Consider the following 96,374-nt stretch of genomic DNA (forward strand, 5'->3'; position numbering starts at 1 on the left):
ATCGACCGCGAAGCGGCGGAATTGCCGCAGTTGAGGGCCGAGGTGCAGGCGCTGTCGGCGCCCGCGTCCGTTGTCGCACCGGTCCCGGCACCGGTGGAAACGGCACCGGCCCGCGTCGTGCCCACGGAACCGGCGCCCGCGCGCGCGGTCGAACGAACAGCGGTGGCTGAACGCCGCCCACAGGAAACGGCGCCCGTCGACAGCGGCGCGGCCATGCGCGGCGAGATGGCGCAAGCGTTCTTGCGCGATGCCGAGCGTTCTTTGCTGGAAGGTAAGTTCGATGCGGCCAAGACGTATCTGGAAAGCGCGCGCCGCGTCGATCCGGGCAATGCGCGCATCGACAATCTGTCGCGCCGCATCCGCGAGCGCGAACGGCAAGTGCTGCAGACGGAAACAACGATCAATTAGTCATCTGGAGAGTCACCATGCTGAATCACACCACCTTGCGGACGGCCGCTGCGCTGACCATCGCGGCCATGCTGGCCGGCTGCGCCACGGCGCCGATGAGCCCGAACGGCGTGCGGCAGGACAGTTCCTATCCGCAAGGTGGCGCCCATGCGGCCACGGATGAGGACCCGTGCAGCGTGGGCGCGACGGCCGCTGCGGGCGCGGCCGTGGGTGCATTGCTGGGTGCGCTGGCGGGCGGCAAGAATGGCGCGCTGAAGGGGGCCGCCATCGGCGGCGGCCTGGCGGCGGCCGGTTGCCTGGCCATCAATGTCAATTCGCGCCAGACCAAGACGGCGGCGCAGGCGGACCGCGACTACATCCGTACGCGCGGCGCGCTGCCGCGCGAGCCGCAAGTGGTGTCGTACACGCCGCAGCTGAGCGCGTCGACCGTCAAACGCGGCCAGCCGTTCAAGGTCAATTCCGTGGTGGAGCTGGTCAACGGCAGCGCGCAAAGCGTCAACGACGTGCGCGAAGAACTGGTGGTGCTCGATCCGCAAGGCCAGCCGTTCAAGTCCGGTTCGAAAGCCTTGGCCAGCAGCAACAAGTCGGGCGGGCGCTTTGAAAACTCGTTCGAGCTGACCTTGCCGGCCGGCGTGTCGCAAGGCGTGTACGGCGTCAAGACGAATCTGTACGTGAACGGCAAGCTGGCCGCCACGCGCGACTTGCGCACGCAGCTGGTGATGCTGGACGACAATAGCGACGTAGCGCAGCAATTGGCGCAGCGGTAAAGGAAGATTGCAGGAGTCTCAACATCTCATCCAGTCGTAGCGAGCGGCGATGATTTGTGGCCGGGAAGCGCAGCGCTACTTTAGTAGCGCGAGCATCGCCGGCCGCAAAGCGCGCCGCGCAGTAGACTGGGTGAGGTGTCAGCTACGCGCCACCGGCGTATCCGTGCTGGCGCCACGCTTCATACACGACGACGGCCACCGTATTCGACAGATTCAAGCTGCGGTTATCCGGGCGCATCGGCAGGCGGATACGCTGTTCGGCCGGAAAGCCGTCGCGCAGGGCCGGGTCCAGGCCTTTTGTTTCCGAGCCGAACACGAACACGTCGCCGGGCAGGAAGGCCACGTCGCCGAACGGGCGCGAGCCGCGCGTCGTCATGGCGAACATGCGGGCCGGGTCGGGCTGGGTGTCGGCCAGGAACGCTGCCCAGTTCTTGTGCACCTTCATGTTGGCGTAATCGTGGTAATCGAGGCCGGCGCGCTTCATCTTGGAATCGTCGAGCGGAAAGCCCAGCGGTTCGACCAGGTGCAGCTGCGCGCCCGTGTTCGCGCACAGGCGGATGACGTTGCCCGTATTGGGCGGGATTTCAGGTTCTACCAAAACAACGTGAAACAAAATGCTCTCCTCATATATATAGCGAATCTGATGCGGTTCTAGTGCGGCGGGGTGCGCGCCACGACCAGGATGCTGACCCTGGCCGCCCCTGCGCTCTTGCAGGCGGTGGCCAGCGCGTGGACGGTATGGCCGCTGCTCATCACGTCGTCGACGATGCCCACATGGCATCCTTGCAACAAAGCCCCATGTTCGGGCGCGATGGCAAACGCGTGCGCCAGGTTGGCTTGCCGTTCCTGCGGCGCCACGCCGCTTTGCGCCCGGGTTTCGCGCACGCGCAGCGCCAGGCGCGGCTGTAAAGGTACGTCCAGCAGGCGCGCCAGCGGACGGGCAACTTCCAGCGCCTGGTTAAAACCCCGTTCGGCCAGCCGGGCCGGGCCCAGCGGCACGGGACACAGCAGCTGCGGCGCTTCCCACGCTTGCTGTTGCTGAATGGCAACATACAGCAGTTCTGCCAACAGGGGTGCCAGCGCCAGGCGCGCACCGAATTTCAGCTGCAGCAGCAACTGGTCGACCGGCGCCGCATAATCAAACGCCGTGACGGTGGCGTCATACGCGAGCCGCTGGCGCAAACAGCGTCCGCACAGCAGCGCCGCATCGTCGAGCGGATTGGCGCACTGGCGGCAACGGGGGCGTCCTTGCGTCAGATATTGGGCGCGGCAGGGCGAACACAGCACTTCCGGGCAGCCCATGCCGCACAGCGCGCACTGGGCGGGCAGCACCGTGGCGCCCAGCCACAGGCGCAGCGCTTGCCAGGCGGCGTCAAGGCGGTGCCGGGTGGCGGTCCGCATCGCGATGGCGTCGTTCCATGTACACTGCCGACATTATCTCACCTCACCCGATTCAACATGCCAGTTCCCACCAGTCCGCCCAAAATGAGTGCGCCCATCGATGCGGTGCAAGTACGCGATTTCTTTTCCCGTCCGGCGCGCGTCGCGCCGTCGGACTTCCTGCGCCGCGAAGTGTCGGCACGCATGCACGAGCGCCTGGAGCTGGTGAAAATCACGCCGCACCGTGTGCTCGACGCGGGCTGCGGCCCCGGCGCGGATTTGGCGCAGTTGCAAAAGGATTATCCCGCGGCGCAGATTATCGGTCTCGATGCAGCGCAAGCGATGATGCAGGCGGCGCGCGCGCCCGCGTCGAAACTGGCCAGCCTGAACCAGTTCCTCAGCAAACTCTTGCCGGCCAAGGCGGGCGTGGATTTATTGTGCGGCGACCTGGGCGACCTGCCGCTGGCGCAGGGCAGCATCGACCTCGTGTGGTCCAACCTGGCGCTGCACTGGCATGCCCAGCCCGACCGCGTGTTTGCCGAATGGCGGCGCGCGCTGCGCCTCGACGGCTTGCTGATGTTTTCCTGTTTCGGCCCCGACACCTTCCGCGAAGTGCGCGACGCCTTCGCCGAGGCGGACTTGTACCCGCACGCCTTGCCCTTCGTCGACATGCACGACTTTGGCGACATGCTCGTCGAGACGGGCTTTTCCACGCCCGTGCTGGACATGGAAATCATCACCGTCACCTACGACACGGCGGAAAAACTGCTGGCGGACGTGCGCGCCTTCGGCGGCAACCCGCTGACCACGCGCCGGCGCGGCCTGATGGGCAAGGCGGCCTGGCAGCGCATGCTCGATGCGCTGGAAAAGAGGCGCCGTCCCGACGGCAAGCTGGGCCTGAGTTTCGAGGTGATCTATGGCCACGCCTTCCGTCCCGCACCGCGCGTGACGCGCAATGGCGAAGCCATCATCCGCTTTGATTTACCGCGCAAGCCTAAATAAAAGCATAAAGAAACCGACACTTGGTCGCCATCCGCGCATGGATGTTGCAGCAACCGTTGCAAAGCGCGCGGCGGCCGGGAGAAGGGCGCGCACAAAGCCGATTATTGCTTGATGGATTCAAGTTTACTTGATTATAATCGTTGATTGTTTGTCAGCTTGTTAAGTAGAAAAAACAAGGGCTGCATACAAAATAAAAAAAACAAAGCAAGACTAATTCGAAGTTACTGCATTAGTATAGTAACCATCTTCCACACGAGGCCATTTCAGTGTGGGGAAGAAAAACAGGGTTCCAGCATGGTTGCGCGCCGCCGTTTTTGCTGCCGCAGCCAGCATGGAATTCGCTGGTGCTTGACGCACATGGCCGCATTCCGGCCGTGTTGCTTTCATGGAGGAGCGGCAGCGGTCCAGTACGGAGAAGTCCGCAGCCGTTTAAAATATCATTATTTTTGGGTGGTTGGGGAAAACATGACACATGCAAAGCGACTTCAATCGTTGCTGCTCGGGCTGTCTTTGACAGCGTTTGGCATCGGGCGATGGGCCACGGCGGCACCGGCTGCCAGCACCTATCCCGGCACCGGCGGTCCCGTGCCGTTCGAAATGAATCTGCAACCGCCGGCGACACAGATCGCCCATGAAATCTACGATTTGCACACCCTGATGATGATCATCTGCCTGGTGATCTTCGTGGCCGTGTTCGGCGTCATGTTTTATTCCATCTTCAAGCACCGCAAGTCCCTGGGCCACAAACCGGCCACTTTCCACGAAAGCACCACCGTCGAGATCGCCTGGACCGTCGTGCCTTTCCTGATCGTCATCGGCATGGCCCTGCCTGCCACGCGCACGGTCGTCGGCATGAAGGACACGTCGAACGCCGACATCACCATCAAGGCCACCGGCATGCAGTGGAAATGGGGCTATGACTACCTGAAAGGCGAGGGCGAAGGCATTTCCTTCCTCTCCAACCTGGCCACGCCGCGCTCGCAAGTGGGTGCGCCGGGCGCGCCGCCGACGGAAAAACGGGGCGAAAACTACCTGATCGAAGTCGACAATGAAGTCGTCGTGCCGGTTAACAAGAAGATCCGCGTGGTGCTGACGGCCAACGACGTCATCCACGCCTGGTCCGTGCCCGCCTTTGGCGTCAAGCAAGATGCGATTCCCGGCTTCGTGCGCGACACCTGGTTCAAGGCCGACCATATCGGCACCTTCCGCGGCAATTGCGCCGAGCTGTGCGGCAAGGAACACGCATTCATGCCCATCGTCGTCAAGGTTGTCTCGGCCGACGATTACAAGGCCTGGGTTGATGTAAAACAAAAGGAAATGGCGGCATTGGCTGATGATCCAAGCAAGGTGTGGACCATCGATGAATTGAAGGTCAAGGGCGAGAAAGTGTATGCGGCCAACTGCGTGGTCTGCCACCAGGCGACAGGCAAGGGCGTGCCAGGTGCGTTTGCGCCGCTGGATGGCTCGGCCGTGGTGAACGGTCCGAAAGCGGATCAGATCCATGTGTTGCTGAACGGGCAAAAGAGCGGCAAGTATCCCGCTGAAATGCCAGCATGGAAACAGCTGTCCGACACGGAAATTGCCGCAGTGATCACTTACACGCGCAATACCTGGTCGAACAAGGCCGCAGAGAACATCGTTCAACCAGCCGAAGTCGTGGCTGCACGCAAGTAATTAGGAGCCGCAGATGAGTACTAGCACGAGCACGAGTACCTTGGACCACGCCGGTCACGATCACGACCATGCCCACGACCACCCGACCGGCTACCGCCGCTGGCTGTTTGCCACCAACCACAAGGATATCGGTACCCTGTACCTGTGGTTTTCGTTCATCATGCTGCTGTCGGGCGGCGTGCTGGCCCTGATGATCCGTACGGAACTGTTTCATCCAGGCTTGCAATTTTTCCACCCAGAATTTTTTAATCAACTGACCACCATGCACGGCCTGGTGATGGTGTTTGGCGCCATCATGCCGGCCTTCGTCGGCTATGCCAACTGGATGATCCCGCTGCAAGTGGGCGCATCCGACATGGCGTTTGCCCGCATGAACAACTTCTCGTTCTGGCTGCTGCCACCGGCCGCGCTGCTGCTGGCCACGTCCTTTCTCGTGCCGGGCGGCGCCACCGCCGCCGGCTGGACCCTGTATGCGCCGCTGTCGACGCAGATGGGCCCTGGCATGGACATGGCCATTTTTGCCATGCATCTGATGGGCGCCTCGTCCATCATGGGGTCGATCAACATCATCGTTACCATCCTGAACATGCGCGCCCCTGGCATGACCCTGATGAAAATGCCGATGTTTTGCTGGACCTGGCTGATTACCGCGTATCTGTTGATCGCCGTCATGCCGGTGCTGGCTGGCGCCATTACCATGACCCTGACGGACCGCCATTTCGGCACGTCCTTCTTTAATGCGGCAGGCGGCGGCGACCCCGTCATGTACCAGCACATCTTCTGGTTCTTCGGCCATCCCGAGGTCTACATCATGATCTTGCCGGCTTTCGGCATCGTCTCGCAGATCCTGCCCGCGTTTGCCCGCAAGCCCCTGTTCGGCTACGCCTCGATGGTGTACGCCACGGCCTCGATCGCGATTCTGTCCTTCATCGTCTGGGCGCACCACATGTTTACCACCGGCATGCCGGTTACCAGCCAGCTGTTCTTCATGTACGCGACCATGCTGATCGCCGTGCCGACGGGCGTGAAAGTGTTCAACTGGATCGCCACGATGTGGAAGGGTTCGATGACGTTCGAAACGCCGATGCTGTTCTCGGTGGGCTTCATCTTCGTGTTTACCATGGGCGGCTTCACGGGCCTGATCCTGGCCGTGACGCCGATCGACATCCAGCTGCAGGATACCTATTATGTGGTGGCGCACTTCCACTACGTGCTGGTGGCCGGTTCGCTGTTTGCCCTGTTTGCCGGCTTCTACTACTGGTCGCCGAAATGGACGGGCCACATGTACAACGAGACGCGCGGCAAGATCCACTTCTGGCTGTCGCTGATCACGTTCAACGTGACCTTCTTCCCGATGCACTTCCTGGGCCTGGCCGGCATGCCGCGCCGCTACGCCGACTATCCGGCGCAGTTCACTGACTTCAACATGATCGCCTCGATCGGCGGCTTCGGTTTCGGCCTGATGCAGGTGTACTTCCTGTTCTTCGTCGTCTTGCCGACCATCCGCGGCGGCAAGGCTGCCCCGGCGAAACCATGGGAAGGCGCGGAAGGCCTGGAATGGACCGTGCCGAGCCCGGCGCCTTTCCACACGTTTGAAACGCCGCCGACCGTCAAGTAGTCATCCTCAAGTAATGCCAGTGTCACGGGCCGGCGCCGCTGCCGGCCCCTTTGAATAGAGTGCCTGCCATGACCGAAGTGAAAACTGAGCGCAAGAAACCGAACAACCTGCGTACGGGACTGATACTGGGGGCCCTGGCGGCCTTCTTCTTCCTGTCCGTCTTCGCCAAGCGGCTGTGGCTGTCGTGACGACGCCCCACCAACAGGAAACACGCGGCCTGAACCGCAAGATGCTGGGCAAGCTGCTCGTCATTGCCGTGCTGATGTTTGGCTTTGGCTATGCCCTGATTCCCGTCTACAAGCAGATTTGCGAAGTGATGGGCATCAACGTGCTGACGCAAAAAGATGGCACGGTGGCCTACGACAACAATACGCAGGTCGACACGACGCGCAGCATCACCGTCGAGTTCGATGGCAATGCGCAGGGGCCATGGCGCTTCCGCCCGACCGTGTCGAGCATGCAAGTGCATCCGGGCGAACTGGTGACCGTCATGTATGAAGTGGTCAACACGCAAAACCGCGTCGTCAATGCGCAAGCCATCCCCAGTTATGCGCCGCAGAGCGCCACGCCGCATTTCAAGAAGGTCGAGTGCTTCTGCTTCAAGCAGCAGACCTTGAAACCGAAGGAAGCGCGGCAGATGCCGGTGGTGTTCTTCCTCGATCCGGCTCTGCCGAAAGAGGTCAAGACCATCACCCTGTCGTACACGTTTTTCGAGATTGCCGGTCTGAGCCAGGCTCAGACGCCGGCCGTCCAATAGGAGAGTGCCATGGGCGAATCCGCCAAACCGGAAAAAGCGTCGTTCCTGTATTCGCTGCGGGCCGTCGTGTGGTCATTCACGGGGCTGCGCCGCAAGAGCGATTTCGACACGGATTCGGCCAAGCTCAATCCCGTGCACATCGTCATCGCCGGCTTCCTGGTGGTGGCTTGCCTGATCGGCATCCTGATTTCAATTGTTAAATTCGTCGTTTTATAAATTATAAAAAACCACCCTATAAGTTTTTGAGGAGATGATGATGAGTTCCAACCACGCCGCCGTACCCTATTATTTCGTGCCCGGCCCGTCGCGCTGGCCCATGCTGGGCGGCGCCAGCCTGCTGCTGACCATGATCGGCGCCTCGGCCTGGGTCAACGACGTCTCCTGGGGCCCGTACGTCAACTACCTGGGCATCGCCGGCATCCTGCTGGTGCTGTATTTCTGGTTCGGCGACGCCATCAGCGAATCGGAGCAGGGCCTGTACAGCGAGCGCATCGATCACTCCTTCCGCTGGAGCATGAGCTGGTTCATCTTTTCGGAAGTCATGTTCTTCGCCGCCTTCTTCGGCGCCCTGTTCTATGCGCGCAGCATTTCCATGCCGTGGCTGGCTGACCTCGACCACAAGGTGATCTGGCCCGATTTCGCCGCCCACTGGGGCAATACGGGCCCGGCCGGCACGGTGCAGGAATTCACCACCATGACGCCGTTCTGGATTCCAACCATCAACACGGCCTTGCTGCTGACGTCGGGTGTCACGCTGACCATCTCGCACCATGCGCTGCGCGCCGGCCACCGCGCCATGACGGCCCTGTTCCTGTTCGCCACCATCGTGCTGGGCGCCATCTTCATGGGCTTCCAGGTGTATGAATACATCCACGCTTACAGCGAACTGAATTTGAAATTGACGTCGGGCATCTACGGCGCCACCTTCTTCATGCTGACGGGTTTCCACGGCTTCCACGTGACCCTGGGCGCCATCATGCTGTCCGTCATCCTGTACCGCGTATTGAAAGGCCACTTCACGCCCGAGCACCACTTCGGCTTCGAAGGCGCCGCCTGGTACTGGCATTTTGTCGACGTCGTCTGGCTGGGCCTGTACGTGGTCGTGTATTGGTTATAATGGCGGGGCAGAGCGCGCGTGGTTGTTAGGCGCGCCGGCACCATAAAAAAAGCCGTACCGGGACATCCTGGGTACGGCTTTTTTCTTAGTATGAAGAATTTGCCAATCAGGCAATGTCGGGTGTTAATGAATTCCAGTGGGCTGAATGTAGCCGAGCTTGTGCGCCAGCAGGATCAGCAAAAACAGGGTGATCGACAAGCCCACGCGCAGGGCCAGCGCCTGCACGGTGCGGTTGCTCTTGCCCTTGTCGCGCATGAGGAAGAACAGGGCCGAGCCCAGGCTGCCCAGGATCAGGATGAAGGCAATGGCAACGAGGATTTTCATGGATGGTAGCGCCAAGCTTGAGGAGGTTTCATTGTAATGCGTATCCGCTTCCATTTTAGATGGATTCCATTTGTTGTAATGCTGCTACTGGTGGCGCTGGGCGTATCCCTGGCGCAATGGCAGCAGCGCCGTGGCGATGAGAAGGTCGCCCGCGCCGCCCGCCTGGAAGCGGGCAACCAGGCCGCACCGCTGCCTTTGACGGCCGCGCCCCTGTCGCCGGCCGATGCGCAAGCGATCGAATACCGCAGGGTCACCGTCACGGGCCATTTTCTTCCCGCCTGGACGGTGTACCTGGACAACCGCCCCTACAAGGGGCAAGCGGGCTTCCACGTGCTCACGCCATTTCAAATCGACGGTTCCCGGATGCACGTGCTGGTGGCGCAGGGCTGGCTGCCGCGCAACAATGCCGAGCGCACGCGCATCCCCGACTACGCCACGCCCACGGGCACCGTCACCATTGCCGGCATCGCGCGCCTGAATGCGGGCCATGTGATGGAGCTGGGCACGGCGCCGGCCCTGGCGCCGCACGCCATCGTGCAAAATGCCGATATCGGCCAGCTGGCCCTGGCCAGTGGCCTGGCCTTGCAACCTTTTATCCTTGAACAAACAGTCGACGGAGTGACGGCGCCAGCGTCCAGCCAGCTTCCCGTGCGCGACTGGCCGGCGCCGGACCTGGGCGCCGACAAGCACCGCGGCTATGCATTCCAGTGGTATGCACTGGCACTGATGGCTTTTCTATTTTTTGTCTTTACAGGATTTCGACGTGCAAACAAACAGCCCTGAAGCAACGCAAGACAGCAGCAACAAGCAGGTACAAGGACGGTGGAAACTGCTGGCTGTGGTGGCCGTATGCGCCTTTCCCATCATCGCTTCGTATTTCACGTATTACATCATCAAGCCCACGGGCCGCAACAACTACGGCGCCCTGATCGACCCCCGTCTGTACCCGATACCGGAAGCCCAGCTGCAGGTGGCGGAACTGGACGGCAAGGCCGCGCCGCTGGCCCAGTTCAAGGGCAAGTGGGTGCTGCTGCAAACGGGACCGTCCGATTGCCAGGAAACATGCAAGAAGCAATTGTTTGACATGCAACAACTACGCCTCATGCAGGGCAAGGAGCGCGAACGCCTGGAACGGGTCTGGCTGGTGACGGATGCGCAGCCGCTCGACACCCTCGTGATGCGCGAATTCGACGGCACCAGCATGCTGCGCGTCAATAACGACGCCCTGAAAGCGTGGTTGCCCGTGGAGGCGGGCGGCAAGACGAGCGACCATCTGTATTTGATCGATCCGCTGGGCAATCTGATGATGCGCTTCCCGAAGGACGCGGACCCGAACAAGATCAAGAAAGACATCGCCAAGCTGCTCAAAGCTTCGGCGATCGGTTGAGGGGACCGCATGCCGACGATGCATCTCTCCGCGCTGGCCCAGCTGGGCTTGACTGGTCTGCTGGTGGCGCTGCTGCCGCTGACCATGGTCTGGGTGTCCGCGGACGCCAACAAGTACCGCAAGCTCGTATGGATCGCCGTCTTCCTGACGGTCGACCTGATCATGTTCGGCGGTTTTACGCGCCTGTCCGATTCCGGCCTCGGTTGCCCTGACTGGCCTGGATGTTATGGTTCTGCTAATCCTTTCCTCGCGCACGAGCACATCGTGGCGGCGGAAACCCTGATGCCGACGGGCCCCGTGACGGTCGTGAAAGCGTGGATCGAAATGACGCACCGCTACCTGGCCATGGCCATCGGCGTCTTGATCGTGGCGATGATGGTGCAGGCGTGGCGCCAGTGGAAGAAAAGCAAGCGGCAGGAATTCGCTCCCGCGCTGCCGACGGCGCTGTTCCTGTTCGTCTGCCTGCAGGGCGCGTTCGGCGCGTGGACCGTCACCTTGAAGCTGCAACCGGTGATCGTCACCATCCACTTGCTGCTGGGCATGGGCTTGCTGGCCATGCTGACGTGGCTGGGCGGACGCCAGGACCATGCCGTGGCGCCTATCAAGCGGGCCGATGCGGACGCGTCCGTGCTGCGCCCCGTGCGCGCGCTGGCCGTCATGTCGCTCGTGCTGTTGACGGTGCAGATCGCGCTGGGCGGCTGGGTGAGCACCAACTACGCCACCCTGGCGTGCACGGATTTCCCCCTGTGCGGCGGCAAGGTGATTCCGGAAATGGATTTCGAGCATGGTTTCCATTTGTGGCGCGAACTGGGCAAGACGGCCGCCGGCCATTACTTGCCGTTTTCCGCGCTGACGGCCATCCACTGGGTGCACCGCAATTTCGCCTTCATCGTGCTGGCCGGCATCGGCTATACCGTGTTGCGCGCGTGGAAACTGCCGTCCCTGCGCGGCACGGCCCGCTGGGTGGCGCTGGTGCTGGCCCTGCAGGCGGCCACGGGCCTGGCGACCATCTACCTGAGCTGGCCGCTGTCGATTGCCGTCATGCATAACGGCGGGGCGGCGCTGCTCGTGTTATTGCTGACCATGTTAAACTACAAGGCTAAATTCCAACTCGATGTAGCGCGCAATGTTCAGCGCGCTTGCGCCGCCGCGCCAGTGCCCTCGGCACCAGCCAGTCCTTCCCGTACCGCATAAATGACTACTCAGACCATCAGCCGTAAACCTTCCCCCCGCATCGCCCAGTATTGGGCGCTGACCAAGCCCCGCGTGACGCAGCTGGCCGTGTTTTGCGCCGTCATCGGCATGTTCCTGGCCAGCGAAGAGTTGCCCGACTGGCATGCGGTGGTGTTCGGCACCATCGGCATCTGGCTGCTGGCCGGCGCCGCGTTTGCCGTCAATTGCCTGGCCGAGCGCGAAATCGACGCGCGCATGGCCCGCACGGCGCGCCGCCCCATGGCCATGGGCGACATCACGGTGAAACAGACGGTCGTGTTCGCGCTGGTGATCGGCGGCCTGGGCATGGCGATTCTGTACCACCTCGTCAATCCGCTGACCATGTGGCTGACTTTTGTCACCTTTGTCGGCTATGCCTTGATCTATACCATGGTGCTCAAACCGGCCACGCCGCAAAATATCGTCATCGGCGGCCTGTCCGGCGCCATGCCGCCCGCGCTGGGCTGGGCGGCCGTCGCCAACGACGTGCCGATGCAGGCCTGGCTGCTGGTCCTGATCATTTTCGTCTGGACGCCACCGCACTTCTGGGCGCTGGCCATGTACCGCCGCGACGATTACGCGCGCTCGGGCTTGCCCATGCTGCCCGTCACGCACGGCTTGAAGTTCACGCAGTTCCACGTCTGGCTGTACTCGATCGCGCTGGCCGCCACCACCTTGCTGCCGTATGCCGTGCGCATGAGCGGGCTGATCTACCTGGCTTCTGCCGTGGTGCTCAACGCCGGCTTCCTGTATTACGCGTGGAAGATGTACCGCCACTACACGGACTTGATCGCGCGCAAGGCCTTTACGTTTTCCATCATCTACCTGGCCTTGCTGTTCGCGGCTTTGCTGGTCGACCACTACATTCCCCTCGGAACATGAAAAAAACCCTGACACTGTTGCTGGCGGCCGCACTCGTCGCCATCCTGGCCGGCTGCGGCAAGCCGGCCGCGCCCAAGCTGGCCTTCAAGAACACGGACGTGACGGGCCTCGGCTATGCGCGCGAGTTCGCGCTGACGGACCACACGGGCCACCCGCGCACCCTGGCCGACTACAAGGGCAAGCTGGTGCTGATGTTCTTCGGCTACACGCAGTGTCCCGACGTCTGCCCCACCACCATGGCCGACATGGCCCAGGTGATGCAGGAAATGGGTCCGCAGGCGGAGCAGGTGCAAGTGCTGTTCGTCACCGTCGACCCCGAGCGCGACACGCAGCAATTGCTGGCGCAGTACGTGCCCGCCTTCGACAAGCGTTTCGTCGGCCTGTATGGCGATGCGGCCGCGACGGCCAAGGTGGCCAAGGAATTCAAGGTGTATTACGCCAAGGTCGAGGGCGAGACGGACGAAAGCTACACGGTCGACCACACGGCCGGCACCTATGTCTTCGACCGCGAAGGCAAGATCCGCCTGTTCGTGCGCCACGGCGAAAAGCCGGCCGCCATCGCGCACGATCTTAAACTTCTGCTATCCTGATCTGGTCGCGCCCCCGGGCGCCATCTTCAGGATACGCAGTACATGGATAAACGTTTCGAGCCCCACGCCCGTCTGGCAGCCATCATCTTTTTGTTGATCGGCTGCTTTTTCGTCTTGCGGCCCTTCCTCGCCGCCATGCTGTTTGCCGCCTGCGTGGGCATTTCCAGCTGGCCCCTGTATCTGCTCCTGCTCGAACGCCTGAAAGGCCGGCGCAACTGGGCCGCCGCCATCATGACCCTGTCCCTGATCCTGGTCATCGTGCTGCCGCTGGCCCTCGTCACCTACAACCTGGCCGACAATGTGTCGCGCATCTATGAACAGCTGCGCGCCGCGCTGGAATCGGGCGGCCTGCATCCGCCGGCCTGGCTGGCCAGCATACCCGTGGTGGGCGAAACCATCGATGGCTACGTGCAGCGCCTGCTGGCTGACCGCGAGGAATTATTGAATTTGGGTAAGACCATGCTGGAACCGGCGCGCCACTTCCTCGCTTCCGGCGGCATCCTGCTGGGCACGGGCCTGGCGCAGACCAGCCTGGCCGTGTTCGTCAGCTTCTTCCTCTACCGCGACGGCCAGCAGCTGAGCCGCGCCCTGATGACGGGCGCCGGCCGCATCATCGGCGACAGTGCGCCCGGCGTGGGCCTGACCATCAGCCGCACCGTGCGCGGCGTCATGTACGGCTTGCTGGGCACGGCGCTGGCGCAAGCGCTGGTGGCGGTGGTGGGTTTCCTGATCGCCGGCGTGCCGGCCGTGGCGCTGCTGGGCGTGGCCACCTTCATCTTTTCGCTGATCCCCGTGGGCCCGCCCCTGATCTGGGGCGGCGCCGCCATCTGGCTGTTTACCGACGGGCAGACGGGCTGGGGCATCTTCATGCTGGTGTGGGGCGCGCTGCTGATCAGCGGCGTGGACAACGTGGTCAAACCCATGCTGATCAGCCGCGGCAGCAGCTTGCCCTTCCTGCTGGTGCTGCTGGGCGTGCTGGGCGGTGTGCTGGCCTTCGGCTTCGTCGGCATCTTTATCGGCCCGACCCTGCTGGCGGTACTGTACAGCTTGCTGCAAACGTGGACGGTGGGCGAAACCACCGTGCCGCAGGGTAAGGATACGCTTACCTTGAAAAAAGATTAATCGCGCAAGTCCGCATCGAGGTCGCGTTCCTGTTTCGGGATCACCTTGATGAGCACGATGCGGGGCCCGTTCATCTTCTTGACGACGATGTCGAAGTCGACGAAGGTGATGCGCTGGCCCTGCTTTGGAATATCTCCCAGCTTGACCATGATCAAGCCGCCCACCGATTCCACGTCGTCCAGCCCCAGTTCCTCGTTTTCGATATCGATGCCGAGGATGCGTTCGAGCGAAAAGATGGGCAGGCTGGCCTTGCCGATCAGGGTGCCGTCGCTCTGCTTGAGCCAGTCGTTTTCATTGCGGCGGAATTCATCGCGGATTTCGCCGACCATGGCGCCGAGCAAGTTATCCAGGGTGATGAACCCCAGCGGGCGCTTGCCCTTTTCGCCGATCAGGGCGAAGTGGGGCGCGCCGTCGCGAAAGCGCCGGAACAGTTCCAGCGCCGGCGTGCGCGCGGAAATGACGTCCACGGGACGCAGGAAGGGCGTGAGCGAGGTGATCGGCTTGCCCGCCTGCTGGGCAAAGAACAGGTCCTTCAGGTGCACCACGCCCAGCACGTCGTCTTCATTCGTGTCGAAATACGGGTAGCGGCTGAAGCGGTTGCGCAGCACCGTGTCGAGGTTTTCTTCCAGGGTGTTGGAAGCGTGCAGGGCGATCACTTCATTGATCGGGCGCATCAGGTCCGACACCGTCATTTGTTCGAAATCAAGCGATTGCGCCAGGATGTTGCGCTCGTCGCGCGTAAATTTCTCGCCCGGCTGGCTGGTGCGCAGGATCAGTTTCAGTTCTTCGGACGAATAATGGGCGTCGTGGCCGCCCTTGCCGGACAGGCCCGCCAGGCGCAGCACCCAGTTGGCGCTGGCGTTGAGCAGGTAGATGGCCGGGTACATGGTCCAGTAAAAGCCGTACAGGGGAATCGCGCTCCACAGGCCGACGGCTTCCGGGTTGCGGATGGCCATCGATTTGGGCGCCAGTTCGCCCACGACGATATGCAGGAAGGAAATCACGCTGAAGGCGACGACGAAGGACACGCCGTGGATCAGCTCTTGCGAGGTGACGCCGATGGCGCCGAACAGGGGCTCGAGCAAGCCGGCGAAGGCCGGTTCGCCGACCCAGCCCAGGCCCAGCGACGCGAGGGTGATGCCCAGCTGGCAGGCGGACAGGTAGGCGTCCAGCTGGCCATGCACCTTGGCCAGGATGCGGCCCCGCAGCCCCTGTGTCTTGGCGATGGCGCGGATGCGCGTGCGCCGCAAGGTGACGATGCCAAACTCGGCGGCAACAAAAAAACCGTTCAGCGCGACCAGGAAGAGGGCGAGCAGGACTAGCAAGACATTGTGCATGGGGGCGCTGAAGATGGGCTGTAAAAACGACATCTTAAACGACGAAGGGCGCCATAGCCTAATTTAGCCGCGCTCGCCGCCCGTGCAGGCAGGCGGGCGCGGCAGGTTTTTCACGCTTGTTCAGCCTTTGGCCGCCGTTTGCGGCCCGCCGCGCATGGCAAACACCATGACGGCCGAGACCACCGCCGGGATGGCGACGACGAGGAAAATCGTGCTGTTGGGCCAGTTCAGGCGGATCAGTTCGCCACCGAGCACGGGGCCGATGATGGAGCCGATGCGGCCCACGCCCAGGCTCCAGCCGATGCCCGTCGAACGCAGGGTGGTCGGATAGTAGCTGGCCGCCAGGGCGTTGACGGCCGGCTGGCCGCCCACCACGCAAAAACCGGCGATGAAGATCGTGATGAACAGGAAGGCCAGCGACACATCCGGGCGGCCGATCAGGGCAATGGCGACTGCCGCAACGAGGAAGCAGGGCAGCAGGATGCGGCGGAAGCTGGAGCGGTCGATCAGCTGGCCCATGACGAGGGTGCCGATGGTGCCGCCCACTTGCAGGGCCGTGCCGGCCAGCACGGCGTTGGCCGTCGACAGGCCCGCTTCCTTGGCAATCGTCGGCAGCCAGTTCGACAGGAAATACAAGTTGAGCAAGTTCATGAAGTTGATGACCCACAGCAGGATCGTCATCTTTGCGCGGCCGCCCGTAAACAATTGCAGCACGGGCGCACCCTTGTGCTCTTTCTCGTGCACGAGGTATTGCGTGTCGGCCGTGATGGTGACCGTCGGGTCGATGCGTTTCAGCCACTTGGCGACTTTATCCAGCTTGCGTTTCTTGAGCACCAGGAATTGCATCGATTCCGGCAGCAGGAAGAACATCAGCACGCCAATGGCGAGCGGCACCACGCCGCCCACGTAAAACACGGATTGCCAGCCGAATGCGGGAATCAGCGCGGCGGACAATAAACCGCCCAGCACGGCGCCCAGGGTAAAGCCGCACGAGACCAGCATCATCAGGGTGACTTTCTTGCGCAGGGGGCTGTATTCGCCGGCCAGCGCCATGGCGTTCGGCATCACGGCGCCCAGGCCCAGGCCCGTGATGAAACGGATCAGCTGCAATTGCTCGATGGTGGTGGCCAGCGGCGTGACCAGCATGCACAGCGAAAAGAAGATGGTCGAGCCGATCAGCACGGGGCGGCGGCCGAACTTGTCGGCCGTGATGCTGAAGACGAGCGAGCCGACCAGCATGCCCAGGAGACCCGCGCCGAACACGGGGCCCAGGTTGGCCTTGCTCACATGCCAGTCGGCAATGATGGCGGGCGCCACATAGCCCATGGCCTGTACGTCGAAGCCATCCATGATGACGCACAGCCCGCACAGGATCAGCATGCCGATCTGGAAGGAGCCGATCTTGTTGTTATTGATGAGATCGGGAATATCGATCGTCTTACCTGCCGTGGACATGGTGCCGCTCCTGTTTTTTATGATGATCGCACCCAGCCGGCGAGGGACGGGCGCGTGTTTGTCTCAGGCTTTATTACAATCGCTTTTGATTGATTATTCAAACGTTATTTTCGAATGGATTTATCAGGTTTCCTTGTGAATCTTCGGCTGGCCCTGGATGGCCGCGAGGATGACGTCGAGGGCCGGATGCATGATCTTGCGCTCGTTGGAAATGACGTAAAACTGCTCGCGCAGGGACGAGGCGTCGCCGACCAGCACGGCGCCGAATTGTTCCTCGATATCGGCCGCCAGGCTGGCGGAGGCGAAGAACAGGCCCAGGCCCTTGCGGCCGAACGCGTTGAGCATGGCGTTGTCCTCGAATTCGCCGACCACGTCGGGACGCACGCCTTGCTGCACCATCCATTCGTCGATACGCCCGCGCAAGGCGTTGTTGCGCGCGGGCAGTAAAAAGGGGGCGCCGTGCAGGCTGTGCGGGAAATTGTCGCGGTACTGGGCGGCCAGCGCGGGGATGCCGAACAGCTTCATGGCGCTCTCGCCCCACAGGTGGCTGGACACGCGCAGGCTGGCGCCGGCCGGCACGGCGCGGTCCGTCAACACCAGGTCCAGCTTGTGCAAGGCCAGGTCGGCCAGCAAGGATTCGAATTCATCTTCCAGGCACACCAGCTTGACGGGCTTGTCCAGGCTGCGCGTGGCGTCGAGCATGCGGTACGCCATCAGTTTCGGCAAGGAATCGGAAATGCCCACCGTCAGGCGCATCTTTTCCGCGTCGGTGTCGGCCAGCGCTTCCTGCATCTGCTCGCCCAGCAGGAAAATCTGGTCCGCGTAGCCGAGCGCCAGCCGGCCCACTTCCGTCGGCACCAGGCGCCGCCCCTGCGGCTGCAGCAGCGACTTGCCCAGTTCCTTTTCCAGCAGGGCCAGCTGGGTGCTGATGGTTTGCACGGCCAGTCCCAGCCGTTCAGCCGCGCGCGTCACGCCGCCTTCCTTGGCGACCACCCAAAAGAAGTACAAATGGCGGTAATTGAAACCGGTGGTTTTCATCGCTGCATCCTCTATCTTCTGTTTTTACGAAGTAATACTTCCATTATCTTCTATTTTTAAATGTGTCACACGTCCCTATACTACGTTCCATTGAATTTGGATAAAGGGGAACTATCGATGAAACATTTCAGAGTGTCATTTCTAGTGACATTTATCTGCCTGGGCATTTCCGCCTGGTGGGGTTACACGCACGGCGGCGTGCAGACGATGCTGGCGGCGCTCGGTATCGCGGTGATCCTGGGCGTGATGGAAGTCTCGCTGTCGTTCGACAACGCGGTGGTCAACGCCTCGGTGCTGAAGAACTGGGACAAGTTCTGGCAGGGCTTGTTCCTGGGCGTCGGCATCATCATCGCCGTCTTTGGCATGCGTCTGGTGTTTCCGCTGGTCATCGTGGCGCAAGCGGCCGACCTGGGCTTGATGGAAGTATGGAATCTGGCACTGAGCAATCCTGAACAGTACTCGATGCACCTGACGAATCACCATGCGGAAGTGGCGGCCTTCGGCGGCATCTTCCTGCTGCTGGTGTTCCTGAACTTCCTGCTGGACTCGGAGAAGGAAACGCACTGGCTGGGCCGTATTGAAGAAAAACTGGGCGCGCTGGGCAAGATCTCGTCGATTTCCGTGATGATCGCGCTGGGCACCCTGATGGCCAGCCTGTCGATGATCGAAGAAGGCCAGAAACTGGTGGTGCTGACGGCCGGTCTGTGGGGTATTTTGACCTACGTGGGCGTCGATGTGGTCAGCGGCTTGCTGGAAGGCGATAACGGCGACGGCAACGTGGGCGACATCGTCAAGCGCGGCGGCATTGGCGGCTTCCTGTACCTGGAAGTGCTCGACGCCTCGTTCAGCTTTGACGGCGTGATCGGCGCGTTTGCCATCACCAAGGATGTCGTGATCATCATGCTGGGCCTGGCGATCGGCGCGATGTTCGTGCGTTCGATGACGGTGTTCCTGGTGCGCAAGGGCACGCTCGACGAGTTCGTTTATCTGGAGCACGGCGCGCACTATGCGATCGGTATCCTGGCCGTGATCATGTTGGTCAGCATGAAGTTCCACATTCCCGAGATCTTCACGGGTCTGATCGGCGTGGCCTTCATCCTCGCCTCGCTGTGGTCGTCGATCCGCTACAAGCGCAGGATGGCCCTCGAAGAAGGCCGGACGGAAGCGCTGGAAGCGGTCAAGGCAGTGTAAAGAATGCGCGACAAACGACTACACCCGTTTGTCGGCAAGTTGTAGCAAGCGTCGCCGCCGGCCTGGGGAGTCAGGCCTGTGGAGGACGCCAGGTGTTTGGTCTTACACAACCCACATAGGAGTAATACATCATGGCAATCAGTCTGCAAAAAGGCGGCAACGTCAACCTGAGCAAGGAAGCCCCCGGCATTTCGAAGATGATCATCGGCCTGGGCTGGGATGCCCGCGCCACCGACGGCGCCGCGTTCGACATCGACGGTTCCGTGTTCCTGCTGAAGGCCGACGGCAAGGTTCGCGCCGACGTCGACATGATTTTCTACAACAACCTGAAATCGAGCGACGGCTCCGTCACCCACTCGGGCGACAACACCACGGGCGCCGGCGATGGCGACGATGAAACCGTCGTCGTCGACCTGGCCACGGTGCCGGCCGAGATCGACAAGATCGCCGTCTGCGTCACGATTCACGATGCCGAAGCGCGCAAGCAAAACTTTGGTATGGTATCGAAGGCGTACGTGCGTTGCGTGAATGCCAACGGCAACACGGAAATCGCCCGCTTCGACCTGTCGGAAGACGGTTCGGCGGAAACGGCCATGGTCTTCGGCGAAATCTACCGCAATGGCGGCGATTGGAAATTCAAGGCCATCGGCCAGGGTTACAAGGGCGGTTTAGGTCCATTAGCTGCCTCGTTCGGCGTCGGCGTCTAAGTCGTCAATAGTAAATAGTACAGGCGGTCCGTAGTGCGGGCCGCCGCCATCACCATCATCGTTGAGGAAGGAATAGGTATGCCAGTTTTCAATATTACCGGGGACGTCGACCCGTTCCTGCATGTGTCGCTTGCCAAGGGCGAGAAGATTTATTGCGAGTCCAATGCGATGGTGATGATGGAAACCAATCTTGAGCTGAAAGGCAAGATGACGGGCGGCATAGGCGCCGCGCTGATGCGCACCTTTGCCAACGGGGAATCGTTCTTTCAGCAGCATATCGAGGCCATGCGGGGCGACGGCGATTGTCTGCTGTCGCCCACCTTGCCCGGCGCGATGCGGGTGCTCGAGGTTGGCGCCCAGCAATACATGATCAGCGACGGCGCCTTCGTGGCGGCCACGTCTGGCGTGGAATTGAAGGTGCGCACGCAAAGCCTTGGCAATGCGCTGTTTGCCCAGAGCGGTGGTTTTTTCATCACCGAGACGGCAGGCAGCGGCCAGTTGGCGGTATCCGGTTTTGGCGCGATGTCGATACTCGAAGTGACGCCTGGCAAGGACGTGGTGATCGATAACTCGCACGTCGTGTGCTGGGACAACCGCCTGCAATACGAAATTTCCATGACGACCGGCAGCAGCGGCGGCTTTCTGGGTAACCTGATCAACAGCCAGACCAGCGGCGAGGGCATGGTGCTGAAGTTTTCAGGCACGGGAAAAATCCTCGTGTGCTCGCGCAACCGCGCAGCCTTCCTTGCCTGGACCCAAAGCAAGCCGGCGTAATCAAGCAGTAATCAACTAAACAGGAGCTATGCGTATGTCTGTCAATTTGAGCAAGGGCCAGAAGATTTCTCTGGACAAAGAAGCTGGTACCACCCTGACCCGTATCACCATGGGCCTGGGCTGGGATGCGGCCAAGACCAAGGGTTTCCTCGGTTTCGGTTCGAAGACGGAAGCCGTCGACCTGGACGCTTCGTGCGTCATGTTCGATGACAACAAGAGCACGTCCGACATCGTCTGGTTCCGCCAGCTGAAAAGCAAGGACGGCAGCATCGTCCACACGGGCGACAACCGCACGGGCGCGGGCGATGGCGACGACGAACAGATCAATGTCGATCTGTCGAAAGTGCCGGCGCACGTGAAGAGCCTCGTCTTCACCGTCAACAGCTTTACTGGCCAGAACTTCTCGCAGGTGGAAAACGCCTATTGCCGCATCTTGAATGCCAGCAATAACCAGGAAGTCGCGCGTTTCAACCTGTCTGTGCAAGGTTCCCACACGGCACAGATCATGGCCAAGCTGTACCGCCATAACGGCGAATGGAAGATGCACGCCATCGGAGAAAACGGCAACGGTCGCACGTTTGACGACTTAATGCCCCAGATTTCCGTGCATCTATAAAGGTCTGGCCAAATCTGCTGCGCGCCGCGATTTGCGGCCTGCGATGCTCACTGTGCATTCGCACAGCTGCGCTTCTCGGCCGCAACTCGCATTCGCTCGCGACGATTTTGCCAGACTTTATTAAGGAGCAGTACGCAGCGGGCGGGGGACGGACCGGATACCGGCCCTTGTCCGCTGCTCTATATTGAAGGAGAGTATGTCGTGATGCGATTGCTGATAGCCTTGCTACTTCCGTGTCTCACGTTTTTCATGCTGGGGCGCCCGCTGGCCGGTGCCGCCGCCTTGATCTTGCAGTGCACTGTGATCGGCTGGGCGCCGGCGGCCCTGTGGGCCCTGTACACGGTGAACCAGCATAAGACGGAGCAGGAACTGGAAGGCGCGTTAAGCCGCAGCTACATGCGCAGGCGTAGTCGGTTGATCTAAATCAACCGGGCGCCAGGTATCCTTGCGCTAAAGCCCGCACGAGCAATCGTGCGGGTTTTTTTGTGCGCGCTCATTTCTTGCAGCGGATCGGCACGTTCACGGAATTGCCGTCCGAACTCAGGTTGCGGTATTGTAAATCTTCGCTCTCGATGGCGAAGCGGGGCACGGCGTGGACATAGCGCTGCTTGCAGACGGTGTCGTCATTGATCAGCTGGCCCGCCAGCATGTAGTCGCACAGGGCGAAGCGCGATTCCTCGTCGTCGAGGATCAGCACGCGCGCGGCGCTGTACAGGGCCGATTGCAGCACGTCCGGGCTGCAATTTTCCGGGCCCGTCAGCTTCAGATGGGTTTTCGTCTGCGTGGCCAGCCGTTGCAGCTTGACGAGGGCGGCGCGTTCTTCCTTGCGGGCACTGTCGACGTGCACGTCTTCGCTGGCCAGGCGCAGCGCCAGCGAGGCAATTTGATCGATGGAAATATGCCAGGCAAAGCCTTCCAGCCGCGTGCGGATCTGGCCCGGCAAGGGATCGGCCGCATCGACTTCGCAGCGGTACTGGCCCAGGTGGGGGCGGCACAGCACGGGGATGGCAAAGGCCGAGGTGCGCTTGCTCTTGACGAATTTCTGGCTCAGGTCGCCAAAGTTTTCATGCGTGATGGTATCGAAGCGGGCTTGGCCAAAGCCCATCTTGACGAGGTTTTCCTTGCGCTGGCGCGAAAACAGGGCGTCGACGGCATCGTAGATATTCTTGTTGAAGATGCGGTCCAGCGGCTGGCGCTCGTCCGACATCTTTTCAAACACGGCGCTGGAATTGGGTGCGTTGGCATCGATGGAAATGAGGATGAAGGGCTTGCTGTTCAGGCGCGGCGGCACGACGGCCATGTCGTTGCCGTACAGTTGCGTCAGGGCCACGTCCCACAGGGTTTCCACGCCCAGGTTGTCGGCCGCGCCGCCATCGAACAGGTGCACATAGGACGGCGATTCGCGCGACTCGGAACCGAGTTCCGGCACGAAACTGTTTTTCGGACGGAAACGCTCGAAGGTGACGGAATCGAACACGCCGGGAAAGGCGGCCGAGGTGGCCACGGCCGTGGCCAGGCGGATATCCTGGATCGGCGAATGCAGGGTGCTGTAGAAATACTCGTAGGAAAACACCACGCGCTTGCCGCCATCCGTGGCGTCCGTCGCGTTGGCCAGGAAGATGGGGCCGCCGTGCGGCAAGTCCTGGTAGGTTTTCTTGTCGTACAGCACATCGTCCAGCACGTCGGACAGGAACGAGGTGCGCGTCTTGTTCGTCAACAACATCGTCGTCAGGTTGGCGGGTTTCAAGATGGTCTGGCCAAAGAAATCCGTTTTCAGCTTGCTGCGCAGCAAGGGCCAGTCCGTCTGCTTGCCATGCAGCGCATAGTAGCCGCCCGCGATGGCGCCGCCCGAGACGCCGGAAATGGCCGAGGCGCCGCTGACGAGGCCGAACTGCTCCAGCTGTTCCAGCGAGGCGGCCGAGAAATTGGCTGCGCGGCTGCCTCCGCCGGACAGGGCGATGCCGATGAAGTGGTCGTTGGGCATGGGGTTCTGGATGCGCGCCTTGGGCGCGTCGATGCGCAGGCGCGGGGTTTCCTGCACGGTAAATGTGCGGTTTTCGACGCCGCTGTTGGGGCGCAGGGCGAGTACCGTGCAGCCGCTCAGCAGCGCAACGAGGATAAATGGGGCGAACAAACGTGGATGCATGCGTGATCTGTGCGTAGTCAGGGGTTGGGATACGGACGGAAACGTGTGCGATTCTAGCAAACCCGGCAACAATCAGCTATTCAGCTATTCAGCTGATAAGCGGGCAGGGCAGCGTTGCGGCGCACACGCAGGCATGGCCCGTGCGCCAGCACGCCCAGTGCCAGCGGCCACAAGCCATCGTCATTGATCTGCATCAATGGCGGTGCGTCCGCTGGCAGCAGGACCGCCAGAGCGCTTCTTGATGGCGTAACTTAATGCCGCAGCATCACGCCGATGGCGATGCAGGCCACGATCGCCAGGCTCATGGCGAGGCTGTAGGCGACCATCAGCAGCAGCCAGCGGCAGACGGTGGCGAGTTTGCCGCTTGGATACACGCGCCACATGGCCCAGGGCAGGTAGGCCAGCAGCCAGGCGCCGAGCACGAGGCGGACCAGGTCGACGGGGATGAGGAGCATCAGCGCCATCGTGATGAAGGCGAAGGCATTCGTATGCAAGGCGAACAGGAAATGCTCGCCATAGCGCCGTCCGCTGCCCAGGTAGAGGATTTTCAGGAACAGGGCGAACAGCGGCATCAGGCAAAACATGGCGTACGGCGCGTAATGGAAAAAGCTTTCCACCACGAGTTTTTGTTTCTCGGTCGTGGGCAGTTGCTCAAAGTCTTGCCATTGGCGCGGCAGGGTGGGCGTCTGGCCCAAAATGCTGACCTGCATGGCCGACGTCTGGTTTTCCGGAGCTTGGCGGGGGCCATGGGCACCCACCTGGGCTTGCTGGTCGTGGACGGTGAGGAACACGTCGGGACTGCTGAACTTGAGGATGGCAAAGAACAGGATGCTGAAGGTCAGGTAGACGCGCAGCGGCTCGACGTAGCGCACGCGGCGTCCCGCGAGGTATTCATTGCTGAGTGCGCCAGGGCGGAACAGCAGCAGGGCCAAGGTACGCCAGAGCTTGCCTTCGAGCGCCACATAATGGGCGACAAATTCATGCAGGAATTCGCGCGCGCTGGGCATGTGCACGGCCGTTGTCTGGCCACAGGCGCTGCAGAAGTTGCCTGGCGCATCGGTATGGCAGTTATGGCAGGTGCTGGCGGGATGCGTGCTGGATGACACTGTTTTCAAGATGGACTCTTTCCATGGCCGAAAGGTAAAGATGATCGCTCAAGGGCGCAGCATATGATGAATGAAAACAATGATAAAAGCGCATTTTTTCGCGTTCTAGTTGCTTCCGAGATACAAAATCCTGCGCCGGTCAGGCGCCACGGAAGGCGGCCAGCAGGCGTTGTTCACCGGCCGGCGTGAGGCGCAGGGCGCGGCTGTCGAGTTCGCGCTCGGCCCAGCGCTGGCGCAGGGCCAGCTGCAGCAGGGCCGCCCCCAGCGCACCGCCCAGGTGGGCGCGCCGTTCGCTCCAGTCCAGGCAGGCACAGGCGAAGCGGCGGCGCTGGCGCTGCAATTGCGGCACGTCGATGCCCAGGGCCGCCATGCCAGCCGCGCCCGCTTCCGACAAACGATATTCCCCGCCATCGTCCAGCAGCCAGCCTTGCGTGTGCAGCTGGTCATGCAGGGCGACGGCCACCGTGCCGGCCATGTGGTCGTAGCAGGTGCGCGCATGGCGCAGGCGGTCCGGCGTGGTGGGGGTAAACGGCGTTGCCGCCACGCCGGCCACCACCAGCAGCGCTTCGAGGGCCTGGCCCACCTCCATGCTGGCCAGGCGGTAGTAGCGGTGCTTGCCCTGCGCCAGCATCGACAGCAAGCCATCGTCGCGCAGCCGGCTCAGATGGGCGCTGGCCGTCGAAGCGCCCACCTCGGCCAGCGCCGCCAGTTCCGTGGCCGTGCGCGCATGGCCGTCGAGCAGGCTGCACAGCATGCGCGCGCGGGCCGGTTCGGCGATGGCGCCGGCCAGTTGCGCCAGTCCCATGTCGGCCGTGCGGGCTTGATGCTTGTCATCCATGATTCGTCCGTTAGCGAAGTGTTGTGGTGGAAGGGCCAGCATACTCTGCTCCCTACCTCACTGCAATGGAAGCCGCATGCCGCTCACCGATTCTGTTACCGACCCCGCCGACCCTTTCTCTGCCGTCACCCACGCGGCGCCGTACGATTACTATCGCCGCCTGGCGGACGGCCCGCCGCTGCGATTCGATGCGCAGCTCGACTGCTGGCTGGCGACGGGCGCGGCCGGCGTGCGCGCCGTGCTGGCGCATCCCGCCTGCCGCGTGCGGCCAGCGGACCTGGGCGTGCCGCACAACCTGGCGGGTACGCCGTGCGGCGCGATCTTTGCCGAACTGGTGCGCATGAACGATGGCGAACGGCATGCCGTGCCGAAACAGGTGTTGGCGCGCGCGCTGGGCCAGGTGGATATGGCGCGCTTGCAGTGGCGGGCGCTGCACCTTGCCGGCGACCGCGTGCCCGGCAGCGCCGCGCAGCTGAACGACGCGGTTTTTGAGCTGCCCCTGTTCGCCATGGCGGACTTGCTGGGCTTTGCGCCAGCGCAATGGCCGGCGCTGGCCGCCTGGACGCGCGCTTTTGTCGCCTGCCTGTCGCCGCTGAGCAATGCCGAGCAACTGGCCGGTGCGCACGTGGCGGCCGAGGCCTTGCTGCAAAGTTTTGGCCGTCTGCTGCGCGAGGGCGACGTGAGGCCCGGCAGCATGCTGGCCGCCATCGTGGCCGAGGCGGATGCCTTGGCTTGGCAAGCGTCGGGCGGCGTGCTGGCCAACCTCGTGGGCTTGCTGTCGCAGACGTGCGACGCCACGGCCGGCTTGCTGGGCAATGCCATCGTGGCCTTGCGCACGCAGCCGGATTTGCTGCCGCAACTGCGCGCCGCGCCCGAGCTGTGGCCGGCCATGCTGCGCGAAGTCAGCCTGCGCGATCCCGCCATCCACAACACGCGCCGCTACACGGCGGAAGACGCGGAGTGCAATGGCGTGCGCGTGCCGGCCGGGCAGATGATTCTCGTCGTGCTGGCCAGCGCCGGCCAGGCGGAGTCGGGCTTCGGCCATGGCCGCCACGCCTGCCCGGGCCAGGCCATCGCGCTCGCCATCGCCACGGCTTGCCTGCAGGCGTGGGCCGGGGCATTGGAAAGCTTGCCGCTGGCGTGGCGTTATCTGCCGTCGCTGAACGCCCGGATCCCCATGTTTGTGCAAGGAGCAAACGCATGATCGCCGTGATTTTCGAGGTCTGGCCCAGCGCCGCAGGACGCCAGCAGTACCTGGACCTGGCAGCGTCCCTGCGGCCCCTGCTCGATGAGGTGGACGGTTTCATTTCCATCGAGCGCTTCAGCAGCCTGAGCGAGCCAGGCAAGCTGCTGTCGCTATCGTTCTTTCGCGACGAGGCGGCGCTGGCGCAGTGGCGGCAGCTGGAAGCGCACCGCGCGGCGCAATCGGCCGGCCGGCACGGCGTGTTCGACGATTACCGGCTGCGCATTGCCGCCGTCGTGCGCGATTACGGCATGCTGGAGCGGCAGCAGGCGCCCGCCGACAGCCAGCGGCGCCACGATGCCTAGCCATCAGCGGGGCAACGCTCCCTGGGTGATTTTCACCTTGACCCGGTAGGTGGGCTCGGCCGCATTCAGGGCCGGCGGCGTGGCCGGGTCGACGTCGAGCAGGGTGAACGTCAGGTGGTTGACGGTGACGGAACTGGCGGCGCCGGGCATGGACTCGGACAGGACGATGTCGGTCGTGCCCGCGCTGTTGAGCAAACTGAAACTGTAGCTGACGTAGCCTTTCCACACGCACACGGCGCCCTTGCGGCAGCGGCTGTCGTTGACGCGTTCGAGTTTCAGGGTATCGGTGGCCGTGATGGCCACCTGTTCGCCCGGCGAAAGCACGTGGGTGACGCTGCGCGGCGTGTTTTCCGCGTCGCCGGCGCTGCCGGCCGCGCCGCAGCCGGCCAGCATGGCCAGGCAGGCGAAGAACAGGGGAAGCAGCACGGTGCGGTAAGAGCGGTTCAGAGTAGACATGTTTTTCCTTTCAGGTGGTGCGTCCCCGGCGTGCTTGTTCACGCGTGGGATAAAATGATAGTAACAAAATGATATTTTTCCGGCGCACTATTGGCGTGCTGCCGATGAATTGAGGCGCGAGCCACGCGGCGCGCCGATTACTGCGTAGAATGGCTGTTTTGAAAATCAGGAAACAACCATGAAAAAAACCGACCTGGCCAAAAGCGATGCCAAGAAACTGATGGGAAAGATGAATGTTCCCGGCGCCGGTGCATTCGGTAAGGAAGCGGTGGTCGTCGACCGCCGCGAACAGCGCAAGCGCGACCAGGCCCTGGGCCTGGTGCCATTCGCCGTCAAGCTGAACAGCGATCTGGTCTTGCAATTGCAGACCCTGGCCAAGGAGCGCGGCGCGGATCTGAATGAAGTCGTTGCTGAATTGATCAGCAAGGGCCTGGCTGCAGCTTAACGGGCTGCCATGTTTATCTGTTGATAAACATCAAGTTGTAAAACTAAAAGGCGCCTTGCGGCGCCTTTTACATTGCGGCATTGCTTGCGATTACACGTAGGCCGCCAGCGCGCCCTTCATTTTTTTCAGCGCCGCCACTTCGATCTGGCGGATGCGCTCGGCCGATACGCCGAACTCTTCCGCCAGCGCGTGCAGGGTGGCGCCGGAACCGTCGTCGTTGGCCAGCCAGCGCGCTTCGATGATGCGGCGCGAACGGGCGTCCAGCTTGGACAGGGCCGTTTCCAGGCCTTCCGATTGCAGGCGCGTCACTTGTTCCGCTTCCAGCACCTTGGTCGGCTCGCTTTGCTCCGACGACAGGTAGGCGATCGGCGAAAACTTGTCGTCTTCATCGTCGGTCGGCGATTCCAGCGCAATGTCGCGGCCGCTCAAACGCGTTTCCATCTCGATCACTTCTTCGCGTTTCACGTCGAGCAGCTTGGCCAGCGCATCGATCTGCTTCGGCGTCATCGCATCCAGGCCCGTCTTGTGGCTGCGCAAGTTGAAGAACAGCTTGCGCTGCGCCTTCGTCGTCGCGACCTTGACCAGGCGCCAGTTTTTCAGGATGTACTCATGCATCTCGGCTTTCACCCAATGCATGGCGTACGACACCAGGCGCACGCCCTGGTCCGGATCGAAACGTTTCACGGCTTTCATCAAGCCGATATTACCTTCCTGAATCAGGTCGGCGTGCGGCAAGCCATAGCCCAGGTAGCCGCGGGCAATCGAGACCACCAGGCGCAGGTGCGACAGCACCAGTTCTTGCGCGGCGGCCAGGTCATTTTTTTCGCGCAGGCGTGTCGCCAGCGAAATTTCTTCGTCGTGGGTCAACATGGGCAGGCGGTTCACGGCCGAAATATAGGCGTCGATATTGCCCAGATTGCCAGTGAACCCGAGGCCCAGCGCATTACTTTTGGTCGGAACCAATGCGGACGTTGCGGACATCATAGTCATGTTTTCTCCCTCGTAGTCTTGCTTTGTTCCAGTTGGCCACGTCACGCGACGTGGCAGCTTGTATCGTCGTTTTTGCGTATTCGGTCTTGCACTTTGCAGATCGCGGCACCATCTTGATCTGGCGTCCATGGCGGTTCTGCTGTTGGTATGTCCCTATATTAGCACTCTCTGCTTGAGAGTGCCAATCAGCACATTTAATCGATCTGATAGCCTAAATGCTATGGCGAATGAATGCCTGATAAATATGTCTGAATAGCGATCTGAACAGTGCTGCAGGCCGCTTCACGACAACGTAGCCAGTCTACGGCCTCTGGCTGAAGCGAACCTTAAGAATACTTGCTTAATATCAAGATAACAGCAGTATGGAGAGGGTGCATGGCGGCACCGAAGGCGCCGCCATGGGAAAGAAGGTCAGTTCAGGCGCGCCAGGTGGCGCTGCACGCACAGGAAGGCGCCGATCAGGCCCAGGCCGGCGCTGACGGCCAGCAAGCCGGCCATCGGTAGCGGCGCCAGCGGCACCAGCTGGAATTCGGACGCATACAGGCGGGCAAACTCGGCAATCGCCGTGTTCAGCGGCTGCAAGGCCAGCGCCACGGCGCCCAGCGCCAGCGCGCCGGCGCACAGGCCCAGCAGGGCGCCCGTGTAATAGAAGGGGCGGTGGATGAAGGTGTCCGTCGCGCCGATCAATTTCGAGATGCTGATTTCATCGCGCTGCTGCATCACTTGCAGGCGGATGGTATTGAAGACGACGGCGATCACGGCCACGCCCAGGGTAATGGCCAGCAGCAGCAGCACCAGGCGCAGCACGCCCAGCAGGGCCGCCAGGCGCTTGACCCAGGCCGAATCGACTTGCGCCGACTCCACGCCGGGCAAGTGGCGCAGCTGTTCCGCCACCGCATCGACATCCTGCGCTTCGCTGGCGCTGCTGAAGGCGTCGAGTTTCAGCACATAGCTGTCGGGCAGGGGATTGTCGCCCAGGGTACTCAGCACGTCGGCCAGGCCATTTTTGTTTTTCAGCGAGTCCAGCGCCTGTTCGCGCGGGATGAAGACGATCTTCGCCTTTTGCTCGCCGACAATCTTGCGCATGGCGCCGGCCAGGCCCACGGCTTGCTCGCGCGGCGTGTCGATCTTCAGGAAGACGCTGATTTCCGGGTCGACCGACATCTGTTCCGACATGGGGCGGACATTGTCGAGCATGGTCAAGCCGGCGAACGGCAGCGACAGGGCGATGGCGACGACGAGCACGTTCAATAGGAAGCCGCCCGGCGACTTGCGCAAGTGGATCAGCGCCGAACCGAGGGCGAAGCGATGTTGACGGAACCAGCCTCTCATGCCTGTTCTCCTTCGCCGTCATCTAAGCCTGGGGCGAAATCGGGATCGGGCGGCGCGAACACGGGCGCCTGCGTGGCCTTGTCGATGGCCACCAGCTGGCCGTTTTTCAGGTGGATCACGCGGGCGGCGGCGTCGAGCATCTGTTCGTCATGGCTGGAAATGAGGCAAGTCACGCCCACGGAGTGGAATGCTTTCAGGGCGTCGAGCACCTTGTTGGCGCTGGCGCGGTCCAGGTTGGCCGTCGGTTCGTCGGCCAGGATGATCTGCGGCCGGTTGACGATGGCGCGCGCGATCGATACGCGCTGCTGCTCGCCGCCCGACAGCGACAGGGGACGCGCCATGGCGCGGTCCAGCAGGCCGACTTTATCGAGCGCGGCGCGCGCGCGCTGTTCGGCCGCCGTCTTGTGGGCGCCGACGACGAGCAGCGGCAGCATGACGTTGGCCAGGATGGAGCGGTCGTTGAGCAATTTTTGCTGCTGGAAGATCAGGCCCATGTTGCGGCGCAGGAAGGGCACGCCGGCCGGCTTGATCTTCGCCATGTCCTGGCCATTGACGATCAGCTTGCCCGACGTGGGGCGTTCCATGGCGGCGATCATTTTCAGCAAGGTGGATTTGCCGGCGCCGGACGGGCCCGCTAAAAACACCAGCTCGCCTTTGGCAATATTGAGGGAAATGTCGCTGAGCGCCACGGCGTCGGCGGAGTATTGCTTGGAGACGTGCTGAAATTCAATCATGTATAGGCTTATCCTAGCAGCGCTTCGACAAATTCGGCAGCCACGAAAGGCTGCAAGTCTTCAATTTTCTCACCGATGCCGATGAAATACACGGGCACGGGACGCACGCGGGCGATCGCCGCCAGCACGCCGCCCTTGGCGGTACCGTCCAGCTTGGTAATCACCAGGCCGCTCAGCTGCAGGGCATCGTCGAAGGCCTTCACTTGCGTGAGGGCATTCTGGCCCGTGTTGCCGTCGATCACAAGCAGGGTTTCATGCGGCGCGCCATCCATGCCCTTGCCGATCACGCGCTTGATTTTCTTCAATTCTTCCATCAGGTGCAACTGCGTCGGCAAGCGGCCCGCCGTGTCGACCATGACCACGTCGATGCCGCGCGCCTTCGCCGATTGCACGGAGTCGTAGGCCACGGCGGCCGGATCGCCCGATTCCTGCGAAATCACGGTGACGTTGTTGCGTTCGCCCCAGACCATCAGCTGCTCGCGCGCGGCGGCGCGGAAGGTGTCGCCCGCAGCCAGCAGCACGGACTGGTTATTCGACTGCATGTGCTTGGCCAGCTTGCCGATGGTGGTCGTCTTGCCGGCGCCATTCACGCCGGAAATCATCATCACCAGCGGCTTGTGGCGGCCCAGCTCGAAGCGCTTTTCCAGCGGCGAGAGCAGGTCGATCAGCAGCACTTTCAGGGCGGCCTTCACGGCGGCCGCGTCGAGCAGCTTGTCTTCCTTGACCTTTTTCTTCAATTCCGTGAGCAGGAATTCCGTGGCATCGATGCCGGCGTCCGACATCAGCAGCGCCGCTTCCAGCTCTTCGTACAGGGCGTCGTCGATCTTCGCGCCGACGAACAGCACGGACAGGGTGTTCGAGGTTTTCGACAGGCCGGCCTTCAGGCGCGTCATCCACGATTTTTTCTCGGGTTCGGCTGCTACGATCACGGGCACGAGCTCGGCCGGCGCACCGCTCAGGGGCGTGGCGGCAGGCTGCGGTGCAGGCGGCGTGGCGGCGGGAAGGACGAGGGGCTCGGCTGGTGCAGCCTCGGGAGCGATGGGTTTTTTCTTGAAGAAACTAAACATGGATGTGTGGTGGCGGGTGCTGACCTAAGGCCCGGCGGCGCCGGACACTGTGTTACGGGCTATTCTACCAGAGCGCGCCCGGCCCTTCATGCTTTACTGTTCGATTGGCAACATTGCGCCGCTATCCACGGAGATCGCCGCAGTTGCCGCGCTTTTCCGCCGGTTCAGTGGGTTTGCAGGGCCAGCGCCTGGTGGCGGCGGCGCCAGTCGGCGATGCTTTCGTCGACTTGCCGCAAGTCCAGCACGTGCAAGAAGGGTGGCGGCTGCCTGGTCAGCACGGGACTGCGTCCCCCTGCCCACAATTCCATGCTTAGCGGCAAGCTTGCATGCAGCTGCTGCAGGCTGTCGCGCGTCTGCCGTTGCTTGCTGGCGCTGGAAAACGATAGCGCGACGATGTCGGCCCGCTGCGCGCGGGCGGCCGCGACGATGTCCGTCAGCGGCGTTTCCACACCCAGCGACATGCAATGGGCGCCGGCCGCCGCGCACAGCGCTTCGGCCATCAGCAGCCCCAGGCCATGACGCTCCTGCGGCAAGGTGCTGAGGACGATGCGCGGCGAGCGCATGGACGGGCTGCTTGCTTGCGGCAGGGAAAAGATGGCGTGCCGCATCACCGTTTGCAAGGTTTCGCTATACAGATGCTCTTCGTACACGGCCAGTTCGCCGCAAGCCCACGCGTCGCCCACCATGCCGGTGAGGGGGGCGATGACGTCGATGGTGAACGCTTTCAAGCCCAGCACGGCCAGCGCCTGGCGCAGGGCGTCGCCCAGTTCCGCCATCTGGTGGCTGCGGCACAGGGCCAGGTAGTGTTCGAGCTGGGGCGCCGGCGCGGGCGGCGGCGTGCTGCCGGCGCTGGCCAGCTGCTGCAGTTGCGCGGTGCTGTGCTGCATGATTTTTCCCGGACGAAATCCGAGGTCCAGCAGGCGTTTGACCATGCGCAACTTTTGCACTTGTTCGGCCGGGTAGCTGCGCTCGCCAAAGGCGTCGCGCCGCGGCTGGGGAAAGTCGTAGCGGCGCTCCCACACGCGCAAGGTTTCCTTGGCCAGCCCGGTGTCGCGTTCGACATCGCCGATGCTGAAGGCAGGAGATAGTTGCAGGTCAGTATCCATACCAGTGGGGTTGCTCGCATGCCGAAAAGAACGTTACTGGCATTCTACGCCTTCCGCCGCCCCGTACCAAATAGCTGAATCCGATTGGATATTGCTCGCGTATAAGTTTGTGAACGACAACAGGTGCTCATTGACATAGATCAATATTTGACTGACTATCGATGCAGCTTGTTTTGTCCAGGACAAACATAACACGGGTGCACTCATGAAAATTGCCGTCGTCGGAGCAGGAATCGCAGGATTGTCGTGTGCCTATCGCCTGGCGCAATCGGGCCAGGACGTCACCTTGTACGAGGCGGGCGATTACTTTGGCGGCCACAGCCATACGGTGGATGTCACGCTCGATGGCGTCACGCATGGCGTCGACACGGGTTTTCTCGTGTTTAACCACGCCACCTACCCGCATCTGGTGCAACTGTTTGACGAACTCGGCGTCGAGGCGGCCGACAGCGACATGTCGTTTTCCGTGAAGATGCCGCTGGGCGCTGCGCCCGACGCCCGCGTGCTGGAATGGGCGGGCGCCAATCTGGACACCGTGTTTGCCCAGCGCAGCAATCTGCTGCGCCCCGCCTTCCTGCGCATGTTGCGCGACATTCTGCGCTTCAACCGCCAGGCCAGCGCCCTGGCCACGGCTGCCTTGCCGGCGCCGGCCCTGTCGCTGGGAGAATTCCTCGACCTGCACGGCTACGGCGACGAATTCCGTCACTGGTATCTGTTGCCGATGGCCGCCTGCATCTGGTCGTGTCCGGCGCGCCAGATGCTGGCCTTTCCCTTGGCCACGTTCATCCGTTTCTGCCACAACCATGGCTTGCTGCAAGTGAGCGACCGGCCCCAATGGCGCACGGTGCGGGGCGGCTCGCGCGTGTACGTGGAAAAATTGCTGGCGGGCATACCGCAGCAGCGCCTGGCGTGCCCCGTGCTGGCTGTGCGCCGCCAGGGGCACGGCGGCGCGCGCATGGTCGAGCTGCATACGGCCGCCGGCGTTGAGCATGTCGATCACGTCGTGCTCGCTTGCCACAGCGACCAGTCGCTGGCCCTGCTGGGAGATATCCGCGACGACGAGCGCTCCGTGCTCGAAGCCGTGCGCTACCAGCCGAACCGGGCCGTGCTGCATACGGATGCCTCCTGCCTGCCGCAACGCCGCCGTGCCTGGTCCGCCTGGAATTACCAGGGGCGGCCGGCAGCGGGGGAGGGCGAAGCGCCGCAAGTGTGCGTGCACTATTTGCTGAACCAGTTGCAGCCGCTGCCGTTCACCACGCCCGTCATCGTCTCGCTCAATCCGCTCGACGAGCCCGATCCGGCAAGCATCATCGACGCGTTTTCGTATGCCCACCCCGTGTTCGATGGCGCGGCCATTGCCGCCCAGACGCGCCTGGCCGGCTTCCAGGGCGCGCAGCACACGTGGTTCGCGGGCGCCTGGACGGGCTATGGCTTCCATGAAGACGGCTTGAAGTCGGGCCTGGGCGTGGCGCAAGCCCTGAATGGCCTGGCGTTGGCGGAGCTCGGCCATGCCGCGTGATCCCGCGCAGCCGCTCCGGCCGCAGCCCCAGCTATGCCTGGGACAGGTGCGCCATGCGCGGCTGCGTCCGCGCGCGCATGCTTTTGCTTACGGCATGTTTTACCTGCGCCTGCCCCTGCGCAGCCTGGGCGCGCACGATTTTCCTGCCCGTTTGATTTCGCGCAACGGCGCTAATGTGCTGTCCTTCCGCGACAGCGACCATGGTGATGGCACGACACCTCTGCTGGACTGGATAGACGGCTTGCTGCGCCAGCATGGCGTGGTCGACGCGGGCGGCGAAATCTGGCTGCAAACCATGCCGCGCATGTTCGGCTATGTCTTCAATCCCGTCAGTTTCTGGTTTTGTCACGGGCTTGACGGTGCGCTGCGGGCCGTGCTCTGCGATGTGCGCAATACCTTTGGCGAGCGCCATCTGTACTTGCTCGAGCAGGGCGGTGCCATCGCGTATGGCAGCGAACTGGTCGCCAAGAAAATCTTTCACGTGTCGCCGTTTTGCAAGGTGGAAGGCCAGTACCGCTTCCGTTTCCTGCGCAACAACGACCAGGATGGCGAGCGCCACCTGGCCCGGGTCGATTACGACGACCTCGACGGCCCGCTGCTGCAGACGAGCTTGTCCGGCACGGCGCAGCCGTTGCGCGATGGCGCCATCGCCTGGGCCTTGCTGCGCTATCCCCTGATGACGTTCGGCGTGATGGCGCGCATCCATTGGCAAGCCTTGCGCCTGTGGCTGCGCCGCGTGCCGTTTTTCAGCAAACCCCACCCTCCACAAGAAAAGGTGTCCCGATGAGCTCCGATTCCCTGCCGACCGGCCTGCATGCGCGCAGCAGTTCCACTCCCTTGCATGGGCATGCGCACGTGGACATGCCCGCTGCCGGGCGCATGATCGTGCGCCTGCTGGAAAAATTGCAATACGGCGCGCTGCGCCTGCGCACGCCCGACGGCAGCATCTTGCTGTACGGCGATGGCAGCCATCCCGTCACCCTGGACTTGCACAACTGGCGCCTGTGTGCGGCCGTCCTGCGCTCGGGTGACATCGGCTTTGCGGAAACGTTTATCGCCGGCGACTGGCGCACGGACAATTTGCCGGGCTTGATCGAGTTGATGATACGCAACCGCGCGCACATCGAGTCATTGATCTATGGCAACTGGTGGGGCAACCTCATCTACAAGGTCCGGCATTTGCTCAATCGCAATTCGCGCGCGGGCAGCAAGAAGAATATCCATGCCCATTACGACATCGGCAACGCCTTCTATCAGCTGTGGCTGGACCCGTCGATGACGTACTCTAGCGCGCTGTTCACCGAAGGTGCCAGCCTGGAGCAGGCGCAAGGGGCGAAATACGCGCGCATCGCGGACCAGTTGCAACTGCAGCCGGGCGCACGCGTGCTGGAAATCGGTTGCGGCTGGGGCGGCTTTGCGGAAACGGCGGCGCGCGACTGCGGCGCGCACGTGACGGGTCTGACCTTGTCGACCGAACAGCTCGCCTATGCGCGCCAGCGCCTGCAGGACGCGGGCCTGGCAGGGCAGGCCGACTTGCAGCTGTGCGATTACCGCGACAGCGCAGGCCAGTATGACGCCATCGCCTCGATCGAGATGTTCGAAGCCGTGGGACAAAGCTACTGGCCCGGCTATTTCGCGTGCGTGGCGCGCAACCTGAAGCCGGGCGGACGCGCTTGCATCCAGACCATCGTCATCGCCGACGACTTGTTCGAGCGCTACAGCAAGAGCACGGATTTTATTCAACAGTACATTTTCCCGGGCGGCATGCTGCCCTCGCCGGCCGAATTCCGCCGCGCCGCCGAGGCGCAGGGCTTGCGCGTGGAAGACGCCTTCAGCTTTGGCCTCGATTACGCGGAAACCTTGCGCCAGTGGCGCGCCAGCTTCCTGGCCCAGCGCACGGCGCTGGAAAAGCAGGGTTTCGACGGCCGTTTCCTGCTCACCTGGGAGTTTTACCTCGCGTATTGCGAGGCCGCCTTCCAGGCGCACAACACGGATGTGATGCAATTTACCCTGATCAAGGAGTGATGATGCGCCGCCTGCTTGCCACTGTCGTGCTGTCGTTGACCATGTTTGGCGCCGCGGCCGCGCCGCCGGCCTTTATCGCGGCCGACGTGCCCGAAGCCCGCCTGGCGGGCGAGGGGGAATACACGTGGTTCGGCATGCGTATTTATCGGGCGCAACTTTGGGTGGGCGCGAACGGTTACCAGGGCGCGGCGTCGGCAACGGCGCCCTTCGTGCTGGAATTGCGTTACGCGCGTTCGCTCGACGGCAAGAAGATCGCCGAAGCCAGTTATGAACAGATGCAGAAAATCGGCGCCGGCACGCCGGAGCAGCGCCTGGCGTGGCTGGCCACCATGCAGCGCATCTTTCCTGACGTCAAGGAAGACCAGCGCATCGCGGGCGCCTACCGGGCCGGCATCGCGCCCGGCGTGCGCTTTTATCTCGATGGCAAGGTGCTGGCCGACGTGAACGATGGCGACTTCGCGCGCGCCTTCTTCGCCATCTGGCTGTCGCCGTCGAGCACGGCGCCGAAGCTGCGCGCCGCCTTGCTGCAGAGTGCGGCGCCGCTGCCATGAATACCGGGGCCAGCGCCTTGAGCTTGCCAGCCTTGTTCAGTTATGGCCTGTTCGGCTTGCCGCTGGCCATGGTGGCGCTGCCCGTCTATATATATGTGGCGCCGTTTTATGCGCAGCGCAGCAGCCTTGATCTGGCGCAAATCGGCGCAGTGCTGCTGGCGGCGCGCATTGCCGCCGCCTTCATCGACCCGGCCCTCGGCGCCTGGATGGCGCGAGGCGGGCGCAGCTATGCCGTGCTGGTCGGCGCATCGCTGCCGCTGCTGTTGCTGGGCTTTGGCGCCCTGTTCCATCCGCCGGCCATGCCGCAAGCGGCCACCCTGGCCTGGTTCCTGGCTGCCTTGCTGCTCGTGTACGCCGCCTATGGCCTGGCCGGCATCGCGCATCAGAGCTGGGGCGCGGCCTTGAGCCAGGCGCGCGCGCAGCGGGCGCGGGTGACGGCCGTGCGCGAAGGTTGCGGCTTGCTCGGCGTGATCCTGGCGGCGGGGCTGACGTCCGTGCTTGGCTATGACGGCCTGTCGCTGGCCTTTGCCGGCTGCCTGCTGGCGGCAGGTGCGCTGTTGCTGGCGCGCGCGCCGCGTCCGGTCTTGCGCCAAGGCACGACGGCGCTGGCTGCTGGCGCCTGGCGCCTGCCATTTCGCCAGCGCGCGTTTCGCTGGCTGTTTGCCGTCCTGCTCGTCAATGGCGTGGCTGCCGCCATTCCCGCCACCCTGTTCCTGTTCTTTGCCACCGACTACTTGCGCCTGGGCCCATACGCGGGGCCGTTCCTGATCGTCTACTTTTGCGCGGCGGCCGCCTCCATGCCCGTGTGGGTGGTCCTGGCGCGCCGCTTTGGCGAAGCGCGCGCCTGGGGCGGCGCCATGCTGCTGGCCGCCAGCGTGTTTGTCTGGGCGTATGGCCTCGGCGAGGGCGCCGCCTGGGGTTTTGCCGCCATCTGCCTGCTGTCGGGCCTGGCGTTGGGCGCCGACCTGGCCTTGCCGCCGGCCCTGCTGGCAGGGTTGATCGGCGCGGCCGGCCATGCCGGACGGCACGAAGCGGCGTATTTCGGCTGGTGGAACTGGGGCGTGCAAATGAGCCTGGCGCTGGCGGCCGGCATCGCCTTGCCCCTGCTGGCCTGGCTCGGCTATGTGCCGGGCAGCGGCAGCGGCGGCTTGCCGGCCCTGTCTGCCGCCTACGCCGTGCTGCCCTGTGTTTTGAAACTGCTGGCGGCGCTCATGCTGTGGCGCGCGCCGCTACAACATATATATAGTGACCATCGGGAGAATCGCGCATGCGCTTCATGACTTATTGCAAACGTTGCCTGCCGCTGGCCGCCTTGCTGCTGGCGCTGGCCGCCTGTTCCACGCCGCCCACGCCGGCCACGTACGCGCAGGAATTGCCCATACTGGATCTGCAACAGTATTTCAACGGCACGCTCGATGCCCACGGCATCTTCCAGGACCGCTCCGGCAAGGTGGTCAAGCGTTTCACCGTGGTGATGCGGGCCAGCTGGGTGGGCGAGACGGGAACCCTGGACGAGGATTTCACGTATGCGGATGGCAGCCGGCAACGGCGCGTGTGGACCTTGCGCAAGACGGCGCCCGGGCGCTTCATCGGCACGGCGCCCGACGTGATCGGTGAAGCCGTCGGTGAAGTGGCGGGCAATGCGCTGCGCTGGCAATACGTGCTGGCGCTGCCCGTCGATGGCACGGTCTACCACGTCGACTTCGAGGACTGGATGTTCTTGATGGATGACAAGGTCATGCTCAACCGCGCCGCCATGAGCAAGTTCGGCTTCAGCCTGGGCGCCGTCACCTTATCGTTCAGCAAGCGTCCACAGGCGGCCCCATGAATCGCAAGATCAGCAATTGGGCCGGCAAGCGCGTGTGGATCATCGGCGCGTCCAGCGGCATCGGCGCCGCGTGCGCCACCTTGCTGCTGGAGCAGGGCGCGTGCGTGGCCTTGTCGGCCCGCCACCGCGCCAGCCTGGAACAGCTGTGCGAGGGACAGCCGCTGGCACAGGCCTTGCCGCTCGATATCACGCAGCATGCGCAAGTGCGGGCCGTCTGCATGCAATTGCAGCAGCAGTGGACGCATATCGACCTGATACTGGTGGTCGCTGGCGGCTATCAGGCCATGCGCGCCGATAGCTTCGACCTCGAGGCGGCCCAGGGCTTGCTGGCCCTGAACGTAGGTGGCGTCTTCAATTGCCTGGAGCCAGCCTTGCCGTGGCTGTTGCGCCAGGGCAGCGGCGGCATCGGCATCGTCGGCTCGGTGGCCGGCTATGGCGGCTTGCCCAAGGCGCTCGCGTATGGCGCCAGCAAGGCGGCGCTGATCAACCTGACGGAGTCGCTGTATTTGGATTTGCATCCGCGTGGGATTGATGTGTATCAAATCAACCCTGGTTTTGTCGCCACGCCTTTGACGGCGAACAATGATTTCACCATGCCGGCCCTGATGACGGCGCAGGACGCGGCCGCCGCCATGCTTGACGGAATCGAACGGGGGCAATTCCACATCCACTTTCCGAAACGCTTTACCAATACCATGCGCATGGCGCGGCTGTTGCCGTACCGCGCCTATTTTTGGCTGATCCGCAAGGTGACGGGCCTATGAGCGCAACCATGGAAGGTGCGCTGGCGCGCCTGGTGGCGTTTTACGAGCACCTGAGCCTGGAGAGCCTGGCCCAGCTGGGTGCCGTGTACGCGCCAGACGCCCATTTCAAGGACCCGTTCAACGAGGTGGAGGGCCATGCCGCCATCCTGGCTATCTTCGAGCACATGTTCGTGCAAGTCGATGCCCCGCGGTTTGTCGTGCTGGAAAGCCTGGGGCAGGGGGACCAAGCGTTCCTGACGTGGGAGTTTCGCTTTCGCATGAAACGCCTGGTATCTGGCGAACAATGTATTCGTGGAGCAACACATGTACGTTTCGACGGGCTGGGGCGGGTGGTATTGCACCGCGATTATTGGGATGCGGCGGAAGAATTGTATGAAAAACTGCCGGTGCTGGGCCCTTTCATGCGCATGCTCCGGCGCGCAAGCCGGCGCTAAGCATGTTTCTTGATGCTTTTAAGCAAAAAAAGCGAAAAAGAAAAAGTAAATTGTGTGGAATTGGGCTGGCGAAAACTTGATTTCGGTCAATGTGTCGTTTTTATGACACAAATATGTCAAAATATTGAGAAGGCAACATTGTAAGAAATTGTTTCAACTGATGCGAAATTTACAAGCAAGAGTCGTCCTCATCCGTTCCAAGCGGGCACCCGGCGCGGGTACCGGAAAACATGGAAAACATTTCTATGTGAGCAATTTAAATTACCGGAAAGTCAGTAATTGTATTGATACTCTGCCTATTTTCCCGACGCGCGCGCCGACATCGAAAATCGCGCCTACGCCCCTGAATAATGCGGCAACGCACCAAAACAGGGCGTCATATTTCCCGTTTGCGGGCATCCGGCAGCAAACATTGGCGATGCCGTGTATGCTTCGTCCCGTTTATCCATTATCGCCTGACAAATTGTGCGCTTTGTCGCGTAAATCATGCAGGGCAAATGGCGGGTAAAGCATGTTGACGTTTTAATCATGCGCCTGATACTGTTGCACTAATACAACGGGTGTCGACAAGGCATGCGTTATGATGGAATGGTCAATCAGGCCAATGCATTGGTTGGCAAGGGGCACTGGCTCTGTCGCGTAGTACGGTTGGCGATGACCGGGATGCCTGAAAACGCACTCGGCCTGGTACCGGAAGTAACATGTTGGAACTTGATGGAATGTGAAACGGTCGTTATAGTGCCGCTTCCGGTGCCCTTTGAGCACCGAACCGGCGCATGAAAATACGGTCGCTCTGCAGCCTTCAAGCTTATCGGTGCAATAGCGTGCCGATACCGATATGAATTGTTCCCCTGACCGGAACAGCAATGTGGCAGGTGGAGACCTTGCCCTCACTCATAAAAAGCGCTCTGTTAGAGCGCAGCTCGAGATGCATAGGCTGTATTACTTTTTGCTTCAAAATTAAAGGAAATCGCAATGAAAAAAACTCTGATCACCCTGGCAGTTCTGGCAGCAGCCACCGGCGTAGCCCAAGCTCAATCGAGCGTTGTTATCTACGGTACCGTTGACGCTGGTTTCGTCAGCGAGCGCGGCGGCAAAGCTGGCTCCGTAAATAAACTGGACAGCGGCGTTGCTTCGGCTTCCCGTCTGGGCTTCAAAGGCACCGAAGATCTGGGCAGCGGCCTGTCGGCTCTGTTCGTTCTGGAAGCTGGTTTCGGCGTGGACAACGGCGCGCAAGGTAAAGACGAAGGCCTGTTCGGTCGTCAATCTTACGTTGGTCTGAGCAGCAAAACGAGCGGTACCCTGACCCTGGGTCGTCAATACACCCCTTGGTACAACACCCTGTCGAAAGTTGCTGATCCATTCGCAGTGGGCTACGCTGGTTCCGCCAAGAACCTGTTCCCAGCGAACACCCGCACCAGCAACACCGTGCTGTACACCTCGCCAAACTTCAACGGCTTTGACGCTGACGTGGCTTACACCTTCGGCGAAAAAGCTGAGTCGAACAAGTATGGCCGTCAAATCGGCGCGTCGGCTGGCTACTCGAACGGTCCTTTGAACGCACGTCTGGCTTACAACAACACCAGCAACGACGACATCGGCGTTCAAGCCGCTAGCGCACGTAACTGGTTGGCTGCAGCTAACTACGACTTCGCAGTTGTTAAAGCTTACGTCGCATACGGCGCAAACAAAGGCCTGAAGAGCGCCCAGTTGAATAACAAAGGTGTTGATGCTAACGGCAACAACTACTACAACTACGCTCCAGCTGCTGCTAGCACCGACAGCAACAACATCCTGGTCGGCGCAACCGTACCTGTTGGCCCAGCTGGCACCGTGATGGCTTCGTTCATCCGCACGAACGACAAAACCGCTGCTAACGCTGATGCTGATCAATGGGCAGTGGGCTACTCGTACGCTCTGTCGAAGCGCACCAGCACCTACGCTTCGTACGCCAAGATCAAGAACAAAAACAACGCTACCTACACTGTTGGTAACAACAGCAACGTTGGTTCGGGCGACAAAGCCTTCAACGTTGGCGTTCGTCACTCGTTCTAATATTCGCGCAAGCGAAGCTTAGTACCGCTGTCAGCATCCCTTCGGGGATGCTGATAAGCAAGGAAACGCGTCTCCAGGCTAGTCCTGGCGGCGCGTTTTTGCATTGGCGGCGCCAGTTATAATGGCGCCGTTACTCAAGTAAAGGAATGCCATGTATTCATCCACTTCGCCGCGCCTGGCTGTCTTGTTGGCCGCGCTGCTGTTCGCTGGCGCCACAGGCGCCTCTGTCGCTGCCGTCAAGGGCAAGAAGCCGGCCGGACTGGAGCGCTATGGCGTGGCCGTCTATTCCGACCTGTGCCTGCAAAAGGATAGCGGCGAAATCGGCGGCCAGCGCGTGACCCTGCATCGCTTCGCCGAGGCCGATTCCGTCATCTATGAATTCACGGCAGGCGCCCTGAGCTGGCCCATCGTGGCCAACGACGTCAACCTGGACGCCGCCACGGGCGCCTTCGACTTCACCATCGCCGGCGCCGACAGCGAAGAGCGCACCATCGTCGGCAAGTTTTCCAAGGACGGGCAGACCCTGACCCTGGAAGGCGATTACTGCGGCGGCAACGTGCGCATGCCCATGAAGCTGAGCCGCGTGCGCGATTTCGGCCGTCCTTTGAAAAACTGCACGCCATGCCCGCCGATGCCGCAGGCGCCCGCCGAGGCAGTGCCTGCCGAGGAAAGCGCGCCAGCGCCCGCTGCCTGAGCGATTGCCGCTGTGAAAAAGAAAAAGGTCCGGTATCGACCGGGCCTTTGTTATTTTCAGCGCTGCAAGGGGCTTACTGGGCCGCTTGCGCTTTTTCCGCATTCGCCCGGATGGTGGCCAGGGTCGCGTTCGGCGTGATCAGGTTGCCGTCGTAGCGCAGCTCGATCAAGGCCGGCAAGTTGTTGGCCTTGGCGTGTGCCAGCGCCCGCCGCAGGGCAGGAGCGAACTCTTCTGTCGTAGCCACCACTTCGCCATGCGCGCCATACGCTTGCGCCAGCGCCGCAAAATCCGGGTTGTGCAGGGTCGTGCCCGACACACGGCCCGGGTAATCGCGTTCCTGGTGCATGCGGATGGTGCCGAACATCTGGTTATTGAAGACGATGATGACCACGCCCGCCTGGTATTGCACGGCGGTGGCCAATTCCTGGCCATTCATCATGTATTCGCCGTCGCCGGCGAAGGTGATCACGGTGCGCTCGGGGTGCACGATCTTCGCCGCTACGCCCGACGGCACGCCGTAGCCCATGGCGCCGTTGGTCGGCGCCAGCTGCGTGCGCATGCCGCCGTAGCGGTAAAAGCGGTGCGCCCACGAGGCGTAATTGCCGGCACCGTTCGTCAGGATGGTGTCAGCGGGGGCCTGCGCCATGATCTCTTGCGTCACTTGCCACAGGTCCAGCGGCGCCTGGCCATCCTGGAAGATGGGCGGGCGCTCCTGGTAGGCGGCCAGCTCGGCCTTCGCTTCGGCCGGCGTATGTTTCCATGCGGCAGCATCGACGGGCGCCATGGCGGCCAGCATGGCGCACACTTGCGGCATGCCGCTGTTGATCATCAGTTCGGCCTGGTAAACGCTGCCCAGCTCCTCGGCATCCGTATGGATGTGCACCAGGCGCTGGCGCGGCACGGGCGAGTCGAACAGGGTGTAGCCGCCCGTCGTCATTTCGCCCAGGCGCGGGCCGATGGCGATGACCAAGTCGGCATTTTTCACGCGCGCGGCCAGTTTCGGGTTGATGCCGATGCCGACGTCGCCGATGTAGTTCGGGTGGGCATTGTCGAGCAAGTCCTGGAAACGGAAGGCGCAGGCGACGGGCAGGTGATTGCTTTCCGCGAACTGTTGCAGGTCGGCGCACGCTTGCTGCGTCCAGGTGGTGCCGCCCAGCAAGGCCAGCGGCTGTTTCGCGGTGGCCAGCATGCTGCGCAGCTGCTGCAGCTGGGCGTCCGATGGCGCTGCCTGCACCGGCTGGTAGGCGCGCGTGTCGGCCACTGTGGCCAGCGAAATGAGCATGTCTTCCGGCAAGGCCAGCACGACGGGGCCGGGACGCCCGCTGGTGGCCACCTGGAAGGCGCGCGCCAGGTATTCGGGGATGCGCTCGGCGCGGTCGATCTGCGCCACCCACTTGGCCATCTGGCCGTACATGCGGCGGTAGTCGATTTCCTGGAACGCTTCGCGGTCGACGAAATCATTGCCCACCTGGCCGATGAACAGGATCATTGGCGTGGAATCCTGGTAGGCCGTGTGCACGCCGATCGAGGCGTTGGTGGCGCCCGGTCCGCGCGTGACGAAGCAGATGCCCGGCTTGCCCGTCAGCTTGCCATAGGCTTCGGCCATGAAGGCAGCGCCGCCTTCCTGGCGGTTGATGATGAAGCGGATGCCCGAGTCGTGCAGGGCGTCGAGCACGTCGAGGTAGCTTTCGCCAGGCACGCCAAAGGCGGTGTCGACACCGTGGATCTGCAGGGCATCGACCAGGATCTGGCCGCCGGTACGGGATTGTTGCGTCATGTTCGGCTCTTTATATTCTAGTGGGTGGCAAAGAAATGGGGCAAGCGGTGCGCATGCGCTTGCATGCAAGCAGCTTGCCTCATTCTATGTGAGCCGATTTGGCCCGGCTTTTGAAATGGCGACACCGAATTACACAATCCCCCAGGGTGACGACGAGGGCGCCCGGCGGGCGGCGCCGCGCCTGTACCGGCCTTTTTGCAGAAACATGCTGCGGCGCGGTACAATGGCGGGTGAAGCAGGCCAGACAGTCGCTGGCCGGCGCAGCAATGCGCTGGCGGGAGGAAGGTCCGGACTCCATAGAGCGGGGTGACGGTTAACGGCCGTCCGTCGAAAGCCGCAAGGTATAAGGCGAGGAATAGGGCCACAGAGACGAGCGTATTAAGTTACGGTGAAACGCGGTAACCTCCACCTGGTGCAATTTCAAATAGGCACGCGATGATGCTGCTCGCGGAGCGTGCGGGTAGAAAGCTTGAGCGCCCGAGTAATCTGGCGCCTAGAGGAATGACTGTCATAGCGCCGACCTGCAAGGGAAGGCGCCGTAACAAAATCCGGCCTACCGGCCTGCTTCACTTGAATTCCGGCTCCCTGGCCTGCCAGGGAGCACCTCGGCAGCGGCTGCTTTTCCTGCTGCGCGCCACGCAAAAGCCCCCGCAACGGGGCTTTTTTTGTTTCTAAAAGTATAGCACTTAAGGTAAAGTTGTATATACAACTAAAAGTGAATAATTGGTTAAAGTTTCTTATCTACAATTAATTGCTGCATTGCAAAAATAGTTTTCCTGCGTCAGGCCAACCCCTGAAAACAGGGCCGATACGCGCCGTGGACGATTATTTTTTGCTTTAAACCAAGTCTTACGTTGCGGCTGATTGCTGTTGTGTCTGGATGACGAAATTATTGTCATGCGTCAACTAACTGTAAAAAATTCAATTTTTCGATTTCGTTTTTTTCGATGTTTACGGTAGGAAAACACATGTGTGCAGATGAGGTAGCACATTCACTATCTTTCATAAGTATCTAATTTATCGATATATTTTTATTTGAGACTCCTTCAACGATATGCGCTAAGTCCTTAATTTCATTAATAAAATTCCTGTTTTGCCAATCGGAAACCGCTTGACCACTATCTTTGCTTCCTCTAAAGTGGGCAACTGTGTGAAAAAGTGTGTTTTTGTGGGAAATTTTCCCTTTTCATCATGATGCGCAAGCGTCGCAACCCAAGCTCAAAAAAGGTCTTCCGTGTTTCAAGGCGCGTCCGCAATCAATCTCGATGCCAAAGGCAGGATGTCTATCCCTGCCAAGCACCGTGACGCGCTGGCGATTCAATGCGAAGGCCGCTTGACCCTGACCAAACACCCCGATGGCTGCCTGCTGTTTTTCCCCCGTCCCGTGTGGGAAAGCCACCGCCAGCAAATCGCCGCCTGGCCCATGTCGGCGCGCGCCTGGCAGCGCATCTTCCTCGGCAACGCCGTCGACGTCGAGCTGGACTCGGCCGGCCGCGTGCTGATCTCGCCTGAATTGCGCAACGCCGTCGGGCTGGCGCGCGAAGTCATGATGATCGGCATGGGCAGCCACTTTGAAATATGGGATGCCGCCAAGTTGGCCGACAAAGAACAGCAGGCGATCGATGCCGGCACCCCCGATGTACTTTCCAATTTTTCTTTCTAAGGCTCCGTAATGACACAACTCACGGTGCCGGAATTTCAGCATCGCACGGTGCTGCTCGATGAAGCGGTCGATGCGCTCGACCTGTCGGGCGACCGCGCGCACGGCGTTTACGTCGACGGCACGTTTGGCCGCGGCGGCCATAGCCGCCTGATTTTGTCGCGCCTGGCCTCCGACGCGCGCCTGATCGGCTTCGACAAGGACTTGCAGGCGATCGCCACGGCCGAGCAGATCGGCGACCCCCGCTTCGAAATCGTCCACGACAGCTTTGCCACCATGACGGCCAGCCTGGCCGAACGCGGCGTGCAGCAGGTGGACGGCATCCTGCTCGACCTGGGCATCTCGTCGCCGCAGGTCGACGACGCGGCGCGCGGTTTCAGCTTCCGCAACGACGGACCGCTGGATATGCGCATGGATACCACGCGCGGCATCTCCGCGGCCGAATGGCTGGCGGTGGAAACCGAGCAGAATTTAGAGAAAGTGATACGCGATTATGGGGAAGAACGGTTTGCTTTTCAGATTGCAAAGGCGATTGTTGCTGGCCGGGCAGTCCAGCCAATTTCAAGCACACGACAGCTTGCCGGCATCGTGGCAGGCGCCGTCAAGACCCGCGAGAAGGGTAAGGACCCCGCTACCCGCACCTTTCAGGCCATACGCATTTTCATTAACAAGGAGCTCGAGGATCTCGAGATCGGCCTGAACCAGGCGTATGCCTGCCTGGCGCCCGGCGCGCGCATGGCCGTGATCAGTTTCCATTCGCTGGAAGACCGCATGGTCAAGCGCTTCTTCGCCTCGAAGGCGAACGTGGAGCAGCCTGACCGCCGCCTGCCGATCCGCGCGGTGGACTTGCCGCAGCCGGAAATGAAGCTGATTTCGAAGATGAAGCCGTCCGACGCCGAGATCGAGGGCAACCCCCGTTCGCGTTCGGCCGTGATGCGCGTGGCGCAGCGCCTGCCGCTGGCCGCCCCTGCAAACGGCGGCGCCCGATGACTGGCAAGCTGTGTGTCGTGCTGTCGGCCCTGCTGGTGTGCTGCGGCCTGTCGCTGGTGAACGCGCAATACCAGTCGCGCCACCTGTTGATCGACCTGGAGCGCGCGCAAGCGCTGTCGCGCCAGCTCGACATCGACTGGGCGCAGCTGCAGCTGGACCAGTCCACTTTGGGCAAGCATGAACGCATCGAATCGATCGCGCGGCGCGACCTGAGCATGACGCCGCTGACGGCGGCGCGTACGCAATACCTGACGGAGGGCGAATAATGAAGTTGGGCGGTAACAGCAACGGCCGGGTGGCGGCATCGAAAGGCGTGCCATTCTCGAAGAACCCCGTACTGGCGGTGCGCCTGCCCGTCTGGCGTTCGCGCGTCGTGCTGTTCCTGCTGTTCTTCGCTTTCGCCGGCCTGGGCGCGCGCGCGCTGTGGCTGCAGGGCGTCTCGACGCAGTTCCTGCAAAAGCAGGGCAAGGCGCGCTATGAGCGCACGCTGGAATTGCCGGCCACGCGCGGCAAGATCACCGACCGCAATGGCCAGGTGCTCGCCTCGTCCGTCCCCGTGAAAGCCATCTGGGCCATTCCCGACGACGTGCTGCAGGCGTCGCCCGAGAAAATCAATGCGCTGGCCGGCCTGCTGGAAATGAACGTCAACGAATTGCGCAAGAAGCTCGATTCGGACCGCAGCTTCGTTTACCTGAAACGCCAGGTCGAGATGGACGTGGCCGACAAGATTTCCAAGCTGGGCATCGACGGCATCGACGAGCGCAAGGAATACAAGCGCTTTTATCCACAGGGCGAAGTGATGACCCACGTGGTGGGTTTTACCAACGTGGAAGACGTGGGCCAGGAAAGCATGGAGCTGGCGCAGCAGAAGACCCTCGTCGGCACCACCGGCAGCCGCCGCGTGATCAAGGACCGCCTGGGCCACATCGTCGAAGACATCGGCTTCATCCACGAACCGCACGATGGCAAGGACCTGACCCTGTCCGTCGACAGCAAGATCCAGTACATCGCCTTCACGCAGTTGAAGGAAGCGGTGGAAAAATTCAATGCCAAGGCCGGCGGCGCCGTGGTGCTCGACGTGCACACGGGCGAAGTGCTGGCCCTGGCCAATTACCCCAGCTACGACCCGAACGACCGCCGCAAGCTCACGGGCCAGCAGCTGCGCAACCGCGTCATGACCGATACTTTTGAACCCGGTTCGACCCTGAAGCCGATCACGGTCTCGCTGGCGCTCGACACGGGCCGCGTCAAGCCGGGCACCCTGATCGACACGGGGCCGGGCCGCTACACCATCGCCGACCGCACGATCACCGACACCAAGCCGCATGGCGTGATCAATGTCTCCGAAATCATCGAAATGTCGTCGAACATCGGCACCTCGAAGATCGCGCTGGGCATGCCGTCGCAGGAAATGTGGGAAATGTTTACCAAGGTGGGCTTTGGCCAGCAGCCGAAATGGGGTTTCCCTGGCGCCGTGGCCGGCCGCGTGCGTCCCTATAAATCGTGGCGCCCTGTGGAACAGGCGACCATGAGCTACGGTAACGGCATTTCCGTCTCGCTGATCCAGCTGGCGCGCTCTTATATGATGTTCGCGCGCGACGGCGACACGATTCCCCTGTCGTTCCAGAAGGTCAATGAACTGCCCGTGGGCCAGCAAGTGATCAAACCGAAGACGGCTGCCGAAATGCGCGCCATGCTCGAACTTGTGGTCTCCGGCGCGCACGGCTCGGCCAAGCGCGCCCAGGTCGCCGGCTACCGCGTGGGCGGCAAGACGGGTACCGCCTATAAAGTGGAAAACGGCCGCTATGCGATGCCGCGCAAATATATCGGCTCGTTCGTGGGCATGGTGCCGATGTCGGCACCGCGCTTCATCATTGCCGTGATGATCGATGAACCGACCGGCCCTGCCCACTATGGTGGCCAGGTTGCCGCTCCCGCTTTCGCGGCGATTGCGACCAACGCGCTGCGCGCGATGAACGTACCGCCCGATTCCTCCGTTACCGAAATCGTGGTCCCGGCCAATGCCGGCCCGGAGGCCATGTGAAGTCACTCATGACCATACAAGACATCAGTTTGTGGATCAAAACGGCTGCCCCGTCCGGGCAGCTGACGTCCGATTCGCGCCGTGTGCAGCGCGGCGACGTGTTTTTCGCCTACGCGGACGCCACGCATTTTATCGAAGCTGCCATCGAGCAGGGCGCCGCCGCCATCGTGCATGACGCCGTTGAATGGAACGCCGCATGGAGCGTGCCGCACCTGCTGGTCAGCGACCTGAAACGCGTGGCCGGCCCCGTGGCGCATGCTGTTTACGACATGCCCGACAGCGCCATGTTCAGCGCCGGCGTGACGGGCACGAATGGCAAGACCTCGTGCGCGCTGTGGCTGGCGCAAGCGCTGGCGCGCCTCGGTGAAACCTCTTCTGTCATCGGCACCCTGGGCGTAGGCCTGTGCAAGCCGCGCGGCGCCATCGAATTCGACGTGACCGGCTACACCACGCCGGACGCCGTGCTGCTGGCGCGCAAACTCGCCGCCATGCGCGACGCCGGCGCCAAGGCCGTCGCCATCGAAGTGTCGTCGATCGGCCTGGACCAGGAACGCGCGGCCGGCATGCATTTCGATGTCGCCATGTTTACCAATTTGACGCGCGACCACCTCGACTACCATGGCGACATGGCGGCCTACGAGGCGGCCAAGGTCAAGCTGTTCGACTGGCCCGGGCTGAAAACGGCCGTCATCAACCTGGACGATCCCATGGGCTTGCGCCTGGTCCGCCATGTGGACGGCAAGCTGGCAGGCGAGTATCCGGTTATCGGCTATACCCTGCAGGATGCGGCCGCCTTGCCCGATTTGCCGCGTGTGCTGATGCTGCGCGCCAGCCAGTTCCGCAGCCGTAATGCCGGCACCGACTTCCACCTGGAATGCGCGCTGGGCGTTGCGCTGATCAAGACGCAGCTGGTGGGCCACTTCAATATCAGCAACGCGCTGGCCGTGCTGGGCGCCTTGCTGGCGCATGGTACCGGCTTGCGCGCCGCCATCGACGGCATCGAATCCCTGCAGCCGGCCCCGGGCCGCATGCAGCAGGTGGGCGGCCAGGAAGCGCCGATGGTCGTCATCGATTACGCGCATACGCCTGACGCGCTGGAAAAAACCCTGGCTGCCTTGCGCCAGGTGGCGCAGGAGCGGGGCGGCCAGCTGTGGTGCGTGTTCGGCTGCGGCGGCGACCGCGATCCGGGCAAGCGTCCGCAGATGGGCGCCATCGCGCAGCTGGCGGACCACGTGCTGGTCACCAGCGACAATCCGCGCAGCGAAGACCCGCATGCCATCATCGCGCAGATCGTCGCCGGCATGCGTGCCGACGGTCCGCAGCCGCAAGCCATCGAAGACCGCGCCGGGGCCATTTTGTCGGCCATCAAGCACGCGGCCAAGCCGGATGTGATCCTGTTGGCGGGCAAGGGCCATGAGCCGTACCAGGAAATCAAGGGCAAGAAACTGCCGTTCTCCGATGCCGACCATGCGCAGCTGGCCTTGTCCGCGCGCCTGACGATGATGAGGACGAACTGATGGATAGCCTGATGCACGCAAGCCTGGCTGAATTGATGCCGTCGCTGGACGGTGCACAGCTGACGGGCGACACCGTTTTTGACGGTGTGTCCACCGACAGCCGCAGCGCCCAAGCCGGTTCGCTGTTCGTGGCCCTGCGCGGCGAGAGTTTCGACGCCCACGATTTCCTCGACCAGGTGGCCGCGCGCGGCGTCGCCGCCGTGGTGGTCGAGCGTCTGCCGGCGGGCTGGGACAGTAGCAAGGTGCCGGCCATCGTGGTCGCCGATACCCTGGCCGCGCTGGGCCGCATCGCCAACCACTGGCGCTGCCGTTTCAATTTGCCCGTCATCGGCGTCACCGGCAGCAATGGCAAGACCACCGTCAAGGAGATGATTTCATTCATCCTGGCGGCAGCCTTTGGTGAAGAGGCGCGCCTGGCCACGCGCGGCAACCTGAATAACGAGATCGGCGTGCCTCTGACCCTGTTCCGCCTGAGCGAACAGCATAAGGCAGCCGTCATCGAGATGGGCATGAACCACCCGGGCGAGATTGCCCGCCTGGCGGCGATTGCCGCGCCGACCCTGGCGATGGTCAACAATGCGCAGCGCGAGCACCAGGAATTCATGCACACGGTGGTAGCGGTGGCGCGCGAGAATGGCGCCGCGTTGGCAGCCCTGGCGCATGACGGCGTGGCCGTCTTCCCGCATGGCGATGAGTTCACGCCCGTGTGGCGCGAACTGGCCGGCGCGCGCGCCATCATCACGTTTGGCCTGTCGAAAGAGGCGGATGTCAGCTGCACGCACCGCGCGTCCGAGGATTTTGGCAGCGACCTGTTCGTCAGCGTGCGCGCACAGGACGGCGGCTTGCGCCAGTTCTTCGTGGACTTGCAGGCGGCGGGCGAACACAATGTGCGCAATGCGCTGGCGGCGGTGGCATGCGCTATCGGCGCCGGCATCGCGCCAGAACATATCAAGCAGGGCCTGGAGGCGTTTTCTCCCGTGAACGGCCGGCTGCAGAAAAAACGCGCCGCCAATGGCGCCACCATCATCGACGACACGTATAACGCCAATCCGGATTCGGCGCGCGCGGCCATCGATGTGCTGGCGCAGGCCGCGGCACCGCGCATCCTGGTGCTGGGCGAGATGGGCGAAGTCGGCACGCAGGGGCAGCAGTTCCACGAAGAGATCGGCGCCTACGCCGCCGCCAAAGGCATCGAACACGTGCTGGCGACGGGCGGTCTGGCGCGCCATCTGGTCAATCCGGCGCAGGCAGCCGCGAGCCAGGAATCAGGCACGGTCGTGGAGTATTTCGAACAGTTCGACGGTTTGCTGGCGGCGCTCGATGCGCATTTGTCCGGCCGTTCGGATGCAACAGTATTAATCAAGGGCTCCCGTTTCATGAAGATGGAACGGGCCGTGCAGCATTTGATTGGTTCAAACAACAATAACAAGGAAGCTCACTAATCATGCTGCTCTGGCTCGCTCATTATTTCCAGGACGACATTGGCCCATTGCGGGTCTTTAACTTCATCACGTTCCGCGCCGTCTTCGCCACCCTGACGGCGATTTTGATCGGCCTGTGCGCCGGTCCTGCCGTGATCCGCATGCTCACGCGCATGAAGGTTGGCCAGGCCGTGCGTACGGATGGCCCGCAAACGCATCTGAAAAAACACGGCACCCCCACCATGGGCGGTGTGCTGATCCTTATCGCCATCGGCATTTCCACCTTGCTGTGGGCCGACCTGTCGAACCGTTTCATCTGGCCCGTGCTGATCGTCACCTTGGGCTTTGGCGCCGTCGGCTGGGCCGACGACTACCGCAAGGTGGTGCACCAGGACCCGGAAGGCATGCGCTCGCGCGAAAAATACTTCTGGCAGTCGCTGATCGGCATCGCCGCCGCGTTTTACCTGGCGTTTTCCGTCTCCATCTCCGAGCCCAATGCCGGCCAGGTGTGGAATCTGATCTACGCCTGGGTGCAGTCGGGCTTCGCCATGGACTTGCCGCCGAAGGCCGATCTGATCGTCCCGTTCTTCAAGACCATTAGCTATCCGCTGGGGGTGTGGGGCTTCATCGCGCTGACGTATTGCGTCATTGTCGGTACCAGCAACGCCGTCAATTTCACCGATGGCCTTGACGGCCTGGCCATCATGCCGACTGTGATGGTGGGCACGGCCCTGGGCCTGTTCGCCTACCTGACCGGTAATGCCACGTATGCGCGCTACCTGTTCATCCCGCACATTCCGGGCGCCGGCGAACTGGTGATCTTCTGCGGCGCGCTGGCCGGTTCCGGCCTGGCCTTCCTTTGGTATAACACCCACCCCGCGAAAGTATTCATGGGCGACGTGGGCGCGCTGGCACTGGGCGGCGCACTGGGTACCATCGCCGTCATCGTGCGCCAGGAAATCGTCCTGTTCATCATGGGCGGCATCTTCGTGGTTGAAACGCTGTCCGTGATCATCCAGGTCGTCTGGTTCAAGTACACCAAGAAGCGCTTTGGCGTTGGCCGTCGCGTCTTCCTGATGGCGCCATTGCATCACCATTTTGAACAAAAAGGCTGGAAGGAGACGCAGGTTGTCGTGCGTTTCTGGATCATCACCATGATGCTGGTGCTGCTCGGCCTGACCACCTTGAAGCTGCGCTGATGATGTACGACGCTAAAACCGCACTGGTACTGGGCCTCGGGGAGTCAGGCCTGGCCATGGCCCTGTGGCTGGCCCGTAGCGGTGCGACCGTGCGCGTGGCCGACACAAGAGAAAGCCCGGAGCGCTTGGCCGCGTTGCAGGCCGCCGTGCCGCAGGCGCAGTTCATCGCCGGCGCCTTCACGGCCGACTTGCTTGACGGCGTGGACTTTGTCACCGTCAGCCCAGGCCTCGCGCCGGGCTGCGAACTGGCGCAGATTGCGCCGGCAGCTACTGAGAAAAACATCCCCGTGTGGGGCGAAATCGAACTGTTCGCGCAGGCGCTGGCCGCCTTGAAGGCAGAACGCGGCTATGCTCCGAAAGTCATCGCCATCACGGGAACGAATGGCAAGACGACCGTCACCAGCCTCGTAGGCTTGTTGTGCGAACGCGCCGGCCTTGCCACGCGCGTGGCCGGCAATATCAGCCCGGCCGCGCTGGACGTGCTGCGCGAAGTGCTCGATGCCGAGCCTGCGCCGCAGCCGGTGGATGCGGAGGCTGAAGTGGCGGAACCCGTCGCCAGCACCTTGCCGCAAGCGTGGATCCTGGAACTGTCCAGCTTCCAGCTGCACACGACATTCAGCCTGCAGGCCGATGCGGCCACGGTCTTGAATCTGTCGCAGGACCATCTGGACTGGCATGGCGACATGGCCGCCTACGCCGCAGACAAGGCGCGCATCTTCGGCGACCAGACCGTGCGCATATTGAACCGCGACGATGCGGCCGTGATGCACATGGCCGACCCGTTGGTCGAGACCATCACCTTCGGCACGGGCGAACCGGCGGAAGTCGACAGCTTTGGCCTGGTCAATGAACGTGGCATCTTCTGGCTGGCGCAAGCTGTGCCCAGCGAAGAAGTCATCGAGAAAAAACGCAGGAAGAACGATCCCGCGCCGGAACCGGTGCCGACGATGGCGAAAAAGCTGATGCCGGCCGATGCGCTGAAAATCCGCGGCCAGCACAATGCCTCGAATGCGCTGGCGGCGCTGGCCCTGTGTCGCGCCATCGGCCTGCCATTCGCGCCGCTGCTGCATGGTTTGCGCGAATACCAGGGCGAGCCGCACCGCGTGGAGCTGATCACGGCAGTGGGCGAGGTGGAATACTACGACGACAGCAAGGGCACGAATGTGGGCGCGACCGTGGCGGCCCTGTTCGGCCTGGGCAAGGCGTTTGGCGGCGCGGAACAGCGCCTGGTGCTGATCGCCGGCGGCGACGGCAAGGGGCAGGATTTCTCGCCGCTGGCCGAACCCGTATCGCGCTACGTGCGCGCCGTGGTGCTGATCGGACGCGATGCACCGGCCTTGCGCGCGGCCCTCGAGCCGGCTGGCGTGGACATCGTCGACTGCGCCACCTTGCCGGAAGCCGTCAAGCGCGCCAGCAGCCTGGCGCTGGCTGGCGATGCCGTGCTGCTGTCGCCCGCGTGCGCCAGCCTGGACATGTTCAAGAACTATGCGCACCGCGCGCAGGTGTTTGTCGACGCCGTGCGCGACATCGCCCTGGAAAACGGACAGGATATCTGATGGCTTTCCAACTGCCCTTCAGCTTTGGTTCCGGCTCGGCTGCCAAGCCGCTGGATAGCCGCGCGCGGCAATCGAAGATGATGGACTATGACAAGCCGCTGGTATGGGTCGTCCTGCTGCTCATGTTGCTGGGCATGGTGATGGTGTATTCGGCGTCGATCTCGCTGTCGGATGCGCGCAAGTTTGCCGCCTATACGAACAATTATTTTGTCGTGCGCCAGGCGCTGTTCATCGGCGTGTCGATCGTCGTCGGCGCGCTGGTGTTCCGTATCCCCGTCGCGACCTGGCAAAAGATGGCGCCGTGGCTGTTCATCGGCACCCTGGTGCTGCTGGTGATGGTGCTGATACCTGGCCTGGGCGTGTCGGTCAACGGCGGCCGCCGTTGGCTGAACCTGCCGGGCCTGCGGCCGCAGCCGTCCGAGCTGATGAAGGTGGTGATGGTGCTGTACGCGGCCGATTACACGGTGCGCAAGCAGGAATACATGCACAAGCTGACCAAGGGCTTCATGCCGATGGCGCTGGCCGTCAGCTTCGTCGGCCTGCTGCTGCTGATGGAGCCCGATCTGGGCGCTTTCGGCGTGATCGTCTGCATCGCCATGGGCATTTTGTTTTTGGGCGGCGTCAACGCCATCTGGTTCGGCGGTATCGGCGCCATGCTGACGGCGATCTTCGTCACCATCATCGCCCTGTCAAAATTCCGCCGCGAGCGGTTTTTTGCGTATCTCGACCCGTGGCAGGAAGACAATGCCCTGAACAAGGCTTACCAGTTGACACACTCGCTGATCGCCTTCGGGCGCGGCGAACTGTTTGGCGTGGGATTGGGCGGCAGCGTGGAAAAACTGCATTACCTGCCCGAAGCCCACACGGACTTTTTGCTGGCCGTGATCGGCGAGGAGCTGGGCCTGGTGGGCGTGCTGGTCGTGATCGGCATGTTTTACTGGATTATCAAGCGGGCGTTCGACATCGGCCGCCAGGCGATCGCCATCGACCAAACCTTCGCGGGACTGACGGCGAAAGGCATCGCCATCTGGATCGGCGTGCAGACCTTCATCAACATGGGCGTTAACCTGGGCCTGCTGCCGACCAAGGGCCTGACCTTGCCCTTGATGAGTTATGGCGGCACGGGCGTACTGATTAACTGTATCGGCCTGGCGATTTTGCTGCGCATCGATTACGAAAACCGGATCCTCATGCGGGGAGGCCGGCTATGAACAACGCGACGAACTTGAAAACGACGAAAAGACTGATGATCATGGCGGCCGGTACCGGCGGCCATATTTTCCCTGGCCTGGCGATTGCGCAGACGATGCGCGCGCGCGGCTGGGAAGTGAGCTGGCTGGGCACGACCCACGGCATGGAGCAGGAGCTGGTGCCGAAGAGCGGCATTCCCATGGATGCCATCGCATTTTCCGGCATGCGCGGCAAGGGCCTGGCGCACACCATTCAAGGCGGCTTCAAGATGCTGGCCAGCTTCTTTGCCATCCGCCGTTTCATCGCCAGCCGCAAGCCGGATGTGGTGATGGGCATGGGCGGCTACGTCACCGTGCCGGGCGGCCTGATGGCGCGCCTGAAAGGCGTGCCGCTGGTGCTGGTCAATGCCGACGCGGCGCTGCTGTTGTCGAACAAGACCCTGGTGCCGCTGGCGCAGCAAGTGTGCTTCGGCTTTCCTGCTGATTTCGGCAGCGCTGCCGGCAAGGCCGTCGTGACGGGCAATCCCGTGCGCGCGGAAATCCTCGCCATGGCGCCGCCGGCCGCGCGTTTCGCGGGCCGCAGCGGCCCGCTGCGCATCCTGGTAGTGGGCGGCAGCCTGGGCGCGAAAGCGCTGAACGACAGCCTGCCTGCCGCGCTGGCGCTGATGCCGGAAGGCGAGCGTCCGCTGGTCACGCACCAGTCGGGCAAGAAGAATATCGACGCCCTGCATGCCGCGTATGCGCAGGCGGGCGTGCAAGCCAATGTGGTCGATTTCATCGACGACATGGCCAAGGCGTATACCGAGGCCGACCTGGTGATTTGCCGCGCTGGCGCCATCACCCTGTCGGAATTGACGGCGGCCGGCGTGGCCAGCGTGCTCGTGCCGCTGGTGGCGTCGACCACCAGCCACCAGCGCGACAACGCGCAATGGATGGCAAAACAAGGCGCGGCGATTCATCTGCCGCAAACGGAAATGAGTGCCGCGTCGCTGAGCGCGCTGCTGGCGTCGCTGAGCCGCGACACTTGCCAGCAGATGGCGCAGGCGGCATTGGCAGCAGGCAAGCGCGACGCCAATGAGGCGATCGCACACGTATTGGAAAAACTGGCATGAGGTTAGCTCTGTGAAGCATAAAGTAAACAATATCCACTTTGTCGGTATTGGCGGCAGCGGCATGAGCGGCATCGCCGAAGTGCTGGTCAACCTGGGCTACAAGGTGTCGGGCTCCGACCTGGGCAGCAATGCGGCGACGCAGCGCCTGGCGAGCCTGGGCGCGACCGTCATGCTCGGTCACGCGGCAGAAAATATCGGCGACGCCGATGCGGTGGTGACGTCGGGCGCCGTCCCGCAAGACAATCCGGAAGTGGCGGCTGCGCGTGCGCGCAAGATTCCGCTGGTGCCGCGCGCCGTGATGCTCGGTGAATTGATGCGCTTGAAACGCGGTATCGCGATCGCGGGCACGCATGGCAAGACGACGACGACCAGCCTGGTCGCTTCCGTGCTGGCGCAGGGCGGTCTCGATCCGACCTTCGTCATCGGCGGCCGCCTGACCAGTGCCGGCGCGAACGCCAAGCTGGGTTCGGGCGACTACCTGGTGGCAGAAGCCGATGAATCGGACGCCTCGTTCCTGAACCTGACGCCGATGATCGAAGTGATCACGAATATCGACGCCGATCACATGGACACCTACGAGCACGATTTCGAAAAGCTCAAGCAAGCCTTCGTGCAGTTCACGCACCGCTTGCCGTTCTATGGCCGCGCCATGCTGTGCATCGATGATCCGCACGTGCGTGCCATCATCCCGTCCGTCACCAAGCCCGTCACCACCTATGGTTTCGCGGAAGACGCGCAAGTGCGCGCCATCAACGCGCGCGCCGTGGGCCTGGAAATGCATTTCACCGTGCTGCAGGAAGGCTATCCGGACCTGGACGTAGTGCTGAACCAGCCTGGCATGCACAATGTGCAGAATGCCTGCTCGGCGATTGCCATCGCGCGCGAAATCGGCATCGCCGACAGCGCCACGCAGCAGGGCCTGGCCGAGTTTTCCGGCGTGGGCCGGCGCTTCACGCGTTACGGCGACGTGGCGCTGCCGAACGGCGGTACTTTTGCGCTGGTTGACGATTTCGGCCACCATCCGGTGGAAACGGAAGTGACCCTGGCCGCCGCGCGCGCCGCCTATCCCGGCCGCCGCCTGGTGCTGGCGTTCCAGCCGCACCGCTACAGCCGTACGCGTGACCTGTTCGAGGATTTCGTGAAGGTGCTGGGCGCACCCGACGTGCTGCTGCTGTCCGAAGTGTATGCGGCCGGCGAAGCGCCTATCGTCGCCGCCGACGGCCGTGCCCTGGCGCATGCGCTGCGCGCGCGCGGCAAAATCGAACCGATCTTCGTCGAGTCCATGACGGACATGGCCGACACCATCATGAGCGTGGCGCGCGACGGCGACGTCGTGCTGACCATGGGAGCCGGCTCGATCAGCGGCATCCCGAATCAACTGACAACGTATCAATCTCACACTGTAAAGGCCTGACGTGAACCAAGCTTCAGCTATCGACGTTAAACAATTGGGCAAGGTCGGCGTCCTGTTCGGCGGCCGTTCGGCCGAGCGCGAAGTGTCGCTGATGTCCGGCGCGGGCGTGCTGGCAGCCCTGAAAAGCCATGGCGTGGATGCGCATGGCTTCGATACGGGCGAACGCAGCCTGGCCGAATTGGCCGCTGAGCAATTTGACCGCGTCTTCATCGCGCTGCACGGCCGCTTCGGCGAAGACGGCAGTCTGCAGGGCGCGCTGGAACAACTGGGCATTCCATACACGGGCAGCGGCGTGATGGCCTGCTCGGTGGGCATGGACAAGGTCTACACCAAGATGATCTGGTTGATGCACCAGCTGCCGACGCCAAAGTACGCGGTACTGGACGACAGTTCCGACCTGGCCAAGGTCGCCGCGGAATTGGGCTTGCCGCTGATCGTCAAGCCGCCGCATGAAGGCTCGAGCATCGGCATCACGACCGTCAACGAAGCGTCGGCCTTCCAGGCCGCCTACGACATCGCCGCCGGCCTCGATGATTCGGTGCTGGCCGAGGAGTTCATCAAGGGCCGCGAGTTTACCGTTGCGATCCTGGGCAAGGGCGCCACGGCGCGCGCGTTGCCGCCGATTGAAATCGTCGCGCCGCAAGGCAATTACGATTACCAGAACAAGTACTTCACGGACGACACGCAGTATTTCTGCCCGCCGCAGCTCGATGGCGCGATCATCGCAGAGATGGAGCGCATCGCCCTGGCCGCCTACCGCGCCCTGGGCTGCGAAGGCTGGGGACGGGTCGATGTCCTGATGCGCACGGCAGACAGCGCGTTGTTCCTGCTGGAAGTAAATACCTCGCCCGGCATGACGGGGCACTCGCTCGTGCCGATGGCGGCGCGCGCGGAAGGCACCAGCTATGAAGACCTGTGTCTGGAAATCGTCGCCGGCGCCAGCCTGAAAATGCACAAGGGACAGCGCTGATATGTGGCATGACGCTAAAAGCCTCAATACGACTGCCAACGGCTTGCTGGCCGCGGTTCTGGTCGTGTGCGTGGCCGCCGGCGTCTGGTGGGTGTCGCAGCGTCCCATGTTCGACCTGCGCACGATCAAGGTGGAAAGCGCGGACGACAAGGGCCTGCGCCACGTGAATTACCTGACCCTGCGCAGCGGCACGCTGGGCCGCATCAAGGGCAATTTCTTCACGACCAACCTGGAAAGCGTGCGCGGCGTGTTCGAATCGGTGCCCTGGGTGCGCCGTGCCAGCGTACGGCGCGAGTGGCCGAACCAGCTGATCGTGGCGCTGGAAGAACATGAGGCGCTGGGTACCTGGGGCGAGGACGGGCGCCTGCTGTCGGTCAAGGGCGACGTGTTTACGGCGAATGTGGCCGAGGCCGAAGACGACCATGAATTACCGGCCTTCGCCGGCCCCGATGGCAGCGAAAAGGAAGTGCTGGCGACCTACGTGCAGCTGGCAAAGTGGTTTGCGCCGTTGAAGATGGTGCCGGAAACCCTGTCGCTGTCGAGCCGCTATGCGTGGACCGTAAAACTGGATAACGGCATGAGCGTGGCGCTGGGGCGCGAACAGAATCATACGACCCTGAAGGCGCGGGTCGACCGGCTGGTGGGCATTTACCCGCAGCTGGCGAGCCGGCTGGAAAATATCGACACGATCGATATGCGTTACCAGAATGGCCTGGCGCTCAGTTCAGCCGGCCTGGTGATACCGGCCGAAGGCAAGGATGGCAGGCCGGCAGGGGCAATCAAGAAGAAAAATGGCAGTCCGATTAAAAAACCGACTTAACCGAATAATCAATTAATCAATTAATAGCCCAAAAAACTAGGCGAAAGAAATGACAAAAGACGCGAAAAACCTGATCGTCGGCCTCGACATCGGCACCTCGAAAGTGGTGGCGGTGGTAGCCGAAGTGATGTCCGACGGGCGCCACGAAGTGATCGGGCTGGGCCAGCACGAATCGAAGGGCCTGAAAAAGGGCGTGGTGGTCAATATCGAGGCCACGGTGGAGTCCATCCAGCGCGCGCTGGAAGAGGCCGAGCTGATGGCCGACTGCAAGATCCGCAATGTGTATGCGGGCATTGCAGGCAGCCATATCCGCAGCTTCAATTCCAGCGGCATGGTGGCCATCAAGGACAAGGAAGTGACGGCGACCGACGTGGCGCGCGTCATCGAGACGGCAAAAGCGGTTAACATTCCGACCGATCAGCAATTGCTGCACACGGTGCCGCAGGAGTTCATCGTCGACAGCCAGGAAGATGTGCGCGAGCCTATCGGCATGAGCGGCATCCGCCTGGAGGTGAAGGTGCATATCGTCACTGGCGCCGTGTCGGCGGTGCAGAACATCGTCAAGTGCGTGCGCCGCTGCGGCCTGGAAGTGTCGGACCTGATCCTGCAGCCGATGGCGTCCGCCGATGCGGTGCTCACGCCCGATGAGAAGGAACTGGGCGTGGTGCTGATCGACATCGGCGGCGGCACGACCGATGTGGCGGTATTTTCCGATGGCGCGATCCGCCATACGGCAGTCATTCCCATCGCCGGCGACCAGATCACCAACGACATCGCCATGGCCTTGCGCACCCCGACCGCGGAAGCGGAAGAAATCAAGATCCGCTATGGCGTGGCCAAGCAGGTCCTGGCCGATCCCGGCGAATCGCTGGAAGTGCCTGGCCTGGGCGACCGCGGCCCGCGCAACCTGTCGCGCCAGGCGCTGGCGGCAGTGATCGAGCCACGCGTCGAAGAGTTGTTCGCGATGGTGCACCAGGTGGTGCGCGAATCCGGTTACGAAGGTGTGCTGTCGTCGGGCATCGTGCTCACGGGCGGCACCTCCATCATGCCCGGCATGGTGGAAATGGCGGAAGACATTTTCCTGAAACCGGCGCGCCTTGGCACGCCCGAGTATCGGGGCCAGCTGGCCGACGTGGTGCGCAGCCCGCGCTATGCCACGGTATTGGGCCTGCTGCTGGAAGCGAAGAAGCAATACCTGCGCGGCCACATCGTGACGCGTCAGGACGGCTCGGTGAAGGCAGTCTGGCAGCGCATGAAGGAATGGTTTTTAGGGAATTTTTAAGGGCTTGATTTACGCCCGGCAGGTCAGGTTTTTTGGCAGCATCGCAGGTACACACACATAACTTTATTTTATATTTAACCGCAGTTTTCAATCTCCAGTTCTCCTACCAATATGAGGCCTGGCGCTTGGAAACCGCATCTGATAGGAGCACATCATGGAGTTCGATATGGTCGATAACACAGCTTTAGGTACCGTCATCAAGGTCGTCGGCGTCGGCGGTGCGGGTGGCAATGCAGTCCAACACATGATCAACAAAGGCATGTCGGGTGTGGAGTTCATTGCCGCCAACACCGACGCACAGGCCCTGTCGACATCGAAGGCCCACAACATCATTCAGATCGGCGATACCGGTCTGGGCGCCGGCATGAAGCCTGCCGTCGGCCGCCAGCTGGCGGAAGAATCGCGCACGCGCATCGCCGATTCGCTGCGCGGCGCGCACATGGTCTTCATCGCTGCCGGCATGGGCGGCGGTACGGGCACGGGCGCCGCTCCTATCGTGGCTGAAGTGGCCAAGGAACTGGGCGCGCTGACTGTGGCCGTGGTTTCCAAGCCATTCTCGTATGAAGGCCAGAAGTGCATGGACATCGCCGACGAAGGCCTGGAGCAGCTGTCTCTGCACGTCGATTCGCTGATCATCATCCTCAACGAAAAACTGGAAGAGATCTACGAAGACGAAAGCATGCTGGAATGGATGCAGCATGCCGATGATGTGCTCAACAACGCGGTGGCCGGCATTGCCGAGATCATCAACGTGCCGGGCCACATCAACGTCGACTTCAACGACGTGAAAACCATCATGGGCGAGCAGGGCAAGGCCATGATGGGCACGGCGACGGCTTCCGGCGTCGACCGCGCACGCATCGCCGCGGAACAGGCTGTCGCTTCGCCGCTGCTGGACGGCATCGACCTGTCCGGCGCGCGCGGCGTGCTGGTCAACGTCACGGCCAGCCGTGGCTTGAAAGGTAAAGAGATCAAGGAAGTCATGGCCGCCGTGCGCGCGTTTGCCGCACCGGATGCGTCGATCGCGCAAGGTATCGCCTACGACGACGCCATGGGCGACGACATCCGCGTTACCGTGGTGGCCACGGGCCTGGGCCGCGCGAAGAAAAACATCCAGCTGGTACCGCAGCAAGTGCTGCGCACCGGTACCCACAACAGCCCGTTGACTCCATCGGCTGCCATGGGTAGCGCGCAAGCGGCGACGACGACGGTTGGCGTGGCTACGCCGGCTGCCGGTTTCGACGGCATGAAAGCGCCGGCAGTATGGCGCCGCGAATCGGCTTCCGAGCAGGTGCGCGCGATGGAAAAGAATGGCATGGAGACGTACGATATTCCAGCCTTCCTGCGCAAACAAGCCGACTAATCACAGTGAAAAAAGCCCATGGCGGCGTTGCATAGCCTTGCCGTACAGTCGTACTGTCTTCGGCCATGCGCCTTGCCCTGCGCATTTTTCATGTGATTAGGTGACCGGAGGTGATCTGATGTCAGCAAACATGACGGCGGCCTGAGGGTCGCCGTTTTTTTTGCCGGTTTTTTGACTTTTGCCTTTGCCTTTCCTGCCACTTTCTGCACAAATACGGCAAGTCAGGCATACTATCGCGCAGTGTCGGCAGCATGCCGGCAGAACCAGATCACGGGCGCTGTCCGCTCCATGGAACGGGCGGCGCCTTCAACCGACAGTACACAAGGAGTCAACATGACCATCAAGATCGGCGACACCCTGCCAGAAGGCACCCTGGCCGAATTCATCGAAAGCGAAACCGAAGGCTGCGCACTGGGCCCGAACACGTTCAACGTGCAAGACCTGGTCAAGGGCAAGAAGATCGCCATCTTCGGCCTGCCAGGCGCCTACACCCCGACCTGCTCCGCACAGCACGTGCCGGGCTACGTCAAGCACGCCGCCGACCTGAAAGCCAAGGGCGTCGATGAAATCTGGTGCATCTCCGTCAACGACGCGTTCGTGATGGGCGCCTGGGGCCGCGACCAGAAAGCTACCGGCATCGTGCGCATGATGGCTGACGGCAATGCCGCCTACAGCAAGGCCCTGGGCCTGGACGCTGATTTTTCCAAGCACGGCATGGGCACGCGCTCGCAGCGCTACTCGCTGCTGGTCGACAATGGCGTCGTGACGCAATTGAACATCGAGCAAGGCGGCAAGTTTGAAGTGTCGAATGCGGAAACGCTGCTGGGCCAACTGGCTTAAGTCCCTGAGAAAAAGTCCATGGCGGCGTTGCACTGCCTTGGCGTACTACTCGTACTGCCTGCGGCAATGCGCCTTGCCCTGAACATTTTTCAGGGACTTGTCTTTTTTGACGTAAAAACGGCGCCATCGGCGCCGTTTTTTTATTGTACCGACGGCTTGCTCGCCTCGAACATGGCCGCATCGATGCTGAACGAATAATCGTCCTGCAGTGCGAAATACCGGCGCGCTTCCTCGGGCGCGCCATCGAACAGGTTGCGGATGGCCGCCACTCTTTCGCTTGGCGTGCGCATGCGGGCCACCCACTCGTCGAACTGCATGGTCAGTTTCCACACGCTGCGCAAGCTGTGCGTAAAACCTGCGTTGTCAAACTTGGCGCCCCATTCGCAGCTGCGGTAGTCGCGTACGTGGGACGCGTCGCGCAGCATTTCCACCGCCTGCAAGGTGCTGTCGTACAGGGCCGTCTTGGGCGCGACGATGTCGACCACTAATAAGGTGCCGTTCGGGCGCAGCACGCGCCACGCTTCTGCCAGGGCTCCCGCCACGTCGTTCCAGTGGTGCGCGGAAAAGCGCGTGACGACCATGTCGAAGCTGGCGTCGGCAAACGGCAGGCGGGCCACGTCGCCCTGTTGCGTGCTGATATTGTGCAAGCCGCGCTGCACCTTGGCGCAGTCGACCACGTCGAGCATGGGCTGCGCCAGGTCATAGGCGACCACCGATTGCGCCACGGGGGCGACGGCGAAGCTGGCGTGGCCGGCGCCGCAGCCCAGGTCCAGGACGGTGGGCTTGCCATGGCGGCGCGCGCATTCCTGCATCAGCACCAGGTCGGCGCCTTGCGCGTGTACGGCGCTGCTCAGGTAGGCATTGGCCGTCTTGCCAAACTGTTCGGTAACGACATCGTGCTGCTGCATGGTTTTCTCCTGTGGATGGCTGAGTTCCTGCAGAATAGGGATAAAATTATCCTGTAACAAGACCATAACTTATACTGGTATATCTACTACCATGCTTCCCCTTCATGTCGAACAAACTTGCTGAATTCATCCGCGCCCGGCGCGAAACCGTCACCCCCGCCATGGCCGGCTTGCCCGGCGGCGGACGGCGGCGCACGCCTGGCTTGCGGCGCGAAGAGCTGGCACAGCTGTGCGATGTCAGTCCCACCTGGCTGACGTGGCTGGAGCAGGGGCGGCCCGTGTCGGCATCGGCCAGGATGCTGGCGCGCCTGGCGCAGGTGCTGCAGCTGAGCGCGGCCGAGCGCGCCTACCTGTTCGAGGTGGCAGACAAGCATGACCCCAGCCATGGCGCAGGCGAGGGCGGGGGACCTGCCGCCGCCGAGTTGGCCGCCATCGTCGCCGCCATCGACGCGCCCGCGTATATCCTGGACCGCGCATGGAATGCCGTGGCGTGGAACGGGGCGGCGTCCACGCTGTTTACGGGCTGGCTGCACGGCGACGGGGACGCGGACGCGCCGAACCAGTTGCGCTTCATGTTCCTGGAACCTGGTGCGCGCGATCTGGTCGTCGGCTGGCCCGAGCGGGCGCAGCGCCTGGTGGCGGAGTTTCGCGCCGATATCGGCCGGCAGGCGGATCAGGCGCCGCTGGCTGGCCTGATCGCCGAACTGGCCGATGCCAGCCTTGAATTTCGCCAGTGGTGGGGCGCGCAGCAGGTGCAGGGCCGTGATGGCGGCTTGCGCCAGTTCCGGCATGCGCAACAGGGCCTGCTTGCGTTCAATCAAGTGACCCTGCACCTGGCGCGCCAGCACGACTTGAAACTGGTGATGCTGTTGCCTGTGTCATAAGGTAAAACGGCCGCGCTTGTTATAATCGGGCTGACCGCCTGGCCCTGCCTGTCCAGACCATGCTGTCCTGGCTCCGGCCGTCGCCATGATGACGGTCCCGCTCTTTCGCCAGGAGTCTGTCCTGATACCCCGCAATCCCAACCTGCGCAGCATCTATGTGATGCTGGTCGCCGTCGCCATGTTTTCCCTGATGGACACAGCCATGAAGCTGTTGTCCGCTCATTACCCGCCGATGCAGGTGACGGCCTTGCGCGCCCTGTCGTCGTTGCCGCTCGTCTGCCTGTACCTGCTGTACCGCGGCGCCTTCAAGAATGTGCTGAAGGTGCGCTGGCCGCTGCACCTGTTGCGCGGCGTCTTGGGCGTGTTGATGATCACCCTGTTTGCCTACGGCCTGAAGCGCATGTCGCTGGCCGAGACGTATGCGCTGTTTTTCGTCGCCCCCTTGCTGATTACCGTCCTGTCGGTTTTTATCCTGAAGGAAAAAGTGGACTTCGCGCGCTGGTGCGCCATCGCCGTGGGTTTGCTGGGCGTGCTGGTGGCGCTGCGCCCCGACGGATCGGGATTCTTTTCGGTGGCCGGGCTGGCCGTGCTGGGCTCGGCCGCCTGTTACGCCATTTCCGCCGTCACGGGCCGCATCCTCAGCCGCACGGACGCCAGCGAAAGCATGGTCTTTTGGCTGATGGTGATGATGGCCCTCGGCGGCGTGGCCTTGTCGGCGCACGAGTGGGTGAGCATCCGCCGCGAAGACTGGTGGCTGCTGGCGGGCTTGTCGCTGAGCGGCTTCCTGGGGCAGTTGGCGATTACGGAAGCGTTTCGTCATGGCAAGGCGTCCAGCGTGGCGCCGTTCGAATACTCGGCCCTGGCCTGGGGCATGGCCCTGGACTGGATGCTGTGGCGCGCCTTGCCCGACGAATACACCCTGATCGGTGCGGCCATCATCATCGGCAGCGGCATTTACCTCGTGCGCAGGGAGGCTGTCCATGCCGAGAGCGAGCATCCATGAGTAGCGGTTGTGGTATTTCTGGCGTGGGCCATGCCGCGCCGCAACGAAAATCCGGCAAATAGATATAATCGACAGATGTTAAAACAACGCACCATCAAACAACAGGTCCGCACCATCGGTGTCGGTTTGCATTCTGGCACCAAGGTCGAGCTGACTCTGCGTCCTGCCGCGATCGACACGGGCATCGTGTTTCGCCGCATCGACCTCGATCCCATCGTCGAGTTCCCCGCCAGCGCCATGGCCGTGGGCGATACGCGCATGGCTTCCGTGCTGATCAAGGATGGCGCCAGGGTTTCTACAGTGGAACACCTGATGTCGGCTGCGGCCGGCCTGGGCGTCGACAATATGTATATCGACGTGAATGCGGAAGAAATCCCCATCATGGACGGTTCCGCCTCGTCCTTCGTCTACCTGCTGCAGCAGGCTGGCGTGGAAGAGCAGCAAGCGCCAAAGAAATTTATCAAGGTCATCAAGCCTGTGGAAGTGCGTCACGGCAAGGGTGACGCGGAGAAATGGGCGCGCTTGTCGCCGTATGACGGCTTCAAGCTCGATTTCTTTATCGAATTCAATCACCCGGCCGTCGATGGCACGATGCAGCGCGCCTCCGTCGATTTCGGCGACGTGTCGTATGTGCACGACGTGGCGCGTGCGCGCACGTTTGGCTTCATGCAGGACGTGGAAAGCTTGCGCGGCATGGGTCTGGCCCGTGGCGGTTCGCTGGAAAACGCCATCGTGATGGACGAATACCGCATCCTCAACGCCGATGGCTTGCGCTATGAAGACGAGTTCGTGCGCCACAAGATCCTCGACGCGATTGGCGACCTGTACCTGGTGGGCCACCCCTTGCTCGCGTATTACACGGCGCACAAGTCGGGCCACGCGCTGAACAACCAGCTGCTGCTGGCGCTGCTGGAACAGCCGGAATCGTATGAAATCGTTTCCTTCGATACAAATGAGGCGGCGCCGCAATCGTACCTGCGTCAAATGGAGCGCGAGTGGTCGTTGACCTGAGTTAATCCTTCGGTTCGCGGTGGTGGCGCACCATATTGCGTAGCGCCGCGATCAACTGCTCGTTTTGCTTCGACGCTGGCAGGGCCGTGCTCAGCTCTTCCAGGGCCGACATGGCTTTTTCCGGCAAGACCAGCGCCCGCGTATGCACGATGGGCGCGATGCTCTTGATGACTTGCACTTTCAGCTTGATGCCTGAAATCTGCCAGCCTTTTCTTTCCAGCTCCCCTTGTAACTTTGGTAATTGCTGCTTGAGCTTGGCCGCCAGCGCCGCGTTCGGCGTGGCCAACACCAACTGGCCGCTCTCGAACTGCAGGATGTCGCAATGCTCGAACATGGCCGGCAAGGCCTTGGCGCAATCTTTTTGCAGGGCGGCCAGGCGCGTGACGGTGGGCATCAGGGAGGCCATCGTCGCGTTGCCGCGCAGAAAATCGGTTGCGCCCGTGACGGCCGGGCCGGAGCGGGCAAAGCCGTAACCGCGGCGCGGTGCCGGAGAATAAGTGGGAGTTCGCATGGCCGAAACATAGCACACTAGCCCGCGCATGACGAGTGCGGCGGCGGGTGCGGTGCAGGCGGGCGGACCGTATTGCCTTACAGTATGGAAAATGTCCGCAATTTCTGCTATTTGTTTGTCATTAAGCTATTGTTATATGGCGCATTACCCCAACCATGTCGGGAACGCATGATAAAATCATCGTCTTTTGCCATAGTCGAACTCCGTGCGGTGACGCGATTACTACCGCGTTGTTCCCTACCGAGCTTTTTTTAACGGCGTTATTTCAAGAATTCAAGCATGTCATTACTGACCCAGATTTTCGGTAGCCGCAACCAGCGGCTGCTCAAGCAATACCAAAAAACGGTACGCGAGATCAATGCGCTCGAGCCGGCCATCGAAAAGCTGTCGGATGCCGAGCTGCAAGCGAAGACGCCTGCCTTCAAGGAACGCATCGCCGCCGGCGAATCGCTCGATGCCTTGCTGCCGGAAGCCTTTGCCGTCTGCCGCGAGGCCAGCAAGCGCGTCCTGCGCATGCGCCATTTCGATGTGCAGATGATCGGCGGCATGGTCTTGCATTTTGGCAAGATCGCGGAGATGGGCACGGGCGAGGGCAAGACCCTGATGGCAACCTTGCCAGCCTACCTGAATGCCTTGTCGGGCAAGGGCGTGCATATCGTCACCGTCAATGATTACCTGGCGCAGCGCGATGCCGAGACCATGGGCCGCCTGTACGCATGGCTGGGCCTGTCGACTGGCGTGAACATGTCGCAGATGGAGCACAGCGCCAAGCAGCAGGCGTACAATTCCGACATCACGTATGGCACGAACAATGAATTCGGTTTCGACTTCCTGCGCGACAACATGGTCTACGAAGCGCGCGAGCGCGTGCAGCGCAGCCTGAACTTCGGCATCGTCGATGAAGTCGACTCGATCCTGATCGATGAAGCGCGTACGCCGCTGATCATTTCGGGCCAGGCCGAGAACCATACGGACCTGTATCACAAGATCAATGAAGTGCCTGCGCGCCTGACTTTGCAGATCGGCGAAGAAACGCCGGATGGCAAGGGCAAGGTTGAAGTGCCGGGCGACTACACCAAGGATGAAAAAGCGCACCAGGTGCTGCTGACGGAAGCCGGCCACGAAAAGGCCGAAGGCATCCTGATGGAGATGGGCCTGCTGCCGGAAGGCGCCTCGCTGTACGACTCGGCCAACATCACCCTCGTGCATCACCTGTATGCGGCCCTGCGCGCGCATGCGCTGTACTTCAAGGATCAGCACTATGTGGTGCAGAACAATGAAGTGGTGATCGTCGATGAATTCACGGGCCGCCTGATGACGGGCCGCCGCTGGTCCGATGGCTTGCACCAGGCCGTCGAAGCGAAAGAGGGCGTCAAGATCCAGAACGAGAACCAGACCCTGGCCTCGATCACCTTCCAGAACTACTTCCGCATGTACGCCAAGCTGGCCGGCATGACGGGTACGGCCGATACGGAAGCGTACGAATTCCAGGAAATCTACGGCCTGGAAACGGTCGTGATTCCGCAAAACCGTCCGCTGCAGCGCAAGGACCGCCAGGATCAGGTCTATAAATCGTCGGCGGAAAAGTACAACGCGATGTTGAACGACATCCGCGACTGCTACGAGCGCGGCCAGCCCGTGCTGGTGGGTACGACCTCGATCGAGAACTCGGAACTGTTGTCGGGCATCCTGACCAAGGCCGGTTTGCCGCACAACGTGCTGAACGCGAAACAGCATGCGCGCGAAGCGGAAATCATCGCCCAGGCAGGCCGTCCGAAAGCCATCACCATCGCCACCAACATGGCCGGTCGCGGTACGGACATCGTGTTGGGCGGTAACGTCGAGAACCAGATCAAGTTCATCGAAGCCAATCCTGAGCTGAGCGACGCCGACAAGGCAGCCCAGTCGCAGACCTTGCGCGATGAATGGCAATCCCTGCACGACCACGTGGTCAATGCGGGCGGCTTGCACATCATCGGCACCGAACGCCACGAATCGCGCCGCGTCGACAATCAGCTGCGTGGCCGTGCCGGCCGCCAGGGTGATCCGGGTTCGTCACGCTTCTACCTGTCGCTCGACGACGCGCTGCTGCGCATCTTCGCCGGCGACCGCGTGCGCGCTGTGATGGACCGTCTGAAAATGCCGGAAGGCGAACCGATCGAGGCAGGCATCGTCTCGCGTTCGATCGAATCGGCCCAGCGCAAGGTTGAAGCGCGCAACTTCGATATCCGCAAGCAATTGCTGGAATACGATGACGTCGCCAACGACCAGCGCAAGGTCATCTATCAGCAGCGTAACGAGCTGCTGGAAACGACCGATATTTCCGACATGATCGCTTCCTTGCGTCATGGCGTGTTCACCGACCTGGTGCACGAGTACGTGCCGCATGAATCGGTGGAAGAGCAGTGGGATATCAAGGGCCTGGAAAATACCCTGGCGAGCGAATGGCAGCTCGACTTGCCGCTGCATGAAATGCTGGAAGCCGATTCGACCCTGACGGACGAAGAGATCCTGGAAAAAGTGCTGGCCGCGGCCGATGCCGTGTACCAGTCGAAGATCGATATCGTCGGCAAGGAATCGTTCGGCGGCTTCGAACGCAATGTCATGCTGCAAAGCGTGGACAGCCACTGGCGTGAACACCTGGCGGCGCTCGATCACCTGCGCCAGGGTATTCACCTGCGCGGTTATGCGCAGAAGAATCCGAAACAGGAATACAAGCGCGAAGCGTTTGAACTGTTTGGCCAGATGCTCGACATGATCAAGAACGACGTCACGAAACACGTGATGACGGTGCGTATCCAGTCGCGCGAAGAAGTCGATGCGGCCGAACAGGCGATGCAGCAGTCGCACGTGGAAAACGTGCACTACCAGCACGCCGAATTCGACCCGAACGCGGCGCCGGAAGAACTGCTGGCTCCTTCGGCCGGCGGCAACATGGACAACGTCGACGACATGAGCGTGAGCATGGGCGTCAAAGTGGGCCGTAACGACCCATGCCCTTGCGGCAGCGGCAAGAAGTACAAGGCTTGCCACGGCAAGCTGGCGTAAAGCCCGCTGCATGGCCTGAACAAGAACGGAGACCGCGGTCTCCGTTTTTTTATGCCCGGCATGCCTTGCCCGGCCCCGGCTCAGGGAAAGGCCCAGTATTGCGGCGCCTGCGAGGGAATGCCCTTCAAGCCGCCGCGATTTTTTGCCCGTTGCCCCGTCTTGATCATGGTGGCGATATCGGTCAGCAAGACGCGGTTGCTGGCGAAGTAATCGTGCCCCATGAAGTTCATGATGACGGCCGAGGCATCGACGAGCTCCATGCCGGGAATGCCGACGACGGGACCGCGGATGTCGCCTATCCTGTCCCAGTCGGCAAAGTTGTAGGAAGCGCGGATCGCCTTGTCGTTCGCGGACGCGTACAGGGTGGCGGAGAGCTTGAGGCTGGCAAAGCGGGGGGCGATCTGGTCGCGGAAGACATCGGCATTGATGTCCGGCGCCGCCAGCACCACCTGCTTGAACAGGGGCAGCAGGTCGGGGCGCTTTTCCAGCAGGTTGGCCAGGGCCACGGTCATCGGACGGTTGCCCATGCTGTGGGCGATGAGGTAGATATCGGTGGCCGAGGAGTGCTCCGCGAAATCGGCCAGGAACGCCTGCAGGTGCGCCTGCGTCCATTCGGCGGAATTCTGGTCGTATTCGTAGCCGGCCATCGAGCCTTTCGATGGCCAGCTGTAGAACACGGGCAGGGCGCCGATATCGAGGTCGACGGCCATCTGCGCCGTGCGCCGGGCGGCGTCGTCAAAGGAATTGCTGTAGCCATGGATATAGATGAAGGCGGCGCGGCGTTCCGGTGCGGCTTGAATGCTTGCCTTGACGGTGGCGAGGAAATCCGCGCGCGACAGGCGCGTGGTTCCCTTGATCAGCACATATTTTTGCGCATCGTCGCCGGACAGGATGGCGTACCAGGGCGGCAGCGGCAGTTCGCCCGGCGCTCTTTTGTCCGGGATGCTGACGAGGACGCTGCCGTAGCTCAGGTGGGGCGCGGCGCGGTTGGGCTGCCAGCCATAGCTGCGGCTGCTGGCCTGGTATTGCCTGTCGGTGGCGTAGTACACGGTGACGTGCACGGCGCCGGCCGGCGGTGGATCGTTGCCAGGCTTGGCCATGCCGCTGCTGCCCGTGAGCATGCCGCTGCTGCCGGCCAGGTTGCCCAGATTGCCGACCAGGCCGCCGATGCCTGACCATGAGCTGCTCCATGGGAAGGTTGGCGGTGGCCGTCCCACCCCGGTCGCGGGTGGAAATTCTGCCGCTGGCGGCGTTTCAGCGGCCGGCGGCGCTGTGGATGCCAGATCGGTGGCGTGGCCGATGGCATGATCGGCCGGTTCGCCTGGCAGCGTACAGGCCGTCAAAGAGGCCAGCAGGCAAAACAGGCAGCATAAACACCATAGACGCAACGGGCATGACGAGCCTGAATCGCTGCGATGCATGCGGTAGGATTTTCCATGCGCCATGACATCCCCTCCCCGGGCGCTTGTGCGAGACGCGTGATCGTCTGTTCCTATACCTTAGCGCCGCCAGGCGGCGGCGTTCTGATAAATCGCAAGCTTGGTCATGTTGCCGACCCGCTTCGCGACTGCCCTGGCCGGCGCGACTATTCCCTTGCCGCATGTTCACCGGCGCCGCGAAGGCGCTACAATAGCGCTTCCCTTTTCCCTCGCAGAAGAAATCACCATGGCCGTCAATTCCCCCAAGCCCGTCGCCGCCGACTTGAAAGCCGTCGCCGGCATTGAAATCGGTGTTGCCGAAGCCGGCATCAAGAAACCCAACCGCAAGGATTTGCTGGTATTGAAACTGGCGCCGACGGCCACCGTGGCCGGCGTGTTCACCTTGAACCGCTTCTGCGCCGCGCCCGTGCAAATCTCGAAGGCCAACCTGGCCGCCGTGACGGCCGGCGCCGCGCCGATCCGCGCGCTGCTGGTCAATACGGGCAACGCGAATGCGGGCACGGGCGAATCGGGCCTGGCTGACGCGCAGGCCAGCTGCGCCGCGCTGGCCGAGCTGCTGGGCTGCACGCCGCAGCAAATCCTGCCGTTTTCCACCGGCGTGATCCTCGAACCCTTGCCCGTGCAGCGCCTGGTCGCCGGCTTGCCGCAAGCCGTCGCCGCACTGACGCCGGACAACTGGTTCTCGGCCGCCGAAGCCATCATGACCACCGACACGCAGCCGAAAGCCGGCTCGCGCACCGTCGCCATCGGCGGCCACACGGTGACCCTGACGGGCATCAGCAAGGGCGCCGGCATGATCAAGCCGAACATGGCCACGATGCTGGGTTTCCTCGCGTTTGACGCCACCGTGGCGCAACCGGTGCTCGACCAATTGGTGAAGCAGGCGGCCGATAAATCGTTCAACTGCATCACCATCGACGGCGACACGTCCACCAATGACTCGTTCATGCTGGTAGCCACGGGCGCGGGCAGCCTGGTCATCGATTCCATCGACTCGCCGCACTATGCTGAACTGGCGGCTGCCGTGACCGAACTGTCTACTTTTCTCGCGCAAGCCATCGTGCGCGACGGCGAAGGCGCGACGAAATTCATGACCGTGACCGTGGAAGACGGCCGCAACGTGGAAGAGTGCCGCAAGATCGCCTATTCCATCGCCCATTCGCCGCTGGTAAAGACGGCGTTCTTTGCCTCCGACCCGAACCTGGGCCGCATCCTGGCCGCCATCGGCTACGCGGGCGTGGACGACCTTGATGTGGGTCAATTGAACCTGTATCTGGACGACGTGTGGGTGGCCAAGAACGGCGGCCGCAACCCGGACTACCAGGAACAGGATGGCCAGCGCGTGATGCAGCAAAGCGAAATCACCATCCGCGTGAAACTGGCGCGCGGCGATGCCACGGCTACCCTGTGGACGTGCGATTTGTCGCATGACTACGTGTCGATCAACGCCGACTACCGCTCATGACCGGCCTCGATCAATTCCTGATCCGCGCCGAACGGGTACTGGCGCGCCTCGAGTCGATCTTGCCGCCGGCCTTGCCGGCGACGGACTGGAGCAGCTTTGCCTTCCGCTGGCGCCGGCGCCAGGGCGCGGCCAGCCATCTGCAGGCCGTGGCGCACGTGTCGTCCATCGCCTTGGATGACTTGCACAATATCGGCACGCAAAAGGCGCAGATCGAGCAAAATACGCGCCAGTTCGTCAGCGGACGTCCCGCCAACAACGTGTTGCTGACGGGCGCGCGCGGCACGGGCAAGTCGTCGCTGATCAAGGCATGCCTGAACCAGTTCGCCGATCAAGGCCTGCGCCTGATCGAAGTGGACAAGGCGGATCTTGCCGACTTGCCCGACATCGTCGACCTGGTGGCGGCGCGCCCCGAGCGCTTCATCATCTTTTGCGACGACCTGTCGTTCGAAGAGGGCGAGAGCGGCTACAAGGCGCTGAAAGTGGCGCTCGACGGCAGCATCGCCGCGCAATCGGACAATGTGCTGATCTACGCCACGTCGAACCGCCGTCACCTGATGCCGGAACGCATGTCGGACAACAGCAGCTACAAGACGGATGACGACGGCGATTTGCATCCGGGCGAGACGGTGGAAGAGAAAATCTCGCTGTCCGAGCGCTTCGGCCTGTGGCTGTCGTTCTACCCGTTCAAGCAGGATGACTACCTCGATATCGCAGCGCACTGGCTCGCTTCGTTCGGCTGCACGCCGGAACAGATCGCGCAGGCGCGCGGCGACGCCCTGCGCTGGGCCTTGCAGCGCGGTTCCCGTTCGGGCCGGGTGGCATGGCAATTCGCGCGCGACTATGCTGGGAAACTACCTGCGGGAAAGTTGCCGCAATGAGTGATATGAAAGTGACACCGGTGGATGTCGCCGTCGGCATCCTGATGAAGCCGAATGGCGACGTGTTGCTGGGCCAGCGCCCGGCCGGCAAGCCGTATGACGGCTATTGGGAGTTTCCTGGCGGCAAAGTCGAGCCGGGCGAAGCCATTTTTGACGCCTTGAAGCGCGAGTTTGTCGAGGAACTGGGTTTATATATCGACAGTGCCGAGGCCTGGTGCGGCGTCGAATACGTGTATCCGCACGCCCACGTGCGCCTGCATTTCTATATCAGCCGCGAGTGGCGGGGCGAGCCGCAAAGCCTGGAAGGGCAGGCGTTCGCCTGGCAGGGCACGGTCGGCGTGGAACCCTTGCTGCCGGCCACCATTCCCTTGCTGGAATGGCTGGACGAGGTACGCCGGGAATCGCTGGCGCTTGCCTGATTGACACTTGTGCCAGCGGGCAGCACCATGCTGCGTGCTGGCGCAAGCTTTCCTGTGACTTTCCTTGTATCGCGCGCGCTTTGCGCTACAGTGCTTTCATCTAGCATTGGGAGTTGCGCATGCCGCTGACACTGACCTTTACCGATACCGATGAATTGCTGATTGCCGCCCTGCACAAGCGTGCGCGCGCGCATGGCCGCAGCATCGAAGACGAGCACCGCGACATTCTGCGCAGCGCCTTGCGGCCGCTGCCGAAGCGTCCGCTCGACGATATTTTGCGCGGCATGCCCGACGTGGGGCTTGATGCGGATTTCGAGCGCCGCACCTGACGTGCGATGTCCGCCTACCTGGTCGACACGGATGTGATCGTTGCGGCGCGCAAGGGCAGCGCGGCGCCGGAGGGCGTGCGCGCATTTTTCGAACGGGTGGCGCCGGAAATGCGCTATGTACCGGTACAGGTGATCGCGCAATTGCGCGCAGGCATACAGCGCAGCTGGCGGCGCGAAGCGGCGCTGGAAGCACTGGCGCTGGAAGGCTGGCTGGAAGCCGTGCTGGCAGACTATGCGCCGCGGCTGCTGGAATTCGACCTCGATTGCGCCCTCGTGTGCGCCCGCCTGCATGCTCGCGGCCACGCGCATGGCGTCGATGGGCAGATTGCGGCGATGGGCATCGCCTATGGCTTGACGGTGGTCAGCGGCAGGCTGGACAGTTTCTCGGCGCAGGGGCTGCGCCTGGAAAATCCGTTTCGCTGAGAATTATTGCGGCTTGTTGTCTTCGTCCGCCAATGGATCTTCAAACGGATCGGCGGCGGGGATCGTGTATTTTTCTTCGGCCCAGGCACCCAGGTCGATCTGCTTGCAGCGTTCCGAGCAGAAGGGGCGGAATTTGTTGGCTTCAGTCCATTCGACTTTGGCGGCACAGGTAGGGCAGTTAACGACGGTCATGATGGGGCAAATAAGTAACAGTTAAAAATTACAGAGCGTGAGCTCGAATGGTACATCTTCTTCCAGCGGTTTGGGCTTCAAGTCGCCGCCCTGGGTGGTGAAGCGTACCCACAGCATATATTTGTTGGCGGAAATTTCCGGGATGGCGCCACTGCTTTCATCCAGGCTCAGGCGCAGCATCTGGTATACCTTGCCTTGCAGCATTTGCTGGTAGCTGCCGCCATTGGCGATCAGTTTAACGGGTCCGCCGGAATCGCGCAGCAGGCGCAATACCAGGGCCAGCGCGTCGAACAGCGGTGCGAGCGGGGCGAACCAGGCGTGGATGTCGGTCAGGCGCTGTTCCGAGCTGCGTTTCTGCCAGGCAAAGTAGGACGGCAAGTCGAATTCGCAGGCGCCGCCCGGGATGATGGTGCGGCCGCGGATGCTCATCAGCCATTCATTGTCGCGGATATTCTGGCCCGTCTTGCCTTGCGCCGCCACCAGGGCGCCGCTGACACTGTCGAGTTCACCGAGGATGGCGTCCAGGGTTTCCGGTTCCACATTCGGATTGCTGCGGTATCCGAGCAGGCTTTGGCGCTGGCGCTCGAGTTCCTGCAGCAGGTCGGACTTCAGGTCGGCGCGGCCAGCCACTTCGAGCATATCGAAAATAGTTGCCAAGGCAACATGGTGCTGCATTGCATGCTCTTGCTGGATGAAGAACTTGAATTTGTCGTACAGGTCTTCCAGCCGCAACAAGGTACGTATGCGTTCGTTGAAAGGGTATTCGTAGACAATCAAAATAATTCCCTTAAGTAAGGACCTGCAAACAATCCCGTGATTTTGAACCAAGCGTCGACAAATTACAAACGTTGCGGCCCGATTCCGGCCATTCTTTTTGAAAATGCCAGATATAAATCGTGCAACTGGGCAATCTGCGGCGCCAGGGCGGCCAAATCGCCATTATTGTCGATCACATCGTCCGCCGCCGCCAGGCGCATGGTGCGCGTGGCCTGCGTGGCCATGATGGCTTTGACTTGTTCTTCCGATAAGCCATTGCGCGCCATCACGCGCGACACTTGCAGGCTTTCCAGGCAATCGATGACGAGCACCCGGTTGACGCGTTCCACCCATCCGCCGGACTCGACGAGCAGGGGGACGGCAAAGATCACGTAGCTGCCCGTCGCTTCGGCGGCGGCCGCCAGGGTCGCCTGGCGGATGCGCGGGTGCAGGATGGCTTCCAGTTTTGCCTTGGCGGCGGCGTCGGCGAATACGAGGTTGCGCATTTTTGAGCGGTCGAGGGCGCCGCGCGCATCGGCGTAGTCGGGGCCGAATTCCGCCACCAGGGCCGGCATGGCCGCGCCATTGGGCGCCGTCAGGCTGTGCGCGATCTGGTCCGTGTCGACGATGGAGGCGCCCAGCGCGGCGAACTGGTCGGCCACGGTGCTCTTGCCGCAACCGATGCCGCCGGTGAGACCCACGCTGAAATACGGTGCGTTATGTAGTTGCATGTGTTTTTCCATAGGGGCAGTGTTGCGTGGGTCAGCTGGTCAGGCCCAGCGTGAGGCGCGACAGGGGCGTGCCGTACAGCAGCGCGATCAGGCCTGCCGCCGCCAGGTAGGGGCCGAACGGAATCGGTTTGTCGCGCCCCCGCTTGGCAAACACGATCAGGCCGATGCCGACCACGGCGCCGACCAGCGACGACAACAAGATGATCGTCGGCAGCATGGTCCAGCCCAGCCACGCACCGAGCGCCGCCAGCAATTTGAAGTCACCATAGCCCATTCCCTCCTTGCCTGTCGCCAGCTTGAAGGCCCAGTACACGGCCCACAAAGCCAGGTAGCCGGCGGCAGCGCCGATGACGGCGTCCTGCAGGGGTACGAAAGTGCCATTGATATTGATCAGCAAGCCCGCCCACAGCAGGGGGAAGGTGAGGTCGTCCGGCAGCATTTGCGTATCGGCGTCGATGAAGGTCATGGCGATCAGCAGCCAGGCAAACACGAGCGTTGCCAGGCCCGTCCAGCCGCTGCCGAAGTGCCAGACCAGGAGGGCCGACAGCGCGCCCGTCAGCAGCTCGACCAGCGGATAGCGCACGGAGATGGGCGCCTTGCAGGCGCTGCATTTGCCGCGCAGCAGCAGATAACTGACGACGGGAATGTTTTCCATGGCCGTGATGCGGTGGCCGCAAGCGGTGCAGTTCGAGTGCGGCAGCATCAGGTTGTAGCGGTCCGTGTGCGGCAAGGGCAAGCCGCTTTCTTCCGCCACATAATTATCGGATTCGCGCTGCATCATTTTCGGCACGCGGTGGATCACCACATTCAGGAAGCTGCCGACGATCAGGCCGAACAGGGCGGCAACGAGGGCGACGGGCAGATTGCCGGGCGCGGCGAACAGCAGGGTATCTTGCAGCATGGTGAACTTGTCTGAGGTGATGAATGTTGCCGTGCAAACATTGCCTGGCACTGCCGCAGTGTAAAACATCCGCCGGCACATGGGGACGTTTTAGGCGGGTGAATGGTCAAATCACGGCCCCCAGCTTGAAAATCGGCAAATACAGGGCGATCACGAGGGAACCGACGAGCACGCCAAGCACCACCATCAGCGCCGGTTCCAGCAGCGTGGAAAGGGTGGCCACGGTGGCGTCGATATCGGCCTCGATGATGTCGGCCGCGCGCGACAGCATGGCGTCGAGCGCGCCGGACTCCTCGCCGATCAGGGTCAGCTGCGTCAGCAAGGGAGGGAACACGCCGCTGTGTTCCATGGCCAGCGCCAGGCTGCCGCCGGCGCGGATTTCGCGTTCGATGCGCGTCGTCGCTTCCTGGTACAGCGCGTGGTCGGAGGCGGCGCCCACCAGGCCGAGCGAGTCGAGCAGCGGTACGCCGGCGGCGAACATGGCGGCCAAGGTGCGCGTCCAGCGGGCGATCGCCGCCTTGCGCAAGAGGGGACCGAACACGGGCAGGCGCAGCGCCCGCAGTTGCGTGTTGCGCCGCCACGCTGGAGAACGGCGCCAGGCCAGGTGCAGCAGCACGCAAGCGAGCACGAGTACCGCCAGCAAGGCCAGCCAGTAGCGGACAACAAAGGCGGACACGCCCATGACGAGCAGGGTGGGCAGCGGCAAGGGCGCGCCGAAGCTGTCGAAGACCTGGCGGAAAGCGGGCACGACCACGCTCATGATGATGGCCGTGACGACGAAGGCGACGAGTACGATGGCCAGCGGATACATCAGCGCGCCGCGCACCTTCCGCCGCAGGGCGATGGCCTTTTCCTGATGCGTGGCCAGGCGCGCCAGCAAGTCTTGCACGATGCCGGCCTGTTCGCCTGCCGCCAGCAGGTTGCAATACAGTTCGTCAAACAGCAGCGGGAACTGGCGGAACGCCTGCTGCAGGCTGCTGCCCGCTTCGATGTCGTGGCGCAAGTCGCGCATCAGCGCCGTGATGGCGGGCTTGGCATGGCCCTTGCCGGCGATGTCGAAGGCGTGCAGCAGCGGCACGCCAGCCGCCATCATGGTCGACAGCTGGCGCGTAAACAGCGCGATATCCTTGCGCGTGATGGCCTTGCCCGGTGCGCTGCGCGCAGCCTGCACCCGGGTGGCCAGGATGCCCTGGCTTCTCAATGTGGCTTTGGCAGCGCAGACGTCGGCGGCGCGCAAGACGCCGTCGACCGGCTTGCCTTGGCGGTCCGTGCCCTTCCACGCAAAGCGCCGCTCGGCCGCCATGTGCACCTCCTGTCATCACGATAGCAGCGTCAGGAAAAAGTACCAGCGGCGCTGGCGGCAAGCTTGATGTGGCTCAGCCTTTCGTGGTTTGCACTTCCGTCTGCACAGCGGCCTGGGCCTTGACGTCGGCCGCATCCTCCTCGTCGCTGTCCGTGCCCTTGCTGATGCTTTCGCCATCGTCGCGGCGCAAGGTCCAGAAGGTCAGCGAGGACAGCACCGTCAGGGCGGCCAAGGTGAGGAAGGCGTGATGCAGGGCCGTGCTGAGCATGGCGCGGTCCGACTGCGGCATGTCGCCCAGGTACCAGCCCGTGATCAGCGAACCGAAGGCGAGGCCAAAGCTCATCGACAGTTGCTGCATCGAGCTGGCGATCGTACTGGCCATGCTCGAATCGTTCTTGTCGACGTCGGCATACGCGATGGTATTCATGCTGGAAAACTGCAGCGAATTGAAAAAACCCATGCACAGGCTGATGGCGACGATGACGTACAGGGACGTGCCCGCGCTCACCTGCGAAAACATGGCGATGGTCACGCCGATCAGCACGGTGTTGACGATCAGTACCTGGCGATAGCCGAAGCGGGCCAGCACGCGCGCGGAAATGAATTTCATGCCCATGGCGGCAGCGGCCGACGGCATCATCAGCAAGCCCGATTGCCAGGCGGGCAAGCCCAGGCCCAGCTGGTACAGCAGCGGCAGCAGGAAGGGCAGGCCACCCACGCCCAGGCGCGTGACGAAGCCGCCCACCACGGAAACGCGGAAGGTGCGGATCTTGAACAGGGTCAGGCGCAGCAGCGGATGCAGCACTTCGCTTGAATGCCAGACATACGCGGCCAGCAGGCTGATGGAGATGAACAGCAGCACGGCAAACGAGGTGCCGTCGATGCGGTGTTCGCCGAAAATTTCCAGCAGCCATGACAGCAGCGCGATACCCGTGCCGAACAACACGAGGCCGATCAAGTCCAGCGGACGGGGCTTGTCGCCGTAGTAATCGGGCATGTAGCGGTGCGCCAGATACAGCGCGACCAGGCCGACAGGCACGTTGACGAAGAAAATCTCGCGCCACGACAGCCAGTGCACGATCAGCCCGCCGACCGTGGGCCCCAGCAGGGGACCGATCAGGGCGGGGATGATGACGAAATTCATGGCCGCCAGCAGTTGCGACTTGGGAAAGGTGCGGATGATGGTGAGCCTGCCCACCGGCATCATCATGGCTGCGCCCACCCCTTGCAGCAGGCGCGCGGCCACCAGCATGGGCGCATTCACGGACAGGCCGCACAGGATGGAGGCGAGGGTAAAGATGGCGACGGCGGCGGAAAACACGCGCCGCGTGCCGAAGCGGTCGGCCATCCAGCCGCTGATGGGAATGCACACGGCCAGGCTCAGGATGTAGCTGGTGACGACGGCTTTCAGGCTCAGCGGCGTCACATTCAGGCTGGCGGCCATGGCGGGGATGGCGGTGTTGACGATGGTGGAGTCGAGTTGCTCCATGAACAGAGCGGTGGCAACCACCCAGGGAAGGTAGCTTTTAATGGGGGAACTGGTCATGGATGCGAGCCTGAAGAGGAGAAACGGAGCCGACAGTACGATGAATTGTCACATAAATGGCGCCGGCGTGCCGCCCGCGCCTTCCCTTTTGGCAACGTGCCGGGGGCGTAGTCCATGGAACATTTGTTCTATGGCAATAGATTGCGGACAAGGCTAGCATGTGTTTTCTGGCTGCTCCTACCTCTTTTCCCTGAAAGTCACTCCACATGAAAAATGCACTTACGTTCCTTGTCCTGGGCGCGGCCCTGTCCGCATGCGGTGGCGGCAGCGATGGCGGCAGGCCAGCGACGCCGGTGACACCGCCGGCCGTCGTGACGCCTCCCGTCGTTCCCGCCGACAGTGTGACGGTGGCGTCAGTTGCCGTGGCCAGGGAGGCTGGCTTGAGCGTCATTGCCGGCGCCAGCGCCGATGAAAGCGTGTATGACGTGGCTGCCGATATCGGCGACACCTGGCGCATCACGTTCGACAGCGTCAAGAAAACCTATGCCATCCGCGTGCTGTCGACGCAGTTCGGCTTGAGCGACCGCAGCGGCACGTTTACCGCGTCCACCACCGGCAATCTCACCACTTACACGGCAACGGATTTCAGCGTCGCCGTCGATGCGCGCACGCGTCTTCTTTCTGGCAACATCAAATTGGGTAGTGTGGTCTCGACCGTCAGCGGCACCGGCTATGCGGTGGGTGACGTGGCCAAGCTGGCCGGCAACTATATCTTCCTGGGCGGCATGCGCAATGCCTCGAACGGAGGTGACCGTTTCAATCCGAAAGGCAGTCTCAAGATCGCTGCCGACGGGGCGGCCCAACTGTGCAATGGCGGCGTGTTCAATGCGCAAGGCGTGTGCTCGCCAGTATCGCCGCTGCTGGAAGCGGAAAACGCCAGCCTGACCCTGGTCAAGGATGCGAAGAACGGCTTGCTCGTCGCCCGCCAGGGCAGCCAGGACTTCGGCATCGTGCACGTGCATGCGGGGGACCGGGGGCTGGCGCTGTTCATCGACCGCTACAGCCGCAACCAGGAAAACGTCCTGCGCGTGGGCACCATCGTGGCGGCCAGACAGCAGAAAATCGGCACGGAAATCAATGGCAGCTACGCCTGTGCGGCGCAGGGTGGCACGACGGGTAAGATCGACATCGCCAGCAATGCGGCGACCATCACCAATAACGGCACGGGCAAGGTGCACGCGGAAAACGTGACCCTGAACAAGCTGGGCTTGGGTGCGCAGGCCGTCGATGTCGACGGCATCGCCGTGTTCAAGGACCCCGCCGACGTGCCGGCCGACTATTCGATGTTCATGCCCGTGTCATCAAGCATGGCCGTCGAATTTTCGACCGACCGCTCGTACATGGGCATGTGCCTGAAAAAATAATCGTTAGCGTTTGATGCGATCCAGGGCCGCCAGCAGCGGGATGGCCGCATCGGCGATGCGCTCCAGGCTGGCCTCGCGCAGGGCGGCGGTATCCACCGTGTGGCCGGAGTCCAGCCCCGCCCAGCGCAGCAGCGCCGCACACGCGGCGGGCGTGTCGAACATGCCGTGCAAATAGCTGCCGAGGATTTGCCCGTCGCCCGATACCGCCCCTTCCGGACGGCCGTCGATGACAAAAGCCGGCTGCGCCAGCGCCGCGCCATGCGAAATGCCCATGTGGATTTCATAGCCTGCCACGGGCGCATCGGCCGCGCCGGCAAACGCGCAGTGGCCGCGCACCTGTTCCAGCCGCTTGTCGCGCGTCAGCTCCGTCGCCATGTCGAACATACCCAGTCCCGCCGACTCTCCCGCCGCGCCTTCCACGCCCAGCGGATCGCGTACGGACTGCCCCAGCATCTGGAAGCCGCCGCAGATTCCGAGCACCTTGCCGCCATAGCGCAGGTGTTTTGCCAGGTAGGCGGGCCAGCCTTGCTGCTGCAGCCACGCCAGGTCGCCGCGCGTGTTCTTGCTGCCGGGGAGGATCACCAGGTCGGCCGCTGGAATCGGCTGTCCCTGTTTGATGAATTGCAGGTCGATATCGGGATGGGCGCGCAGCGCGTCGACATCCGTGTGGTTGCTGATGCGCGGCAGTTGCGGCACCACCACCTTGAAGGCGCCGCGTTCGGCCTGCATCGCTTCGACGGCGTCCTCCGCGTCGAGGAAGAGGCCTTGCAGGTAGGGCAGCACGGCCAGCACGGGTTTGCCCGTCTGCTGTTCCAGCCACTCGATGCCCGGTTGTAGCAGCGAGATATCGCCGCGGAAGCGGTTGATGACGAAGCCAAGGATGCGCGCCCGTTCGCTGTCGGACAAACAGGCCAGGGTGCCGATGATGTGCGCGAAGACGCCGCCACGGTCGATGTCGGCCACCAGGATCACGGGACAGTCGACGGCTTCCGCAAACCCCATGTTGGCGATGTCGCGCGCGCGCAAATTGACTTCGGCGGGGCTGCCCGCGCCTTCGACGACGACGGCGTCGTACTGCTGGCGCAAGCGCGCGTACGATTCCAGCACGGCGCCCATGGCGATGGTTTTATATTGCTGGTAGTCGCGCGCATCCATCTCGGCGCGCGCTTTGCCGTGGATGATCACTTGCGCGCCCGTGTTCGACGAAGGCTTCAGCAGCACCGGATTCATGTCCGTGTGCGGCGCGATGCCGCAGGCCAGCGCCTGCAAGGCTTGCGCGCGGCCGATCTCGCCGCCGTCGCCCGTCACCGCGCTATTCAAGGCCATGTTTTGCGGCTTGAACGGCGCTACCGTCACGCCACGGCGTTTCAACAGGCGGCACAGGGCCGCGACGACGGTGCTCTTGCCCGCGTCCGACGTCGTGCCTTGCACCATCAGGGCGGGGAAGGGTGTCTTCATGCCTGCCGCTCTTTCTGATTCTCCTGCCACTGCGCGATGATGTCGCTGATCTGGCGCAAGCCTTGCGTGATGGCGGCCGGACCGGGCGAAAGAATGTCGGGCGACTTGATCTCGAACAGCATGTCATTGCGTACGGCGGGAATCGCATCCCAGCCCGGACGTGCCGTCAGCTGCGCCGGCTGGAACTTCTTGCCGCACCAGGTGGCAATGATGATGTCGGGCGCGCGCCGCACCACCTCTTGCGGATCGGCGATGATGCGCTCTTTCGCGCCCGGCTGCGCGGACAATTCCGGGAAGGCGTCGGCGCCGCCGGCGATGCCGATCAATTCCGCCGCCCAGCCGATGCCGCTCATCAGCGGATCGTTCCACTCTTCAAAGTAAATCACGGGCTTGCGCGTCCAGGCTGCGGCGCGGGCCCGGGCGGCTGCGATGTCGACGCGCAGGCTGGCGATCAGTTCACGTCCCGCTTCCTCGCGCTGCACCAGTGCGGCCAGCACGCCGATCATGCGCAGGATGCCTTCCACCGTGCGCTGGTTGAACTGGTGTACCTCGACGCCAGCCTTGACGAGGTCGCGGCAGATATCGGCCTGCATGTCACAAAAACCGATCACGAGATCGGGCTGGACGGCCAGGATGCGCTCCAGGCTGGAAGAGGAAAAACCGCTGATCTTGGTCTTTTCCTCGCGCGCGCGGGGCGGACGCACGGTAAAGCCGGAAATGCCCGCGATGACGTCTTCGGCGCCCAGCGCATACAGCGTCTCCACGGCTTCCGTCGACAGGCAGGCGATGCGCTGGTAGTGACTCGCTGCGTGACTCATGGCGCGGCCTTGGCTGCGGGCGTGTTGCGGCGCTGGCGGGCCACTTCCAGTTGTTCGCACATGGCGGCCGTGCCCTCGATCATGCGCGGGCCGGCGCGGTTCAGCAGGTCGCCGTTCAGGCGGAACAGGTTATTCTTGCGCACGGCCGTCATCGACGGGAAGGCGCGCCACATGGCCAGGCCGCCTTCGCTGCGCGGATCGCTTTTTTCGCTGGTGCCGAAGATGACTTCCGGGTCTTCCTGCAGCACGCCTTCCGGCGTGACGACGGGCGCCACCACCTTCATCGCGGCAAAGACATTTTGCGCGCCGCACACGCGCATGGAATCGCTGATGATGCTCGCGCCGCTCAAGGTATATAAGGGTTTGTCCCACACCTGGTAAAACACGCGCACGGGCTGGCGCTGCGCGTATTGCGCCGTCAGGCTGGCCAGTTTAGCGCGCAGCTGGGCCGCCGCCGGTTTGGCGGTTTTTTCCGTGCCCATCAGCTGCCCCAGGCGTTCCATGCTGTCGGGGATGTCGGCCAGCTTGCGCGGTTCGCTGTGATAGATGGGCACCTTCAACTGGCGCAGCATGGCGATCTGGCGCTCGGCGCTGCCATGCATCCACACGACGATCAGGTCCGGCTTCAGGGCGATGATGCGTTCCATGTCGTACTGGCGGTTGTCGCCCACTTGCGTGATCTTCTTTGCAGCTTCCGGGTAGTCGCTGTAGCTGACGACACCGGCGATCCTGTCGCCGCCACCGGCCGCGAACAGCAGTTCCGTCACATGCGGCGCCAGCGCCAGAATGCGCCGCGCCGGTTTTTCCACGGTGACGGCATTGCCGTCGTCGTCGCGCACGGTGATGGCGGCCTGCGCCTGCAGCGAGACCAGTCCGGCCAGCAGCAGTGCTGTTTTCAAGTGGTTCATATGTGTTTCCATGTGGTGAGGGCCTGCTGCAGGCGCAGCCAGGCGTGTTCGTCGGGGGGCAGGCCCAGGCGGATGCCGTGGGCGGCGTGGCGGAACAGGCGCACCCAGATGCCCGATTCCGCCATGTGGCGCCAGAACGCTTCGGCGCGCTCTTCCGGCCACCACTGGAACAGCGCCGTGCCGCTGCTGGCGATGCCGTGCGCTGCCAATAGCTGGCGCAGGCGCTTGCCTTCGCCGCGCAGGCGCTCGCGCATCGCGTCCTGCCAATGCGTGTCGGCGAGGGCGGCCAGCGCCACGTGCTGCGCCGGGCCGCTGACGGTCCATGGGCCCAGCAGGTCGGCCAGCTGTGCCAGCAAGGCTGGATGGGCGGCGACAAAGCCCAGGCGCAGTCCCGCCAGACCAAAGAATTTGCCGGCGGAGCGCAGCACGATGAGTCCCGGCCGGGCAGAGTGGGAGCCCAGGCTGGCGCACGATTCCGTGTCGCCAAACGCTTCATCGACCACCAGCCAGCCGCCGCGCGCGGCCAGTTTGTCCGCCCACTCCAGCAGCAGCTCGGGCGCGATGCGCTCGCCCGTGGGATTGTTGGGATTGCAGACGACCAGCACGTCGCAGCGGTCGACCGCATCGGCCAGCTGCGCATACGGCACTTGCCGCAACTGGTGGCCGTGCTGGCCCCAGTGGTGCGCATGTTCCGCATACGACGGCGCGGCCACCACCACGCGCGACGGCGCGCGCAGCCGGGGCAGGGCTTGGATGGCAGCCTGCGTGCCGGCCACGGGCAGCATGGCTGGCGCGTCGTAATACGCGCAGGCGGCAGCGGCCAGCGCGGGATCGGCTTCCGGCAGCCGGTGCCAGGCATTGGCGTTCGGTGCTGGCGCTGCATACCAGTGCGGGTTGATGCCGGTCGACAGGTCGATCCAGTCTTCCAACGGCCTGCCGTATTCGCGCGCTGCGTCGCGCAGGTTGCCGCCATGTTCAAGCAAGGTATTTTCCTTTCAGGTAGAACAGGCTTGCCAGCAGCGCCATCCAGATCAGCCACAGCACGGCCGTTTCAGCCACCAGGCGCCAGGCGCGGTCGATATCGCGCGCTTCGGCGGGACGGCCACTGCCCAAAGGCGGGCGGCGTTCCAGTTCGCCGTCGTAGATGGCGTCGCCGCCGAGGGCCAGGCCCAAGGCGCCGGCGCCGCTGGCCATCACGGGGCCCGCATTCGGGCTGCCCCAGTTGGGTGCCTGGCTGCGCCAGCACTGCCACGCGCGCTGCTTGTCCGCCATGGTCTTGCCCAGCAAGACGTACGACAGGGCCGTCAGGCGCGCCGGCAGATAATTCAACAGGTCGTCGATGCGCGCGGCGCAGCAGCCGAACCAGTCGTAGCGTGCGTTGCGGTAGCCCCACATGGCGTCCAGCGTATTGGCCAGCCTGAAGAGCACGGCGCCGGGGCCGCCCGCCACGGCAAACCAGAACAGGGTGCCGAAGACGGCGTCGTTGCCGTTTTCCAGCAGGGATTCGGTGCTGGCCGTGGCCAGGCTGGCCGCGTCGGCATTGGCCGTGTCGCGGCTGACAATGCGCGCCGTCAGCAGGCGCGCGTTGTCCAGGTCATCGATGGCCAGGGCGTCGGCGATGGGCTGATTGTGGTCGCGCAGGCTGCGCAGGCCCAGACATAGGTACAGCAGGAAAACGTGGAGGGCGGCGCCCACCAGGCCGCACAGCCAGTAGGCGGCATAGCTGATGGGGAGCACGGCCAGCGACCACGCCAGCACGCCGCGCAGGAAGCGCCCACGGCCCCGGTTCAGCAGGCGCTCCAGCGCGCTGGCGAGGCGGCCAAAGCCCACCAGCGGATGCCAGCGGCGCGTCTCGCCCAGCAGCAGGTCGAGCAGCACGCCGGCCGCCATCAAGGCGGCCAGCATGGGCAGCGACAAGCCGCTCAGCATGGGCCGCCTTTCAGGTACAGCGGCAGGCCGGCGGCCACAAAGACAGCCTTGTCGCACACGGCCGCCACGGCCTGATTCAAACGGCCCGCTTCATCGGTGAAGCAGCGCGAGATGGCGCCGTAGGGCACGATGCCCATGCCCACTTCGTTCGACACGAGAACGAGGTCGCAGCCGGTGTCTTCGATTTCGGCCAGCGCATACAGCAGGTGCGCGCGCTCGCTGTGGAACAGCTCGGGCAGGGCGATGTCGCCTACGTCCGGATAGGTCTCGCCGCTGGAAAACATCAGGTTGGTCAGCCACAGGGTCAGGCAGTCGACCAGCAGCAGCCGGCCTGGCAGTGCTTCCCGCAGGATGGCGTCGCCCAGGCGCAGTGGTTCTTCCAGGGTTACCCACTCGGCCGGGCGTTGCGCTCGGTGGTGCCTGACGCGCGTGGCCATTTCAGCATCGCCCGCCTGCGCGGTGGCGATGTAGATCACTTCCTTGCCGGACTCGCGGGCCAGCGTTTCCGCATGGGCGCTCTTGCCGGAACGGGCGCCGCCGAAGACCAGGGTGCGCGTCATGGCGCTGTTACCACTCGGTGCCGATTTGCGCGCCGATGCCGGCCGCATAGGCATGCTTGACGACGGCCATTTCCGTGACGGTGTCGGCGATGGCGATCAATTCGTCCGGCGCGCCACGGCCCGTGATGACCACGTGCTGCATGGCCGGGCGTTCCAGCAGGTCGGCGATGACCTTGTGCACGTCGAGGTAGTTGTATTTGAGGGCGATATTGAGTTCGTCGAACAGCACCAGGCCGTAGCTGGGGTCGGCCAGGAAGGTCTTCGCCTGTTCCCACGCCAGTTCGGCCTTTTCGATGTCGCGCTCGCGGTTTTGCGTTTCCCAGGTATAGCCTTCGCCCATCGCATGAAAACTGATTTCATCGGGGAAGCGGCGCAGGAATTTTTCTTCGCCCGTCGACATGGCGCCCTTGATGAACTGCACCACGCCCACTTTCATGCCGTGACCCATGGCGCGGATGGCCATGCCGAAGCCGCTCGAACTCTTGCCCTTGCCATTGCCCGTGTTGACGATGATGATGCCGATTTCCTTGTCGGCCTTGGCGATGGCCGCGTCGATGATGGCTTTTTTGCGTTCCATGCGCACGCGGTGGCGTTCGTTGATGGCCGCGGTGTCCGCGTCGATGTTTTTGTTGTCGCTCATGTCAGTCCTCTTTCGGTATGAATATCTTGCGTTTGCCGTGATCGATGATCTCGATCGGGTGGCCCAGGTAGTCGCCCAGGATGGATGCCCGCATTACCTCGGCCACCGGACCGGCCAGCCAGCCGCCGTCGCCCATCAGCAGTAGCGCATGGGTCGAGACGCGGTGCGCCAGGTTCAGGTCATGCCCCACCATCACCACGGTTTTATTCTGTTCGCGGCACAGCTTTGACAGCAGGCCCATGACGCTGACCTGGTGCGCCAGGTCCAGCGCATTGGCCGGTTCGTCCAGCAGCAGCAAGGGGGTATCCTGCGCCAGCATGGCGGCGATGGCCACGCGCTGGCGTTCGCCGCCGGACAGGCTGCGCACGTCGCGCTCGGCCAGGTGCTCCACTTCCATCGATGCCAGCGCCGCCAAGGCGATGCGCTGGTCGTCGCTGCCTTCCCAGTAATGGTTGTCGTGATACGGGTGGCGCGCAGACAGCACGGTTTCGATGACGCGGTACGAGAACGCATCGTGCCGCGCCTGCGCCAGGAAGGCCCGTTCGCGTGCCAGTTCGTCGAGCGGCCAGTCGACCAGGGCGCGGCCCTGTATCGTCACGTGGCCCGCATCCGGTTCGCGCAAGCCGGCCAGGGTGCGCAGCAAGGTGCTCTTGCCCGCGCCATTGCGTCCGATCACGCTCCAGCATTCGCCATCCTTGATGTGCCAGATGAGGTTTTCCACGAGGGAGCGCGTGCCTGCCTTCAGGCCGAGTTGGTAGGTACGTATCATGTGCGTCGCAACCGGTGCAGCTGGTACAGGAAGACGGGCGCGCCTATCATGGCCGTGACCACGCCGACGGGCAGCTGTAACGGTGCCAGTACGGTGCGCGCAAGCGTGTCGGCCAGTACGAGGAAGGTGCCGCCGGCCAGCGCGGCAGCCGGTATCAACAGGCGATGGTCGGGGCCGCAGGCAAAGCGCAGCGCGTGCGGCACGATCAGGCCGACAAAGCCCACGCTGCCGGCGCTGGTGACGGCGCTGGCCGTGAGCAGGCCGGAACAGAAGAACAGTCCCTTGCGCAGGGGGCCTACGCGCACGCCCAGGGTGCTGGCCGCTTCCGCGTGCAGCGCCATGACGTTCAGCGAGCGCGCGCAGCGCAGTGCGAAGACCAGGGCGCCCGCCAGGACCAGCCAGGGCATCAGCCGCGCGGGAGCGCCGGACAGGTCGCCGATCATCCAGAACACCATGCTGCGCAAGCGGCTTTCCGGGGCGATGGACAGCATCAGGGTGACGATGGCCATGCAGGCCGAAGCCAGGATCACGCCCGTCAGCAGCAAGAGCGAGGCGCCGCCTTCGGCCGCCGTGCCGCCGCGCAGGTCGCGGCGCGCAAAAAAGTACAGCAGCATGGACACGCCGACGGCGCCGGCAAAGGCAGCCGCGTCGACGACCCACAGCGCGCACATGAACAGCAGCGCGGCCAGCGCGCCAACGGAAGCGCCGGCGGAAATGCCCAGCACGTAAGGATCGGCCAGGGGATTGCGCAGCAGCGCCTGCATCATCAGGCCGGCCAGCGACAGCGCCGCGCCGGTGACAAAGGCGGTCAGCGCGCGGCCCAGGCGCAGGTCGAGCAAGGTGGCGGCGAGGGTATCGGTCTTGCCCTGCACGACATGGAACAGGGCGGAAGGCAGGTCGGCGAGCGGGATCGCGATCGAACCGATCATGCCGGAGAAAATCAGGCTGGCAACCGCGCACACGATCAGCACCGTGAGGATCACGGTGGCGCGGTGGCGCATGTTGCGGAAAAATGGGTGCATGTACTGCCTTAGGTGAAACGGGAGCGGTGCAAGTGGCTGCGGACTTCCTCAGATGCGTTGGTAGGGCGTATACGAAAAATGGCCCGCATGCGATTGCGCGTACGGGCCATTGTAATCAACTCCTGGCCGCTTTAGAAATCGTAGCGTGCCGAGAGTTTCATCTGGCGGCCATTGCTAGGATAGATGCCACCTTTGCAGCTGTAGGCGTTCGTGAAGTACTGCTTGTCGGTCAGGTTCAAGGCATTGACCGCCACTTCCCAGGCGCCGAACTTGCGTGCATAACGGGCGTCAAAGGTGGTGAACGACGGGATCTTGGCAGCGCAGGTATTGGCAAAATCGCTGCCATAGCGCTGGCTGTCGACCCATTGCGCGCCGATGTCCGCGCTCTGGCCATCTTTTGGCACCCACGACAGACGGGCCGACAGGGTGTTCTTCGGGATCAGCGTCAGTTCCTTGCCGGAATTGACGCCTTCGGTGAAGGTTGCCTTTACGTGCTGGTAGTGGCCGCTGACGCGCCAGTCAGCGGCGATATTCGCGCTGGCATCGAGTTCAATACCCTGGTGCTTGGTTGGATCCAGGTTGGTGTTGGCACCCCAGCCCGATTCGCCTGCCGTCGGATCGTAATAGATTTCGTTGGTCAGCTTGTGGCGGAAGATGCGCGCATCGAGCTTGACGATACTGTTGTCGTAGGTCGCGCCCAGCTCCAGGTCGTGCGAAGTTTGGCCTTGCAGAGGCTTGTTTGCAACGGGGGTGGAGTTATTCTCATCGGCGTTCGCCACGCGATAGCTTTGGCCAGCCTTGGCGTACAGATTCACCTGCGGTACGACATCGAAGCTGCCCTGTACGTCCCAGGCATTGAAGTTCTGCTTGATGTTGTAGGCTGTCGTGGGGTATCCGATAGGGTCGTTGAAGTCCTTGTCGAAGGTTTCGTGGCGTACGCCTGCGGCGATACGGAAATTTTTCGGACCCGCGAACTTCAACTCATCGCGCACGTAGAATGCCTGAGATTTTTGATTCGCCTTGGCCAGTGAATAAGAACTGTCGATGTCGGAATCCCATTTGATGAAGTCGACACCTGCAACGATCTCATTGAGCATGCCGTCAAACAGGCCCAAGTGACGCAGGCGTGGCGAAAACTGGTTTTGTTTAGTCTTGGCTTGCCTTGGGCTTCCGAAGTTCGTCTTGGCCGTCTTTTCGCTGCGAGACAATTCCGCTGCCAGATCCACTGCTCCCAGGCGGCCTTCGGCGAACGCGGTGTAGCGGTCGCTGTCGATCGAACCGAAATCTTTTGGCGTCTTTGTCTGGCGTGGATTGGCTTCAAACTGGGCCATTGTGAGGCTGCCCGGGAAACGAATATCCTGGCGCGTGCTGTCGATACGCAGGCCGGCGCGAACATCCTTGCCGCTCCATTGTGCGCCGCCGCTGAAGGTATTTTGTTTGTATTCGTTGTTATCGCGGTAGTTGTCCGTTTCCAGTCGGCCGATGGCGGCGTTCAGCGCCACGTTGTCCCAGGATTGAACAACGGAACCGCGCACTTCGCGCTGGCCCAGTTGGCCTGCTTCGGCGAAGATCGTACCGCGGCCAGCCTGTTTGCCAGGACGTTTTGTGACGATGTTGATCACGCCGCCCGTGGCGCCGTCGCCGTACAGGACGCTGCTGCCGCCGCGTGTGATTTCGATGCGTTCGACGCTATCGATGGGGATGGTTGTCAGCAGGGGATCAGCCAATTCATTTTCCGACAGGCGCACGCCGTCGAGGACCACGACCATGTTCTGGCTGGCGGTGGCGCCAAAACCGCGCAGGTCCAGGGTAAAGTTATCAGGATTGCCTAGCAGGCCTTGACGGCCGTAGACGCCGCCGATCTTGCGGATGGCCTGGTTTACGTCCGTGACGCCCGCGCGGCGGATTTCATCGGCCGTGATGACGGTGGCGCCGATCGGTTGCAATGCCGGGTCGCTGTTGAAGCGGGAGCCCGTGACGACGATCTGGTCCAGCGTTTTGCCAGCGCTTTGCGCGAAGGCAGGAGCGGCGGCGATGAAGCACAGGGAGATGGCGGAAACCAGGGCGCGCGGCGCCATTGCCGGCGCGCGGCGGTGTAATACGGGAGCAGTCATGATATCGTTTTCTTCGGAAAAAGCACCCGGCTCGCGTCCCCGCAAGCCAGATTCAACGGAAGGCGCGGCGCCCGGCAAGGCCCGCACTTCCACCTGTCCTGGCCGGTATCCGGGCTGGCAAGTACGGCTATCTCACCTTCCCATGCTCGATGATTGCAAGCACAGTGGTTGTCAGAGATAGCTTGTCGTCCGCTTCCGGCAGGGAGGGGCGACACTTGCTTACCGTTGCGGGGGCAGCACACGCTCGCCGCAATCGCGGCATCGTGTTTCCCGTTTAACTGCGCTCATGGACATGAACGCGGGCACCAAAACCCCGCCATTATACGTGCAGCAGGCATGGACTGACATGGTCGGCTGGACAATTCAATATCAGAAATCGACGACGACCGTCGCACCGTAGGCGATTTTATGGGCGGAATGGGCGGCCAGCAGGGCTGTTCCCTCCAATGGCAGCCGGGCTTGCAGTGCCGACAGCAGGCGGATGGTGCCCGCATGGCAGATGATGACGACCGTTTCGTGTTGTTCGCGCAACAGATCGCCTAGAAACGCGTCGACGCGGGCGGCCATCGCCAGCACGTTCTCGCCCCCGCCGGGGCGGTACCAGGCCAGGTCGGCTGCCCAGGCATCGATTTCCGCGCGCGCAATCGCGTGCCAGGGTTGCATTTCCCACGCGCCGAAATCCATCTCCGCCAGCCGCGCATCGAAGCACAGTGCGCTGGAAGGCAAGTCCTGCGCCAAGGCCGCCGCCAGGCCGGCGCAGCGGCGCAGCGGACTGGCATACAGCGGTACATGCGGCGGCAAGGTTACCTGCAAGCTGGCGCGCACCGTGGCCATTTCATGCGGTGCCACCGCCACGTCGCTGCGGCCATAGCAGGTACCGCTGGTCACCTGCGGCGCGGGGTGGCGGACGAGGATCAGGCGCATGCTTGTTCAGTAGAAGCGCAGTGGAGGCTGAAAGCTGGACAGGATGGCCAGATAGACCGCCACTTCCGCCACCTGCTGCACGGCGCCCAGGCAGTCGCCCGTGTAGCCTTGCAGGCGGCGCTGGCATTTGCGGCCCAGCCAGAAAGCGGCAGCTGCCGCCACCACGACGGCAAAGACCAGCGTGGCCCAGTCGAATATCCCCAGAGCGCCGCAGGCGATGACGGGCAGCAGGCCGCAGACGGTGGCGATGATGAATTCACCCGTGCGCATTTCCTGCGCCATGGGCTTGGACTTGCCTTCGTCGCGTGCATAGTCCATGAACCGGATCAGCGAGACGGCGGCCAGGCGGGACAAAGGATGGGCGATGCACAGTGTCGCCACGACGATGTGTGGCGGCAACGAGGCCAGCGCCGTGCACTTGATGGCCAGCAGGCAGATGATGCCGATGGCGCCATACGCGCCAATGCGCGAGTCCTTCATGATTTCCAGCACACGCTCGCGCGTCAAGCCACCGCCAAAGCCGTCGCACATGTCGGCGAAACCATCTTCATGGAAGGCGCCCGTCAGGTAAATGCTGGCAGCGACGGCTAGCAGCACGGCCACCGCAGAAGGCAGCAGCCAGCTGGCCAGCAGATACACGGCGCCACTGATGGCGGCCACCACCAGACCCACCAGGGGAAAGTAGCGCGAGGCGTGCTGCAGCCAGGCCGGCTCGAATCCCACCCAGCGTGGGATCGGCAGGCGCGTGAAGAACTGCAGCGCGATGAAGAACAGACGGCACTGGTGGATTGCGGCGGAAACGGGATTGGCCATGGTCTTAGTCTGGCGTGGACTTTTCGCTGACCTGTGCCGAGGCGAAGGTCGCCATCTCGCGCATGAAGTTGACGGCCGCGTGCAGCAGCGGCAAGGCCAGCGCGGAACCCGTGCCTTCGCCGAGGCGCAAATCGAGGTGCAGCAGCGGACGCGCGCCAAGGCTGGCCAGCAGCTGGCGGTGACCGTTTTCATCAGAGCAGTGCGAAAACACGCAGTAATCGAGGATGGCTGGCTGCAGGCGCGCCGCCACCAGCAGTGCGCTGCTGACGATGAAGCCATCGATCAGCAGAATCATGCGCCGTTCGGCCGCTTTCAGCATGGCGCCGGCCATCATGGCGATTTCGAAGCCGCCGAAGGTGGCCAGCACGTCGAGCGGCTCATCGACTGCCGCATGATGGGCGACGGCCGCTTCGATCACCTGCTGTTTATGTCGTACGCCCTCTTTCGACAGGCCCGTGCCAGCGCCGACGCAATCGGCAACGGGCGTGCCGGTCAGCTTGTGCATCAATGCTGCCGCGGCCGTGGTGTTGCCGATGCCCATTTCGCCAAAGCCCAGCACATTGCCGCCCAGGCTGGCGACCAGGTCCATTCCCGCCTGCATGGCGGCCAGACACTGCTCCCGGCTCATGGCGGGCTCTTTGGCAAAGTTGCGGGTGCCGGGACCTTGTTTGCGGTCAAGCAAGCCGTCGCGCGGGCCGAAATCGTGGTTTACGCCCGCGTCTACTATATATAAGGTGGAATCGTTCTGGCGGGCAAAGACATTGATGGCGGCGCCATTGCCCAGGAAGTTTTCCACCATCTGCCAGGTCACGCTTTGTGGATAGGCAGAAATGCCTTCGGCAACGACGCCATGGTCGGCCGCGAAAACGATGATGGCGGGCTGGTGCAGCGCCAGTTGCGTACTTTGCTGGATCAGGCCGATTTGACGGGCCAGGGTTTCCAGCATGCCGAGGCTGCCCAATGGCTTGGTCTTGCTGTTGATGGCATGTTCAAGTGCGCTGGACAGGGCGGAATTGGCGGTAGGGCTGATGTGTGGGATAGGCATGGGAATCTATGTGGATGAGGCAGGGTATGGTCGGCGCTACGATATCACACAGCAATATTTACCCAACTGCAAAATAGCGCTTGCGGGGTGCGCAGGGCACGGCTATAATTCG

Annotated in this window: 97 protein-coding genes, 1 other RNA gene and 1 riboswitch (1 of these 99 cut by a window edge); of the genes, 60 read left to right on the forward strand and 38 right to left on the reverse strand. The window is 62.7% G+C overall.

Annotated elements, in window-relative coordinates:
* On the forward strand, nt 1–408 hold the final stretch of the coding sequence (locus NCG91_RS20955; RefSeq protein WP_251351049.1) for an NADH-quinone oxidoreductase subunit E. Its footprint begins 837 nt before the window's first position; only the last 408 of its 1,245 coding nucleotides appear in the window; the start codon falls outside the window, past its left edge; its stop codon occupies nt 406–408.
* A 17-nt stretch (nt 409–425) separates the two neighbouring features.
* Complete coding sequence (locus NCG91_RS20960) at nt 426–1,175, forward strand: hypothetical protein (protein ID WP_251351050.1); 750 nt, start codon at nt 426–428, stop codon at nt 1,173–1,175.
* Between the two features lie 142 nt (nt 1,176–1,317).
* Here NCG91_RS20960 and trmL read toward each other — a convergent pair whose 3' ends face one another.
* Nucleotides 1,318–1,788: a tRNA (uridine(34)/cytosine(34)/5-carboxymethylaminomethyluridine(34)-2'-O)-methyltransferase TrmL gene (trmL, locus tag NCG91_RS20965; protein WP_099665463.1), complete on the reverse strand. Its 471-nt coding sequence runs from the start codon at nt 1,786–1,788 to the stop codon at nt 1,318–1,320.
* Nucleotides 1,789–1,826: 38 nt separating this feature from the next.
* Nucleotides 1,827–2,576, reverse strand: a complete 750-nt coding sequence (locus tag NCG91_RS20970) for a ComF family protein (protein ID WP_251351051.1) — start codon at nt 2,574–2,576, stop codon at nt 1,827–1,829.
* A gap of 57 nt (nt 2,577–2,633) precedes the next feature.
* Here NCG91_RS20970 and NCG91_RS20975 point away from each other — a divergent pair, with 57 nt between their 5' ends.
* From NCG91_RS20975 to NCG91_RS21005, 7 genes are all read left to right on the forward strand, one after another.
* Nucleotides 2,634–3,557 (forward strand): methyltransferase domain-containing protein, encoded by a 924-nt coding sequence (locus NCG91_RS20975; protein ID WP_251351052.1) that lies wholly within the window; start codon nt 2,634–2,636, stop codon nt 3,555–3,557.
* A 465-nt stretch (nt 3,558–4,022) separates the two neighbouring features.
* Nucleotides 4,023–5,231: a cytochrome c oxidase subunit II gene (coxB, locus tag NCG91_RS20980; protein ID WP_099665461.1), complete on the forward strand. Its 1,209-nt coding sequence runs from the start codon at nt 4,023–4,025 to the stop codon at nt 5,229–5,231.
* 13 nt (nt 5,232–5,244) lie between these two features.
* Nucleotides 5,245–6,849, forward strand: coding sequence for a cytochrome c oxidase subunit I (gene ctaD / locus NCG91_RS20985; RefSeq protein ID WP_219330106.1), 1,605 nt, complete (start codon nt 5,245–5,247; stop codon nt 6,847–6,849).
* 68 nt (nt 6,850–6,917) lie between these two features.
* A complete protein-coding gene (locus tag NCG91_RS20990; RefSeq protein ID WP_218965284.1) occupies nt 6,918–7,037 on the forward strand; it encodes a cytochrome oxidase small assembly protein in 120 nt (39 codons plus the stop codon).
* Entirely contained in the window at nt 7,034–7,606 is a 573-nt protein-coding gene (locus NCG91_RS20995; RefSeq protein ID WP_099409817.1) for a cytochrome c oxidase assembly protein, read from the forward strand. The genes NCG91_RS20990 and NCG91_RS20995 overlap by 4 nt, the downstream gene beginning before the upstream one ends.
* A 9-nt stretch (nt 7,607–7,615) precedes the next feature.
* The gene (locus NCG91_RS21000; protein ID WP_077399736.1) at nt 7,616–7,822 is read left to right on the forward strand and encodes a DUF2970 domain-containing protein; all 207 of its coding nucleotides are present in this window, start codon (nt 7,616–7,618) and stop codon (nt 7,820–7,822) included.
* 40 nt (nt 7,823–7,862) lie between these two features.
* Nucleotides 7,863–8,723 carry a cytochrome c oxidase subunit 3 gene (locus NCG91_RS21005; RefSeq protein WP_099665459.1) on the forward strand — a complete coding sequence of 287 codons (861 nt, stop codon included), beginning with the start codon at nt 7,863–7,865 and terminating at the stop codon, nt 8,721–8,723.
* Between the two features lie 123 nt (nt 8,724–8,846).
* Here the strand turns inward: NCG91_RS21005 and NCG91_RS21010 are convergent, their stop codons facing one another.
* Nucleotides 8,847–9,047: a twin transmembrane helix small protein gene (locus NCG91_RS21010; RefSeq protein WP_034748996.1), complete on the reverse strand. Its 201-nt coding sequence runs from the start codon at nt 9,045–9,047 to the stop codon at nt 8,847–8,849.
* A gap of 36 nt (nt 9,048–9,083) precedes the next feature.
* Between NCG91_RS21010 and NCG91_RS21015 the strand changes: the two genes are divergently transcribed.
* From NCG91_RS21015 to NCG91_RS21040, 6 genes are read left to right on the forward strand one after another with little or no spacing between them, the layout of a single operon-like run.
* Nucleotides 9,084–9,830, forward strand: coding sequence for an SURF1 family protein (locus NCG91_RS21015; protein WP_251351053.1), 747 nt, complete (start codon nt 9,084–9,086; stop codon nt 9,828–9,830).
* Nucleotides 9,811–10,434: an SCO family protein gene (locus tag NCG91_RS21020; protein WP_251351054.1), complete on the forward strand. Its 624-nt coding sequence runs from the start codon at nt 9,811–9,813 to the stop codon at nt 10,432–10,434. Before NCG91_RS21015 ends, NCG91_RS21020 begins: the two co-directional genes overlap by 20 nt.
* Nucleotides 10,435–10,452: 18 nt before the next feature.
* Nucleotides 10,453–11,628, forward strand: a complete 1,176-nt coding sequence (locus tag NCG91_RS21025; protein WP_251351111.1) for a COX15/CtaA family protein — start codon at nt 10,453–10,455, stop codon at nt 11,626–11,628.
* On the forward strand, nt 11,629–12,528 hold the full coding sequence (gene cyoE, locus NCG91_RS21030; protein ID WP_070258805.1) for a heme o synthase: 900 nt from the start codon (nt 11,629–11,631) through the stop codon (nt 12,526–12,528).
* Nucleotides 12,525–13,118, forward strand: coding sequence for an SCO family protein (locus NCG91_RS21035; RefSeq protein WP_251351055.1), 594 nt, complete (start codon nt 12,525–12,527; stop codon nt 13,116–13,118). The genes cyoE and NCG91_RS21035 overlap by 4 nt, the downstream gene beginning before the upstream one ends.
* Nucleotides 13,119–13,160: 42 nt before the next feature.
* Nucleotides 13,161–14,240: an AI-2E family transporter gene (locus NCG91_RS21040; RefSeq protein WP_099665455.1), complete on the forward strand. Its 1,080-nt coding sequence runs from the start codon at nt 13,161–13,163 to the stop codon at nt 14,238–14,240.
* Here the strand turns inward: NCG91_RS21040 and NCG91_RS21045 are convergent.
* From NCG91_RS21045 to nhaR, 3 genes are all read right to left on the reverse strand, one after another.
* The gene (locus NCG91_RS21045; RefSeq protein WP_099668233.1) at nt 14,237–15,577 is read right to left on the reverse strand and encodes a hemolysin family protein; all 1,341 of its coding nucleotides are present in this window, start codon (nt 15,575–15,577) and stop codon (nt 14,237–14,239) included. The two genes, NCG91_RS21040 and NCG91_RS21045, sit on opposite strands and share 4 nt — an antisense overlap.
* A gap of 120 nt (nt 15,578–15,697) precedes the next feature.
* The gene (locus NCG91_RS21050) at nt 15,698–17,032 is read right to left on the reverse strand and encodes an MFS transporter (protein WP_251351056.1); all 1,335 of its coding nucleotides are present in this window, start codon (nt 17,030–17,032) and stop codon (nt 15,698–15,700) included.
* A 123-nt stretch (nt 17,033–17,155) separates the two neighbouring features.
* Nucleotides 17,156–18,070, reverse strand: coding sequence for a transcriptional activator NhaR (nhaR, locus tag NCG91_RS21055; RefSeq protein WP_251351057.1), 915 nt, complete (start codon nt 18,068–18,070; stop codon nt 17,156–17,158).
* A 117-nt stretch (nt 18,071–18,187) separates the two neighbouring features.
* Between nhaR and NCG91_RS21060 the strand changes: the two genes are divergently transcribed.
* The 5 genes from NCG91_RS21060 to NCG91_RS21080 all read left to right on the forward strand — a co-directional run bounded on the left by NCG91_RS21060 (nt 18,188) and on the right by NCG91_RS21080 (nt 21,781).
* Nucleotides 18,188–19,261 (forward strand): DUF475 domain-containing protein, encoded by a 1,074-nt coding sequence (locus NCG91_RS21060; protein ID WP_076568380.1) that lies wholly within the window; start codon nt 18,188–18,190, stop codon nt 19,259–19,261.
* 131 nt (nt 19,262–19,392) lie between these two features.
* A complete protein-coding gene (locus NCG91_RS21065; protein ID WP_070222543.1) occupies nt 19,393–19,968 on the forward strand; it encodes a TerD family protein in 576 nt (191 codons plus the stop codon).
* Nucleotides 19,969–20,046: 78 nt separating this feature from the next.
* Entirely contained in the window at nt 20,047–20,742 is a 696-nt protein-coding gene (locus NCG91_RS21070; RefSeq protein WP_251351058.1) for a TIGR00266 family protein, read from the forward strand.
* A 34-nt stretch (nt 20,743–20,776) separates the two neighbouring features.
* The gene (locus NCG91_RS21075; RefSeq protein ID WP_099665451.1) at nt 20,777–21,358 is read left to right on the forward strand and encodes a TerD family protein; all 582 of its coding nucleotides are present in this window, start codon (nt 20,777–20,779) and stop codon (nt 21,356–21,358) included.
* 204 nt (nt 21,359–21,562) lie between these two features.
* Nucleotides 21,563–21,781: a hypothetical protein gene (locus NCG91_RS21080; protein WP_034784905.1), complete on the forward strand. Its 219-nt coding sequence runs from the start codon at nt 21,563–21,565 to the stop codon at nt 21,779–21,781.
* A gap of 70 nt (nt 21,782–21,851) precedes the next feature.
* On the opposite strand, the gene NCG91_RS21085 is transcribed toward NCG91_RS21080, so the two are convergent.
* The 3 genes from NCG91_RS21085 to NCG91_RS21095 all read right to left on the reverse strand — a co-directional run bounded on the left by NCG91_RS21085 (nt 21,852) and on the right by NCG91_RS21095 (nt 25,448).
* On the reverse strand, nt 21,852–23,504 hold the full coding sequence (locus NCG91_RS21085) for a patatin-like phospholipase family protein (protein ID WP_251351059.1): 1,653 nt from the start codon (nt 23,502–23,504) through the stop codon (nt 21,852–21,854).
* Between the two features lie 251 nt (nt 23,505–23,755).
* On the reverse strand, nt 23,756–24,610 hold the full coding sequence (locus NCG91_RS21090; protein ID WP_251351112.1) for a DUF3667 domain-containing protein: 855 nt from the start codon (nt 24,608–24,610) through the stop codon (nt 23,756–23,758).
* 139 nt (nt 24,611–24,749) lie between these two features.
* Nucleotides 24,750–25,448 carry an ArsR/SmtB family transcription factor gene (locus tag NCG91_RS21095; RefSeq protein WP_251351060.1) on the reverse strand — a complete coding sequence of 233 codons (699 nt, stop codon included), beginning with the start codon at nt 25,446–25,448 and terminating at the stop codon, nt 24,750–24,752.
* A 76-nt stretch (nt 25,449–25,524) separates the two neighbouring features.
* On the opposite strand from NCG91_RS21095, the gene NCG91_RS21100 reads away from it, so the two are divergent.
* Nucleotides 25,525–26,652 carry a cytochrome P450 family protein gene (locus tag NCG91_RS21100; RefSeq protein WP_251351061.1) on the forward strand — a complete coding sequence of 376 codons (1,128 nt, stop codon included), beginning with the start codon at nt 25,525–25,527 and terminating at the stop codon, nt 26,650–26,652.
* A complete protein-coding gene (locus tag NCG91_RS21105; protein ID WP_099665447.1) occupies nt 26,649–26,996 on the forward strand; it encodes an antibiotic biosynthesis monooxygenase family protein in 348 nt (115 codons plus the stop codon). The genes NCG91_RS21100 and NCG91_RS21105 overlap by 4 nt, the downstream gene beginning before the upstream one ends.
* Before the next feature lie 3 nt (nt 26,997–26,999).
* On the opposite strand, the gene NCG91_RS21110 is transcribed toward NCG91_RS21105, so the two are convergent.
* Entirely contained in the window at nt 27,000–27,452 is a 453-nt protein-coding gene (locus tag NCG91_RS21110; RefSeq protein WP_251351062.1) for a hypothetical protein, read from the reverse strand.
* A gap of 178 nt (nt 27,453–27,630) precedes the next feature.
* Here NCG91_RS21110 and NCG91_RS21115 point away from each other — a divergent pair, with 178 nt between their 5' ends.
* Nucleotides 27,631–27,897: a hypothetical protein gene (locus NCG91_RS21115; RefSeq protein ID WP_077399791.1), complete on the forward strand. Its 267-nt coding sequence runs from the start codon at nt 27,631–27,633 to the stop codon at nt 27,895–27,897.
* 90 nt (nt 27,898–27,987) lie between these two features.
* Here NCG91_RS21115 and rpoH read toward each other — a convergent pair whose 3' ends face one another.
* The 5 genes from rpoH to NCG91_RS21140 form a co-directional block, all read right to left on the reverse strand.
* Complete coding sequence (rpoH, locus tag NCG91_RS21120; protein ID WP_034784924.1) at nt 27,988–28,881, reverse strand: RNA polymerase sigma factor RpoH; 894 nt, start codon at nt 28,879–28,881, stop codon at nt 27,988–27,990.
* Between the two features lie 417 nt (nt 28,882–29,298).
* Nucleotides 29,299–30,219: a permease-like cell division protein FtsX gene (gene ftsX / locus NCG91_RS21125; RefSeq protein ID WP_099665445.1), complete on the reverse strand. Its 921-nt coding sequence runs from the start codon at nt 30,217–30,219 to the stop codon at nt 29,299–29,301.
* On the reverse strand, nt 30,216–30,953 hold the full coding sequence (locus NCG91_RS21130) for a cell division ATP-binding protein FtsE (RefSeq protein WP_251351063.1): 738 nt from the start codon (nt 30,951–30,953) through the stop codon (nt 30,216–30,218). Before NCG91_RS21130 ends, ftsX begins: the two co-directional genes overlap by 4 nt.
* An 8-nt stretch (nt 30,954–30,961) precedes the next feature.
* Nucleotides 30,962–32,020 carry a signal recognition particle-docking protein FtsY gene (gene ftsY / locus NCG91_RS21135; protein ID WP_251351064.1) on the reverse strand — a complete coding sequence of 353 codons (1,059 nt, stop codon included), beginning with the start codon at nt 32,018–32,020 and terminating at the stop codon, nt 30,962–30,964.
* A gap of 164 nt (nt 32,021–32,184) precedes the next feature.
* On the reverse strand, nt 32,185–33,126 hold the full coding sequence (locus tag NCG91_RS21140; protein ID WP_251351065.1) for a MerR family transcriptional regulator: 942 nt from the start codon (nt 33,124–33,126) through the stop codon (nt 32,185–32,187).
* Between the two features lie 205 nt (nt 33,127–33,331).
* Between NCG91_RS21140 and NCG91_RS21145 the strand changes: the two genes are divergently transcribed.
* From NCG91_RS21145 to NCG91_RS21190, 10 genes are all read left to right on the forward strand, one after another.
* A complete protein-coding gene (locus NCG91_RS21145; protein ID WP_251351066.1) occupies nt 33,332–34,645 on the forward strand; it encodes an NAD(P)/FAD-dependent oxidoreductase in 1,314 nt (437 codons plus the stop codon).
* Nucleotides 34,635–35,432 (forward strand): DUF1365 domain-containing protein, encoded by a 798-nt coding sequence (locus tag NCG91_RS21150; RefSeq protein ID WP_251351067.1) that lies wholly within the window; start codon nt 34,635–34,637, stop codon nt 35,430–35,432. The genes NCG91_RS21145 and NCG91_RS21150 overlap by 11 nt, the downstream gene beginning before the upstream one ends.
* A complete protein-coding gene (locus NCG91_RS21155; RefSeq protein ID WP_435526503.1) occupies nt 35,429–36,670 on the forward strand; it encodes a class I SAM-dependent methyltransferase in 1,242 nt (413 codons plus the stop codon). The genes NCG91_RS21150 and NCG91_RS21155 overlap by 4 nt, the downstream gene beginning before the upstream one ends.
* Before the next feature lie 2 nt (nt 36,671–36,672).
* Nucleotides 36,673–37,221 carry a chalcone isomerase family protein gene (locus NCG91_RS21160; RefSeq protein ID WP_251351068.1) on the forward strand — a complete coding sequence of 183 codons (549 nt, stop codon included), beginning with the start codon at nt 36,673–36,675 and terminating at the stop codon, nt 37,219–37,221.
* Nucleotides 37,218–38,501, forward strand: coding sequence for an MFS transporter (locus NCG91_RS21165; protein WP_251351069.1), 1,284 nt, complete (start codon nt 37,218–37,220; stop codon nt 38,499–38,501). The genes NCG91_RS21160 and NCG91_RS21165 overlap by 4 nt, the downstream gene beginning before the upstream one ends.
* Nucleotides 38,489–39,049: a DUF3833 domain-containing protein gene (locus NCG91_RS21170; protein WP_435526504.1), complete on the forward strand. Its 561-nt coding sequence runs from the start codon at nt 38,489–38,491 to the stop codon at nt 39,047–39,049. Before NCG91_RS21165 ends, NCG91_RS21170 begins: the two co-directional genes overlap by 13 nt.
* On the forward strand, nt 39,046–39,813 hold the full coding sequence (locus NCG91_RS21175) for an SDR family NAD(P)-dependent oxidoreductase (protein WP_251351070.1): 768 nt from the start codon (nt 39,046–39,048) through the stop codon (nt 39,811–39,813). Before NCG91_RS21170 ends, NCG91_RS21175 begins: the two co-directional genes overlap by 4 nt.
* Nucleotides 39,810–40,247 carry a nuclear transport factor 2 family protein gene (locus NCG91_RS21180; protein ID WP_251351071.1) on the forward strand — a complete coding sequence of 146 codons (438 nt, stop codon included), beginning with the start codon at nt 39,810–39,812 and terminating at the stop codon, nt 40,245–40,247. The genes NCG91_RS21175 and NCG91_RS21180 overlap by 4 nt, the downstream gene beginning before the upstream one ends.
* Before the next feature lie 975 nt (nt 40,248–41,222).
* On the forward strand, nt 41,223–42,302 hold the full coding sequence (locus NCG91_RS21185) for a porin (protein WP_099665437.1): 1,080 nt from the start codon (nt 41,223–41,225) through the stop codon (nt 42,300–42,302).
* Nucleotides 42,303–42,453: 151 nt separating this feature from the next.
* Nucleotides 42,454–42,996 (forward strand): hypothetical protein, encoded by a 543-nt coding sequence (locus NCG91_RS21190; protein ID WP_099665436.1) that lies wholly within the window; start codon nt 42,454–42,456, stop codon nt 42,994–42,996.
* Between the two features lie 73 nt (nt 42,997–43,069).
* Here NCG91_RS21190 and NCG91_RS21195 read toward each other — a convergent pair whose 3' ends face one another.
* Nucleotides 43,070–44,773, reverse strand: a complete 1,704-nt coding sequence (locus NCG91_RS21195; RefSeq protein WP_251351072.1) for a thiamine pyrophosphate-binding protein — start codon at nt 44,771–44,773, stop codon at nt 43,070–43,072.
* Nucleotides 44,774–45,005: 232 nt separating this feature from the next.
* Between NCG91_RS21195 and rnpB the strand changes: the two genes are divergently transcribed.
* The 17 genes from rnpB to NCG91_RS21280 all read left to right on the forward strand — a co-directional run bounded on the left by rnpB (nt 45,006) and on the right by NCG91_RS21280 (nt 64,151).
* Nucleotides 45,006–45,345: RNase P RNA component class A (gene rnpB / locus NCG91_RS21200), an RNA gene on the forward strand.
* 662 nt (nt 45,346–46,007) lie between these two features.
* The gene (mraZ, locus tag NCG91_RS21205; protein WP_034748899.1) at nt 46,008–46,436 is read left to right on the forward strand and encodes a division/cell wall cluster transcriptional repressor MraZ; all 429 of its coding nucleotides are present in this window, start codon (nt 46,008–46,010) and stop codon (nt 46,434–46,436) included.
* A gap of 9 nt (nt 46,437–46,445) precedes the next feature.
* The gene (gene rsmH, locus NCG91_RS21210) at nt 46,446–47,423 is read left to right on the forward strand and encodes a 16S rRNA (cytosine(1402)-N(4))-methyltransferase RsmH (protein WP_251351073.1); all 978 of its coding nucleotides are present in this window, start codon (nt 46,446–46,448) and stop codon (nt 47,421–47,423) included.
* Nucleotides 47,420–47,689, forward strand: coding sequence for a cell division protein FtsL (gene ftsL, locus NCG91_RS21215; RefSeq protein ID WP_034748894.1), 270 nt, complete (start codon nt 47,420–47,422; stop codon nt 47,687–47,689). Before rsmH ends, ftsL begins: the two co-directional genes overlap by 4 nt.
* Nucleotides 47,689–49,467, forward strand: a complete 1,779-nt coding sequence (locus NCG91_RS21220; protein ID WP_034748891.1) for a peptidoglycan D,D-transpeptidase FtsI family protein — start codon at nt 47,689–47,691, stop codon at nt 49,465–49,467. Before ftsL ends, NCG91_RS21220 begins: the two co-directional genes overlap by 1 nt.
* A gap of 8 nt (nt 49,468–49,475) precedes the next feature.
* Nucleotides 49,476–50,984 (forward strand): UDP-N-acetylmuramoyl-L-alanyl-D-glutamate--2,6-diaminopimelate ligase, encoded by a 1,509-nt coding sequence (locus NCG91_RS21225; RefSeq protein WP_251351074.1) that lies wholly within the window; start codon nt 49,476–49,478, stop codon nt 50,982–50,984.
* Nucleotides 50,985–50,995: 11 nt separating this feature from the next.
* The gene (locus tag NCG91_RS21230; protein ID WP_251351115.1) at nt 50,996–52,426 is read left to right on the forward strand and encodes a UDP-N-acetylmuramoyl-tripeptide--D-alanyl-D-alanine ligase; all 1,431 of its coding nucleotides are present in this window, start codon (nt 50,996–50,998) and stop codon (nt 52,424–52,426) included.
* Between the two features lie 2 nt (nt 52,427–52,428).
* Complete coding sequence (gene mraY / locus NCG91_RS21235; protein WP_077399841.1) at nt 52,429–53,604, forward strand: phospho-N-acetylmuramoyl-pentapeptide-transferase; 1,176 nt, start codon at nt 52,429–52,431, stop codon at nt 53,602–53,604.
* Nucleotides 53,604–55,160 (forward strand): UDP-N-acetylmuramoyl-L-alanine--D-glutamate ligase, encoded by a 1,557-nt coding sequence (gene murD, locus NCG91_RS21240; protein WP_251351075.1) that lies wholly within the window; start codon nt 53,604–53,606, stop codon nt 55,158–55,160. Before mraY ends, murD begins: the two co-directional genes overlap by 1 nt.
* Nucleotides 55,160–56,371 carry a putative lipid II flippase FtsW gene (gene ftsW, locus NCG91_RS21245; protein WP_099665431.1) on the forward strand — a complete coding sequence of 404 codons (1,212 nt, stop codon included), beginning with the start codon at nt 55,160–55,162 and terminating at the stop codon, nt 56,369–56,371. The genes murD and ftsW overlap by 1 nt, the downstream gene beginning before the upstream one ends.
* The gene (murG, locus tag NCG91_RS21250) at nt 56,368–57,462 is read left to right on the forward strand and encodes an undecaprenyldiphospho-muramoylpentapeptide beta-N-acetylglucosaminyltransferase (protein WP_251351076.1); all 1,095 of its coding nucleotides are present in this window, start codon (nt 56,368–56,370) and stop codon (nt 57,460–57,462) included. The genes ftsW and murG overlap by 4 nt, the downstream gene beginning before the upstream one ends.
* Before the next feature lie 10 nt (nt 57,463–57,472).
* Nucleotides 57,473–58,876 carry a UDP-N-acetylmuramate--L-alanine ligase gene (murC, locus tag NCG91_RS21255; protein WP_070222485.1) on the forward strand — a complete coding sequence of 468 codons (1,404 nt, stop codon included), beginning with the start codon at nt 57,473–57,475 and terminating at the stop codon, nt 58,874–58,876.
* A gap of 1 nt (nt 58,877) precedes the next feature.
* Nucleotides 58,878–59,846 (forward strand): D-alanine--D-alanine ligase, encoded by a 969-nt coding sequence (locus tag NCG91_RS21260; protein WP_251351077.1) that lies wholly within the window; start codon nt 58,878–58,880, stop codon nt 59,844–59,846.
* A 1-nt stretch (nt 59,847) separates the two neighbouring features.
* The gene (locus NCG91_RS21265; RefSeq protein ID WP_251351078.1) at nt 59,848–60,666 is read left to right on the forward strand and encodes a cell division protein FtsQ/DivIB; all 819 of its coding nucleotides are present in this window, start codon (nt 59,848–59,850) and stop codon (nt 60,664–60,666) included.
* 49 nt (nt 60,667–60,715) lie between these two features.
* Nucleotides 60,716–61,948 (forward strand): cell division protein FtsA, encoded by a 1,233-nt coding sequence (ftsA, locus tag NCG91_RS21270; RefSeq protein ID WP_010394955.1) that lies wholly within the window; start codon nt 60,716–60,718, stop codon nt 61,946–61,948.
* A gap of 154 nt (nt 61,949–62,102) precedes the next feature.
* Nucleotides 62,103–63,311: a cell division protein FtsZ gene (gene ftsZ, locus NCG91_RS21275; RefSeq protein ID WP_034748865.1), complete on the forward strand. Its 1,209-nt coding sequence runs from the start codon at nt 62,103–62,105 to the stop codon at nt 63,309–63,311.
* A 333-nt stretch (nt 63,312–63,644) separates the two neighbouring features.
* A complete protein-coding gene (locus tag NCG91_RS21280) occupies nt 63,645–64,151 on the forward strand; it encodes a peroxiredoxin (RefSeq protein WP_251351079.1) in 507 nt (168 codons plus the stop codon).
* Between the two features lie 140 nt (nt 64,152–64,291).
* Here the strand turns inward: NCG91_RS21280 and NCG91_RS21285 are convergent, their stop codons facing one another.
* The gene (locus NCG91_RS21285) at nt 64,292–65,059 is read right to left on the reverse strand and encodes a class I SAM-dependent methyltransferase (protein ID WP_251351080.1); all 768 of its coding nucleotides are present in this window, start codon (nt 65,057–65,059) and stop codon (nt 64,292–64,294) included.
* Nucleotides 65,060–65,163: 104 nt separating this feature from the next.
* Between NCG91_RS21285 and NCG91_RS21290 the strand changes: the two genes are divergently transcribed.
* The 3 genes from NCG91_RS21290 to lpxC all read left to right on the forward strand — a co-directional run bounded on the left by NCG91_RS21290 (nt 65,164) and on the right by lpxC (nt 67,957).
* Nucleotides 65,164–65,943 (forward strand): helix-turn-helix transcriptional regulator, encoded by a 780-nt coding sequence (locus NCG91_RS21290; RefSeq protein ID WP_251351081.1) that lies wholly within the window; start codon nt 65,164–65,166, stop codon nt 65,941–65,943.
* Between the two features lie 160 nt (nt 65,944–66,103).
* Nucleotides 66,104–66,946: a DMT family transporter gene (locus NCG91_RS21295; protein ID WP_099668227.1), complete on the forward strand. Its 843-nt coding sequence runs from the start codon at nt 66,104–66,106 to the stop codon at nt 66,944–66,946.
* Nucleotides 66,947–67,021: 75 nt separating this feature from the next.
* Nucleotides 67,022–67,957 carry a UDP-3-O-acyl-N-acetylglucosamine deacetylase gene (gene lpxC / locus NCG91_RS21300; RefSeq protein WP_077399869.1) on the forward strand — a complete coding sequence of 312 codons (936 nt, stop codon included), beginning with the start codon at nt 67,022–67,024 and terminating at the stop codon, nt 67,955–67,957.
* A gap of 1 nt (nt 67,958) precedes the next feature.
* On the opposite strand, the gene NCG91_RS21305 is transcribed toward lpxC, so the two are convergent.
* Complete coding sequence (locus tag NCG91_RS21305; protein WP_099665424.1) at nt 67,959–68,468, reverse strand: DciA family protein; 510 nt, start codon at nt 68,466–68,468, stop codon at nt 67,959–67,961.
* 279 nt (nt 68,469–68,747) lie between these two features.
* Here NCG91_RS21305 and secA point away from each other — a divergent pair, with 279 nt between their 5' ends.
* Nucleotides 68,748–71,516: a preprotein translocase subunit SecA gene (gene secA, locus NCG91_RS21310; protein ID WP_099665423.1), complete on the forward strand. Its 2,769-nt coding sequence runs from the start codon at nt 68,748–68,750 to the stop codon at nt 71,514–71,516.
* 80 nt (nt 71,517–71,596) lie between these two features.
* On the opposite strand, the gene NCG91_RS21315 is transcribed toward secA, so the two are convergent.
* Entirely contained in the window at nt 71,597–72,859 is a 1,263-nt protein-coding gene (locus NCG91_RS21315; protein ID WP_251351082.1) for an alpha/beta hydrolase, read from the reverse strand.
* A 322-nt stretch (nt 72,860–73,181) separates the two neighbouring features.
* Here NCG91_RS21315 and argJ point away from each other — a divergent pair, with 322 nt between their 5' ends.
* The 5 genes from argJ (at nt 73,182) to NCG91_RS21340 (ending at nt 76,469) form a co-directional block, all read left to right on the forward strand.
* Nucleotides 73,182–74,420 (forward strand): bifunctional glutamate N-acetyltransferase/amino-acid acetyltransferase ArgJ, encoded by a 1,239-nt coding sequence (argJ, locus tag NCG91_RS21320; protein ID WP_251351083.1) that lies wholly within the window; start codon nt 73,182–73,184, stop codon nt 74,418–74,420.
* On the forward strand, nt 74,417–75,298 hold the full coding sequence (locus NCG91_RS21325; protein ID WP_251351084.1) for an ATP-binding protein: 882 nt from the start codon (nt 74,417–74,419) through the stop codon (nt 75,296–75,298). The genes argJ and NCG91_RS21325 overlap by 4 nt, the downstream gene beginning before the upstream one ends.
* Complete coding sequence (locus tag NCG91_RS21330; RefSeq protein ID WP_251351085.1) at nt 75,295–75,717, forward strand: NUDIX domain-containing protein; 423 nt, start codon at nt 75,295–75,297, stop codon at nt 75,715–75,717. Before NCG91_RS21325 ends, NCG91_RS21330 begins: the two co-directional genes overlap by 4 nt.
* A 119-nt stretch (nt 75,718–75,836) precedes the next feature.
* Complete coding sequence (locus NCG91_RS21335) at nt 75,837–76,046, forward strand: FitA-like ribbon-helix-helix domain-containing protein (protein WP_251351086.1); 210 nt, start codon at nt 75,837–75,839, stop codon at nt 76,044–76,046.
* A gap of 6 nt (nt 76,047–76,052) precedes the next feature.
* Entirely contained in the window at nt 76,053–76,469 is a 417-nt protein-coding gene (locus NCG91_RS21340) for a PIN domain-containing protein (RefSeq protein ID WP_251351087.1), read from the forward strand.
* A 3-nt stretch (nt 76,470–76,472) separates the two neighbouring features.
* Here the strand turns inward: NCG91_RS21340 and yacG are convergent, their stop codons facing one another.
* The 6 genes from yacG to NCG91_RS21370 all read right to left on the reverse strand — a co-directional run bounded on the left by yacG (nt 76,473) and on the right by NCG91_RS21370 (nt 81,898).
* A complete protein-coding gene (gene yacG, locus NCG91_RS21345; RefSeq protein ID WP_034748814.1) occupies nt 76,473–76,664 on the reverse strand; it encodes a DNA gyrase inhibitor YacG in 192 nt (63 codons plus the stop codon).
* Nucleotides 76,665–76,682: 18 nt separating this feature from the next.
* Nucleotides 76,683–77,438: a cell division protein ZapD gene (gene zapD, locus NCG91_RS21350; protein ID WP_077399896.1), complete on the reverse strand. Its 756-nt coding sequence runs from the start codon at nt 77,436–77,438 to the stop codon at nt 76,683–76,685.
* A 62-nt stretch (nt 77,439–77,500) separates the two neighbouring features.
* The gene (gene coaE, locus NCG91_RS21355; RefSeq protein WP_251351088.1) at nt 77,501–78,148 is read right to left on the reverse strand and encodes a dephospho-CoA kinase; all 648 of its coding nucleotides are present in this window, start codon (nt 78,146–78,148) and stop codon (nt 77,501–77,503) included.
* Nucleotides 78,149–78,179: 31 nt separating this feature from the next.
* Nucleotides 78,180–79,049: a prepilin peptidase gene (locus NCG91_RS21360; RefSeq protein WP_099665416.1), complete on the reverse strand. Its 870-nt coding sequence runs from the start codon at nt 79,047–79,049 to the stop codon at nt 78,180–78,182.
* Nucleotides 79,050–79,155: 106 nt separating this feature from the next.
* Complete coding sequence (locus NCG91_RS21365; protein WP_251351089.1) at nt 79,156–80,352, reverse strand: type II secretion system F family protein; 1,197 nt, start codon at nt 80,350–80,352, stop codon at nt 79,156–79,158.
* Nucleotides 80,353–80,425: 73 nt separating this feature from the next.
* Nucleotides 80,426–81,898, reverse strand: a complete 1,473-nt coding sequence (locus NCG91_RS21370) for a DHA2 family efflux MFS transporter permease subunit (RefSeq protein WP_251351090.1) — start codon at nt 81,896–81,898, stop codon at nt 80,426–80,428.
* Between the two features lie 206 nt (nt 81,899–82,104).
* Here NCG91_RS21370 and NCG91_RS21375 point away from each other — a divergent pair, with 206 nt between their 5' ends.
* Entirely contained in the window at nt 82,105–83,262 is a 1,158-nt protein-coding gene (locus NCG91_RS21375; RefSeq protein ID WP_251351091.1) for a hypothetical protein, read from the forward strand.
* A 3-nt stretch (nt 83,263–83,265) separates the two neighbouring features.
* On the opposite strand, the gene NCG91_RS21380 is transcribed toward NCG91_RS21375, so the two are convergent.
* The 13 genes from NCG91_RS21380 to cobT form a co-directional block, all read right to left on the reverse strand.
* A complete protein-coding gene (locus tag NCG91_RS21380) occupies nt 83,266–84,720 on the reverse strand; it encodes a cobyric acid synthase (protein WP_251351092.1) in 1,455 nt (484 codons plus the stop codon).
* Complete coding sequence (locus NCG91_RS21385; protein ID WP_251351093.1) at nt 84,717–85,538, reverse strand: ABC transporter substrate-binding protein; 822 nt, start codon at nt 85,536–85,538, stop codon at nt 84,717–84,719. The genes NCG91_RS21380 and NCG91_RS21385 overlap by 4 nt, the downstream gene beginning before the upstream one ends.
* Nucleotides 85,535–86,446 carry a cobalamin-binding protein gene (locus tag NCG91_RS21390; protein ID WP_251351094.1) on the reverse strand — a complete coding sequence of 304 codons (912 nt, stop codon included), beginning with the start codon at nt 86,444–86,446 and terminating at the stop codon, nt 85,535–85,537. Before NCG91_RS21390 ends, NCG91_RS21385 begins: the two co-directional genes overlap by 4 nt.
* Complete coding sequence (gene cobD, locus NCG91_RS21395) at nt 86,443–87,429, reverse strand: threonine-phosphate decarboxylase CobD (RefSeq protein ID WP_251351095.1); 987 nt, start codon at nt 87,427–87,429, stop codon at nt 86,443–86,445. The genes NCG91_RS21390 and cobD overlap by 4 nt, the downstream gene beginning before the upstream one ends.
* The gene (gene cbiB / locus NCG91_RS21400) at nt 87,422–88,375 is read right to left on the reverse strand and encodes an adenosylcobinamide-phosphate synthase CbiB (RefSeq protein ID WP_251351096.1); all 954 of its coding nucleotides are present in this window, start codon (nt 88,373–88,375) and stop codon (nt 87,422–87,424) included. Before cbiB ends, cobD begins: the two co-directional genes overlap by 8 nt.
* Nucleotides 88,369–88,935: a bifunctional adenosylcobinamide kinase/adenosylcobinamide-phosphate guanylyltransferase gene (gene cobU, locus NCG91_RS21405; RefSeq protein WP_251351097.1), complete on the reverse strand. Its 567-nt coding sequence runs from the start codon at nt 88,933–88,935 to the stop codon at nt 88,369–88,371. Before cobU ends, cbiB begins: the two co-directional genes overlap by 7 nt.
* Before the next feature lie 7 nt (nt 88,936–88,942).
* Complete coding sequence (gene cobO / locus NCG91_RS21410) at nt 88,943–89,575, reverse strand: cob(I)yrinic acid a,c-diamide adenosyltransferase (protein WP_251351098.1); 633 nt, start codon at nt 89,573–89,575, stop codon at nt 88,943–88,945.
* Nucleotide 89,576: 1 nt separating this feature from the next.
* The gene (locus NCG91_RS21415) at nt 89,577–90,344 is read right to left on the reverse strand and encodes an ABC transporter ATP-binding protein (protein WP_251351099.1); all 768 of its coding nucleotides are present in this window, start codon (nt 90,342–90,344) and stop codon (nt 89,577–89,579) included.
* Complete coding sequence (locus NCG91_RS21420; protein ID WP_251351100.1) at nt 90,341–91,366, reverse strand: FecCD family ABC transporter permease; 1,026 nt, start codon at nt 91,364–91,366, stop codon at nt 90,341–90,343. Before NCG91_RS21420 ends, NCG91_RS21415 begins: the two co-directional genes overlap by 4 nt.
* Before the next feature lie 131 nt (nt 91,367–91,497).
* Nucleotides 91,498–93,480 carry a TonB-dependent receptor gene (locus NCG91_RS21425; RefSeq protein WP_251351101.1) on the reverse strand — a complete coding sequence of 661 codons (1,983 nt, stop codon included), beginning with the start codon at nt 93,478–93,480 and terminating at the stop codon, nt 91,498–91,500.
* Between the two features lie 83 nt (nt 93,481–93,563).
* Nucleotides 93,564–93,805, reverse strand: a riboswitch (cobalamin riboswitch).
* A 44-nt stretch (nt 93,806–93,849) separates the two neighbouring features.
* Nucleotides 93,850–94,404, reverse strand: a complete 555-nt coding sequence (locus tag NCG91_RS21430; protein ID WP_251351102.1) for a histidine phosphatase family protein — start codon at nt 94,402–94,404, stop codon at nt 93,850–93,852.
* 6 nt (nt 94,405–94,410) lie between these two features.
* On the reverse strand, nt 94,411–95,217 hold the full coding sequence (locus NCG91_RS21435) for an adenosylcobinamide-GDP ribazoletransferase (protein ID WP_251351103.1): 807 nt from the start codon (nt 95,215–95,217) through the stop codon (nt 94,411–94,413).
* Nucleotides 95,218–95,221: 4 nt separating this feature from the next.
* On the reverse strand, nt 95,222–96,262 hold the full coding sequence (gene cobT, locus NCG91_RS21440; RefSeq protein WP_251351104.1) for a nicotinate-nucleotide--dimethylbenzimidazole phosphoribosyltransferase: 1,041 nt from the start codon (nt 96,260–96,262) through the stop codon (nt 95,222–95,224).
* Nucleotides 96,263–96,374 lie beyond the last annotated feature (112 nt).

The sequence above is a fragment of the Janthinobacterium kumbetense genome (assembly GCF_023703445.1).
Taxonomy (GTDB): domain Bacteria; phylum Pseudomonadota; class Gammaproteobacteria; order Burkholderiales; family Burkholderiaceae_D; genus Janthinobacterium; species Janthinobacterium kumbetense.

Excerpts from the sequence above, each read along its gene's own strand:
- NCG91_RS20960 (WP_251351050.1), top strand. The coding sequence starts at position 426 with ATGCTGAATCACACCACCTTGCGGACGGCCGCTGCGCTGACCATCGCG.
- NCG91_RS20970 (WP_251351051.1), bottom strand. The coding sequence starts at position 2,576 with ATGCGGACCGCCACCCGGCACCGCCTTGACGCCGCCTGGCAAGCGCTG.
- NCG91_RS20975 (WP_251351052.1), top strand. The coding sequence starts at position 2,634 with ATGCCAGTTCCCACCAGTCCGCCCAAAATGAGTGCGCCCATCGATGCG.
- coxB (WP_099665461.1), top strand. The coding sequence starts at position 4,023 with ATGACACATGCAAAGCGACTTCAATCGTTGCTGCTCGGGCTGTCTTTG.
- ctaD (WP_219330106.1), top strand. The coding sequence starts at position 5,245 with ATGAGTACTAGCACGAGCACGAGTACCTTGGACCACGCCGGTCACGAT.
- NCG91_RS20990 (WP_218965284.1), top strand. The coding sequence starts at position 6,918 with ATGACCGAAGTGAAAACTGAGCGCAAGAAACCGAACAACCTGCGTACG.
- NCG91_RS21000 (WP_077399736.1), top strand. The coding sequence starts at position 7,616 with ATGGGCGAATCCGCCAAACCGGAAAAAGCGTCGTTCCTGTATTCGCTG.
- NCG91_RS21005 (WP_099665459.1), top strand. The coding sequence starts at position 7,863 with ATGAGTTCCAACCACGCCGCCGTACCCTATTATTTCGTGCCCGGCCCG.
- NCG91_RS21010 (WP_034748996.1), bottom strand. The coding sequence starts at position 9,047 with ATGAAAATCCTCGTTGCCATTGCCTTCATCCTGATCCTGGGCAGCCTG.
- NCG91_RS21015 (WP_251351053.1), top strand. The coding sequence starts at position 9,084 with ATGCGTATCCGCTTCCATTTTAGATGGATTCCATTTGTTGTAATGCTG.
- NCG91_RS21025 (WP_251351111.1), top strand. The coding sequence starts at position 10,453 with ATGCATCTCTCCGCGCTGGCCCAGCTGGGCTTGACTGGTCTGCTGGTG.
- cyoE (WP_070258805.1), top strand. The coding sequence starts at position 11,629 with ATGACTACTCAGACCATCAGCCGTAAACCTTCCCCCCGCATCGCCCAG.
- NCG91_RS21035 (WP_251351055.1), top strand. The coding sequence starts at position 12,525 with ATGAAAAAAACCCTGACACTGTTGCTGGCGGCCGCACTCGTCGCCATC.
- NCG91_RS21040 (WP_099665455.1), top strand. The coding sequence starts at position 13,161 with ATGGATAAACGTTTCGAGCCCCACGCCCGTCTGGCAGCCATCATCTTT.
- NCG91_RS21045 (WP_099668233.1), bottom strand. The coding sequence starts at position 15,577 with ATGCACAATGTCTTGCTAGTCCTGCTCGCCCTCTTCCTGGTCGCGCTG.
- NCG91_RS21050 (WP_251351056.1), bottom strand. The coding sequence starts at position 17,032 with ATGTCCACGGCAGGTAAGACGATCGATATTCCCGATCTCATCAATAAC.
- nhaR (WP_251351057.1), bottom strand. The coding sequence starts at position 18,070 with ATGAAAACCACCGGTTTCAATTACCGCCATTTGTACTTCTTTTGGGTG.
- NCG91_RS21060 (WP_076568380.1), top strand. The coding sequence starts at position 18,188 with ATGAAACATTTCAGAGTGTCATTTCTAGTGACATTTATCTGCCTGGGC.
- NCG91_RS21065 (WP_070222543.1), top strand. The coding sequence starts at position 19,393 with ATGGCAATCAGTCTGCAAAAAGGCGGCAACGTCAACCTGAGCAAGGAA.
- NCG91_RS21070 (WP_251351058.1), top strand. The coding sequence starts at position 20,047 with ATGCCAGTTTTCAATATTACCGGGGACGTCGACCCGTTCCTGCATGTG.
- NCG91_RS21075 (WP_099665451.1), top strand. The coding sequence starts at position 20,777 with ATGTCTGTCAATTTGAGCAAGGGCCAGAAGATTTCTCTGGACAAAGAA.
- NCG91_RS21080 (WP_034784905.1), top strand. The coding sequence starts at position 21,563 with ATGCGATTGCTGATAGCCTTGCTACTTCCGTGTCTCACGTTTTTCATG.
- NCG91_RS21085 (WP_251351059.1), bottom strand. The coding sequence starts at position 23,504 with ATGCATCCACGTTTGTTCGCCCCATTTATCCTCGTTGCGCTGCTGAGC.
- NCG91_RS21095 (WP_251351060.1), bottom strand. The coding sequence starts at position 25,448 with ATGGATGACAAGCATCAAGCCCGCACGGCCGACATGGGACTGGCGCAA.
- NCG91_RS21100 (WP_251351061.1), top strand. The coding sequence starts at position 25,525 with ATGCCGCTCACCGATTCTGTTACCGACCCCGCCGACCCTTTCTCTGCC.
- NCG91_RS21105 (WP_099665447.1), top strand. The coding sequence starts at position 26,649 with ATGATCGCCGTGATTTTCGAGGTCTGGCCCAGCGCCGCAGGACGCCAG.
- NCG91_RS21110 (WP_251351062.1), bottom strand. The coding sequence starts at position 27,452 with ATGTCTACTCTGAACCGCTCTTACCGCACCGTGCTGCTTCCCCTGTTC.
- NCG91_RS21115 (WP_077399791.1), top strand. The coding sequence starts at position 27,631 with ATGAAAAAAACCGACCTGGCCAAAAGCGATGCCAAGAAACTGATGGGA.
- rpoH (WP_034784924.1), bottom strand. The coding sequence starts at position 28,881 with ATGATGTCCGCAACGTCCGCATTGGTTCCGACCAAAAGTAATGCGCTG.
- ftsX (WP_099665445.1), bottom strand. The coding sequence starts at position 30,219 with ATGAGAGGCTGGTTCCGTCAACATCGCTTCGCCCTCGGTTCGGCGCTG.
- NCG91_RS21130 (WP_251351063.1), bottom strand. The coding sequence starts at position 30,953 with ATGATTGAATTTCAGCACGTCTCCAAGCAATACTCCGCCGACGCCGTG.
- ftsY (WP_251351064.1), bottom strand. The coding sequence starts at position 32,020 with ATGTTTAGTTTCTTCAAGAAAAAACCCATCGCTCCCGAGGCTGCACCA.
- NCG91_RS21140 (WP_251351065.1), bottom strand. The coding sequence starts at position 33,126 with ATGGATACTGACCTGCAACTATCTCCTGCCTTCAGCATCGGCGATGTC.
- NCG91_RS21145 (WP_251351066.1), top strand. The coding sequence starts at position 33,332 with ATGAAAATTGCCGTCGTCGGAGCAGGAATCGCAGGATTGTCGTGTGCC.
- NCG91_RS21150 (WP_251351067.1), top strand. The coding sequence starts at position 34,635 with ATGCCGCGTGATCCCGCGCAGCCGCTCCGGCCGCAGCCCCAGCTATGC.
- NCG91_RS21155 (WP_435526503.1), top strand. The coding sequence starts at position 35,429 with ATGAGCTCCGATTCCCTGCCGACCGGCCTGCATGCGCGCAGCAGTTCC.
- NCG91_RS21160 (WP_251351068.1), top strand. The coding sequence starts at position 36,673 with ATGCGCCGCCTGCTTGCCACTGTCGTGCTGTCGTTGACCATGTTTGGC.
- NCG91_RS21165 (WP_251351069.1), top strand. The coding sequence starts at position 37,218 with ATGAATACCGGGGCCAGCGCCTTGAGCTTGCCAGCCTTGTTCAGTTAT.
- NCG91_RS21170 (WP_435526504.1), top strand. The coding sequence starts at position 38,489 with ATGCGCTTCATGACTTATTGCAAACGTTGCCTGCCGCTGGCCGCCTTG.
- NCG91_RS21175 (WP_251351070.1), top strand. The coding sequence starts at position 39,046 with ATGAATCGCAAGATCAGCAATTGGGCCGGCAAGCGCGTGTGGATCATC.
- NCG91_RS21180 (WP_251351071.1), top strand. The coding sequence starts at position 39,810 with ATGAGCGCAACCATGGAAGGTGCGCTGGCGCGCCTGGTGGCGTTTTAC.
- NCG91_RS21185 (WP_099665437.1), top strand. The coding sequence starts at position 41,223 with ATGAAAAAAACTCTGATCACCCTGGCAGTTCTGGCAGCAGCCACCGGC.
- NCG91_RS21190 (WP_099665436.1), top strand. The coding sequence starts at position 42,454 with ATGTATTCATCCACTTCGCCGCGCCTGGCTGTCTTGTTGGCCGCGCTG.
- NCG91_RS21195 (WP_251351072.1), bottom strand. The coding sequence starts at position 44,773 with ATGACGCAACAATCCCGTACCGGCGGCCAGATCCTGGTCGATGCCCTG.
- rsmH (WP_251351073.1), top strand. The coding sequence starts at position 46,446 with ATGACACAACTCACGGTGCCGGAATTTCAGCATCGCACGGTGCTGCTC.
- ftsL (WP_034748894.1), top strand. The coding sequence starts at position 47,420 with ATGACTGGCAAGCTGTGTGTCGTGCTGTCGGCCCTGCTGGTGTGCTGC.
- NCG91_RS21220 (WP_034748891.1), top strand. The coding sequence starts at position 47,689 with ATGAAGTTGGGCGGTAACAGCAACGGCCGGGTGGCGGCATCGAAAGGC.
- NCG91_RS21225 (WP_251351074.1), top strand. The coding sequence starts at position 49,476 with ATGACCATACAAGACATCAGTTTGTGGATCAAAACGGCTGCCCCGTCC.
- NCG91_RS21230 (WP_251351115.1), top strand. The coding sequence starts at position 50,996 with ATGCACGCAAGCCTGGCTGAATTGATGCCGTCGCTGGACGGTGCACAG.
- mraY (WP_077399841.1), top strand. The coding sequence starts at position 52,429 with ATGCTGCTCTGGCTCGCTCATTATTTCCAGGACGACATTGGCCCATTG.
- murD (WP_251351075.1), top strand. The coding sequence starts at position 53,604 with ATGATGTACGACGCTAAAACCGCACTGGTACTGGGCCTCGGGGAGTCA.
- ftsW (WP_099665431.1), top strand. The coding sequence starts at position 55,160 with ATGGCTTTCCAACTGCCCTTCAGCTTTGGTTCCGGCTCGGCTGCCAAG.
- murG (WP_251351076.1), top strand. The coding sequence starts at position 56,368 with ATGAACAACGCGACGAACTTGAAAACGACGAAAAGACTGATGATCATG.
- NCG91_RS21265 (WP_251351078.1), top strand. The coding sequence starts at position 59,848 with ATGTGGCATGACGCTAAAAGCCTCAATACGACTGCCAACGGCTTGCTG.
- ftsA (WP_010394955.1), top strand. The coding sequence starts at position 60,716 with ATGACAAAAGACGCGAAAAACCTGATCGTCGGCCTCGACATCGGCACC.
- ftsZ (WP_034748865.1), top strand. The coding sequence starts at position 62,103 with ATGGAGTTCGATATGGTCGATAACACAGCTTTAGGTACCGTCATCAAG.
- NCG91_RS21280 (WP_251351079.1), top strand. The coding sequence starts at position 63,645 with ATGACCATCAAGATCGGCGACACCCTGCCAGAAGGCACCCTGGCCGAA.
- NCG91_RS21285 (WP_251351080.1), bottom strand. The coding sequence starts at position 65,059 with ATGCAGCAGCACGATGTCGTTACCGAACAGTTTGGCAAGACGGCCAAT.
- NCG91_RS21290 (WP_251351081.1), top strand. The coding sequence starts at position 65,164 with ATGTCGAACAAACTTGCTGAATTCATCCGCGCCCGGCGCGAAACCGTC.
- NCG91_RS21295 (WP_099668227.1), top strand. The coding sequence starts at position 66,104 with ATGCTGGTCGCCGTCGCCATGTTTTCCCTGATGGACACAGCCATGAAG.
- lpxC (WP_077399869.1), top strand. The coding sequence starts at position 67,022 with ATGTTAAAACAACGCACCATCAAACAACAGGTCCGCACCATCGGTGTC.
- NCG91_RS21305 (WP_099665424.1), bottom strand. The coding sequence starts at position 68,468 with ATGCGAACTCCCACTTATTCTCCGGCACCGCGCCGCGGTTACGGCTTT.
- secA (WP_099665423.1), top strand. The coding sequence starts at position 68,748 with ATGTCATTACTGACCCAGATTTTCGGTAGCCGCAACCAGCGGCTGCTC.
- argJ (WP_251351083.1), top strand. The coding sequence starts at position 73,182 with ATGGCCGTCAATTCCCCCAAGCCCGTCGCCGCCGACTTGAAAGCCGTC.
- NCG91_RS21325 (WP_251351084.1), top strand. The coding sequence starts at position 74,417 with ATGACCGGCCTCGATCAATTCCTGATCCGCGCCGAACGGGTACTGGCG.
- NCG91_RS21330 (WP_251351085.1), top strand. The coding sequence starts at position 75,295 with ATGAGTGATATGAAAGTGACACCGGTGGATGTCGCCGTCGGCATCCTG.
- NCG91_RS21335 (WP_251351086.1), top strand. The coding sequence starts at position 75,837 with ATGCCGCTGACACTGACCTTTACCGATACCGATGAATTGCTGATTGCC.
- NCG91_RS21340 (WP_251351087.1), top strand. The coding sequence starts at position 76,053 with ATGTCCGCCTACCTGGTCGACACGGATGTGATCGTTGCGGCGCGCAAG.
- coaE (WP_251351088.1), bottom strand. The coding sequence starts at position 78,148 with ATGCAACTACATAACGCACCGTATTTCAGCGTGGGTCTCACCGGCGGC.
- NCG91_RS21360 (WP_099665416.1), bottom strand. The coding sequence starts at position 79,049 with ATGCTGCAAGATACCCTGCTGTTCGCCGCGCCCGGCAATCTGCCCGTC.
- NCG91_RS21365 (WP_251351089.1), bottom strand. The coding sequence starts at position 80,352 with ATGGCGGCCGAGCGGCGCTTTGCGTGGAAGGGCACGGACCGCCAAGGC.
- NCG91_RS21370 (WP_251351090.1), bottom strand. The coding sequence starts at position 81,898 with ATGACCAGTTCCCCCATTAAAAGCTACCTTCCCTGGGTGGTTGCCACC.
- NCG91_RS21375 (WP_251351091.1), top strand. The coding sequence starts at position 82,105 with ATGAAAAATGCACTTACGTTCCTTGTCCTGGGCGCGGCCCTGTCCGCA.
- NCG91_RS21380 (WP_251351092.1), bottom strand. The coding sequence starts at position 84,720 with ATGAAGACACCCTTCCCCGCCCTGATGGTGCAAGGCACGACGTCGGAC.
- NCG91_RS21385 (WP_251351093.1), bottom strand. The coding sequence starts at position 85,538 with ATGAGTCACGCAGCGAGTCACTACCAGCGCATCGCCTGCCTGTCGACG.
- NCG91_RS21390 (WP_251351094.1), bottom strand. The coding sequence starts at position 86,446 with ATGAACCACTTGAAAACAGCACTGCTGCTGGCCGGACTGGTCTCGCTG.
- cbiB (WP_251351096.1), bottom strand. The coding sequence starts at position 88,375 with ATGCTGAGCGGCTTGTCGCTGCCCATGCTGGCCGCCTTGATGGCGGCC.
- cobU (WP_251351097.1), bottom strand. The coding sequence starts at position 88,935 with ATGACGCGCACCCTGGTCTTCGGCGGCGCCCGTTCCGGCAAGAGCGCC.
- cobO (WP_251351098.1), bottom strand. The coding sequence starts at position 89,575 with ATGAGCGACAACAAAAACATCGACGCGGACACCGCGGCCATCAACGAA.
- NCG91_RS21415 (WP_251351099.1), bottom strand. The coding sequence starts at position 90,344 with ATGATACGTACCTACCAACTCGGCCTGAAGGCAGGCACGCGCTCCCTC.
- NCG91_RS21420 (WP_251351100.1), bottom strand. The coding sequence starts at position 91,366 with ATGCACCCATTTTTCCGCAACATGCGCCACCGCGCCACCGTGATCCTC.
- NCG91_RS21425 (WP_251351101.1), bottom strand. The coding sequence starts at position 93,480 with ATGACTGCTCCCGTATTACACCGCCGCGCGCCGGCAATGGCGCCGCGC.
- NCG91_RS21430 (WP_251351102.1), bottom strand. The coding sequence starts at position 94,404 with ATGCGCCTGATCCTCGTCCGCCACCCCGCGCCGCAGGTGACCAGCGGT.
- NCG91_RS21435 (WP_251351103.1), bottom strand. The coding sequence starts at position 95,217 with ATGGCCAATCCCGTTTCCGCCGCAATCCACCAGTGCCGTCTGTTCTTC.
- cobT (WP_251351104.1), bottom strand. The coding sequence starts at position 96,262 with ATGCCTATCCCACACATCAGCCCTACCGCCAATTCCGCCCTGTCCAGC.